Annotated in this window: 85 protein-coding genes, 3 pseudogenes and 1 riboswitch; of the genes and pseudogenes, 55 read left to right on the top strand and 33 right to left on the bottom strand. The window is 62.5% G+C overall.

Features of this window, described 5'->3' with window-relative positions:
• Window positions 1-36 precede the first annotated feature (36 nt).
• The 4 genes and pseudogenes from AC1DUB_RS19495 to AC1DUB_RS19480 form a co-directional block, all read left to right on the top strand.
• Window positions 37-132 (top strand): annotated as a pseudogene (locus tag AC1DUB_RS19495) (hypothetical protein); the annotation flags it as partial.
• Window positions 133-157: 25 nt separating this feature from the next.
• Window positions 158-2,200 carry an Ig-like domain-containing protein gene (locus AC1DUB_RS19490; protein ID WP_477730872.1) on the top strand — a complete coding sequence of 681 codons (2,043 nt, stop codon included), beginning with the start codon at window positions 158-160 and terminating at the stop codon, window positions 2,198-2,200.
• A gap of 357 nt (window positions 2,201-2,557) precedes the next feature.
• The gene (locus AC1DUB_RS19485; protein WP_477730871.1) at window positions 2,558-4,168 is read left to right on the top strand and encodes an ExeA family protein; all 1,611 of its coding nucleotides are present in this window, start codon (window positions 2,558-2,560) and stop codon (window positions 4,166-4,168) included.
• A gap of 4 nt (window positions 4,169-4,172) precedes the next feature.
• Window positions 4,173-4,811: a general secretion pathway protein GspB gene (locus AC1DUB_RS19480; RefSeq protein ID WP_477720426.1), complete on the top strand. Its 639-nt coding sequence runs from the start codon at window positions 4,173-4,175 to the stop codon at window positions 4,809-4,811.
• A 108-nt stretch (window positions 4,812-4,919) separates the two neighbouring features.
• On the opposite strand, the gene AC1DUB_RS19475 is transcribed toward AC1DUB_RS19480, so the two are convergent.
• On the bottom strand, window positions 4,920-5,528 hold the full coding sequence (locus AC1DUB_RS19475) for a DUF6064 family protein (protein ID WP_477720425.1): 609 nt from the start codon (window positions 5,526-5,528) through the stop codon (window positions 4,920-4,922).
• Between the two features lie 3 nt (window positions 5,529-5,531).
• The gene (locus AC1DUB_RS19470; RefSeq protein ID WP_477720424.1) at window positions 5,532-6,443 is read right to left on the bottom strand and encodes an aldo/keto reductase; all 912 of its coding nucleotides are present in this window, start codon (window positions 6,441-6,443) and stop codon (window positions 5,532-5,534) included.
• A 248-nt stretch (window positions 6,444-6,691) separates the two neighbouring features.
• Here AC1DUB_RS19470 and AC1DUB_RS19465 point away from each other — a divergent pair, with 248 nt between their 5' ends.
• The 3 genes from AC1DUB_RS19465 to AC1DUB_RS19455 all read left to right on the top strand — a co-directional run bounded on the left by AC1DUB_RS19465 (window position 6,692) and on the right by AC1DUB_RS19455 (window position 9,744).
• Window positions 6,692-7,276, top strand: a complete 585-nt coding sequence (locus AC1DUB_RS19465; RefSeq protein ID WP_477720423.1) for a histidine phosphatase family protein — start codon at window positions 6,692-6,694, stop codon at window positions 7,274-7,276.
• 119 nt (window positions 7,277-7,395) lie between these two features.
• Window positions 7,396-7,704 (top strand): hypothetical protein, encoded by a 309-nt coding sequence (locus tag AC1DUB_RS19460; RefSeq protein WP_477720422.1) that lies wholly within the window; start codon window positions 7,396-7,398, stop codon window positions 7,702-7,704.
• 327 nt (window positions 7,705-8,031) lie between these two features.
• Entirely contained in the window at window positions 8,032-9,744 is a 1,713-nt protein-coding gene (locus AC1DUB_RS19455; RefSeq protein ID WP_477720421.1) for a thiamine pyrophosphate-binding protein, read from the top strand.
• A 57-nt stretch (window positions 9,745-9,801) separates the two neighbouring features.
• Here the strand turns inward: AC1DUB_RS19455 and AC1DUB_RS19450 are convergent, their stop codons facing one another.
• The 6 genes from AC1DUB_RS19450 to AC1DUB_RS19425 form a co-directional block, all read right to left on the bottom strand.
• Window positions 9,802-11,181 (bottom strand): bifunctional DedA family/phosphatase PAP2 family protein, encoded by a 1,380-nt coding sequence (locus tag AC1DUB_RS19450; RefSeq protein ID WP_477730870.1) that lies wholly within the window; start codon window positions 11,179-11,181, stop codon window positions 9,802-9,804.
• 264 nt (window positions 11,182-11,445) lie between these two features.
• Window positions 11,446-13,083, bottom strand: a complete 1,638-nt coding sequence (locus tag AC1DUB_RS19445) for an ABC transporter substrate-binding protein (RefSeq protein ID WP_477720419.1) — start codon at window positions 13,081-13,083, stop codon at window positions 11,446-11,448.
• A 132-nt stretch (window positions 13,084-13,215) separates the two neighbouring features.
• Window positions 13,216-14,235, bottom strand: a complete 1,020-nt coding sequence (locus AC1DUB_RS19440; protein ID WP_477720418.1) for a peptide ABC transporter ATP-binding protein — start codon at window positions 14,233-14,235, stop codon at window positions 13,216-13,218.
• Window positions 14,232-15,251 (bottom strand): ABC transporter ATP-binding protein, encoded by a 1,020-nt coding sequence (locus AC1DUB_RS19435; RefSeq protein ID WP_477720417.1) that lies wholly within the window; start codon window positions 15,249-15,251, stop codon window positions 14,232-14,234. The genes AC1DUB_RS19440 and AC1DUB_RS19435 overlap by 4 nt, the downstream gene beginning before the upstream one ends.
• A 133-nt stretch (window positions 15,252-15,384) precedes the next feature.
• Complete coding sequence (locus AC1DUB_RS19430; RefSeq protein ID WP_477720416.1) at window positions 15,385-16,299, bottom strand: ABC transporter permease subunit; 915 nt, start codon at window positions 16,297-16,299, stop codon at window positions 15,385-15,387.
• The gene (locus tag AC1DUB_RS19425) at window positions 16,296-17,306 is read right to left on the bottom strand and encodes an ABC transporter permease subunit (protein ID WP_477720415.1); all 1,011 of its coding nucleotides are present in this window, start codon (window positions 17,304-17,306) and stop codon (window positions 16,296-16,298) included. The genes AC1DUB_RS19430 and AC1DUB_RS19425 overlap by 4 nt, the downstream gene beginning before the upstream one ends.
• A gap of 50 nt (window positions 17,307-17,356) precedes the next feature.
• On the opposite strand from AC1DUB_RS19425, the gene AC1DUB_RS19420 reads away from it, so the two are divergent.
• The gene (locus AC1DUB_RS19420; RefSeq protein WP_477720414.1) at window positions 17,357-17,566 is read left to right on the top strand and encodes a hypothetical protein; all 210 of its coding nucleotides are present in this window, start codon (window positions 17,357-17,359) and stop codon (window positions 17,564-17,566) included.
• A 162-nt stretch (window positions 17,567-17,728) separates the two neighbouring features.
• On the opposite strand, the gene AC1DUB_RS19415 is transcribed toward AC1DUB_RS19420, so the two are convergent.
• Both AC1DUB_RS19415 and yedA read right to left on the bottom strand, forming a co-directional pair.
• On the bottom strand, window positions 17,729-18,187 hold the full coding sequence (locus AC1DUB_RS19415; protein ID WP_011483725.1) for an SWIB/MDM2 domain-containing protein: 459 nt from the start codon (window positions 18,185-18,187) through the stop codon (window positions 17,729-17,731).
• A gap of 108 nt (window positions 18,188-18,295) precedes the next feature.
• Complete coding sequence (yedA, locus tag AC1DUB_RS19410) at window positions 18,296-19,228, bottom strand: drug/metabolite exporter YedA (protein ID WP_477730869.1); 933 nt, start codon at window positions 19,226-19,228, stop codon at window positions 18,296-18,298.
• An 84-nt stretch (window positions 19,229-19,312) separates the two neighbouring features.
• Here yedA and AC1DUB_RS19405 point away from each other — a divergent pair, with 84 nt between their 5' ends.
• Complete coding sequence (locus tag AC1DUB_RS19405; RefSeq protein WP_477720412.1) at window positions 19,313-19,804, top strand: Lrp/AsnC family transcriptional regulator; 492 nt, start codon at window positions 19,313-19,315, stop codon at window positions 19,802-19,804.
• 131 nt (window positions 19,805-19,935) lie between these two features.
• Here the strand turns inward: AC1DUB_RS19405 and AC1DUB_RS19400 are convergent, their stop codons facing one another.
• Complete coding sequence (locus tag AC1DUB_RS19400) at window positions 19,936-20,634, bottom strand: ArsR/SmtB family transcription factor (protein ID WP_477720411.1); 699 nt, start codon at window positions 20,632-20,634, stop codon at window positions 19,936-19,938.
• Window positions 20,635-20,835: 201 nt separating this feature from the next.
• Here AC1DUB_RS19400 and AC1DUB_RS19395 point away from each other — a divergent pair.
• The 3 genes and pseudogenes from AC1DUB_RS19395 to AC1DUB_RS19385 form a co-directional block, all read left to right on the top strand.
• Window positions 20,836-20,946 (top strand): annotated as a pseudogene (locus AC1DUB_RS19395) (OsmC family protein); the annotation flags it as partial.
• Complete coding sequence (locus AC1DUB_RS19390; protein ID WP_477730868.1) at window positions 20,939-22,108, top strand: cytochrome P450; 1,170 nt, start codon at window positions 20,939-20,941, stop codon at window positions 22,106-22,108. The pseudogene AC1DUB_RS19395 and the gene AC1DUB_RS19390, both read left to right, overlap by 8 nt.
• Before the next feature lie 12 nt (window positions 22,109-22,120).
• A complete protein-coding gene (locus tag AC1DUB_RS19385; protein ID WP_477720408.1) occupies window positions 22,121-22,465 on the top strand; it encodes an antibiotic biosynthesis monooxygenase family protein in 345 nt (114 codons plus the stop codon).
• Between the two features lie 15 nt (window positions 22,466-22,480).
• On the opposite strand, the gene fdhF is transcribed toward AC1DUB_RS19385, so the two are convergent.
• The 6 genes from fdhF to oxc all read right to left on the bottom strand — a co-directional run bounded on the left by fdhF (window position 22,481) and on the right by oxc (window position 32,154).
• Window positions 22,481-25,318 carry a formate dehydrogenase subunit alpha gene (fdhF, locus tag AC1DUB_RS19380; protein WP_477720407.1) on the bottom strand — a complete coding sequence of 946 codons (2,838 nt, stop codon included), beginning with the start codon at window positions 25,316-25,318 and terminating at the stop codon, window positions 22,481-22,483.
• 119 nt (window positions 25,319-25,437) lie between these two features.
• Window positions 25,438-27,135 (bottom strand): NAD(P)H-dependent oxidoreductase subunit E, encoded by a 1,698-nt coding sequence (locus tag AC1DUB_RS19375; RefSeq protein ID WP_477720406.1) that lies wholly within the window; start codon window positions 27,133-27,135, stop codon window positions 25,438-25,440.
• 84 nt (window positions 27,136-27,219) lie between these two features.
• Window positions 27,220-28,467, bottom strand: a complete 1,248-nt coding sequence (frc, locus tag AC1DUB_RS19370; RefSeq protein ID WP_477720405.1) for a formyl-CoA transferase — start codon at window positions 28,465-28,467, stop codon at window positions 27,220-27,222.
• A gap of 93 nt (window positions 28,468-28,560) precedes the next feature.
• Entirely contained in the window at window positions 28,561-29,019 is a 459-nt protein-coding gene (locus AC1DUB_RS19365; RefSeq protein ID WP_477720404.1) for a PAS domain-containing protein, read from the bottom strand.
• Window positions 29,020-29,117: 98 nt separating this feature from the next.
• Window positions 29,118-30,389, bottom strand: a complete 1,272-nt coding sequence (gene frc / locus AC1DUB_RS19360) for a formyl-CoA transferase (protein WP_477720403.1) — start codon at window positions 30,387-30,389, stop codon at window positions 29,118-29,120.
• 34 nt (window positions 30,390-30,423) lie between these two features.
• Window positions 30,424-32,154, bottom strand: a complete 1,731-nt coding sequence (gene oxc, locus AC1DUB_RS19355) for an oxalyl-CoA decarboxylase (RefSeq protein ID WP_477720402.1) — start codon at window positions 32,152-32,154, stop codon at window positions 30,424-30,426.
• A gap of 263 nt (window positions 32,155-32,417) precedes the next feature.
• On the opposite strand from oxc, the gene AC1DUB_RS19350 reads away from it, so the two are divergent.
• Window positions 32,418-33,026 (top strand): Crp/Fnr family transcriptional regulator, encoded by a 609-nt coding sequence (locus tag AC1DUB_RS19350; protein WP_477720401.1) that lies wholly within the window; start codon window positions 32,418-32,420, stop codon window positions 33,024-33,026.
• Between the two features lie 73 nt (window positions 33,027-33,099).
• On the opposite strand, the gene AC1DUB_RS19345 is transcribed toward AC1DUB_RS19350, so the two are convergent.
• The 4 genes from AC1DUB_RS19345 to AC1DUB_RS19330 form a co-directional block, all read right to left on the bottom strand.
• Window positions 33,100-33,933 carry a cytidylate kinase family protein gene (locus AC1DUB_RS19345; protein ID WP_477730867.1) on the bottom strand — a complete coding sequence of 278 codons (834 nt, stop codon included), beginning with the start codon at window positions 33,931-33,933 and terminating at the stop codon, window positions 33,100-33,102.
• An 18-nt stretch (window positions 33,934-33,951) separates the two neighbouring features.
• Window positions 33,952-35,481, bottom strand: a complete 1,530-nt coding sequence (locus AC1DUB_RS19340; RefSeq protein WP_477730866.1) for a tripartite tricarboxylate transporter permease — start codon at window positions 35,479-35,481, stop codon at window positions 33,952-33,954.
• Between the two features lie 60 nt (window positions 35,482-35,541).
• Window positions 35,542-36,063: a tripartite tricarboxylate transporter TctB family protein gene (locus AC1DUB_RS19335; RefSeq protein ID WP_477720398.1), complete on the bottom strand. Its 522-nt coding sequence runs from the start codon at window positions 36,061-36,063 to the stop codon at window positions 35,542-35,544.
• 112 nt (window positions 36,064-36,175) lie between these two features.
• Complete coding sequence (locus tag AC1DUB_RS19330) at window positions 36,176-37,201, bottom strand: Bug family tripartite tricarboxylate transporter substrate binding protein (RefSeq protein WP_477730865.1); 1,026 nt, start codon at window positions 37,199-37,201, stop codon at window positions 36,176-36,178.
• Between the two features lie 315 nt (window positions 37,202-37,516).
• On the opposite strand from AC1DUB_RS19330, the gene AC1DUB_RS19325 reads away from it, so the two are divergent.
• The gene (locus tag AC1DUB_RS19325) at window positions 37,517-38,413 is read left to right on the top strand and encodes a hypothetical protein (protein ID WP_477730864.1); all 897 of its coding nucleotides are present in this window, start codon (window positions 37,517-37,519) and stop codon (window positions 38,411-38,413) included.
• A gap of 196 nt (window positions 38,414-38,609) precedes the next feature.
• Here AC1DUB_RS19325 and AC1DUB_RS19320 read toward each other — a convergent pair whose 3' ends face one another.
• The 3 genes from AC1DUB_RS19320 to AC1DUB_RS19310 all read right to left on the bottom strand — a co-directional run bounded on the left by AC1DUB_RS19320 (window position 38,610) and on the right by AC1DUB_RS19310 (window position 40,816).
• The gene (locus tag AC1DUB_RS19320) at window positions 38,610-39,620 is read right to left on the bottom strand and encodes a 2-dehydropantoate 2-reductase (RefSeq protein WP_477730863.1); all 1,011 of its coding nucleotides are present in this window, start codon (window positions 39,618-39,620) and stop codon (window positions 38,610-38,612) included.
• 18 nt (window positions 39,621-39,638) lie between these two features.
• Entirely contained in the window at window positions 39,639-40,406 is a 768-nt protein-coding gene (locus AC1DUB_RS19315) for a fumarylacetoacetate hydrolase family protein (RefSeq protein ID WP_477730862.1), read from the bottom strand.
• 86 nt (window positions 40,407-40,492) lie between these two features.
• Complete coding sequence (locus AC1DUB_RS19310) at window positions 40,493-40,816, bottom strand: HAD family hydrolase (RefSeq protein ID WP_477730861.1); 324 nt, start codon at window positions 40,814-40,816, stop codon at window positions 40,493-40,495.
• Window positions 40,817-40,971: 155 nt separating this feature from the next.
• Between AC1DUB_RS19310 and AC1DUB_RS19305 the strand changes: the two genes are divergently transcribed.
• Window positions 40,972-41,901: a LysR family transcriptional regulator gene (locus AC1DUB_RS19305; RefSeq protein WP_477730860.1), complete on the top strand. Its 930-nt coding sequence runs from the start codon at window positions 40,972-40,974 to the stop codon at window positions 41,899-41,901.
• Window positions 41,902-41,920: 19 nt separating this feature from the next.
• Here the strand turns inward: AC1DUB_RS19305 and AC1DUB_RS19300 are convergent, their stop codons facing one another.
• The 3 genes from AC1DUB_RS19300 to AC1DUB_RS19290 form a co-directional block, all read right to left on the bottom strand.
• Window positions 41,921-42,721, bottom strand: coding sequence for a sulfite exporter TauE/SafE family protein (locus tag AC1DUB_RS19300; RefSeq protein WP_477730859.1), 801 nt, complete (start codon window positions 42,719-42,721; stop codon window positions 41,921-41,923).
• Between the two features lie 381 nt (window positions 42,722-43,102).
• Entirely contained in the window at window positions 43,103-43,447 is a 345-nt protein-coding gene (locus tag AC1DUB_RS19295; protein ID WP_477730878.1) for a cell division protein ZapA, read from the bottom strand.
• On the bottom strand, window positions 43,447-43,683 hold the full coding sequence (locus tag AC1DUB_RS19290; protein ID WP_477730877.1) for a DUF904 domain-containing protein: 237 nt from the start codon (window positions 43,681-43,683) through the stop codon (window positions 43,447-43,449). Before AC1DUB_RS19290 ends, AC1DUB_RS19295 begins: the two co-directional genes overlap by 1 nt.
• 36 nt (window positions 43,684-43,719) lie before the next feature.
• Window positions 43,720-44,009: riboswitch (cobalamin riboswitch) on the top strand.
• Between the two features lie 82 nt (window positions 44,010-44,091).
• Between AC1DUB_RS19290 and AC1DUB_RS19285 the strand changes: the two genes are divergently transcribed.
• The 30 genes from AC1DUB_RS19285 to AC1DUB_RS19140 all read left to right on the top strand — a co-directional run bounded on the left by AC1DUB_RS19285 (window position 44,092) and on the right by AC1DUB_RS19140 (window position 76,637).
• Window positions 44,092-46,041, top strand: a complete 1,950-nt coding sequence (locus tag AC1DUB_RS19285) for a TonB-dependent receptor (RefSeq protein ID WP_477730858.1) — start codon at window positions 44,092-44,094, stop codon at window positions 46,039-46,041.
• Between the two features lie 57 nt (window positions 46,042-46,098).
• Window positions 46,099-47,457: a cobyrinate a,c-diamide synthase gene (locus AC1DUB_RS19280; RefSeq protein WP_477730857.1), complete on the top strand. Its 1,359-nt coding sequence runs from the start codon at window positions 46,099-46,101 to the stop codon at window positions 47,455-47,457.
• A complete protein-coding gene (locus AC1DUB_RS19275; RefSeq protein WP_477730856.1) occupies window positions 47,454-48,365 on the top strand; it encodes an ABC transporter substrate-binding protein in 912 nt (303 codons plus the stop codon). Before AC1DUB_RS19280 ends, AC1DUB_RS19275 begins: the two co-directional genes overlap by 4 nt.
• The gene (gene cobU / locus AC1DUB_RS19270) at window positions 48,362-48,973 is read left to right on the top strand and encodes a bifunctional adenosylcobinamide kinase/adenosylcobinamide-phosphate guanylyltransferase (RefSeq protein WP_477730855.1); all 612 of its coding nucleotides are present in this window, start codon (window positions 48,362-48,364) and stop codon (window positions 48,971-48,973) included. The genes AC1DUB_RS19275 and cobU overlap by 4 nt, the downstream gene beginning before the upstream one ends.
• Before the next feature lie 17 nt (window positions 48,974-48,990).
• The gene (locus AC1DUB_RS19265; RefSeq protein WP_477730876.1) at window positions 48,991-49,845 is read left to right on the top strand and encodes an ABC transporter substrate-binding protein; all 855 of its coding nucleotides are present in this window, start codon (window positions 48,991-48,993) and stop codon (window positions 49,843-49,845) included.
• A complete protein-coding gene (locus tag AC1DUB_RS19260; RefSeq protein ID WP_477720386.1) occupies window positions 49,842-50,876 on the top strand; it encodes a FecCD family ABC transporter permease in 1,035 nt (344 codons plus the stop codon). Before AC1DUB_RS19265 ends, AC1DUB_RS19260 begins: the two co-directional genes overlap by 4 nt.
• Before the next feature lie 23 nt (window positions 50,877-50,899).
• Entirely contained in the window at window positions 50,900-51,667 is a 768-nt protein-coding gene (locus AC1DUB_RS19255; RefSeq protein WP_477720385.1) for an ABC transporter ATP-binding protein, read from the top strand.
• 34 nt (window positions 51,668-51,701) lie between these two features.
• Window positions 51,702-52,556 (top strand): precorrin-4 C(11)-methyltransferase, encoded by an 855-nt coding sequence (gene cobM / locus AC1DUB_RS19250; RefSeq protein ID WP_477720384.1) that lies wholly within the window; start codon window positions 51,702-51,704, stop codon window positions 52,554-52,556.
• On the top strand, window positions 52,553-53,455 hold the full coding sequence (locus AC1DUB_RS19245) for a sirohydrochlorin chelatase (RefSeq protein ID WP_477720383.1): 903 nt from the start codon (window positions 52,553-52,555) through the stop codon (window positions 53,453-53,455). Before cobM ends, AC1DUB_RS19245 begins: the two co-directional genes overlap by 4 nt.
• A complete protein-coding gene (locus tag AC1DUB_RS19240) occupies window positions 53,452-54,126 on the top strand; it encodes a precorrin-8X methylmutase (RefSeq protein ID WP_477720382.1) in 675 nt (224 codons plus the stop codon). The genes AC1DUB_RS19245 and AC1DUB_RS19240 overlap by 4 nt, the downstream gene beginning before the upstream one ends.
• Complete coding sequence (locus tag AC1DUB_RS19235) at window positions 54,123-55,244, top strand: cobalt-precorrin-5B (C(1))-methyltransferase (protein WP_477720381.1); 1,122 nt, start codon at window positions 54,123-54,125, stop codon at window positions 55,242-55,244. The genes AC1DUB_RS19240 and AC1DUB_RS19235 overlap by 4 nt, the downstream gene beginning before the upstream one ends.
• 29 nt (window positions 55,245-55,273) lie before the next feature.
• Complete coding sequence (gene cbiE, locus AC1DUB_RS19230) at window positions 55,274-56,614, top strand: precorrin-6y C5,15-methyltransferase (decarboxylating) subunit CbiE (protein ID WP_477730875.1); 1,341 nt, start codon at window positions 55,274-55,276, stop codon at window positions 56,612-56,614.
• On the top strand, window positions 56,607-57,467 hold the full coding sequence (gene cobI, locus AC1DUB_RS19225) for a precorrin-2 C(20)-methyltransferase (RefSeq protein WP_477730854.1): 861 nt from the start codon (window positions 56,607-56,609) through the stop codon (window positions 57,465-57,467). The genes cbiE and cobI overlap by 8 nt, the downstream gene beginning before the upstream one ends.
• A 2-nt stretch (window positions 57,468-57,469) precedes the next feature.
• The gene (locus AC1DUB_RS19220) at window positions 57,470-58,252 is read left to right on the top strand and encodes a cobalamin biosynthesis central domain-containing protein (protein WP_477730853.1); all 783 of its coding nucleotides are present in this window, start codon (window positions 57,470-57,472) and stop codon (window positions 58,250-58,252) included.
• Window positions 58,249-59,133 (top strand): ABC transporter ATP-binding protein, encoded by an 885-nt coding sequence (locus tag AC1DUB_RS19215; RefSeq protein WP_477730852.1) that lies wholly within the window; start codon window positions 58,249-58,251, stop codon window positions 59,131-59,133. Before AC1DUB_RS19220 ends, AC1DUB_RS19215 begins: the two co-directional genes overlap by 4 nt.
• Entirely contained in the window at window positions 59,123-60,100 is a 978-nt protein-coding gene (locus AC1DUB_RS19210) for an ABC transporter substrate-binding protein (RefSeq protein ID WP_477730851.1), read from the top strand. Before AC1DUB_RS19215 ends, AC1DUB_RS19210 begins: the two co-directional genes overlap by 11 nt.
• A complete protein-coding gene (locus tag AC1DUB_RS19205) occupies window positions 60,097-61,122 on the top strand; it encodes a FecCD family ABC transporter permease (RefSeq protein WP_477730850.1) in 1,026 nt (341 codons plus the stop codon). Before AC1DUB_RS19210 ends, AC1DUB_RS19205 begins: the two co-directional genes overlap by 4 nt.
• Window positions 61,119-61,577, top strand: a complete 459-nt coding sequence (locus AC1DUB_RS19200) for a cobalamin biosynthesis protein (RefSeq protein WP_477730849.1) — start codon at window positions 61,119-61,121, stop codon at window positions 61,575-61,577. Before AC1DUB_RS19205 ends, AC1DUB_RS19200 begins: the two co-directional genes overlap by 4 nt.
• A gap of 51 nt (window positions 61,578-61,628) precedes the next feature.
• On the top strand, window positions 61,629-61,820 hold the full coding sequence (locus AC1DUB_RS19195; protein WP_049764243.1) for a CbtB domain-containing protein: 192 nt from the start codon (window positions 61,629-61,631) through the stop codon (window positions 61,818-61,820).
• Between the two features lie 15 nt (window positions 61,821-61,835).
• On the top strand, window positions 61,836-62,663 hold the full coding sequence (locus AC1DUB_RS19190; protein ID WP_477730848.1) for a CbtA family protein: 828 nt from the start codon (window positions 61,836-61,838) through the stop codon (window positions 62,661-62,663).
• Window positions 62,660-63,655: a precorrin-3B C(17)-methyltransferase gene (gene cobJ, locus AC1DUB_RS19185; protein ID WP_477730874.1), complete on the top strand. Its 996-nt coding sequence runs from the start codon at window positions 62,660-62,662 to the stop codon at window positions 63,653-63,655. The genes AC1DUB_RS19190 and cobJ overlap by 4 nt, the downstream gene beginning before the upstream one ends.
• Window positions 63,652-64,008 (top strand): (2Fe-2S) ferredoxin domain-containing protein, encoded by a 357-nt coding sequence (locus AC1DUB_RS19180; RefSeq protein WP_477730847.1) that lies wholly within the window; start codon window positions 63,652-63,654, stop codon window positions 64,006-64,008. The genes cobJ and AC1DUB_RS19180 overlap by 4 nt, the downstream gene beginning before the upstream one ends.
• The gene (gene cobA / locus AC1DUB_RS19175; protein WP_477730846.1) at window positions 63,998-64,753 is read left to right on the top strand and encodes a uroporphyrinogen-III C-methyltransferase; all 756 of its coding nucleotides are present in this window, start codon (window positions 63,998-64,000) and stop codon (window positions 64,751-64,753) included. Before AC1DUB_RS19180 ends, cobA begins: the two co-directional genes overlap by 11 nt.
• 9 nt (window positions 64,754-64,762) lie before the next feature.
• Window positions 64,763-65,344 (top strand): cob(I)yrinic acid a,c-diamide adenosyltransferase, encoded by a 582-nt coding sequence (gene cobO, locus AC1DUB_RS19170; RefSeq protein WP_477730845.1) that lies wholly within the window; start codon window positions 64,763-64,765, stop codon window positions 65,342-65,344.
• Window positions 65,345-65,473: 129 nt separating this feature from the next.
• Window positions 65,474-66,160: a 5,6-dimethylbenzimidazole synthase gene (gene bluB, locus AC1DUB_RS19165; RefSeq protein ID WP_477730844.1), complete on the top strand. Its 687-nt coding sequence runs from the start codon at window positions 65,474-65,476 to the stop codon at window positions 66,158-66,160.
• Entirely contained in the window at window positions 66,141-67,109 is a 969-nt protein-coding gene (gene cbiB, locus AC1DUB_RS19160; RefSeq protein WP_477730843.1) for an adenosylcobinamide-phosphate synthase CbiB, read from the top strand. The genes bluB and cbiB overlap by 20 nt, the downstream gene beginning before the upstream one ends.
• Window positions 67,109-68,143: an aminotransferase class I/II-fold pyridoxal phosphate-dependent enzyme gene (locus AC1DUB_RS19155; protein ID WP_477730842.1), complete on the top strand. Its 1,035-nt coding sequence runs from the start codon at window positions 67,109-67,111 to the stop codon at window positions 68,141-68,143. The genes cbiB and AC1DUB_RS19155 overlap by 1 nt, the downstream gene beginning before the upstream one ends.
• Entirely contained in the window at window positions 68,140-69,603 is a 1,464-nt protein-coding gene (locus AC1DUB_RS19150) for a cobyric acid synthase (protein ID WP_477730841.1), read from the top strand. The genes AC1DUB_RS19155 and AC1DUB_RS19150 overlap by 4 nt, the downstream gene beginning before the upstream one ends.
• Window positions 69,604-70,338: 735 nt before the next feature.
• Window positions 70,339-74,835 (top strand): two-partner secretion domain-containing protein, encoded by a 4,497-nt coding sequence (locus tag AC1DUB_RS19145; protein WP_477730840.1) that lies wholly within the window; start codon window positions 70,339-70,341, stop codon window positions 74,833-74,835.
• Between the two features lie 86 nt (window positions 74,836-74,921).
• Window positions 74,922-76,637: a ShlB/FhaC/HecB family hemolysin secretion/activation protein gene (locus AC1DUB_RS19140; protein WP_477730839.1), complete on the top strand. Its 1,716-nt coding sequence runs from the start codon at window positions 74,922-74,924 to the stop codon at window positions 76,635-76,637.
• A gap of 27 nt (window positions 76,638-76,664) precedes the next feature.
• Here the strand turns inward: AC1DUB_RS19140 and AC1DUB_RS19135 are convergent, their stop codons facing one another.
• The 5 genes from AC1DUB_RS19135 to AC1DUB_RS19115 all read right to left on the bottom strand — a co-directional run bounded on the left by AC1DUB_RS19135 (window position 76,665) and on the right by AC1DUB_RS19115 (window position 82,592).
• Entirely contained in the window at window positions 76,665-77,168 is a 504-nt protein-coding gene (locus tag AC1DUB_RS19135; protein ID WP_477730838.1) for a hypothetical protein, read from the bottom strand.
• Between the two features lie 89 nt (window positions 77,169-77,257).
• Entirely contained in the window at window positions 77,258-77,632 is a 375-nt protein-coding gene (locus tag AC1DUB_RS19130) for a CBS domain-containing protein (RefSeq protein ID WP_011483672.1), read from the bottom strand.
• Between the two features lie 185 nt (window positions 77,633-77,817).
• Window positions 77,818-78,756: a 1-phosphofructokinase family hexose kinase gene (locus AC1DUB_RS19125; RefSeq protein ID WP_477730837.1), complete on the bottom strand. Its 939-nt coding sequence runs from the start codon at window positions 78,754-78,756 to the stop codon at window positions 77,818-77,820.
• Window positions 78,757-78,786: 30 nt separating this feature from the next.
• Complete coding sequence (locus AC1DUB_RS19120) at window positions 78,787-81,903, bottom strand: FAD-binding and (Fe-S)-binding domain-containing protein (RefSeq protein ID WP_477730836.1); 3,117 nt, start codon at window positions 81,901-81,903, stop codon at window positions 78,787-78,789.
• Window positions 81,900-82,592, bottom strand: coding sequence for a GntR family transcriptional regulator (locus AC1DUB_RS19115; RefSeq protein ID WP_477730835.1), 693 nt, complete (start codon window positions 82,590-82,592; stop codon window positions 81,900-81,902). The genes AC1DUB_RS19120 and AC1DUB_RS19115 overlap by 4 nt, the downstream gene beginning before the upstream one ends.
• A gap of 127 nt (window positions 82,593-82,719) precedes the next feature.
• Between AC1DUB_RS19115 and AC1DUB_RS19110 the strand changes: the two genes are divergently transcribed.
• From AC1DUB_RS19110 to AC1DUB_RS19080, 7 genes are all read left to right on the top strand, one after another.
• Window positions 82,720-83,940, top strand: a complete 1,221-nt coding sequence (locus AC1DUB_RS19110) for a pyridoxal-phosphate-dependent aminotransferase family protein (RefSeq protein WP_477730834.1) — start codon at window positions 82,720-82,722, stop codon at window positions 83,938-83,940.
• Window positions 83,941-84,032: 92 nt separating this feature from the next.
• A complete protein-coding gene (locus tag AC1DUB_RS19105) occupies window positions 84,033-85,007 on the top strand; it encodes a Bug family tripartite tricarboxylate transporter substrate binding protein (RefSeq protein ID WP_477730833.1) in 975 nt (324 codons plus the stop codon).
• 159 nt (window positions 85,008-85,166) lie between these two features.
• Window positions 85,167-86,405 (top strand): CaiB/BaiF CoA transferase family protein, encoded by a 1,239-nt coding sequence (locus AC1DUB_RS19100; protein WP_477730832.1) that lies wholly within the window; start codon window positions 85,167-85,169, stop codon window positions 86,403-86,405.
• Window positions 86,402-87,187, top strand: coding sequence for an enoyl-CoA hydratase/isomerase family protein (locus AC1DUB_RS19095; RefSeq protein WP_477730831.1), 786 nt, complete (start codon window positions 86,402-86,404; stop codon window positions 87,185-87,187). The genes AC1DUB_RS19100 and AC1DUB_RS19095 overlap by 4 nt, the downstream gene beginning before the upstream one ends.
• Window positions 87,188-87,333: 146 nt before the next feature.
• Window positions 87,334-88,458: an ABC transporter substrate-binding protein gene (locus AC1DUB_RS19090; protein WP_477730830.1), complete on the top strand. Its 1,125-nt coding sequence runs from the start codon at window positions 87,334-87,336 to the stop codon at window positions 88,456-88,458.
• A 258-nt stretch (window positions 88,459-88,716) separates the two neighbouring features.
• On the top strand, window positions 88,717-89,154 hold the full coding sequence (locus tag AC1DUB_RS19085) for a universal stress protein (protein WP_477720357.1): 438 nt from the start codon (window positions 88,717-88,719) through the stop codon (window positions 89,152-89,154).
• A gap of 16 nt (window positions 89,155-89,170) precedes the next feature.
• On the top strand, window positions 89,171-89,824 hold the full coding sequence (locus AC1DUB_RS19080) for a class I SAM-dependent methyltransferase (RefSeq protein WP_477730829.1): 654 nt from the start codon (window positions 89,171-89,173) through the stop codon (window positions 89,822-89,824).
• Between the two features lie 29 nt (window positions 89,825-89,853).
• Here AC1DUB_RS19080 and nth read toward each other — a convergent pair whose 3' ends face one another.
• Window positions 89,854-90,492, bottom strand: coding sequence for an endonuclease III (gene nth, locus AC1DUB_RS19075; RefSeq protein WP_477730828.1), 639 nt, complete (start codon window positions 90,490-90,492; stop codon window positions 89,854-89,856).
• 33 nt (window positions 90,493-90,525) lie between these two features.
• Here nth and AC1DUB_RS19070 point away from each other — a divergent pair, with 33 nt between their 5' ends.
• The 3 genes and pseudogenes from AC1DUB_RS19070 to AC1DUB_RS19060 all read left to right on the top strand — a co-directional run.
• Complete coding sequence (locus AC1DUB_RS19070; RefSeq protein ID WP_477730873.1) at window positions 90,526-91,713, top strand: aminotransferase-like domain-containing protein; 1,188 nt, start codon at window positions 90,526-90,528, stop codon at window positions 91,711-91,713.
• Between the two features lie 291 nt (window positions 91,714-92,004).
• Window positions 92,005-93,078, top strand: a complete 1,074-nt coding sequence (locus AC1DUB_RS19065) for an acyltransferase family protein (RefSeq protein WP_477730827.1) — start codon at window positions 92,005-92,007, stop codon at window positions 93,076-93,078.
• A 106-nt stretch (window positions 93,079-93,184) separates the two neighbouring features.
• Window positions 93,185-93,365: pseudogene (locus tag AC1DUB_RS19060) on the top strand (IS5/IS1182 family transposase); the annotation flags it as partial.

Below are 93,365 nucleotides of genomic sequence, written 5' to 3'. Positions count from 1 at the left end.
TTCACCTTCAGCGAGGCGCCGGGCGCCAGCTTCGTCCTGGGCGACATCAGCGCGACCCACGGCACGGTGACGGACCTGGTGCAGGACGACGCCACGCACTACCACGCCACTTTCACGGCCGACAACGGCTTTACCGGCACCGGCTCGGTGACGGTGGATGCGGCCAAGTTCATTCACCTTCAGCGAGGCGCCGGGCGCCAGCTTCGTCCTGGGCGACATCAGCGCGACCCACGGCACGGTGACGGACCTGGTGCAGGACGACGCCACGCACTACCACGCCACTTTCACGGCCGACAACGGCTTTACCGGCACCGGCTCGGTGACGGTGGATGCGGCCAAGTTCACCGACGCGGCGCTCAACGCCAACGAGGCGGCGACGCCGGCCACGGTTGCGATCGACACGGAAAACCCGACGGTGGCGGTCACGCTTGACGACCTGACGCTCAAGATCGGCGACGTCGCAACGGTGACCTTCACCTTCAGCGAGGTGCCATCGAACTTCACGAGCGCGGATGTGAGCTACGACACGACCAGCGCCACATTGGGTACGATCACGGGCACGGGAGATCCGAAGGTCTTCACTGCCAGCCTAACGCCCATTTCGGCGATCAATGACACTACCAACATCATCACGGTCGGCACAGCCTGGCAGGATCCTGCGGGCAACGCGCCGGCGGCGGCGAGCGATTCGGCTAACTACACAGTCGAGACGGCCGGTCAGACGCTTTACTTGAGAATCAATCAGCCCAGCAAGGAGGGTGGTAATGATGATTCCCACTATGACAGCTTCAAAGTCTATGTGGACGGTGTTCTAACCACTGCGACCATTGTCTCCAGTAGTGGATTGGCAGCAGGCAGCACGGCTACCGATTTCGATTTGACGGGAACGGGTGCTCGCTCTATCGTTTTTTCATTGTCGAATGTCCCCGCTAGCGCGAATATTGAAATCAAGTTCGACTACAGCATCAATGACCGGGGCGGCAACAATGGCGACGATGGTCCGATATTCAGCATTGGAACAAGCACGGCGAGCCTGACTGAGATCGCCGACTACACCACAGATGCAAGGTATACGTCCACCACAACGTCAATCTCATCGGGTGCCAGAACAATTGAGTTTGATGCCTCAGTCAGCGGCTCCACGGTCACCGTCACGGTACTGGTCGATCCAATCATTTTCGACCTTGGCGATGCTGGCATTCATCTTTCCGGGTCTGCGCAGTTTGATATGAACAGCGACGGTGTCGCGCAGCAGCTTGCTTGGACCACTGGGCAGGATGGCATCCTGGTTTTGGATTTAGATGGTTCTGGCGCGATTGAAACAGGCCGCGAGGTGTTTTCACCTTATTTTGGTACTGGCGGCTTTGATCATGCCTTGCAGGCACTGGCCAGCCTGGACACCAACGGCGACGGGGTCATTGATGCCCAGGACGCCGCTTTCTCCGACCTGGCGGTGTGGGTCGACGCAAATAGCAACGGCATCAGCGAGGCCGGTGAACTTTCCAGCCTTTCCTTGCTTGGGATTCAAGCGATCAATTTAAATGCCAGTTCAGGCGGGGCCGAGATAGACGGTCAGGCAGTGATCGGCGAGGGTCAATTCACGTTTGAATCCGGTGCAACTGGTACCTATGCCGCGGTGGAGCTGGATGAAACCAGCAATACCGCTGTGCTGATCGCCGAGAAAGATGGGGAAACTAACGTTGGTACCGATGGCGGCGATGTGATCATCAGTGTTGCCAGTGGCAACACGCTGCTTGGTGGTGCCGGTGCCGATCAGCTCTATGGTGCGATGGGGGACGACATACTCGATGGCGGTAGCGGCAACGACACACTTCTTGGCGGACTGGGTAACAATACGCTCACCGGCGGCGCGGGCAGCGACACCTTCCAGTTTGGTGGTGGCGATGTGGGAGCGGTCGATACGATCACGGATTTTGACGCGTCGGCCAACAGTGACGTTCTGGATTTGCGCGACCTGCTGGTGGGTGAGCACTCCGACGCTGAGAGTCTGGACAGCTATCTACACTTCACTTACGACGCGGGGACCAATACGACGGTGATTGACGTCATGTCGCAAGGCTCTGGCGTGGTTGATCATCAGATTCAGCTGGAGGCCTTCAATGCGACATTGTTTGGTTCCACCGACAGCGCCATCATTACGGACATGCTTGCCAAAGGGAAATTAACTGTCGACGCGTGAATTCAGACGGTTTAGTGCAGTGTTGCATGCTTGATGGAACCAATAAAAGCGATGGATGTTGGGTCAGGGCAAGGCGCAAACCACGCGGTTTTATGTTCCAGATAGCGCGCAACACTGCGCTAGGTTTCGAGAGCTCCAAGTCGGCAGCCTCCCGGCGCTTTTCCCAACCGCGCGGCGCTGGCGCTGTTCATTGCCTTGGGCGCATCGGCCGAGTGGTTTTGACACTCTTGCCTGGCCCTTTTTAGCGCTACCAGACAGTACGGGTGGGGTGGATCAACTGAGCCAGCGCAGCGCGCGTTGTTTATTCGTCGTTTATTACTAGCGCCCGACGATAGTGGTGCGGTATCCTTGGCACCCATGTACATGCCATTTTTCGGCCTGACACAGGCGCCGTTTTCGCTCGCTCCGGACCCGCGGCTGCTGTTTATGAGCGATCGGCATCGCGAAGCGCTGGCACACCTGCTGTATGGGCTGGACGGCGGAGGTGGCTTTGTGCTGCTGACCGGCGAGATTGGCACTGGCAAGACCACGGTGTGCCGCTGCTTTCTGGAGCAGATTCCGGCCCACTGCAACGTCGCCTACATCTTCAATCCCAAGCTCACGGTAACCGAGCTGCTGCAGTCGATCTGCGACGAGTTCCATGTCACGGTGCCGCAAAAAGAGCTGCTGCCGCTCACGGTCAAGGATTACCTCGACCCGCTCAACACCTTCCTGCTGCAGGCCCATGCCGCCGGGCAGAACAACGTGCTGATCATTGACGAGGCGCAGAACCTGTCTGCCGAGGTGCTGGAGCAGCTGCGCCTGCTCACCAACCTGGAAACCAGCGAGCGCAAGCTGCTGCAGATCGTCCTGATCGGCCAGCCCGAGCTGCGCACCATGCTGCAGCGGCCCGAACTGGAGCAACTGGCTCAGCGCGTAATCGCACGCTTTCACCTCGATGCACTCACCGAGGCCGAGACGGCGCAGTACATCCTGCACCGCCTTGAAGTGTCGGGCCTGAATCGCGCGCTGCCGTTCGATCGCAAGGCGCTCAAACGCATTTACCAGCGGGCGCGCGGCGTGCCCCGCCGCATCAACCTGTTGTGCGATCGTGCCTTGCTGGGAGCCTTTGCGGGCGGCCAGGCCACGGTCAACCGCGGCATCGTCAACAAGGCGGCGGACGAGGTGTTCGACCAGCCGGTGCGCGCACCATGGCGTTGGCAGCGCAGCCTTGCCTTGGTGGGCCTGAGTGTCGCCGCCGGCGCCGGGCTGCTCGCCACGGCCCGCCTTGCGACGCAGGTGCCGCAAGCGCAGCAAGCGTCCGAGATTGCAGCGGTTGCGGCCTCCGGACCGGTGGTGGCCGCTGCGGCAGCCGACGCAACCCTCGCTCCGCCCGCACCGCCCCCCACCTTGCTGCGCGACGAAGGCCAGGCCTGGCGCGAACTGGCGCAGGCCTGGAAACTGACCCCCGGGGAGGGCGACCCCTGCCAGGCGCTGCAGCGCGAGCAGGTGCGGTGCTTCAGCAGCAACACCAGTCTGGCCCTGATCCGCCAGCTGGGCCGCCCCGGCATCGTCAAGCTCGACAGCCAGAGCGGCTCGCCTTCCTTTGCCTTGCTCACCGCCCTGACAGACGACAGCGCCACCTTGCGCGCCGGAGGCACCGAGCAGACCGTCACACTGGCCGCGCTGGCCGCGCGCTGGCAAGGCGACTTTTCCACGCTCTGGCGTTCACCCGCCGGTTATGGAGGCCGCCCCCTTGATGGTCAGCACGGTCCGGTGGTCGAATGGGTTGCGACCCGGTTGACCGCGGTGGATGGCACGGCGCCGCAGGCGGGCCGGCCCGTGCTGGATGCCTCGCTCAGAGCTCGCCTGCGCACTTTTCAACTGGCCCAGGGCCTGCCCACGGACGGCCGACTCGGGCCGTTGACTTTTATGCAGCTCAATCGCACGGCCGGCGTGGACGAGCCGCGCCTTCGAACCGGGCCTTGACCCCATGTCTTACATTCTCGACGCACTTCGGAAAGCCGACGCCCAGCGCGAACGCGACCCGGCACGGGGCATCCATGCTCAGCCCTTGCAGATGTCGGCACTCGAGCCACCTGAAGGCCCTCAGACCCGGTTTTGGCTGGGAGGGGCAGTGGTCATCGGCGCCGGCTTGCTGGCTGTGGCGGCATGGCAGCTGGCCGGGCCTGACGCGCCACCGGCCGTGTATTTGCCCGCTGCAGGGACCGGCACGTCCCCGGCGCCTGCCGTGATCAGGCCTCTGCCGGCGACCGAGGTGTTGCCTGCAGCACCACCGCCCGCCGCGCCTGTGGCCCCGCCCGCGGTTCCTTTGCGTGAAGCGCGAAAGCCGGCTCCGGCGCTGGCGGCTTCCTCACCGGCGCCCGCAGCGGCAGCCCCTGATCGCTTGCTGTCCGTCAATGAATTGCCGGCCGATGTACAGCGTGACCTGCCCAAGCTGGCCATCAGCGGCGGCGTCTATTCCGACAACCCAGCGCAGCGCATGCTGATTGTCAACGGCCAGGTGGTGGGCGAAGGCGCAGTGCCGGCCCCGGGCGTGGTGCTGGAGCAGATCCGTGCCAAGACCGCGGTGCTGAAGTATCGCGGCTATCGCTACGCGGTGGCGTACTGATTCCGTTCCTGCTTCAACACGATATGTCGTTGCCCCGCCTTGGCCGTTACAGCACTGTCTGCGGCGGTGCGCCTCATCTCGTATCGAGTTAGAAATGGAATAAGGCGATCAGCCAGCCATCGACCACAAGGTCGCCGCGCCCGCCAGCAGGGAAAGCGTGGGAATGATGGCCAGCAAGCAGCGGAGGGCGCGTGATGGCGGGTGCCCGCTGGCCAGCAGCAGGCCCAGGCTGGCCAGTGCTGTCGGCTCCGGCGCCATACCGAACACCTCCGCTTGGCGCAGCGGGTGGCCAGCGAGCAGCCCGGCCAGCGGGTAGAGCACCACGCCCGTCACGGCCAGCAGCCAGCCGAGGCGTTGCACGGTGACGCCGGCGGTCGGTGCGTGCGCGTCGCGGAGCAACACCCCCAGGGCAACAAGCAGCACGGCCTGGACGGCGAACGCCACGGCGAAGTAGGGCGCCGCCCAGTTGATCGTTGAGTAGCGCTGCCAATGAAAGGCCCAGCCCACCCAGAGCCAGGCCGCGGCGAGCAGGGCCGTGAGCACACGGCCTGCACCGGCGCGCCGGGTCCCGGCCAGCCAAAGCGAGGCGAGGCCGGCGGCGAGTGCGACCAGCTGCGCCGGCCAGACATCGCGGTTGTAGAGCTCGACCAGGCGCCAATAAGTCCCGGGTGAAAACATCAGGAAGTCCGAGAGCCGGTAGGTCCACCACTCGGACATGGCTCACAGCCTCTCGATGTGAGCGGCCATGCGCCTGCGAAACGCCTCGTCAGGCATCCGGCCGAACGCTGCGCCCATGTTTTCGCGCACGTGGGCCACATGGTTGGTGGCGGGAATCGCGCAGGTCACCGCGGGGTGAGAGACGATGAACTTCAGCGCGAACTGGGCCCAGTTCGCGCAGTCGATCTCGCTGGCCCAGGCCGGTAGCGGATGGCGCTGCAGCTGGTGCAGCAGGGCGCCTTGGCGGAACGGCCGGTTGACCAGCACGGCGATGCCACGCTCGCGCGCCAGCGGCAGCAGCCGCTCTTCAGCCTCGCGATCGAGCAGGTTGTAGCTGAGCTGTACGAAGTCAATACGGTGGCCGCGCATGATCTGTTCCATCTCGTGGTGGCGGCGCCCCTCCGAGGTGGTGATTCCCACGTAACGCAGTTGGCCTGCGGCTTTCATGGCCTGCAGCAGTGGCAGCTGTTCCTGCCAGGCCACCAGGTTGTGAACCTGCAGCAGGTCGAAACGAGGCAGCCGCCAGAGCCGGCGCGACATCTCGATCTGCGCCGCCCCGGCCGAGGAAGTCCAGACCTTGTCGGCGGAAAAGACGCGCTGCTGTACCGAGAGTTTTTGCAGGCCATCGCCAATCACGCCTTGCGAGGAGCCGTACATCGGCGAGGAATCGATCAGGCGGCCGCCGGCATCGAAAAAATGGCGCATGACCTCGGCGCAATGCGCGCGCGCCGGGCGGTCGTTGCCGACGTTGAAGGTGATCCAGCTGCCCAGCCCGACCACCGGAATCTGTTCGCCGGACGAGGGAACGGGCCTGGACATCGGCAGTGACGGCGCAGCGTTTTGTGCGTAGGCTCCCACCATGCCCAGCGCGCTTGACGCGGGAAGCAGGTGCAGCAGCAGGGTGCGGCGTCTCATTTTTCCAGACCGGTGTGGTGTTGCATGCTTGCAGGTACCCATAAAACCGATGGATTTTTGTTCAGGGCAAGGCGAAAACCGCAGCCATAGCCCAACCATGGCGAGGATTTGCAACGCGGCCATGGGAAAAAAAGCGCGGTTTTATGTGCCTGATAGCGTGCAACACCACACTAACACAGGGACAAGGGCAGGGACAAGGCGGGCGGCGTAGTATGAATACCAATCAATGCCCATCCTACGGAGACTGCATGATGAACCTGAGCCGAATCGCGCGGCTGCTCCCGCTGTTGCTTGCCGCGCTGGCCTGGACGCCGTTCGCGTCGGCCGATGAAGCGCTGTGGTCGCTGCTCAAGGGCGGCGGCCAGGTTATCCTGATCCGGCACGCGCTGACGACCCCGGGCGTGGGCGACCCGGAGGGAATGACGCTCGGCGATTGCAGCACGCAGCGCAACCTGAACGACGAGGGCCGCGCCCATGCGCGGCAGCTTGGCGACGCTTTCCGTACCCGAGGCGTTGCGGTGGGGAAGCTGCTCTCCAGCCCATGGTGCCGTTGCACCGAAACCGCCAGGCTGGCCTTCGGCAAGGCCCCCGAGATCTCGCCGGCGCTGGGCAACCTGTTTGGCCGTCCGGAGCTGGCGGCCCGTCAGGTGGCTGAGCTCAAACCGCTGGCCAGCCAGCTACCTGCGGGCGGCAACACGGTGCTGGTTTCGCACGGCTCCACCATCGCGGCGCTAACCGGCATTTCACCCGGCATGGCGGAGATGGTGGTGCTCACGCCCCAAGGCGGCGGGCGCTTCACGGTCGCCGGGCGGCTGACCGCTCATAAGCCCTGACGCGTGAATCTGTGAATCTATTGGGGTACTACCACTGCGTCGAACATAGCGCCATAATGAAGCCGGAGCAGAGCCGGCCACCCGCGCCGGAACCGCAACGCAAGCAAGGAGATGACGGCATGAGCAATTCGAATCCCCCCCAAGGCGGCGATTTCGCGCATTGGGTCGACGAGAAATCACAGGCGCTGAAATTCGAACTCGGCGAGAAATTTCCTGTGCCGCCCACTGCACTGCATTCACCTTCGGTACATGTCGAGACTGGCCAGCAAAAGCTTGAAGAAGTGCTGCTGGAGCATGAAGAGCCGACGCAGGAGTTTCTTGAAGAACTGGCGGCTCTTGAGGATGCGCCACCGTTGAGTGACGAAGAGCTGGCCAAGCAGGCACTGGCAGCCGGCGGTGCAGACAGCGACAACAACACGCCCGAGTAGCGCATTTCCCCCGGTCGATACGGCAGCAGTGCGCCCCCTATCCGAACTGATCTGATTGGGCGGCCCGGGCAAGTACAGCCTCCTTGGAGCATCCTTCGACAGGCTCAGGACGAATAGGACCCTGAAAGCACGGCGGCATTTTTCCACAGGGCCGCCCCAAGGAAAACGGCCCCCGAGGGGCTGGAGCCCGCGGCTCCAAGCCTGCCTGCGCAGGCTTGGACGGGCGACAGAGGCGAAGCGTCTCGCGAGCCGCGGCCTGCAAGGCCTCGCGCAGTACACGAAGTGACAAGCGTGGGGGCAATTTCCCAGCGCGGCACAATACGGCCCATGACTACACAACTTGCGGGCCACCTTCTCGTTGACTGCCTGATTGCCCAGGGCGTTACCCATGCGTTTGGCGTACCCGGTGAAAGCTACCTGGCCGTCCTTGACGGCTTGCATGCACGTCAGGGCCAGATTGAATTCATCACCTGCCGCCAGGAGGGCGGTGCGGCCTTCATGGCCGAGGCGCACGGCAAGCTCACCGGCCGGCCGGGCGTTTGCATGGTGACGCGTGGGCCGGGCGCCACCAACGCTTCCATCGGTGTCCACACCGCGTTTCAGGACTCGACGCCCATGGTGCTGCTGGTGGGCGATGTGGCCAGCGACTGCCGCGACCGGGAGGCCTTCCAGGAGGTGGATTACGCCAGCTTTTTCGGACCAAGCACCAAGGGCTTTGCCAAGCGCGTGGAGCGCATTGACGACGCCGACCGGATTCCCGAGTATGTGGCGCGTGCTTTTGCGACGGCCATGAACGGCAGGCCCGGTCCGGTCGTGCTGGTGTTGCCTGAAGACATGCTGACGCAGATGACCGGCGCCCAGCCCTTGCCCCGCGTGGAGGCGGTCCAGGCCTGGAGCGACCCCGGCTCCGTGCGTACGCTGCGCGAGATGCTGCTCCAATCGCAGCGGCCGTTTGTCATTGCCGGGGGCGGCGGCTGGACGCCGCAGTCGGCGCAGGCCTTGCAGCGCTTTGCCGAAAACTGGAAACTGCCGGTGGGCAACGCCTTTCGTTTCCAGGACACGTTTGACAACCACCATCCGCAATACGCCGGCGACGTGGGAATCGGCCTCAACCCCAAACTGGCCGCGCGCATCAAGGCCAGCGACCTCATCCTCGCCATCGGCCCGCGCCTGGGGGAAATGACGACCGGCAATTACACCTTGCTGGAAGCGCCCCGGCCCAAGCAGAAGCTGGTGCACATCCATTCAAGTGCCGAAGAGCTCAACCGCGTCTACCAGGCCGACCTGGCCATCAACGCCACCATGAATGCCGCTGCGCGCTCGCTGGAGGTGCTGACGGCGCCGGTGACGGTAGCCTGGGAGGCCTGGACGGCGTCGGCGAACGAGGACTATCTGGAAAACCTCAAGCCGACGCCTTCGGCCAATCTGCCGGGCGATATCGACATGCCTGCCATCGTCGGCCTGTTGCAAAAGCATTTGCCGGAAGATGCGGTACTGACCAACGGCGCGGGCAACTTCGCGAGCTGGGTGCACCGCTTCTACCGGCACCACGGCCTCGTCAAGGGCCACAAGACGCAGCTGGCGCCCACCGTGGGCGCCATGGGTTATGGTGTGCCGGCGGGCATTGCGGCGGCCATCACGACCGGCCGGGTGGCTTTCACGATTGCGGGCGACGGCGACTTCCTGATGAACGGCCAGGAGCTGGCCACAGCGGTGCAGCATGGCGCCAAAAGCATCATCGTGCTGCTCAACAACGGTATGTACGGAACCATACGCATGCACCAGGAAAGGGAGTACCCGCAGCACGAGAGCGGCTCCCGCCTGAACAACCCGGACTTCGCCGCCCTGGCGCGTGCCTACGGCTATGCGGGTGTGCGCATCGCGCGCACCGCCGAATTCGAGGCCGAGCTGCTGGCCGCACTGGCGCGCAAGGAGGGCACGGTGATCGAGGTCACGCTGGACCCGGAAGTCATCACCACGCGCGGCACGCTGTCGTCAATTACTCAGACTGCATTGACTCAATCGCTACAAAAAAAATAGCAAGCTATCGAGGTTTTATATGGGCTATTGGTCTATAACGATCTATAACCGTCTTTGCTATTTCTTGCCTTGTCCGGAAAAACGGTGCTCCCAATAGGTGTGCATTCCGGTAAGGCATAGCGTCAACCAGGCAATTCCTTCCGCAAACGCTGCCAGCACATCACTGAGGTAATGAACACCGAGATACACACGCGTCAGCGCTACCAGTGCCACCAGCGTGATCGCAACGAGTACCACCATGACACGCCAGCGCCAGGCGTTGATTTTCGTTATCAGCATTGCCGCTATGACGCCATAAAACAAGGTCGCTCCAGCGACATGACCGCTGGGAAAGCTGTAAGTCGTCAGCACCACCAGCGGGTTGTCGAAGCTGGGGCGCGCCCGGTGAATTGCATACTTCATGAAAACATTTAGCAGCATTCCGAACGGGACTGCCATGCTCACGCAGATCAGCCAGTACCAGTTCCGCTTCCAGGCCAGACAGGCTGCGATCAACGCTACAGCCAGCGCGATGGAAATTGGGTCGTGTAGATGAGTCACCGCCAGCATTGCCCGGGTCAACCGTTCTGTGGAATGGGCATGAAACCATTGCGCCACTTGCAAATCGACGAGAGTCAGCGGGTCGCCGGTTATCACGTCTTCTGTAATCCCGCCAAATAACCAGCTTGCGCCGATCAGAACTGTTGCCCCTATGGTCAGCTGCAACCCAAGATAGCTTTGGGGCGACAACCTGGCCTGTACAAACGCAATTTGTGGCGCAAAGCGGTGGCGCAATGCCTTAACGCGTGGGCGCTGAAGAAAACCAGTCCAGGCTTGTTTGATTGCGGTCTCATGCCGCACCGTCCAGCGCCACAGCCAGACAAGCAACAACACGAACACCACGATGCCGCCAAGGATGGCGCTGGCGCGTCCGATCCATCGCTCAGCCGTCTGCCAGCTGGCGCCCAAAAAGTACCCCAGCAACACCACACCAGAGGCCCACAGTACCGCACCGCCAGCGTTATAGGACAGGAACTTCCGGTAGGTCATTCGGGACGAGCCGGCAAGGAAGGGCACCAGGGCGCGGGCAAAGCCAACGAATCGCCCGAGGAACACTGCCTTGCTACCGTGCCGTGTAAAAAAAGCATCCGCTTTACCGACGCGCGCCTCAGTCAGTCCGAAGCGACTGCCATAGCGAACCAATGCCGGACGCCCCATCCGGCGCCCCAATTCGTAGCCAATGCTGTCGCCCAGCGCCGCCCCCATCGCGACGGTGATGATCAGCACATCGACATCGAGCAAGCCTTGTGCCGCAAAGAAGCCTGCAACCAACACAAGACTCTCTCCTGGAATGAGCAATCCCAAAAAAGCTGCTGATTCAAGCATCGCTCCAAGGAAGACAACCAGGTAGCCCCATTGCCCCAGGCGTCCGATCAGGTTGACCAAATACTCCAGCATGGATCATCTCGCCTATGGTTTGGGCATGACCTTCACAGAAGCCCTTTGGCGACGGGCCTACCCCAGGTCGGTGCATTGTGGCCCCTTGCAAGGCTTGGCGTAAATCCTGTCCTCTTGCAAGCGGTGGAAGAGCGGCAAGAGCACGCTGGAGTGGAGCGTTGACCTGGCAAAAAAAAACCCTCCCGGATCCCAGGAGGGCATCTTACGCTTCAGCGTTTTGGAGGACGCCCGGGAGAACCCCGGCGTTTCCCATCCCGCTACGGCCTATTCCTTGATGTCGACGCCGTAGAAGTTGTGGCGACCAAACGGGCTGTTCTTGAAGTCGATCACGCTCTTGCGTACCGGCTTGAGCTGCACCGCATGGGCAATGGTGAACCAGGGAGCCTGCTCTTTAAAGATGACCTGCGCCTGCTGGTAGAGCTTGGTGCGCTCAGCCGGGTTGGTGACAGTCTTGGCTTTCAGGACCAGATCTTCATAAGGCTGGTAGCAGAACTTGGCGATGTTGGAACCACTGGCGGACTGGGCCGAAGCGCAACCGAGCAGGGTGTACATGAAGTTGTCCGGATCGCCGTTGTCGCCGGTCCAGCCCAGCATGCCCATCTGGTGCTCGCCCGCCTGCAGGCGCTTGCGGTACTCGCCCCACTCAAAGCTCTTGATCTCGGCCGTGACGCCCACTTTGACCAGATCCGCCTGCATCAGCTCGGCAATGCGTTTGGCGTTGGGGTTGTAGGGGCGCTGTACCGGCATGGCCCACAAATCGGTGGTGAAACCGTTCGGGTAGCCTGCTTCTGCCAGGAGTTTTTTGGCGGCTTCAGGGTTGTACGCATCGTCCTTGATACTGTCGTTGTAGGCAGCCATCGACGGTGGGATCGGGTTTTTCGCGGGAATGCCGGTGCCCAGGTACACGCCGTCAACAATGGCTTTCTTGTTGATGGACATGTTGATGGCCTTGCGAACGCGCACGTCATCGAACGGTTTTTTCGTGGTGTTGTAAGCCATATAGCCCACGTTCAAACCGGGCTGCTCGATGACCTGGATATTCGGGTCCTTGCGGATGGCCTCGAGGTCAGCCGGAGCGGGGTAGGGCATGACATGGCACTCGCCCTTTTGCAGCTTCGCCCATCGTACCGACGCGTCCGGGGTGATGGCGTAAACCAGGTCGTCAATTTTCGCTTTGCCGGCCCAGTGTGCGGGGAACGCCTTGTAGCGAATGATCGCGTCTTTCTGGTACTGCACCAGGTAGAAGGGGCCGGTACCAATAGGGTCCTGGTCAATTTTTTCAGGCGTGCCGGCCTTGAGCATGGCGTCGGCATATTCCTTGGACTGCACCGCTGCATAAGGCATGGCCAGGTTGGACAGGAATGGCGCTTCAGGTTTGTCAAGCGTGACCTTGACGGTGTAGTCGTTGACTTTTTGCACCGATTTCAGCAGCTTGGGCATGCCCATGTCGCTGAAGTAGGAGTGGTTAGGGCTGGTAACCTTGAAGAAGGCGTTGTCTTCCTTCCACTGGCGCTCGAACATGAACAGCACGTCGTCGGCATTGAAGTCGCGCGTGGGTTTGAAACCCTTGTTGGTGTTATGCCATTTCACACCTTTGCGCAGGTAGAAGGTGTACTCCTTGCCGTCGGCGGAAATGTCCCATTTCTCGGCCAGACCGGGAATGACCTTGGTGCCACCACGCTCGAACTCCACGATGCGGTTGTAGATCGGTTCGTTGGCATCAAACGAGGTACCCGTGGTGTTGATACCGGGGTAGAAGTTTTCAGGACTGCCTTCAGAGCAGAACACCAGCGTCTTGGCGGAGACTGGCGTGAGCGCCAGCAATGCTGGCAGGGCGACCGCGCACAGCAATGCGCGCTGGACCGGGCGTAGCCGGCTTGCACTTGGTTTGGTCTGAATCATTTGATGGACTCCCTTTGGGGGTTAATGCTGCGATGCAGCGGGCTGGCGGCCAGTTTGCGCGAATTGTGTTCTGCGCTCCCCGGTCTTTGAAAAACGTGGCATGGGGCAATACATGGTTTGTACTGCACCATATCACGCGGTAATGAAATTTTCTGCATAGTGGCAAGCCACCTGCCGGCCTGCCACTTCGCGCAGAACCGGCCTTTCGGCACGGCATCGATCGGTCACATGGGGGCAACGGGTGGAAAACACGCAGCCCGTGGGCGGATTGAGCGGTGAGGGCAATTCGCCCTTGAGCACAATGCGGTGCCTGACCCCAGTGCTGCCAGCCAGGCCTGGTGTGGATGCCAGCAAGGCCTGGGTGTAAGGATGCAGTGGCTGCGCGAACAGCGCGTTTTTTTCGCCTTGCTCGACCGCATGGCCGAGGTACATCACCAGTACATCGTGGGCAATGTGGCGCACCACGCCCAGGTCATGCGAGATGAACAGGTAGGCCAGCCCCATCGACTGCTGCAGGTCGGCCAGCAGGTTCAGCACCTGGGCCTGAATTGACACGTCCAGCGCCGACACCGGTTCGTCGGCCACCACCAGGGTGGGGTTGAGCATCAGGGCGCGTGCGATGGCGATGCGCTGGCGCTGCCCCCCCGAAAACATGTGGGGATATCGGTCATAGTGCTCGGGGCGCAGGCCCACCTTGGCGAGCATGGCGCGCGCGCGCGCGGCACGGTCGGCGGGAGACAGGTCGGTATTGATTTCGAGCGGTGCTTCCAGAATGGCGCCGACCTTCTTGCGCGGATTGAGCGAGCCGTAAGGGTTCTGGAACACCAGCTGCACAGCCTTGCGAAGGCCCTGGCGCTCTTCGTGACGTGCGGTGACCGCATCTACGCCCTTGATGCGCAGCTGGCCGCTGGTAGGGGTTTCAATGAGGGAAACCATGCGCGCCAGCGTGGACTTGCCGCAGCCCGATTCCCCCACGACGGCCAGTGTCTTGCCGGCATGGACTGCAAAGGAGACGCCGCCGACGGCCTGCAGGTGATCGGGGGCGCGCATGAAGCCGCGCCGTATTTCATAAACGCGCTTGAGATCCCGGGCTTCCACCACGGGCTGCGCTGCCAGCGCTGACAGCGCCGGGGCATCTTGCAGCGCGCTCATGGTGCCTCCTCCACCAGCACAGGGGTGTCGCGCAGTATGGCCGCTTCACGGTCGGGGTCACCCAGCGGATAGTGGCAGCGCACCTTGCCGTCTTTCCAGGCGCGCAGCAACGGGCGCTCGGTGCGCGAATGCTCGGTGGCGTAGGCGCAACGCGGCGCAAACAGGCAGCCGGCTGGCCGATCGTAAAGGCCGGGCACCATGCCGGGGATGGTCGCCAGGCGGGTGCTGCCATCGCTGCGCTCCGGCAGGGCTGACAGCAGCGCTTCGGTATAGGGGTGCTGGGGGGTGTTGAAAAGCGCGTGCGAGCTTTGCTCTTCCATGATCTGGCCGGCATACATGACGGCTACACGTTGCGCCATTTCGGATACCACGCCCATGTTGTGGGTAATGAGCACCAGGGCCATGCCGCGCTCCTTTTGCAGGCTGCGCAGCAGGTCCAGGATTTGCGCCTGGATGGTCACATCCAGGGCTGTGGTGGGTTCGTCGGCAATCAGCAGGCGCGGATTGCAGGCAATGGCCATGGCGATCATCACGCGCTGATTCATGCCGCCCGACAGCTGGTGCGGATAGGCTTTCAAGCGGCTTTCGGGCGAATTGATACCAACCTGCTCGAGCAGTTCTATGGCCTTGCGCGTGGCGGCCTTGCGGTCCATGCCCAAATGCAGGCGCAGGGTTTCGGTGATTTGAAAGCCGACGGTGAAGCAGGGGTTCAGGCTGGTCGTGGGCTCCTGAAAAATCATGGCCACGTCTTTGCCGGTGAGCTTGCTGCGCTCGCTGGCCGACAGGGATAGCAGGTCATGGCCGGCAAAGCGGAGTTTGTCGGCGCGAACCCGTCCCGGATAGGCCACGAGCCCCATCAGCGCCATCATGGTGACGCTTTTTCCGGAGCCGGATTCACCGACGATACCCAGCACTTCGCCTTCTTCGAGCGACAGGCTGACGCCGTCAACGGCGTACATGATGCCGTTTTGCGAGGGAAACTCGACGGACAGGTTTTCTATTTCAAGCAGGGCCATGTTTAGTAACTCCCCCTTCTCGGCTCACTTCGTGTAGCCGGATCCCCCCTCCGGGGGCAACAGCTGCGGCCCGGCGAAGCCGGTTCCGCGCTGTTACTTGCGAAGAGGCTCATGAGGGGTGGGTGGATCTTGTTCATCGTTTAAGTTTTGGATCGAACGCATCGCGCAGTCCGTCTCCGAGCAGGTTGAAGGCCAGCACAGTGATCAAAATCGCGAGGCCGGGGAAAGTCACCACCCACCAGGCACGCAGCACGAATTCGCGGGCGTCAGCCAGCATGGTGCCCCATTCCGGGGAGGGCGGCTGGGCGCCAAGACCCAGAAAGCCCAGCGCCGCCGCATCCAGGATGGCGGTGGACACCCCCAGCGAGGCTTGCACGATCAGGGGCGCCGTGCAGTTCGGAAGGATTTCGCTGAACATCAGGCGGGCGCGGCTGGCACCGCTCATGCGCGCGGCGGTAACGTAGTCACGGGAGGTTTCGGCAATCACCGCCGCGCGGGTAATGCGCACGTAATGCGGCAGCACCACGATGGCGACGGCCAGCATCGCATTCATCAGGCCGGGGCCCAGGATGGCCACGATGACGATGGCCAGCAGCAGGCTGGGCAGGGTCAGGATGATGTCCATCAGGCGCATGACCGCGATCTCGAAGATGCCGCGGAAAAATCCCGACAGCAGGCCCAGCACGGTCCCGACCACCACCGACAGCGTAACCACGGCCAGCCCGATAACCAGGGACAGGCGGGCGCCGTGCATCAGGCGCGACAGGATGTCGCGGCCGATCGCGTCGGTGCCCAGGGGGTAGGTCCACGATCCGCCCGTCTGCCAGGCAGGGGGTTTGAGAAACACCGCATTGTTGGTGATGTTGGGTGGGTGCGGCGCCAGCCAGGGCGCGAAAAGTGCGACCAGCAGAACACCGACCACAATGATCAGGCCCATGACGGCGCCGCGGTTGGAGCTGAAGTAGCTCCAGAACTCGCGCAGCGGATGCGGCGGTGCCGGTGGTGTACCCGGCGCAACGGTTGCTGTTTTCAAGGTGGCCGTGCTCATCGCTGATACCTGATGCGTGGGTTGATGATGCCGTAGGTGATGTCCACCAGCAGGTTGACCGCCATCACGATCGCGCCCAGCAGCAGGATGCCGCCTTGCAGGACCGGGTAGTCGCGGCGGCTGATGGCTTCGATCAGCCATTTGCCGACGCCGGGCCAGGAAAAGATGGTCTCGGTGAGGATGGCCCCCGTGAACAGGACGCCGACCTGCAGGCCGATCACGGTCACCACCGGGATCAAGGCATTGCGCAGGGCATGCAGGGCGACGACGCGCAGGTTGGAAAGACCCTTGGCGCGTGCGGTCCGGATGTAGTCTTCACCCAGCACTTCCAGCATGGCCGAGCGCGTCATGCGTGCGATCACCGCCAGCGGGTTGGTCCCCAGCACAATCATCGGCAAAATCAGGTGCGATGCAGCCGACCAGAATGCGCCTTTGTCCTCCGACAGTAGCGAGTCGATGAGCAGGAAGCCGGTCGTGGGTTCAATGAAGTACTGCACCGCCATACGGCCCGAGACAGGGGTCCAGCCGAGCTGCACCGAAAAAAGCAGGATCAGCAGCAGGCCCCACCAGAAAATCGGCATGGAGTAACCGGTCAGGGAGACGCCCATGACCCCGTGGTCCAGTATCGAGTTGCGCTTGACCGCGGCCAGAATGCCGGCAGGAATGCCGATCACCAGGGCGAACACAATCGCGCAGAGAGCCAGTTCGATGGTGGCGGGGAAAAGCGTCAGGAATTCACGCAGCACGGGTTCCTGCGTGATGAGGGATTTGCCGAGATCGCCATTGAGCACGCGGCCGATGTAGATGCCGTACTGCACCAGAATCGGCCGGTCCAGGCCGTATTCCTTGAGCAGCTGTGCATGCCGCACCGGATCAATGCCACGCTCCCCAGCGAGGGTTTCGATGGGGTCGCCCGGCACCAGGCGGATCAGAAAAAAGGCCAGCAGTGTCATGCCCAAAAAAGTGGGGATGATCAGGCTGAACCGGGTAAAAATAAAGCGGAGCATTATTGTGGGCGACCCTGGCAGGCACTCACGCGGGCTGCAGAAAATTCATCGTGGAAGCGGCAAATCGGGATCACGAAAATCTTTGCCACGCTGGTTTTTATTGGATGCATGTGCATGAAATGATGGTTTTGTACCTTCGCGCGCCGGTAGCCGGTAGCGTCGCAGGCAAATTTTTATCTTATCAACAAACCCGTTTATTTTTGGCAGGGTTGCCGGCAATCTGCTACCGAGTAACCCGTATTGCCTCGCGAAGCTTTTGATGATCGCGAGGCCACGGGGTTACGCAGGAAGCGTGCCACGAGACGCCAGTGAGCAGCGACGGATCCGTCGGCGCGTTTCGAGGCGCTGCTTTCGGCAGGCAGTGCGTCGGAGCATAAAAAAAGGCCGGTGGAAACCGGCCTTTGGGGTGTCGGCAAAGCCGATTACTTGACGTGCTTGCCAATGAGGCCAGCCATCTCGAACATCGACACTTGCGGTTTGCCAAATACGGCCTTGAGCTTTTCGTCGGCATTGATCATGCGCTTGTTGACCTTGTCCTGCAGGCCCTTGGATTTGATGTAAACCCACAGCTTGCTGACAATTTCGGTGCGTGGCAGAGGCTTGTCGCCCACCACGGCAGCCAGGGCGGGGCTCAAGGTCAGCGCTTTCATGAACGCTGCATTGGGCGTACGCTTTTTGGCGGGCGCTTTTTTCGCTGCTGGCTTTTTGGCCGCAACCTTCTTGGCAGGCGCTGCTTTCTTCGCAGCTACCTTTTTGGCGGGCGCTGCTTTTTTTGCGGCGACCTTCTTGGCAGGAGCTGCTTTCTTCGCAGCTACTTTCTTTGCCGGAGCAGCCTTTTTAGCAGGCGCTTTTTTAGCCGGTGCTTTTTTTGCAGTTGCCATGATTGATTTTCCTTCTAGAAGTTGATAAATCACCGCAGGGATAACTACTTCCTTGCGGCAATGCGGATGCTACTGGAGAAAAACGCAGTTTCATAGCGAAAAAGCACTTTATTTGCGCCCGCCTGTTGCAGATTTACCTCTGAAAATCAAAAAAACGCCTGTGAGAATCACACCGCAAGCCACCCACTCGCCACGGGTGACTTGCTCGCCGGCAAAAAACGCACCCAGAAAAATCGCGATCAACGGGTTCACAAAGGCATAGCTGGTGGCCACTGCAGGGGAGGAATTGGCCAGCAGGTAGAGGTAGGCGCTGAACGCTATTAGCGAGCCGAACACCACGAGGTACAGCCAGGCCATCATGGCTGCGGGCTGGAAAGGCCAGTTGCTGGCGACCTCGTGCTGCTCACCCAGTGCAAGAGAGATCGCCATTAACACCGCGCCGCCACACAACATTTCACTCGCGAAACCCGCGGGGCCGTTGGCCAGAGGCAGTCGTTCGGTGGACAACACGGAGCCCAGCGACCACAGCAGGGTTGCGCCTGCGATGCAGGCCAGGCCCACGGGCGCCGCGGAAAAGCTGGCGCCTCTCACCAGCAGCAGCACGCCAGCCACCCCCACGGCCATGCCCGCCAGTTCCAGCCGGCTGGGGCGTTGGCCCAGCAACAGGCCCCATGCGGACACCATCAGGGGAACCACCGCAATGAAGGTGGCGATCAGGCCGGAGCCAATGTGGACTTCCGCACTGGCGGTGAGCCCCATGCCGCCGCCGAGCATCAGCGTGCCTATGGCGAGCGCATTGCGCCATTCGCGCAGGGTAGGGAGAGCCTGCCGGCGGATGATCACCCAGGCCATGACCAGCATGCCCGCCACCAGGAAGCGGGTGCCCATCTGGAAAAAAGGCGGGAAGCTCACCAGTGCGAAACGGATCGCCAGGTAGGTGGAACCCCACACCACATAGCAGGCGATCAAGGCGGGGACCAGCAGCGGTGCTGCCCGGGTGGGCGGGGAAGGGAGGGAGATTGCGGAGCTCATCCACGTCATCGTAAATTGCCAATAACGGCCAAGCCATGCAAAATTAAAGGTGAAAAGCCGGGACTACTTTAAATTTAACGCTTGAAAAGCACGATGACCGAAACTGACGAATACGATCACTACGACAGCCGCATCCTGACTGAATTGCAGCGGGATGCCCGCATCACCATGGCGGAGTTGGGGCGACGCGTCCATCTGAGCCAGCCCGCAGTCACGGAACGTGTACGCAAGCTGGAGCTGGGCGGCGTGATCAGGGGTTACCGCGCCGAGGTCGACCTGGCGCGGCTGGGTTATGGGATTCGCGCCATCATGCGCGTGGCACGGGCTGAGTACGCCCGGGTGGTCAAGCTGATTGAGCAGACGCCGGAAGTGATCAATGCCTACAACGTGACGGGAGAAGACAGCTGGGTGCTGGAAATCGCCGTCATTGATGTCTCGCACCTGGATGCCGTCGTGACCAAATTCTGCATCCTGACCGAGACTTCTACCGCGATCGTGCTCAACGCCCCTCGTGAGAACGCCATTGTGCTGCCAGCCCGCAGGGAAAACATCAAACCCACCATCAACAAGGTCACGGGGAAATGACAAGGACCACCCCTGTTTTGTTCGCCACCTGCGACCTTTGCGGTGCCCATAAAAATGACAGCTCAGGCAGCCTTCGGGTGCTGCCGCCGCCGCTGGAAGAAGCTTGAGCTTCGCCGCGCAGCGGTCGCGGCTCAGGTCCGCAGCTTGATGCCGAGGCGCTTCAATTGCTCTGTGCCTGCGGCGGTGATGCTCACCACGCGTGTGTGTTTTTTACGCTCTATCCAGCCCTGCTGCGTGAAGTGCGTTGCCAGCGCGGCACCGAGTGCACCACCCAGGTGGTCCTGCCGCTCCGACCAGTCCAGGCAGGTGCAGGCAAACTGCCGGCGCCTGCCGCGCACCTCGGTGACGTTGATGCCCAGCGCGCCGAGGGCCTGATCGCCTTTGGGCAAAAGTGCCAGGGCCTTCGGCAGGTCCTGGCTGGCGTCCGCTACCAGCCAGCCTTTGCGGCGCATCATGGCCAGCAGGGTCGTACCGAGTTCGCCGGCGAGATGGTCATAACAGTAGCGTGCCTGGCGGATCGGCTCAGGAGCTGCAGGGCTCGCGGATTTCGTCGTGCGCGGCGCAACGCGCATCAGCGACTCGACCAGATGAGCCACGTGCTCTGAAGCAAGGCGAAAATACTTGTGGCGGCCTTGCGCGGTGGATACCAGCAGGCCATCGTCAAGCAGCCGTTTGAGGTGCGAAGTGGCTGTGGCGGGCTCAATCCTCGCGCCGAGCGCCAGTTCCTTTGCGGTGAGTGCGCGGCCTTCCATCAGCAGTGCCAGCATCTGGATGCGGCGCGGATCGCCCACGGTGGATGCCAGCCTGGCAAGGTCGGGTTCTGCATTCATGATTTGATCCTAACCAAACTGTTGTTGCTCGACAAGCGGGGGGCGGCTGGCGACACTGGAGGTCTTGTCAAACAAACAGAGCGAGCAACCATGGCCCAGTACAGCGCAGAGATTCTCTGGCAGCGCGGCGGACAGGATTTTCCTGGCAACCGTTATGGCCAGCTATCGCCGTCAAATACAAGTTTTGCGTGGATTGTCATGCCGATGCGTGAGCAGATTGACCAGCTCCACCACGAAGCCCACGCAGAGTGTTTTATCGCCAACCCGGTCAAGACTGAAGTGTGCAGCGAGCCGGTGTATGCCCATGAGTGAAGGCGTTCTTCCACAACCCGGCAACCCGATCGAGGCGGTCACCCATGCCGACCCTTACCCCTACTACCGGCAGTTGCGGGAACAGCGGCCGCTGTATTTTGATGAAGGCCTGAAGCTCTGGGTGGCCAGCAGCCATGCCGTGATAGAAGAGGCCTTTCACAACGCGGCGCTGCGTGTGCGCCCGCCGGCCGAGCCGGTGCCCCAAGCCCTGCTGGGTACAGCCGCGGGCGAGGTTTTTGCCCAGCTGGTACGCATGACGGACGGTGAATTTCACGCTGCCCACAAGCCCGCGGTGGAGCAAGCCGCGCGCCGCTGGAGCCTGGCCGATGTGGCGCAGGCCAGTGAAGCGGCAGCACGGGATCTGGATCTGTTTGCCGCCGGGCCGCCCCAAGGCAAACATGGCCCCCTTGGGGGGCAGCGTAGCGTGGGGCTCAAATTTTCGCGTCTGACCGTCAACGATTTCATGGCTATGCTGCCGGTGCAGGCCATGGCGCGCCTGCTGGGCGTGCCTGGCGACAAGCTTGATGACACCGGCCGCTGGGTGCAGCAATTCACCCAGGGAATCGCGCCTGGCGCCCCGGCGCTGGCCGTGTCCCTGGCCGCCAGCGCCGCGGAGGCACTGATGGCGCAGGGCAGGGTGCTGGGTTTGTCGCCGGTGCAGGCCGCGAACCGCATCGCGTTTATGCAGCAATCGCTGGATGCCACATCAGGGTTGATTGGGCATACGGCACTGATGCTTGCGCAGAACCCGGCCCTTGCCGCCGCGGCGGACCGCTCGCAGGGCGCGATGCGCGAATTCGTGGCCGAGGTCGAACGCCATCAAGCGCCTATCCAGAACACGCGGCGCTTTGCCGCCGATCCCGTGGTGCTGGCGGGCCGGTCGATCGAGGCAGGGCAGGGCGTGCTGCTCGTGCTGGCCAGCGCCAACCGCGATGAAGCGCTTAACCCGCAGTCTGACTGCTTCGATCCGCAGCGTAGCGAACGCCGCAGCATGGGCTTCGGTGCGGGCGCCCATGCCTGCCCCGGCGCCGCAATCGCTATCGAAATAGTAGCCGCTTGCGTCCGATGGATCAGGGCTGAAGGTCGATTTGATGATTATTTTGGGCGTCAAATGGGTTTTCGGCCACTCGCCAACGCCCGCATCCCTGTTTTTGAAACCTGAAAGGAAGCAAATATGGTGTCCGTGATTTTCGAAGTCTGGCCTGATCCGGCCCATCGCGAGGGCTACCTGAACTGGGCGGCCGAACTCAAGAGCGAGCTGGTGAAGATGGACGGCTTTATTTCCATCGAACGCTTCCAGAGCTTGAGCGAGCCCGACAAGCTGCTGTCCCTGCAGTTCTGGCGCGACGACGCCTGCCTGACGGCCTGGCGCAACCTGGAAGCGCACCGCGCAGCGCAGGCTGCGGGCCGCAGCACCATGTTCAAGGATTATCGGCTGCGCATTGCCGAGGTGACGCGCGACTACGGGCTGAAGGAACGCGACGAGGCGCCGGCCGATTCACGCCAGGCGCACGGCTGAGGCCGCCGGGACTGTTTACGCCGCGCTCAAAGCGATGGAATTCTCCAGCGCCAGTCCGCCGCCGTAGCTGGCCTGCTGGGGCGGCGTGCCGCCCAGCGAAACCTTGATGGCGCAGTACTTGAATTCCGGGATCTTGGCGAACGGATCCAGCGCGGCATTGGTCAGCTTGTTGATGGCCGCCTCGTAGTAGCAGAAGGGCACGAAGACCGCACCGCGCGGCGAGCTTTCGTCGGCCCGCGCGTACAGCGCGACCTCCCCGCGGCGCGACGCTATGGTCACGACGTCGCCCGGTTTGCCGCCTAGGTCAGCAAGGTCAAGGGGGTGGACAAGGGCCACCGGATCGGGTTCGATCGCATCCAGCACCGTGGCGCGCCGCGTCATGCTGCCGGTGTGCCAGTGCTCCAACTGGCGGCCAGTGATCAGCACCATGGGGTACTCGGTGTCGGGGCGTTCGGCCGCCGGGATGATGTCGGCCGGCACGAAGCGCGCCCGGCCGTTGTCGCGCGGAAAATCCTCCACGAACACCACCGACTGGCCGGGGTCGCCTTCCTTCAGACAGGGGTAGGTGACCGCGTGCTCGCGATCCAGCCGGTCCCAGGTGATGCCTCCGATGCTGGGCATGGTGTGCCGCATCTCGTCGAACACTTCCGACACGTGCTTGTAGTTCCAGCCGCAACCCAGCTTGTTCGCGATCTCCTGGATGATCCACAGGTCCTGGCGCGCGTCGCCCGGCGGGTTGATGGCCTTGCGGCCCATCTGGACCAGACGGTCGGTGTTGGTAAAGCTGCCGTCCTTCTCGGGGAAGGCGCTCGCAGGCAGGATCACGTCGGCGAGGTAGGCCGTCTCGGTCAGGAAGATGTCCTGCACGACGAGGTGGTCCAGCGCCGCCAGTGACTCACGCGCATGGTTGGCGTCGGGATCGGACATCGCCGGGTTTTCGCCCTGGACGTACATGCCGCGGATGCCGCCCTTCTTGATGGCGTGCATCACCTCGACCACCGTGAGGCCTGGCTTGTCGTCCAGCGTGCCGGCCGGCACGTCCCAGGCCTTTTCGAAGGTGGCGCGCACCTTCGGGTCGGACACGTGCTGGTAGTCGGGAAACATCATCGGGATCAGGCCCGCGTCCGAGGCGCCCTGCACGTTATTCTGGCCGCGCAGCGGATGCAGGCCGGTGCCGGGACGTCCGATCTGGCCGGTCATCAGCGACAGGGCGATCAGGCAGCGCGCGTTGTCAGTGCCGTGCACATGCTGCGACACGCCCATGCCCCACAGGATCATGGAGGCCTTCGAGCTGGCATAGAGCCGTGCGACATAGCGCAGCGTGTCAGCGTCGATACCGCAGATCGGCGCCATCAGCTCGGGCGTATAGCCCTCGACATTCTTGCGCAGCTCCTCGTAGCCGATGGTGCGGCTGGCGATGAACTCCTCGTCCACCAGGCCCTCGGTCACGATGACATTCATCATCGCGTTGAGCATCGGCACGTCGGTGTCGGGCTTGAATTGCAGGTGCCGGTGCGCCATGCGCGTCAGGTCCGAGCGGCGCGGGTCCATCACGACCAGCTTGGTGCCGTTCTTCACGGCGTTTTTGATCCAGGTCGCGGCCACCGGGTGGTTCACTGTCGGGTTGGCGCCGATGATGACCACCACTTCGGCCTTGGTGACGTCCATCACGGGGTTGGACACGGCGCCGGAGCCAATGCCCTCGAGCAATGCAACGACCGAAGAGGCGTGGCACAGGCGGGTGCAATGGTCGACGTTGTTGCTGCCGAAACCGGTACGCACCAGCTTCTGGAACAGGTAGGCTTCTTCGTTGCTGCCCTTGGCGGAGCCGAAGCCGGCCAGGGATTTCTTGCCGTACTGGTCACGAATGGCGGCGAGCTTGCCGCCGGCGAACTCCAGTGCTTCTTCCCAGCTGGCTTCGCGGAACACGTCCATCACGCGGTCAGGGTCCATGGTGAAGTCGCCGGTTTTCGGCATGCCTTCGCGGCGGATCAGCGGTTTGGTCAGGCGCTGCGGGTGGTGGGCGTAGTCAAAGCCGTAGCGGCCCTTGACGCAAAGCCGGTTGTGGTTGGCCGGGCCGTCACGGCCCTCCACGAACAGGATCTTGTCGTCTTTTACGTTGTAGGTAAGCTGGCAGCCGACGCCGCAGTAGGGGCAGACAGAAGCCACCTGTTTGTCGGGTACCGCGAGCGCAGCATCGCGGGCCGGCATCAGCGCACCGGTGGGACAGGCTTGCACGCATTCGCCACAGGCAACGCAGGTTGAGCTTCCCATGGAGTCATCCATGTCGAAAACGATTTTGGCCTGGTCGCCCCGGAATGCCAGTCCGATCACGTCGTTGACCTGTTCGTCGCGGCAGGCGCGCAGGCAACGCGTGCACTGGATGCAGGCGTCGAGGTTGACGGCGATGGCCGGGTGTGTCAGGTCCTGGCGCACCTGCTGGCGTGCCTCGAAGCGCGGCTTGCCGACGCCGATTTTGCTGGCCCACTGGTCCACCTCGTTGTTGCGGGTGTATTCCTTCTCGGGCATGTCGGACAGCAGCAGCTCAAGCACCATCTTCTGCGATGCCACGGCGCGCTCGCTGTCGGTGACGACTTTCATGCCGGCCGTCGGCGCGCGGCAGCAGGAGGGCGCCAGCACCCGTTCACCGTTGATTTCGACCATGCAGGAGCGGCAGTTGCCTACCGCCTCCATGCCTTCCTTGTAGCAAAGGTGGGGGATCTCCACGCCTTCGCGTTTTGCCACCTGCAGCAGGGTTTCGGTGGCCCGTCCGGTCACTTCACGGCCGTTGAGGCTGAAGCTCACGAGCGGCACGTCAAGCTGGGCTAGTTCATGTCTGGTAATCGCGTTCATCGTGGTCCTTAAATTCAGCAGGTTCAGCAAAGCTGCTCAGGCCGCAGCGCCGGGCCGCCCCAAGCAAGGCCAGCCCCCTCGGGGGGCAGCGCAGTACGCGAAGCGACAAGCGTGGGGGCTCATAGTTCGTGCGGGAAATATTTGATAACGCAGTCCATCGGGTTGGGTGCCGCTTGGCCCAAGCCGCAGATCGATGCATCGCGCATGACCAGCGACAGGTCTGCCAGCAGTGCCAGATCCCATTTGGGCTTTTCCATCAGATGCGCGGCCTTGGCCGTGCCGACGCGGCAGGGCGTGCACTGGCCGCAAGACTCGTGGTGGAAGAATCGCATCATGTTGCGCGCCGCATTGGTGGCGGTGTCCTGGTCGGACAGCACGATCACGGCGGCCGATCCGATGAAGCAGCCATAGGGCTGCAGCGTGTCGAAATCCAGCGGGATGTTGTTCATGGTGGCCGGCAGAATGCCACCCGATGCGCCGCCCGGCAGGTAGGCGTAGAAGGTGTGCCCGTCCTGCATTCCGCCGCAGTGTTCGTCGATCAATTCCTGGATGGTGATACCCGCGGGCGCCAGTTTGACCCCCGGGCTCTTCACGCGACCCGAGACCGAGAACGAGCGCAGGCCCTTGCGCCCGTTGCGGCCGTGCGAGGTGAACCAGGCGCCGCCTTTTTCCAGGATCTCGCGTACCCAGAACAGGGTCTCGAAGTTGTGTTCCAGCGTCGGCCGGCCGAACAGGCCTACTTGCGCCACATAGGGCGGGCGCAGCCGCGGCATGCCGCGCTTGCCTTCGATCGATTCGATCATGGCCGACTCTTCGCCGCAGATGTAGGCGCCGGCGCCGCGGCGCAACTCGATTTGCGGCATGCCGGCCATGGGAGGGGCGAGCCTGAGCTTGTCCAGCTCGGTTTCGAGCATGGCGCGGCAGCCATGGTATTCGTCGCGCAGGTAGATATAGATCTTCTCGATGCCCACGGCCCAGGCGGCGATCAGCATGCCTTCAAGGAAGCGGTGCGGGTCGCGTTCGAGATAGACACGGTCCTTGAAGGTGCCCGGTTCGCCCTCGTCGATGTTGACCGCCATCAGGCGCGGGCCGGCTTCGGCGCGAACAATGCGCCACTTGCGGCCGGCCGGAAAACCGGCGCCACCCAGGCCGCGCAGGCCAGAATCTTCCATGGTTTTGAGGACTGATTCGACGTCGCGGTCTCCCGAGACGCATTGCCCGAGCAGCGCATAACCGCCGGCGGCCCGGTAGCTGGAAAAGTCGACAAAGTCTTCGGGGGCGTGCTGCGCAGCCCCCGCTGCCACGGTGGCCACGACAGCTTCAGCGGTGGCGTTCGGTACCGGGTTTTGCCCAACCACCGCGGCAGGCGCCTGCTCGCAGCGGCCTATGCAAGGCGCCGCGATCACGCGTACCTCGCGGCCCAGCAGGGCAGGCAGCCGGGCCAGTAAATCGCGTGCGCCCGCCATCTCGCAGGACAGGCCATCGCATACGCGCACGGTGAGCGGCGCCGGCGCGGCTTCACCTTCCTTGACCACGTCGAAATGATGGTAGAAAGTCGCGACCTCATACACCTCGGTTTGCGCCAGGCGCATCTCCTGCGCCAGCGCCGCCAGGTGGGCTGCCGACAGGTGGCCAAAGTGATCCTGGATCTTGTGCAGGTGTTCGATGAGCAGGTCGGCCTGACGCGACTCGGAGCCCAGCAGGCGTTGCACGTCGGCCAGCGCGCTCGGGTCCACGCGGCGTCCCTTGGGTGCCTGGCGTTTTCGCTCCTTGGAAACCGCTTGCACGACGGCAATAGGGATGATGGGATGGTTCATGGGGGCTCGCTTACATTTGCATTTTGTTTGGAATCGACTCGCGGGACGCCCGCGCCGCGGGCTCGCCGGTACTTTGCGCGTGGTTCAGATCACCCGTTCTGCGCGCAATTCCGCGATATACCCTGCGCCATAACCCAATTGCGCCAGAACCTCGTCGGTGTGCTCGCCCAGCAGGGGAGAGCGTGTCACCTCGGTGGGGCTGTCCGACATCTTGATCGGGTTGCCCACGGTCAGGTATTTGCCGCGCGTGGGATGGTCAACTTCGACGATGGTGCCGGTTTCGCGCAGGGCAGGCTCCTCGGCGATCTCCTTCATCGACAGAATCGGTCCGCAGGGGATGTCGTACTTGTTGAGAATCTCCATGGCCTCGAACTTGGTCTTGGTCATGGTCCATTGCTCGATGCGAGCAAAAATCGGCTTCAGGTGCAGCAGACGCGCCGCGGGCGTTTCGAATGCCTCGTCGGTGATCCAGCCTTCCTCGCCAATCACCTTGCACACGGCGGGCCACACGGCCGCCTGCGTGATGAAGTAAATGTAGGCGTTGGGGTCGGTTTCCCAGCCCTTGCACTTGAGGACGGAGCCGGGCTGGCCGCCGCCCGATGCGTTGCCCGCGCGCGGCACGGCGTCGTGGAACTTGCCGTCCGGGTATTGCGGGTATTCGTGCAAGGTGTGTGTTCGCTCCAGGCGCTGCTGGTCGCGCAGCTTGACGCGGCACAGGTTCAGCACCGCGTCCTGCATCGGCGCGAGCACCTTCTGGCCGCGGCCTGTCGTGTTGCGCTGGTACAGTGCCGCGACGATGCCCAGGGCCAGGTGCAGGCCGGTGCCGCTGTCGCCGATCTGCGCGCCCGTGACGATCGGCGGGCCGTCGTCGAAACCGGTGGTGGAGGCGGCTCCGCCCGCGCATTGCGCCACGTTTTCATAGACCTTGAGGTCTTCGTACCGGCCGGGGCCGAAGCCCTTGACCGACGCCACGATCATCCGCGGGTTGATCGACTGGATATGCTCCCAGGTGATGCCCATGCGGTCCAGCGCACCGGGGGCGAAGTTTTCAACCATCACGTCGCACTGCTTGATGAGCCTGTCCAGGACTTCCCGGCCCTTGGCACTCTTGGTATCCAGGGTAATCGAGCGCTTGTTGTGGTTCAGCATGGTGAAATACAGGCTGTCCACTCCGGGGATGTCACGCAGCTGCCCGCGCGTCGCGTCGCCTTCGCCGGCGCGCTCCACCTTGATCACGTCGGCACCGAACCAGGCCAGCAACTGGGTACAGGTGGGGCCCGACTGGACGTGGGTGAAATCAAGAATGCGAACGCCGTCTAACGCTTTGCTCATGAAAAATCCTGCTGGGAAGTTGAATCGGTTACTGGTACACGGTTTGAGCCATGGTGCCGGACGCCCAAGCGGCCGGTTATCCCCCTATGTTAATCACTGCGCCAGCGACGTGCCTTTGACACCTGTGCCGTGCTGGATTTCAAGTTCCGTGAGGCGTTTGCGCAGGTTGCGCTCCTCGGCGAAGCGGCTGGTTTCATCGCGGATGGCCGCAACAATGGCCGACACCTTGCCGTCCGCAGAGTGAAGCAGGGCAACGGTAAACGCAATGGAGATTGCGTGCCCATCCTTGTGCATGGCAGGTACCCGCAGCACGTCATTGCCATACCGGGTTTGCCCCGTTGCCATGGTTTTGTGGTAGCCATCCCAGTGACGCTGTTGCTGGCGCTGCGGAATGATCAGGTCCAGCGACTGGCCCAGGGCCTCGCTTTCGGTGAAGCCGAACATGCGCTCGGCGGCAGGGTTCCACAGCACGATGGTGCCACCGGCGTCGGAGGCCACGATCGCATCGCCTATTGCCTCCACGAGTTGTTTCATATCAATTCCGGATTGCATGGGCCTACTCCTTGTGCTGAAAAAAGGTCTCTGAAGTAAAGACGGCGCCTGGGTCGGGCGCCGTTCCACATTGAAGGGTCGCTGTTCAGATGCCCGTTTTAGACCGCCTTGTTGGCGTGCATTGTTGCGATCTGGTCCTTGCTGTAGCCCAGTTCAGCCAACACCTCGTCGGTGTGCTCGCCCAACAGGGGCGAGGCCGTGACTTCGGGTTTGAGGTCCGAGAACTTGATCGGGCTGCCGATCGTGTAGTAGCTGCCGCGCACCTTGTGCGGCACTTCGACGATGGAGCCGCTCTTGCGCAGCGACTCGTCGCGCAGCAGTTCTTTCATGGACAGCACCGGGGCGCAAGGGATGTCGAACTTGCGGAAGATGTCGACCGCTTCGAACTTGGTCTTGTCCTTGATGAAGTCTTCGATGGTGGCGAAGATGTCCATGATGTGCGGCTGGCGACCCTTGGGCGTGTTGTAGGCCGGATCGGTCTTCCACTCGGGTTTGCCCAGTGCGTCGCAGATCGGCTCCCAGGCGTGGCCCTGGACCGTGAAGTAGATGTAGGCGTTGGGGTCGGTTTCCCAGCCCTTGCACTTCAGGATCCAGCCCGGCTGGCCGCCGCCGCCGGCATTGCCGCCGCGCGGCGTCACCTTGTCGGCGAAAGCTTCCATCTCGTGCGGGTACTGCGGGTATTCCTCGAGGTAGCCCACCTTCTCCAGGCGCTGCTGGTCGCGCATCTTGACGCGGCACAGGTTCAGCACGGCGTCCTGCATGGCCACGGCCACCTTCTGGCCCTTGCCGGTCTGCTGGCGGCCGATGATGGCCGTCAGGATGCCGATGGCCAGGTGCATGCCGGTGTTGGTGTCACCCAGGGCAGCAGCGGAAATCGTGGGCTCGGAGTTCTCGCCCTTCCACCAGCCGGTGGTGGAGGCGGCGCCGCCGGCGCATTGGGCCACGTTCTCGTAGACCTTGAGGTCTTCGTAGTGGTGGCCTTCGCTGAAGCCCTTGACCGAGGCCAGGATCATCTTGGGGTTGAGCTTCTGGATGTACTCCCAGGTGAAGCCCATGCGGTCCAGCGCGCCGGGGCCAAAGTTTTCGACCATGACGTCGGATTCCTTGATCAGCCGCTCGAGCACCTCCTTGCCTTCGGGCTTCTTGGTGTCCAGCGTCAGACCGCGCTTGTTGCTGTTGAGCATGGTGAAGTACAGCGCGTCGGCATCGGGGATGTCGCGCAACTGGCTGCGCGTGACGTCGCCCGAACCGGGGCGCTCGACCTTGATGACGTCGGCGCCGAACCAGGCCAGCATCTGCGTGCAAGCCGGGCCGGCCTGCACATGGGTGAAGTCGATGATCTTGATGCCGTTAAGCGGTTTGTTTGACATTTTCCATATCTCCTTGTGAATTGCTCGGGGTAATTTACTTCTTTTTCGCAGCGCTTTGCGGGTTCAGGCTGGTGATGCGGCCACTCTCGGTGCCGGCGGTCTCATCGATGACGGCATTGATCAGGGTTGGCCTGCCGGACTTGATCGCTTCGTCCATGGCGCGGCGCAGTTCGGCCGGGGTGGTGGCGTTCACGCCGACACCACCGAAGGCTTCCATCAGCTTGTCGTAGCGCGCGTTCTTGACGAACACGGTGGGTGCCACGTCGGGGGTGCCGGACGAGTTGACGTCGGTGCCGCGGTACACGCCGTTGTTGTTCATGATGACCACGCACACCGGCAGGTTGTAACGGCAGATGGTCTCGACTTCCATGCCGCTGAAGCCGAAGGCGCTGTCGCCCTCGATGGCGACGACCGGCTTTTTGGTGACCACGGCTGCGGCCACGGCAAAGCCCATGCCGATGCCCATGATGCCCCAGGTGCCGACGTCCAGGCGCTTGCGCGGCTGGTACATGTCCACGATGCTGCGCGTGAAGTCCAGCGCGTTGGCGCCTTCGTTCACCATGATGGTCTCCGGGTTGGCCTTGAAGACGTCGCGGACCACAGCCAGGGCGCTGTGGAAATTCATTGGCGACGGGTTCTTGTTCAGGGTCTCGGCCATCTTGGCGATGTTCTTGCTCTTGCGCTCGGCGATGGCACCCAGCCAATCGGCCGGCGGCTTGGCCCAGCCTGAACCAATGCCGGCCAGCAGGGCCGAGACGCAGGAGCCGATGTCGCCGACGAGCGGGGCGTCGATGGCCACGTTGCTGTCGGCCTCGGTGGGGGAGATATCGATCTGGATGAATTTCTGGCGGCCCCAGTCCTTGTGGTCCTTGCCGCCCCAGGTCTTGCCCTTGCCGTGCGAGAGCAGCCAGTTTAGGCGCGCGCCGATCAGCAGCACCACGTCAGCTTCGGGCAGCACATAGGAACGCGCGGCCGCGGCGGACTGCTCATGCGTGTCAGGCAGGAGGCCCTTGGCCATGGACATCGGCAGGTAGGGGATGCCAGTCTTCTCGACCAAGGCACGGACCTCGGCATCGGCCTGGGCATAGGCTGCGCCCTTGCCCAGCAGGATGAGAGGGCGTTTGGCGCCCTTGAGCAGGTCCAGCGCACGCTGGACGGCGTCGGGCGCTGGAATCTGGCGCGGGGCCGGATCGACGACCTTGATCAGGGAGTCCTTGCCGGCTTGCGCGTCCATGGTCTGCGCGAACAGCTTGGCGGGCAGGTCCAGATAGACGCCGCCTGGCCGGCCAGAGACGGCGGAGCGGATAGCGCGCGCGATGCCCACGCCAATGTCTTCGGCGTTCAGCACGCGGAAAGCCGCCTTGCACAGGGGCTTGGCGATGGCCAGCTGATCCATCTCTTCATAGTCGCCCTGCTGCAGGTCGACGATTTCGCGCTCGCTGGAGCCGCTGATCAGGATCATCGGGAAGCAATTCGTCGTCGCGTTGGCCAGCGCGGTCAGGCCATTCAGGAAGCCGGGGGCGGAAACCGTCAGGCAGATGCCTGGCTTCTGCGTCAGAAAGCCGGCGATGGCGGCGGCATTGCCGGCGTTCTGCTCGTGACGAAATGAAATGACCCGCATGCCTTCGGCTTGCGCCATACGCGTCAGATCGGTGATGGGAATACCGGGCAGACCGAAGATTGTGTCGATCCCGTTGAGTTTCAGGGCATCGATTACAAGATGAAACCCGTCGGTCAGTTCTGGTGATTGAGTGTCGTTTGTCATGATGAAATGTCTCTTCGTTTGACTTCGATAAAGGTTGAGCTAGCGGCTGGCAATATCGGTTGGCGCCAGAAAAAAACCGTTGACTCAAGCCAACGCCTCCGTAGGTGGATTTCCCGCCTCGCTCGTCTGCCCAGGCGGGTCATTCACACCGTCGAGGTATCATAGGAATTGATCCAGTTTTCACCATTGACCACGGTCAACTTTCGCTGTATTTGAAGCGGGCGAAAGACTGAATCCTGCATCCCTCCTACCCTAACGTATTCATGTCATCCATACAAAACCATCCCGAGAGAAACGTCATTCGCGTCCAGCTGGCGCAGAACATCGTTCTGAAGGGAATGACCGCAGAACAAAGCGCAGAACTTGAATCACACCTGGTCATTGTTGACTGCCAGAAGGGGGAGACGCTCCTGAATCAGGGCGCGCACGAAATGGAGCAGTATTTCATCCTGGAGGGCATCCTGAAGCGGGTCGTGACCAATCAGGAGGCCAAGGAGATGATTCTTCGCTTTGCCGATGAGCGTGACATGGAAACCAGCTATGCAGCCTGGCGGCTGGGTACGCCGACGCCTTACAGCACCGTTTGCGTGACCAAAGTGCGGGTGGCCAAGCTGCCGCTGCCGGAATGGGTGGCATTCCTGGAGCGCCACCACGAGATCAAACAGTCCTTCGAGTATTACGTCATGCGCCTGATGAGCGAGATCATGGCTCACACCATCACGCTGCACCTGCTGGATGCACCGGGGCGTGTCCAGCGCTTCCGGCGCAAACATCCCGAGCTGTTTGACCGCATCCCGAAGAAGGAGCTGGCGTCCTACCTGAATCTGTCGGCGGAAACCCTTAGCCGGCTGAAGCAGCGCGGCAAGATATAAGCGCCTCCAGGAGGGCCCCGCGGGGCGGGCCGCGACTTCGACTGCAGGCGCCAGAGCGCCTATTTTCCAGTGTCTAGTATTTGGCCGATGTGAATCGCCGGGTCGTGGCCATCAGGCGCAACTGGTTGTCGACGCGCGCAGTGCCGGCCACCGTACTGGCCACCCTGGCGGCTTCCGCGCTTTCCTGCGCGTTCAGAACGATCCCGCTGAGGACCACCTGGCCTGCGTCCGATTCGATGCTGATGTTGATATCGCGGGTCGATTCATGGTCTTTCAGTGCCGCCCGGACGCGCGCGTTCAGTGCCAGGTTTGCCAGCATCGCCCTCGACTCCGGGGTTTCCTGGAATTCCGGCCGGCTGGCCAACTGCTGGATCTGGGCCACGCAGCTTTCCACGGATACGCGATCGGTGTTGAGTACCAGATCGTAGAGCAGCGGGTCACCCCAGGTCACGCCAAACTGTTCATGCATGCGTGAGGCGTGGGCGCCGTCGCTGCGCTGTACCTCCGCTTCGGCAAATGCCTCGTCGTCCGTGCCCAGGTGGTCCATCAGCCACTTCACGCGGTTTTTGAACGAGCGGGTTACCCGAACCCGCACCACATGCTGCACAGGGCGCAGCAGGCAGGTCGCGCCCCAGCCACGCAGCACGATATTGCCGTTGTCGGCCAGGTCGAAAACTTCCTGTGCGGTGTACACGGCAACCCGTTCCTTGTCCGTGGTCAGGCGCTCAACCAGGCCGGCCTTGCCTTCCCGCAACCGGCTGATCAGGCTGCCGGGCACGTGCATCCGGTCGGCCACATGTTCCTGTACCTCATGGCGCATCACGGCCAGATTGGCTGTCTGGGCCAGCTGCAGGGAGACGTCCTTGGCAAGGGAACCCATCTCCTGGGTCATGGCGATTACCGGCATTGTGTCTCTCCTCGGGGTTTAATCAACGGGCTGTTCTGCCGCGAACTCCGCATGTTTGGGAGGGCGAATTTTGGCCAGAATGCGGGATATCAGCGGCCAGAACAGCAGGATCAGAGCCAGCGTGCTGATGCCACCAACCAGCGGGTTGGACCACATGATGGACACCTCGCCCTGCGAAACCAGCATGGCCTGGCGGAAGGAGTCTTCGGCCTTGTCGCCCAGTACCAGTGCCAGGACCAGCGGTGCCAGCGGATAGTCCAGCTTCTTGAAGAGGTAGCCGATCACGCCGAACAGCATCATGAACCAGATGTCCAGCATGGCGTTGTGGACCGTGTAGGCACCTATGGCGCAGATCACCACGATCACCGGGGCAATGATGGAAAACGGAATGCGCAGGATGGAGGCAAACAGCGGCACCGTGGTCAGCACGACGATCAGTCCGACCAGGTTGCCCAGGTACATGCTTGCGATCAGGCCCCAGACAAAGTCTTTTTGCTCGACGAACAGCAGCGGTCCGGGCTGCAGGCCCCAGATCAGCAAACCGCCCAGCAACACGGCAGCGGTCGGCGAGCCTGGGATGCCCAGGGCCAGCATGGGCAGCAGGGCGCTCGTGCCCGCAGCATGTGCGGCAGTTTCAGGGGCGATGACGCCCTCGATTTCGCCGGTGCCGAATTTCGCCCCGTTCTTGGACATTTTCTTGGCCAGGCCATAACTCATGAACGATGCAGGCGTTGCGCCGCCGGGGGTGATGCCCATCCAGATGCCGATCAGGGAACTGCGCAGCGAGGTCATCCAGTATTTGGGCAGCTTCTTCCACGTCTCCAGCACCACCTTGGGATCGATCTTGGCGCTTTTGCCGGAGAAGGCCAGGCCTTCTTCCATGGACAGCAGGATCTCGCCGATGCCGAACAGGCCGATCACGGCGATCAGGAAGTCGAAGCCGCGCATCAGGTCAGGAATACCGAAGGTCAGGCGCAGCTGGCCGGTGACCGTGTCCATACCCACGGCCGCCAGTGCGAAACCGATGGCCATGGAGGCCAGGATCTTAAAGGGGGAGCCCTTGCCCATGCCCACGAAACTGCAGAAGGTCAGCAGGTAGACGGCAAAAAATTCGGGCGGGCCGAACTTGAGTGCGAATTTCGCGACCAGCGGCGCCAGGAAGGTGATCATCAATACGGCCACGAAAGCGCCGATGAAAGACGATGTGAAGGCTGTTGTCAGTGCCGCGCCGGCCTGCCCATTCTGGGCCATGGGGTAGCCGTCGAAGGTGGTGGCTACCGACCAGGGCTCGCCCGGTATGTTGAACAGGATCGAGGTGATCGCCCCGCCGAACAGCGCGCCCCAGTAGATGCACGACAGCATGATGATGGCCGAGGTCGGCGACATGGTAAATGTCAGCGGCAGCAGGATGGCCACGCCGTTGGCGCCGCCCAGGCCGGGCAGCACTCCGATCAGTACGCCAAGAATGATGCCGACGAACATCAGTACGATGTTCATCGGCGTCAAGATGACGCTGAATCCGTGAAAAAGCGCGTTTAGTTCGTCCATTTCATTGTCCGGTCAGTAAAGGTTCAGTATTCGGTGAGCTTGAGGCGGGTGGGGTGTGGTTCAGTAACCGAGGAAGCTCAGGGGATCAAAGTAGCCCTTGAACAGGGGCACCTTGAACCAGACCTCGAACATGCAGAAAAACAGCACGACCACCATGAGCGCTGTGATCACGCTCTTGATGGGGGAAAACTTGCCCAGGATGATCATGAACAGGGCGATGTAAAAGGCCGAAGCCACATAAAGGCCGACAACCTGAACCACCAGGACGTAGACCAATGCCGGTAACAGCACCGACAAGACTCGCTTGAGTTGTTCGCCGTCGACAAAAACCTCGGTATTGCGGTTTTTCCCAAACAGGGCCTGGTACAGGGTGCCAGCGCCGGATACGCAGAGGATGATGCCGATGTAGAAGGGGAAATAGCCCGAGCCCGGGCCGTCGCTGGTCCAGCCCGACCCCAGCGCGCGGCTGCCCTGTATGACCACGGCGCCCATGACGATGATGCCGAATGCCACGATGGCTTCAATGATATTGGTGGCGACGCCCGTGCGACGCTCCGTGCCGGATTGCTCGTTTGGCTCCATCAGGAACTCCCGCTGAATTGAATAACCCTGGAAAGGGCAACATTGATTGAATGACAGGCCGGCGCAGGAACTGCCCAGCCCGTGGTGGAGGCCCCTCCGTGAGGGGCTTTCCTTATTTCGCGATGAAGCCGGCTTCTTTCATCAGCTCGCGATGTGTGTTCTCGGTGGTGCCGAGCCATTTGGTGAACTCTTCGCCGGACATGGCTGTCTGGTTGAAAGCACCTTTTTCCATGTAGTCCTTCCACTCCGGGGTGTCGCGGACTTTCTTGAGCAGGCTGTTGTAGAACTCAAGCTGGTCCTTGGACACGCCGGGCGCCATGAAGATGCCGCGCAGCATCGTGTAGTCGGCAGGCACGCCTGCTTCCTTGCAGGTGGGGATGTCGGCCCACGACATGGTGTCGGTCACCTTGGTCTTGTAGGGCATGCGCTGGTCATCGAAGACGCAGAGGGCACGCAACTGGCCGGCGCGCCATTGCGCCACGGCTTCAATCGGGTTGTTCACGGAAGAGTCGACATGCTTGCCCACCAGTTGCACAGCCACTTCGCCGCCGCCCTTGAATGGAATGTAAATGAACTTGGTGCCGGTGGCGCGCTCGATGCCGACGGTCAGGATCTGGTCTTCCTGCTTGGAGCCGGTGCCACCCATCTTCATTTTGCTGGGACCGGCGGCCTTCACGGCTGCCAGGTAGTCCTTGGCGTTTTTGTAGGGTGCTTCAGCGTTGACCCACAAAACGAACTGGTCGAGAGCCATCATTGACACCGGGGTCATGTCGCGCCAGTTGAAAGGCACGCCGGTTGCCAGCGGGGTGGTGAACAGATTGGACAGCGTGATGATGATCTTGTGGGGATCGCCCTTGGCATTCTTGATCTCGAGAAAGCCTTCGGAGCCGGCGCCACCGGATTTGTTGACGACGATCAGCGGCTCTTTCATCAGCTTGTGCTTGATGACAATGCCCTGGATCAGACGGGCCATCTGGTCGGCGCCGCCGCCGGTACCCGCCGGCACCACGAACTCAACCGGCTTGGTGGGCTCCCAGGCCGCCTGGGCCGGGGCTGCGACTGTCAGCATTGCCGCTGCAATTGCGCCTGTGGTGGCCATCGCCAAGCCATTCCTGATGTTTGCAAGTCTGGTATTCATCACGTTGTCTCCTGTGTTTGGTAACTCTGCTCCGTCTTCGCCTGGAATTCTTCGCTGATCCCATGGTTTGAACGTATCACGGTCGTATGGTCTTCCTAAGTAGGTGGAAAAGCTCTTGACGACGATCAAGTTTGTCCAAATTTCGAACCGTTCTAGGGTTTCTCCGGAGGGGTTTGCAACCACTCCCACAAGGATGAGGGTAGCGTATTCTCCTAGAAGAAATTTGTCACATCCGCATTACCATGAGGACGGGTAGGGGCTGGCACTCTGCAGCAGCCTGGGGGTCCCACGCGTTTAAAAAAGGGTGGAAAAGCCATGAACAAGCTGTTGCTGTTGGTTGGCATGTTGCTCTGCGGGGCGCAAGTCCATGCACAGTCGTGTGAAGGGGGCCTGTACCTCAATCCGCAGGTCATTCGCGGCGAGGGATCATCGCAAACTGAAAGTGCGCTCAAGGAACTGATCGAGTTTGTGCGGCCGACCGGCCTGTCGGTCACGCCGGTTCTCAACATCAAGGAAACCCAGGAAGTCCTGACGGCGGTCAAGCGGCCAGCGCCTCCGTGCTGGGTCTACGGCAATCCCGTGGTGGGCCTGGCCTCGGGTTATCGCCCCGTGGCGATCAACATGGAACCCATCCAGTCGGCAGTGCTTATTCTCGCGGACATCGGTTCGGTGAAGGATGGCAAACCTGTCGAATTGAAAAGTCTGCCGGCTGACGAACAGGCGAAGGTGCTCGCCAAACTCAAGGCCACCAGCTGCTTTGGCATGAAAAGCGGCGTCACCACCACGCTGGTGAAGGCTGAAAATCTTTGCGGCACGGTGATCGAAGTGACGCCCCAGCAAGGTTTGGGGCAGAGCTATCTGCCCACCAAGGCAGCCTTTCACTGGCAGGCGGACCGGTGGGTGGGCCTGATCACCCGGCTTCAGACAGCCCAGGCTTCCAACATGAAAAACCACTACGGCACCGACGAGCGGATTCACATGGCGCGGCTGGTGGTCGTGCCTGCGGCCAATCCCAGCTGGGGTTACGGCATGTATGTTCATCCGGATGTTGCGGCCGACCCACTGAAAAAGATCGCCAACCAGTTCTCGTCCCTCAAGACGAGCAACCCTTCGCTGTTGCGGGCGCTGGATTTGGGCAGCAAGTACGAGTTCTCCACTCCCTCCGAGAAGTCCGTCCAGGCAATGAAGCTGTCGCTGGGTACAACTCCCTGAACAAGACTTTCCCTGTGACGGCCGGCGAGCGAGTGGGAGGGGTAAGCAGGTAGCGGCTCCAGGTCTGCAGACGCAGGCCGGATGGCGGGGGTGCGCCGCTTGGCGCAGCCGCAGCATGTGCGGCCTGCATCACCAAGCCTCGTCGCGGGACGACCTTGCACGACCTGGCCGAAGGCCTGGACCTTCTGCGCCGCTTTCAGGCAGCGGACTGAAGCCGAACCTGGCCGCGTTCTTCTTCCATGGTCTTGGCGAGCAGCTTGACCAGAGCGTACACGGTATCGATGTGGGGGGTCGGCGTTTGCGTGAGACGGCCCAGTTCCACAACCGATCCTACGAGTGCGTCGATTTCAGGTGCCCGGCCGGCTTCGATATCCTGCAGCATGGAGGTCTTGTGCTTGCCCACCTTCTCTGCGCCGGCGATGCGCTTGTCCAGCGTCACGCGGAATTCAATCCCGAGCTTGTGGGCCACTTCCTGTGCTTCGCGCATCATGCTGGCGGCCAGTTCACGCGACAGCGGGAACTGGCAAATGTCTACGAGCGTGGAATGGGCCAGGGCACTGATCGGGTTGAACGTCAGGTTACCCCACAGCTTGAGCCAGATTTCGCAGCGGATATTGTCCAGCACGGGCGCCTTGAACCCGGCTTTGCCAAAGCACTCTGAAATACGCATGACACGCTCGCTCGACGAGCCGTCCAGCTCGCCCAGCGGGAAGCGGTCGCCTTCAATGTGCTTGACCACGCCCGGCGCCACCAGTTCCGAGGCTGGATAGACGACGCAGCCGATGACGCGTCGAGCCGGAATCATCTCCGCGATCATGCCGGTGGGGTCCACGCTGTGCACCTGGCTGCCTTCGAGGGCGCCACCGTGCTGGTGGAAATACCAGTAGGGGATGCCGTTTTGCATGGTCACCACCGCCGTGTCGGGGCCGAAGAGCTTGGGCAGGTCGCCGGCAACAGCTTCAAGCTGGTGTGCCTTCATGGCCAGGATCACCAGGTCCTGCGGGCCGGCTTCGGCGTAGTCATTGGTGGCCTTGACGCCGGAAGCGACATGCTCCACGCCGTCATGCATGATGAGTTTCATGCCGTTTTTCCGGATGGCTTCCAGGTTGGCGCCACGCACGATGAAGGTAACGTCTTCGCCGGCCAGCGCCAGCTTCACCCCCACGTAGCCGCCGATGGCTCCTGCGCCAATGATTGCAATTTTCACACCGTGCTCCAAAAAAAGTTATTCGAACTGGTTTCTGAGTCTGCCGATACCGGCAATCTCGACCTCAACAGTGCTTCCTGGCTTCATGGACCCCACCCCGATCGAGGTGCCGCACAGGATGACATCGCCTGGGTACAGCGTCATGTCCATCGAGATCAGGCTCACCAGTTGCTGGACTGAAAATCGCATGTCGCTGATGGGGTAGTCCTGGCGGATGTCTCCGTTGAGGATAGTTTTCACCACCAGCTTTGTCGGGTCAAGACCTGTGGCCACCACTGGTCCGAGAGGGCAAAAGGTGTCGAAGCCCTTGGCGCGCACCCATTGGGCAAAGGATGCATCGCGATTCAGGATGTCGGCCACCGTCACATCGTTGGCGCAGGTGTAGCCAAACACATGGTCCAGCGCATGCCCCTCGGCAACCGCCTTGCAGGTCTTGCCAATCACGATGCCGAGCTCCCCTTCGAAAACCACCTTGCCGTCGCAGGCGGGCTTGCGGATGGTTTCGTTGGGGTTCAGGTAGGAATTTGGGGCTTTGAGCAGGTACAGCGGCTCGGCAGGCACGGGCAGGTTGAGCTTTTCGCCCAGTGCGCGAAAGTTGTTCCACAGCGCGATGACTTTGCCGGGCTGCACTGGCATCAGCAGCGTCACGTCGGCCAGCGGCAACAGCCGGTCCGTGCGGGTCGCGCCAGCGAACATGTCGCCGTCCCACATCCTCACGCGCTCGCCCTCCAGGGTCCCAAAGCGAATCGTGTTGCCGTCTCGAAAACGCACCCATTGTTTTGACATACCAACCTCTCAAGTTTTAAAAAAAGTCGGCGCAGACCGGGTAACGGCACCCCGGTCTGCGCGCCTTGGCGTGGCCAATGAGCGGGTCAGGCCGTCAGCCGGGCGCGCGAATCACGGGCCCAGCTGACGCAGGGTGCGGGGCGTGCCGGGATATTCGCCATGCTGGCGTAGCAACGAACCTTGGCGGTTTCGATGGCGGCAACCAGGAAGTCCGCCTCGTAGGCGCGCAGCAGGTGCGACTGCTCGGTTTCCAGGTAGGTGCGCACAGCGTCACGGCCTTGGGCCTGGAGGCGGGCATAGGTGATGGCGTCCCAATGCCAGTTCAGGCCCAGTTCCCCGAAAGCGGCGTTGTAGGCATGGCGGTGGGCCTCGACGGCTTGGTCGGCGGCGTGTTCCAGGGTATTGAACATGGCAAGTCTCCTTCTATGGTTGGGTGCTTTTGAGGCACTGCCGGTGCGTCCTGCACCGGGCTTGAAGCAAATGTAGGGAAAAATAACGATTAGCGATAGTTAAAGTATTTAATAATGTTGATTACGTTTAAGTTATGCATTAAAAGGAAACCCGCATGAAGAACGCCACGTTGCGCCAGCTCAAGGTGTTCGAGGCCGTGGCCCGCCACCTGAGCTTTTCGCGGGCCGCCGAAGAGCTGCACCTGACACAGCCGGCGGTGTCCATCCAGGTGAAGAAGCTGGAGGACCATGCGGGCCTTCCGCTGTTCGAGCAGCTGGGCAAGAAAATTCACCTCACGCCCGCGGGGGTGGAAATGCTGCATTCCAGCCGGCTCATCATCCAGCAGTTCAAGGAAGTCGAGGAGGCCATGACGCAATTCAAGGGCGTCTCGGGCGGCAAGCTGAACGTGGCGGTGATCAGCGCCGGCGACTATTTCTTCCCGCGGTTGCTGGTGGAATTTGCACGGCGCCACTCGGGTGTGACGCTGAACTTTGGCGTCTGTAACCGCGAGGAGCTGCTGGACCAACTGGCCAACAACGTCACCGACCTGGCCATCATGGTGCGCCCTCCGCTGGACATGGACACCGTGAGCGAGCCTTTTGCGCCGCACCCCTACGTCATCGTGGCGCCGCCCGACCATCCGCTGGCCCGTAAGAAGCGCATCCCGGTGTCGCGCCTGGCGCGCGAGCCGTTCATCGTGCGCGAAAAAGGCTCCGACACCTGGAACTCCATGGAGGAGGGTTTCAGGGGGCACCTCGCCGACCTCAACATCGCCATGGAGATCAAGAGCACGGAGACCATCAAGCAGGCGCTGATCGCGGGCATGGGCGTGAGCTTTCTGTCAGCCCACACCGTCAGCCGGGAGCTGCAGGCGGGCAGTCTCGCGGTGCTTGACGTGCAGGGCTTTCCGCTGATGCTCAACTGGTACGTGGTGCACCGCAAGCACAAGCGCCTGCCGCCTGTGGCGCAGGCCTTCAAGGGATTTTTGCTGACCGACGGCGCGGCGTGGATCGAACAGACGGTCGGCTTCAGCGTGAAGCGCTGACCCTGCCGGGGCTCCTGCGTCAGCGCAGCAGGAAGTAGCCTGCCAGAACGTACAACACTGCTGCGAAGACCTTTTTCAGCGGTTGTATGTCCATGCGGTGGGCTGTGCGCGCGCCCAGCGGCGCCGTGCTGATGCTGGCCAGCGAGATCACCAGCAGGCCCGGCAAATAAATGTAGCCCACCGAGCCGGCTGGCATCTGCGGCAGGTCCTGGCCCGCCCACATGTAGCCCAGCGTGCCCGCCAGCGCGATCGGGAACCCCAGCGCCGCAGACGTGCCCACGGCGTCGTGGATCTTCACGTTGCACCAGGTCATGAAAGGCACCGAGACGAAGGCGCCGCCGGCGCCCACCAGTGAAGACAGCATGCCGATCAGCCCGCCCATGCTGAAGGTCCCCAGGTGGCCGGGCAAGGTGCGGGTGGGCTTGGGCTTGCGGTTCAGGAACATCTGGGTGGCAGAGAAGGCCACGAAGATCGCGAACAGCACTCCGAGGATCTTGCCTGGCAGCGCTACCGCCACCTGGGCGCCGACCAGCGAGCCCAGCAGGATGCCGGGCGCCAGCAGGCGAACGATGGGCCACAGCACTGCGCCGCGCTGGTGGTGCGCGCGTACCGACGACAGCGAGGTGAAGCAGATCGTGGCCAGCGATGTAGCCACGGCCATCTTCACCGTGTACTCCGGCGGATAGCCTTGGGAAGTCAGGATGAGGGTGATGAAAGGCACCATCAGCATGCCGCCACCGATGCCCAGCAGGCCCGCCAGAAAACCGGTGCAGACACCCAGCAGGGCCATTTCAAGGATGAGCAGGGGTTCGAGGGTCATGTTTTTGCAGAGCCTGAAGACCCTGTTGACAGGTGAAAGAGAGCGCCCGGAAAAGGAAGGCGGAAGAAGGCGGGCGAAGGATGCGGCGCGGGTCGGCGGTACACCGTCCGGTAAAGGGATAAAGGTGTCTGCGAGTGCCACCGGACCGTCATCCTGAACGCAGGGTTCAGGTGGGCGAGGGCAGTTTGGTTTCGGGTTCGCCTGACGCGAGACGATCACGCCTGCCAAACAATTTACCAAGCCCGAGCTCTATGAGCATTGGTTCAAGGAAATATAAAGCCCGGTGCGCATCGCAGACAGGCCCGATTGTAGGCCCTCGCTGCAGATCGTGCCCGGAAGATGGTGGATGCCGCCCCCATGGGTGGGGTGCAGGAGACCGCTTCAGAGCAGGCGGCCGTCAATGCCGAGGGCATTGTCAAGCCGCTGCAGCAGGGCAGTCAGTTGCGGCTGGCTTGTGTGCTCCGCGCTGGTGGGGGTGCTGCTGCCGGCCGTTGCGGCTTTCGCAGCCGGCGCCGGCGCCTGGCCCGGGCGGTCAGACAGTTCGAACGCCAGGTTCAGGGCCGCCAGAACCGCAATCCGGTCACGTGCCTTGAGTTTGCCGGCATCGCGGATTTTGCACATGGCAAGGTCGACCCGGTTGACCGCATCGAGCATGCGGGCATCGCCATTTTCGGGGCAGCTCAGCAGATAGCTTTGGCCCATGATTTGCACTTCAAGCTGTTTCATCATTCGGTTCCCACGGGCGTTTGGGCCGCATGATCGCCGTTTTCAGGCAGGCGTTCCAGCAGGGCCTCGACGCGTGCACGCGCCGCGGCGAGCCGCGATCGGAGTGAATCCCGCTCATGCGTCAGGACGCTGACCTGTTCGCTGAGCAGTGCATTGGTCCGCTGCAATTCCTCGTAGCGCACCAACAGCCGTTCAACGCGTTCGGTGATCTGGTCGATTGGGGTTTGATTCGACATGGCAATGTTGATTGTATGGTTTGCCGCATGAGGCGGCGTAGAATCCTGTTTGTTGGTGCTCGCGGTGTGGTTCACATGCCGCAGTTCAACGGGAAGCAGGAGGAAGTCAAAGCCATCCGGTCAGGGTCAACCCTAGGCCGCAGGCGCTGCGACTTCTAACCTGCGCTGCCCCCGCAACGGTAAACGGACGAATGCGGCTCCCTACTTCACAGTGGAGGACGCATTCAGCTTTCATCACTAGCCACTGAGCGTCTTGAACACGCGCTTGGGAAGGCGATGAAAGCAGTTCCGTCAGCCCGGATACCGGCCAACAAGGTGAACGCATGCGTCCGTAACTTGACGAGCGTTCGTAACGCTCATGCACTGGCGGGGAAGCCGGTGAGGGCATTTTGTTGATTGTTTGACCCCATGAAAACCTGTGTTTCCCGTGCACGCCTTGCTGTACTTCCGCTGGCTATGGCCGCCGCATTTCCTTCCTTTTCGCAAAACCCGGATACGCCGCAATTGAAAGAGACCGTGGTGACGGCGACGCGCTTTGCCGAGTCTGGCAGCGGACTGACCTTTGGCGTCAGCGTGATCACGGCAGACGAGATTCAAAAGTCGGGGGCTACCACGGTGAACGAGGCCATCAGCAAACTGCTGGGCGTGCCTGCGCGGCTCGACTTTTTTGGGGGCGGCAACTCCACGCTGGATCTGCGGGGCTTTGGAACGACGGCTAACAGCAATCAGGTCGTTGTGGTGGACGGCCTGCGCCTCAATGAGGCCGATCTTTCCAGCCCCAGTCTGGCCGGCATCCCGGTGGATTCCGTGGAGCGCATTGAGGTCTTGCGGGGCAACGGTGCTGTGCTGTATGGTGAGGGCGCTACAGGCGGTGTCATCGTGATCACGACCAAGGCTGGCAAAGGGGTTAAACGGGGCAATACCGCGCAGCTCTATGGCGCGGTGGGTAGTTATGGCCTGCGTGACGCACGTGCCAGCGCTACGCTGGCAGCCGGAGATTTTTCTCTTGACGTAGCGGCCAATCGCCGCGAAACGGACAATCATCGGGATAATTTTCGCTCCGTCATTGATGGTGCTTCACTCACGGGCCAGTGGAGCAATGACTGGCTTCGATTGGGTGCCCGGTATGCCCGTGACTCCCTGGAAAGCGGGCTTCCCGGCGGACTGACTGCCGCGCAATACGCGTCGAACCCGAAGCAGACGAGCAGACCCTTTGACAATGGATCCATTGACAATGAGCGCCAGGGTGTTTTCGCCGAGGCCCTGGTAGGCGATTGGCAGCTCGGGGCTGATCTCGGCTGGCGTACCAAGAAATCCATCAGTCGCAGGCCCACCAGTGTTTTCGAGTACGACGTGGATGCGTCGACCATGGGCTTGCGCGCACGGCATGAAGCTAAAGGGTCCAGCCTGTCCAACGTGTTGATCTTTGGCACGGATAACAGCGATTGGAAACGCGTGATCGCAGGGGCTTTCGGCACCGAGAGCAATGCGAAGTCGCGCGCCTACTATGTCAAGGATGACGTCACCCTGCTTTCGACGGGCACACGCTTGAGCGTCGGCTTGCGCACGGAACAGCTCAAGAAAGACCTGACCCCCCCGACGACCAGGCTGGAGGATCGCCTGCAGGCCTGGGATCTTGGACTCAGCCAGCCTTTGAGTCAGGACGTGACGATGTATGGGCGCGTTGGACGCAGCTTCAGGCTGGCGAATGCCGATGAATTCTCCTTTACAACACCCTTGATACCCATCAAGCCGCAAACCTCAAAAGACCTGGAGCTGGGGACGCGCTGGAATTACGGTGAAGGTAAGGCGGAAGTTCGTGCTTACCGCAGTGATTTGACCAATGAGATTGGTTTCGATCCGCTTTTTCCCAATCCAATCGCTTTTTCGGGCTTCGGGGCCAACGTCAATTTTGACCCCACGCGGCGCCAGGGGCTGGAGCTGGAGGTCTCGCATGCATTGACAAAAACCATTGACATGCGGGTTAATGCGGCGCTGCGCAAGGCCAGCTTCAAGAGCGGTTCCTACGCCGGAAAAGACGTTCCCCTGACGCCGCGCCAAACGCTGGCTATTCAGGCAGACTGGCAAGTGGCCGCAGCGCACCGGCTCAGCGGCGGTGTCAACTGGGTGGCGAAACAGCACCCTGATTTTTCGAACGCCTGCACCATACCGGCATACGCCACGGCGGATGCCCGCTATGCCTACAAGTTTAAAAATGCAGAGTTCTCGCTGGGGGTCAGCAATTTGACCGATCGCAAGTATTACTCGCAGGCTTTTTCCTGCACCGCCGGGGTCACCTCGTCAATTTATCCGGAAACCGGCAGGGTCTTCACGGCTGCGGTGCGCGTGAACTTCTAAGGATGACGACACAGGCCCGCCTGAACGATGTGAACGCGTAAAAGGAAAGGTATCCCCTTGTCTGATGCTCGTTGCCCCGCCATTCTTGTTGCCGCCCCGGCCTCCGGGCAGGGCAAGACAACGGTGGCCTGCGCCTTGGCGCGGTTGCACGCGCGCCAGGGCAGGCGGGTGCGTGTCTTCAAGTGCGGGCCCGACTTTCTGGACCCGTACTGGCTGACCCTGGCCAGCGGCGCGCCGGTGCACCAGCTCGATTTGTGGATGACCGGCGAGGCCGACTGCGCCCAGCGACTGCATGCCGCCGCGCAGGAGGCTGATCTCATCATTGTGGAAGGGGTCATGGGCCTGTTCGACGGTGAGCCCAGCGCCGCGGACCTGGCGCAGCGCTTCGGTCTGCCGGTGCTGGCGGTGATTGACGCCAGCGCCATGGCCGGAACCTTTGGCGCGCTGGCGTGGGGCCTGCAACATTACCGCGAAGGCCTGCGGTTCGCCGGCGTGCTGGCCAACCGCGTGGCCTCGGCGGGTCATGCCGCGATGCTGGAGGGCGGCCTGCGCGATGCGGCGCAGTGGCAGGGCGCGCTGATGCGCAGCGAGGCTTTTACGCTGCCCGAGCGGCATCTGGGCCTGGTCATGTCGGATGAACTGGGCGACGCCCTGCCGCGGCTGGACGCGGCCGCCGACGCGCTGGCGGGTACGCCGCTGGGGCAGATGGGAACGACAGAGCTGCAGACCTGGTCCGTGACCTTCGAAGCGCCTGAAGCGCCGGGCGAAGCTTTCCCCGTCGGTGCACTGCAGGGGCGGACCATCGCGGTGGCGCGTGATGCGGCCTTCTGTTTTCTGTACGCGGCAAACCTCGACTGTTTGCGGGCACTGGGGGCTCAGTTGGTGTTTTTCTCGCCTCTGGCAGACACGGCTTTGCCTGAATGCGACGCCCTTTGGCTGCCCGGCGGCTACCCCGAACTGCACGGCGAAACCCTTGCGGCCAATCGTGCCATGAAAAGCAGTATCACCGCCCATGTGCAGGGCGGCAGGCCGGTCTGGGCCGAATGCGGCGGCATGATGGCGCTGTTTGAGCAGCTCGTGACAGTCGATGGCGCCAGCTACCCCATGTGGGGCGTGCTGCCCGGCAGCGTCAGCATGCAAAAACGTCTCGCCGCCCTAGGCCCTCAGCAGCTCGATATGGCGGGCGGTACCTTGCGCGGCCATGCTTTTCATTACTCCACCTGCGCCACGCCGCTGCAAGCCGTCGCGCGAACCCGGGCGGCCCCCGGCCGCACGCTGCGCGGTGAGGGCGAGGCGCTGTTTGTGGCCGGACCGACCTCCTCGGTGAGGGCCAGTTATTTCCACGCCTGGTTTGCCTCCTGCCCGGCTGCGACCGCGCAGTTGTTTGGCGCGCCTGTTTCTGAAAGATCGCCATGACTGACAAGAAAATGGGCTGGCGTGCGCTGGCCGGCCAGCAGGACACCTCGGCAGTCCGTCCAATGTATGGCCCGCAGCGCATCGTCTGCCTGACGGAAGAGCCCACCGAGTGGCTGTACCTGCTCGGTGAAGAACGCCGCATTGTCGGCATTTCCGGCTACACCGTGCGGCCGCCGCGCGCGCGCGAAGAAAAACCCAAGGTCAGCGCCTTCCTGAGCGCGAAGATAGACAAGATTGTGGAATTGCAGCCCGACTGTGTGATCGGATTTTCCGATCTGCAGGCCGACATTGCGTCGCAACTGGTCAAAAAGGGCATTCAGGTCACCATCTTCAACCAGCGCAGCGTGGCCGAGATTTTTTCCATGATGTACCAGTTGGCAGCCATGGTGGGCCAGGAAACGCGGGGCCTGGAGCTGATGCAGGGCATGCAGCGCCGCCTGCTGGAGATAGAGCAGGCCGCGGCCACGCTCAAGCGCCGCCCGTGCGTGTATTTTGAAGAGTGGTACGACCCGCATATCAGTGGGATTGCCTGGGTGTCGGAAGTGATCGGCATTGCCGGGGGTGACGACTGCTTTCCCGAGCTCGCCGCCAAGGCCATGGGCAAGGACCGCATCATTGCCGACGGCAGCGAGATCGTGCGGCGCAACCCCGACATTATTTTCGGCTCCTGGTGCGGCCGCAAGTTTCGCCCCGAGCATGTGGTGGCGCGCCCCGGCTGGGAAAACGTCAATGCCGTCAGAAACAGGCAGCTGTTCGAGATCAAGTCGGCCGAAATTCTGCAGCCAGGTCCGGCCGCCCTGACAGATGGCGTGGAGCAATTGCACCGGATCATCATGGCCTGGAGCCAAACCGTGGGCGCTACGGCCGGCACCGGCGGGTCGTCCTTGCCCCCCGAAAGCACGCCATGACGAACATGCCGGTGGTCCGCAGTGAACTGATTCTGGGTGGCCAGAGAAGCGGCAAGTCGCGTCGCGCAGAAAGGCTCGCGCAAGCCTGGCTGGCTGATTCACCGGACCATGGCGCCGTGTTCATCGCCACGGCCCAGGCTTGGGATGATGAAATGCGCGAACGCGTTGCACGCCACCGGCAGGACCGGGCCGAGCGGCTGCCCGGTATGGCTACCGTGGAGGAGCCGCTGCATCTTGCGCAGGCCATCGCGCAGCACAGCCGCAGCAACACCCTGGTCGTGGTCGACTGCCTGACCCTGTGGCTGACCAATCGCTTGATGCCTGCGGAAAGGCCAGATGAAAGGGCAGCTGAAAATTCACGGCCAACAGAAACTCCAGCCCATGATTTATCCGCGGATATCGCCATGATTTCGAGCGCAATTCTTGGGGCTGCCGGTCCGGTGGTGCTGGTCAGCAATGAAATCGGGCTGGGCGTGATTCCGATGGGCCGTGAGACGCGTGCCTTTGTCGATGCGCTGGGTTGGCTCAACCAGGACGTGGCCGGCGCCTGCGAACGCGTGACGCTGATGGCAGCTGGTTTGCCGCTCACCCTGAAAGGCTCGCCGTGAAGCGCATCGCCGGTTGGCTGGTTTTGCTGTGCCTGGTGCTGGCGGCGCCGGTCCGCGCCTTGCCCTTGCAATTGACCGATGACCGCGGCGTGACCCTCACGTTTGCGCAGTCGCCGCAGCACATCGTCAGCATGCTGCCTTCGCTGACCGAAAGCGTCTGCGCGCTCGAGCAGTGCCATCGCCTTATAGGGGTGGATCGTTATTCCAATTACCCGGCCAGCGTGAAGCGCCTGCCCGTGCTGGGCGGCGGAATCGATCCCAACATCGAGGGCATCGTGGCGCTCAAGCCCGATGTGGTCCTGGTGGCCACGTCTTCCCGGGCCACCGGCCGGCTGGAGGCGCTGGGCATAAAAGTCGTGGCGCTGGAGCCAAAAACCCATGCCGATGTGCGGCGCGTGCTTCGCAAGCTCGGCGCGCTGCTGGAGGTTCCCGACGACGTTGGCGCCGACCGCCTGTGGCGCGTCATCGACAGCAGTGTCTCGGCCGCCGCGCAATCGCTCTCGCCCAAAGCCAGGGAGAGTCGGGTTTACTTTGAGGTCAGCCGGGGGCCCTATGCCGCCGGCGAGTCCTCCTTCATTGGCGAAACGCTCACCCGGCTGGGCGTGAAGAATGTGGTGCCGGCGTCGCTCGGCCCCTTCCCCAAGCTGAACCCCGAATTTGTGGTGCGCGCCAATCCGGACGTGATCATGATCGGCAACCGCAGCATGCAGGCCATGGAGCCTTACCCCGGCTGGGGCAGCATCAAGGCGGTCAGGGAGCGGCGTATTTGCGTGTTCGACGTGGACGAGTCCGACGTGGTGGTGCGTCCCGGCCCGCGCATGGCCGAGGCGGCGCGCATCATGGCCAAGTGCCTTGAAGGCAAGCAGCGGTGAGGGCACCGGACCGTTCGTTCGCCGTGCATGACCAGCACCGCAAGGCCTTCTGGCTGGCCGGCGCACTGCTGGTGGCCACCGCGGCGCTGTTGCTGCTGGGCGCCAGCGTGGGCAGCATCGGCTTTGAGAGCGTGATGAGCATGCAACGCGACCCGCAGGCCATGCAAATCGTCTGGGAGATTCGCCTGCCGCGCACGGCTGGTGCGTGGCTGGCGGGGGCGCTGTTCGGCCTGGCAGGCGCCGTGGCGCAGGGCCTGTTTCGCAATCCGCTGGCCGACCCGTATTTGCTGGGCAGCGCCTCGGGTGCTTTGCTGGGTGAGGCGTGTGCGATGGTGCTGCTGGGCGTATCGCCTCTGGCCGCGCATTGGCTCGTGCGGATTGGCTTGACGGGCGCTGCCTTTGTCGGCGCCGTGCTTGCCGTGTTGCTGACCCTGGTGCTGGCCAAGGGCGTGCAACACACGCTGCGGCTGCTGCTGGCCGGTGTGGTCGTGGGGGTGGTGCTGGGCGCCGTCAGCTCGCTCATTTTGCTGCTGAGCCCAAACATCATGCAGGCCATGCAGTCTTTCATGTTGGGTAGCACGGCGTTTGTGGACTGGACCGCCTGTGCCGTGATGGCCCTGGTGCTGGCCGTCAGCGTGATTGCTGCCTGGATGATGAGCCATGTGCTGGATGGCCTGGCGCTGGGTGAGGCCACCGCGCAAAGCCTGGGCTTGCAGCTGCCGCAGATGCGGGCCGCGCTGGTGGCGGTGCTGGCGCTGGCCACCGGTGCGGCAGTGGCGCAAACCGGGCTGATCGCCTTTGTCGGCCTGGCCGCGCCGCACCTGGTGCGCTCGGTCGTCAAGACGACGCACGGCCGGCTCATTGTGCTGTCCAGCCTGATGGGCGCGGTGCTGCTGATGGCCGCCGACATTCTGGCGCGCTGGCTGATTGCGCCGCAGGAGTTGCCCGTGGGCGTGCTCACGGCGGTGTTGGGCGGCGGCTACCTGCTGTGGCTGATGCACCGGCATACCGGAAGAGGGGCAGGATTGTGATGGCTTCCATGGATCCGGTCGCCATGAATCCCATAGCGGTTGGCGCCCATGCCGTCAGGGCTCGCCTCGGAAATGTCGAAGTGTTGCACGGCATAACGCTGGCGCTGCCGCTGGCACGCTGGAGCAGCATCGTGGGGCCCAACGGTGCGGGCAAGTCCACCTTGCTCAAGGTGCTGGCAGGCCTGCTGCCTCACGCCGGCGACGTGGCCCTGCTGGGCCGTCCGCTGGCCGCGCTGCGCGCGCGCGAGCGTGCCCGGCAGCTGTCCTGGCTGGGCCAGAACGAAAGCTCGGCGGAAGATCTGACCGCCTACGACGTCGCCATGCTGGGCCGTCTGCCGCACCAGGCCTGGCTGGCGCCGCCCAGCGCGGCCGATCGCGCGGCGGTGGAGCGGGCCCTGCGCACCACGCAGGCCTGGGACTGGCGCGGCCGCCCCTTAGGCCAGCTCTCGGGCGGCGAGCGCCAGCGCGTGCTGCTGGCGCGTGCGCTGGCGGTAGAGGCGCAGGTGCTGCTGATGGACGAGCCCCTTGCCAACCTGGACCCGCCGCACCAGACCGACTGGCTGCTCATGGTGCGCGAGCTGGTGGCGGGCGGCAAAACGGTGGTCAGCGTGCTGCACGAAATTTCAATCGCGTTGCAGGCCGATGAATTGGTCGTCATGGACAAAGGCCGGGTGACGCACCAGGGGGCCTGCACCGATGCCGCCACGCACCGCGCGCTGGAGGAGGTGTTTGATCATCGCATCACCGTGCACCAGCTCTCGGGCCAGTGGGTGACTTTGCCAAAAATCTAGCGCGTCACCAGCAAACTTCAAACCCCAACACATCATGAAAACTCTCACTTCGCATCCGGAGGCTGATCGCGACACTGCTGCGTCGGGCAAGGTCTGGTTTGTCGGTGCAGGGCCGGGCGACCCGGAACTCATCACCGTCAAGGGCCGCGCGCTGATTGAGCGTGCGGGCGCCATCCTGTTTGCCGGTTCGCTGGTCAGCGAGGCTGCCACGCGCTGGGCCCCAGTGGGTTGCGTGATTGTTGACAGCAAGGACATGACGCTGGAGCAGATGTCGGCCTGGCTGATTGAGCAGGCTGGGCGCTGCGAAACCGTGGTGCGCCTGCAAACCGGCGATCCCGGTTTGTATGGGGCGCTGATTGAGTTGGTGCAACCGCTGGACGCTGCTGGAATCGCCATCGAGGTCGTTCCCGGTGTGTCGTCCGCCATGGCCTCCGCTGCGGCTGCGGTGGAAAGCCTGACGCTGCCTGAGGTGACACAAACGGTGATCTTTACCCGAGTGGAAGGCCGCACGCCCATGCCCGAGGGCGAGTCGCTGGAGGTGCTGGCCGCGCACCACAGCACGCTGTGCATTTTCTTGAGTATTACCTTGATGGGCCGCGTTACCGCGGCGTTGACCGCGGCGGGCTGGTCGCCGGATGCCCCCATCGTGGTGGTGCACAAGGCCAGCTGGCCCGGCGAGGAGAAGATCGTTCGCGGCACCGTGAGCACCATCCAGAGCCTGTGCCGCGAGGCCAAAATTGTCAGCCAGGCCATGATCATTGCCAGCCCGACGCTGGGCGCGCGCCAGTGGACGACCCTGGCCAAGTCAAAGCTGTATGACGCCAGTTTCACGCATCGCTTCCGGCGCGCCAGCGTCCCAGTCTCAAACCTCATCCAGGAGACCCCATGACCATGACAACCATTTTGCTGGTGGGCCACGGCTCGCGCGAGCCCGCCGGTAACGACGAGATCGAGGCCTTTACCGCGCGCTGGCGCCTGGCCCATCCGCAATGGCATACCGAGCTGTGTTTCATCGAATTCGCCGACACCGGCGTGGACCAGGGACTGGCGCGCGCTGCACAACAGGCGCAACGGGTGATCGTGGTGCCGCTGATCCTCAATGCGGCCGGCCACGTGAAGATGGAGATCCCGGCGCATATCGCGCAGGCCCGCCAGCGCTTTCCCGGTGTGCGCTTTGACTACGCACCGCACCTGGGTGTGTGCGATCCGCTGCTGACGGTGTTGCAGCGCCAGCTGCGCGATTGCATGCAGGCGCTGGACATGCCCGACCCCGGTGGCACCGGTGTCGTGTTGCTGGGGCGCGGCTCGTCGGACCGCCTGGCCAATGGCGAGATGGCCAAGATGGCGCGCTGGCTGCAGGAGGAGAGTCGCCATGAACTGGTCGACCTCGCTTTCACGGGTATCACGACCCCGCGGCTGGAACGCGTGGTGCAGCGCCAGGCGCTCATCGGTCTGCGCCAGATTGTGGTGTTGCCGTACTACCTGTTCACGGGTACGCTGATCCAGCGCATCGGGCGCCAGGTGGCGCATTTGCGGCTGCAGTACCCTGGTGTGCGCTTCGCGCTGGGTTCGTACTTTGGTTTCGAGCCCGAGGTGGCCGAGCTGCTGGCCGAGCGGGTGCAGGGCCTGCTTAATGGGAGCCTGGCGGCGGTGCCCGTCAGCGCGGAAGCGGCGCAGTGGCAAGGGCATCGCCATGACGACGCTCACCATGACCATGGTCACGATCATCCCCACGATCACGAGCATCACGAACATCACCAGCACGCTCCCAGCGCAGTCCGGGCATGAGCAGCGTCAACACTGTCACCGAGCAGCTCACTGCGGCCGGCCGGGCCATCGAGCACGACTCGTTTGCCGTGATCGACCGCGAAGTGGGGCCGCACGCCTACAGCCTCGACCAGTGGCCCATTGTGCGTCGCATGATTCACGCCAATGCGGATTTTGATTTCAACGGCCTGACCGATTTCCATCCCGCGGCGGTTAACGCGGGTTTGGCCGCCATCGTGTCGCGCGCCACCCGCGTGGTGGCCGATGTCGAGATGATTTGCGTCGGTCTGTCGGCGCCACGCCTGGGGCACTTCGGCATGCGCACGCACCAATTCATCAGCGATGCCGATGTGATCGAGACCGCCAAAGACGAGGGCACCACCCGTGCGGTACAGGCCATGCGCAAGGCACACCGGCTGGGCCTGATCGACGGCGCCATCGTCGGCATCGGCAATGCGCCCACCGCGCTGATCGAGATCGTGCGGCTGATTCACGAAGAGGGCGCCCGCCCGGCGCTGGTGGTGGGCATGCCGGTGGGTTTTGTTTCAGCCGCCGAATCCAAGGACTTGATGGCCCTGGAAACCGAGGTGCCCTGGGTCGTGATCCGTGGGCGCAAGGGCGGCTCTACCCTGGTGGTGGCAGCCATCCATGCGCTCCTGGGTCTGGCCGAGGCCAGGGAACTCGCCGCATGATGAAAAAAGACGCGCCCCGCGGCACCCGCACCGGTTTCACCACCGGTGCGTGTTCTGCTGCAGCGGCGCGTGCGGCGGTGATTGGCCTGGTCACCGGTCAGGTGCCCGATGCGGTGGAGTGCCTGCTGCCCAATGGCGACCTGGTGACCTTCGCCGTGCAGGATGGCCGCGTTGAGGGCGTGGGTGGAGGCGTGGGTGGGGGCGCATCAGCCCACGCCATGGTCATCAAGGACGCGGGCGATGACCCGGATTGCACCGACAAAGCGCATCTCACCGCCGATGTGCGGCTGCGTCATGATCTGCCGGGCCAGGTGTTGCTGGCCGGTGGTTTTGGCGTGGGCACGGTCACCATGCCGGGCCTGGGTCTGGCGGTGGGTGGCCCGGCCATCAACCCGGTGCCGCGCCGCAACATCGAGGCCAATGTGCGTGCCGTGGGGCAGGGCCTGCTGGATGAAGTGGGGCTGGAAGTGACCATTTCCGTGCCGCAGGGCGAGGAGATGACCAAGAAGACCTTGAACGCGCGGCTGGGCATTCTGGGCGGTATCTCCATCCTGGGCACCACCGGCATCGTGAAGCCGTATTCCACTGCTGCCTACCGCGCCAGCGTGGTGCAGGGCGTGCAGGTAGCGGGCACGCTGGGCCACGGCGTGGTGGTGCTCACCACCGGCGGGCGCACCGAAAAGTTTGTCATGGAAGAAATGCCCGAACTGCCCGAGCCCGCGTTCGTGCAGATGGGCGACTTCCTGCGCTACGCCATGGGTGCGGCGGTCAAGGCGGGCCTGAAGAAAGTCGTCATCGGCGGCATGGTCGGCAAGCTCACCAAGATTGCCCAAGGCGAAACCATCACCCACGCGGGCCGGGCCGAGGTGGACACAGGTTTGCTGGCCGAACTCGCTGCCAGCGTGGGCGCAGCGCCCGATGTGTGCGATGCCATCCGTGGCAACGAAACCGCCCGCTACGCCGGCGAGCGCATGGACGCGCTGGGCCTGGGGCAGGCCTTTCACACCGCGCTGGCGCAGCGGGTCATACAGACCCTGCGCACGCGCTACCCCGATCAATTTGAACTGAAAGTGCTGGTCTGCGACTTTGACGGTCGCAAGATTGCGGAGGCCTCTTGAATTCTGAACCGATCGAAACTATCGAAGCCATGGAAACCACGGAAGCCGTGGAAGCCATTGAAAAATGCCGCATCCTGGGCGTGCTGGACGACGGCATCAACAGCCTGAGCCAGAGTGCGCTGGCGCATCTGCAATCTGCCCAGCTGGTGATTGGCGGCGCACGCACGCTGCAGTTGCTGGCCGTGCAGATCTCCCCCGATGCGGTGCAGCGCGACCTGACCGGAGCCTTGTCGCAAGTTCCCGAGTGGATTCGTGCCGCGCAGGCCATCGGGCAGCGCGTGGTGGTGCTGGCCACGGGCGATCCGCTGTGCCACGGCATTGCGGCTTACCTGGCCTCGCGACTGTGCATTGAGGCGATTGAGGTGCTGCCCAATGTCTCTACCCTGCAGCTGGCTTGCGCCCGTCTGGGACTGCCGTGGCAGGAAATGAAATTTTCTTCCGTGCACAGTCGCGACGCGGGCGACTGGGTGGCAGGCGCCGAGCCCAGCCACGGCCTGTATGCGCTGCTGCGCGACATCCGCCAGCACGACCGCCTGGCCGTGCTGACCAGCCCCGACAACACGCCCGATCGCATCGCCCGCATGCTGGTGACGGAAGGCCTGGCCGATGACTTTGAAATAGCGGTGGCCGAGCGCCTTTGCCAGAGCGATGAACGCATCGTCAGCGGGATCAGCATTCATTCCGCCGCCCAAATGCCGTTTGCCGACCCCAACGTGGTGCTGCTGTGGCGCAGCAAATTGCGTGCGCCTCAGGTGTTGTTTGGCCTGCCTGATGCCAGCTTTGAGCAGCGTCACCCGGATAAGGGCTTGATCACCAAAAACGAGGTGCGCGCCGTCTCGCTGGCGCGCATGCAGCTGCGTGCCGACAGCGTGGTGTGGGACATCGGTGCAGGCTCCGGTTCGGTCGGCCTGGAGGCGGCGCGGCTGTGCCGCCAGGGCCATGTCTATGCCATCGAGAAAAACGTCGACGACAGCGCCATCGTGGGCCGTAACCGTCAGGCCATGGGCATCAGCAACCATACCCTGGTACACGGCAAAGCCCCCGAGGGCCTGGCGGCCTGGGCTGACCCGGACGCGGTGTTTATCGGCGGCTCGGGCGGTGAACTGGCCGAGCTGATTGCGCTGATCCTGAAACGCCTGAAACCGGGTGGCTGGCTGGTGATGAATTTTGTGACCCTTGAAAACCTGGGAACGGCGGTCGAAACGCTTAAAACCCTGGGCGCTGGCTGGGACGTACTGCAGCTCCAGGCCTCGCGCAGCAAACCTATTTTGCACATGAACCGCATGGCGGCCGAGAACCCGGTGTGGCTGGTGTGTGCGCAAAAAGCGATCGTGCAAAAAGCAGCCAGTGAGGAGAAGGGCCATGACTGAATTTCATGCGGCGCAACCCTCCGCCGTTCTGGCTGAGCCCGTCGAAGCCCTTCGACAGGCTCAGGGCGGACGGGGAAAGGGTCGCCTGTTCGGCGTATCGCTGGGCCCCGGTGACCCGGGCCTGATCACCCGCCGCGCCTGGGCCTTGCTCGAGCGCGCCGATGCCGTCTGGACCTACCCGGTGCGCAGCCTGCGCAAGGAAAGCTATGCGCTGGACATCGCTTTGCGCGCAGGCCTGGTCTTGCCCGAGAAACACCAGTCACTGCTGTTTCCGATGACGCACGACGTGGAAAAGCTGGCGCGCCATTGGCTCAAGGCGGCCGAGACCGTGCGCGACTTGTTGGCGACCGGGCAGGACGTGCTGTTTCTGGTCGAAGGCGATGCCTCCACCTACGCCAGCTTTTGTTACCTGGCGCGCGTGTTGCGCGAGCTCGATGCGGACGCACGAATCGACATCGTGCCCGGTGTGACCTCGTTCAACGCGGCGTGCGCTCAGCTGCACATGCCGCTGTCGGAGCAGGACGACACGATCGCCATCGTGCCGGCCGCCTACGGCATTGCAGCGGTGGAGCGCATGCTGGACGATTTCGACACGTTGGTGCTGATGAAGGTCAAGCCGCTGCTCGACGACCTGATTGATTTGCTGGCGCGCCGGGGTCTGCTGGCGCACAGCCGCTTTATCGAGAAGGCTGGGTCCCCGGTGGAGCGCATCGTGCACGACGTGGCCGAACTCAAGGGCACCAAGGTCAACTACCTGTCGCTGCTGCTGGTCAAAAACCCTTATCGCGAACGCGGCGAGATGCTGCGCGGCTGCCGCAAGAAAACAAGCACTGAAATTGAAGAGGAAACTTAAGGATGAGCACGAACACTTTGCCGCAAACCAGCTCCGCCACACCTTCGGACCTACGCGTCGTGCTGGTCGCCATCACCAAACATGGCGCCCAGCAAACGGCGGAGCTGGCGCGCCAATTGCCCGAGGCCAGTGTGTGTGTGGCCGACAAGTTCGCGCCGCTGATGGCCGGCCTGCCCAACCCGGTGCGCGCCTACAGCGGGGCTTTTCGCGACGAGATCGCCACGCTGTTCACCGACTTTGACCAGGTCGTGTTCTTCGTCTCGCTGGGCGCGGTGGTGCGTCTGATTGCCCCGCATTTGAAGAGCAAGGACGAAGACCCTGGCGTGCTGGTGGTCGATGACGCGGCGCAGTTCGTCATTCCTGTGCTCTCGGGCCATGTGGGTGGCGCCAATGCCATGGCCGAGCAGGTTGCGGCGCTGCTGGGGGCGACCCCGGTGCTGACGACTGCTTCCGACGTGGGCAAGACCATTCCGGTGGATATTCTGGGCCGCGAGCTGGGCTGGAAGGTCGAGGCGCCCAAGATCAACATCACCCGCGTGTCGGCCCATGTGGTCAACGGCGAGCCGATTGCCGTGGTGCAGGAGGCGGGCAGCCCGAACTGGTGGACCCGGCCTACGCCGCTGCCTGCAAGCATTCACAAGTTTGAGCGGTTTGAGGATGTGGATTTGGCGCGGTTCAAAGCGGTGCTGTGGATTACGGATGCGGAGGTCACAGAGACCCGCTGGGCCGAACTGCATGAGCGCCTGGTGGTGTACCGTCCGCCGCTGGGGCAGGGCGCGCAATGACGATTCCTGGCGTGGGGGATGCTCCCGTGCTGGAGCTGCAAGGCGTGTCACTGCAGCGGGATGGTCGTATGGTTCTGGATGCACTGGACCTGCAGGTTCCCTTCGGCGAGCACCTGGCATTGATCGGACCCAACGGCTCCGGCAAGTCGAGCCTTTTGCATGTCATGGCCGGCCGCATCAACCCGCCAGCGGGGCGTGTCATGTTGGGCGGGGCCGTTTTGTCGCAGCTACCCGCCGCGCAGCGTGCACAACACATTGCGGTCGTTCAACAAAAAGAACACATCCACGCACTACTTTCGGTGAGCGAGTACGTTGCGCTGGGACGCACACCATTTGCCTCGGCCAAACGTGAAGAGAACGCATCACAGGTGCAACACGCGCTGGAGCGTTGCGGTCTGTGGACTCTTCGCCACCGGCGCGTCGGTGCGCTGTCCGGGGGAGAGCAGCAACGGGCATGTATCGCACGCGCGCTGACACAGCAGCCCAAGGTGTTGCTGCTGGATGAGCCGACCAACCACCTTGACCTGCGCGCGCGTGCCGACATTCTGGACATGGTGGCAGACATCGGTGTCACCGTGATTGCTGCCTTGCACGAGCTGAGTCTGGTGCACCGGTTCGCGGACCGCGTGTTGATGCTGCAGCAAGGGCGTGTGGTTGCCCTGGATGTACCTCCGCGCGCGCTTTGCCAGTCACATGTCAGCCGTACGTTTGCCATGGACGTGCATTACGTCCCTGTTCCGGGGCGGGTGTCGCCCGTGGCGGTTTTTGAGTCACCCCGGCTTGCGCCTACAAAGCGCATTCCCCCCACCTCTCAAACACTACCCTTAGAAAAACTACCCCTGGAAGGATCTCCCCGTGCTGAATTCTGTGATGCCCTTTAAACAAGGCCCAGTGCAGCCTGCGCTTCACCGCGCAGCAAGCGCCATCTTGCTGGGCTTGGGCCTTGGCTGCATGGCGCAGGCGCAAACATTCCCGGTGACGGTGGACAGCTGCGGGGAAAAGCTGGTGTTCAATGCATCGCCCAAGGCCGCAATGATCCATGACCTCAACATGGCGGATATGGCGCTGGCGCTCAAGCTCCAGAGCCAGATGGCCGCGGTGTCCGGTATCACCGGCTGGTACAAGCCGACCCCGGAGTTCAAGAAGGCACTGGGCAGCATTCCCGAGGTGGCCCCCAAGCAGCCGACCCTGGAAAACGTGCTGTCAGTCAAGCCGGACTTCTTCTTTGCCGGCTGGAACTACGGGATGAAGGTGGGCGGCGACGTAACGCCTGCAACGCTGAAGAGGTACAACATCCCCACGCTGGTGCTTAGCGAGAGCTGCGTGCACATTGACAAAACGCGCCCACRCGCTTCCATGGACCTGCTCTACACCGACTTCATCAAGCTCGGCACCATTTTTGGCAAACAGGCACAAGCCACCGCTCAGGTGGCTGACTGGAAAAAGCAATTGGCTGCCTTGCCCAAGCCGGCGGGCAAAGAGCCGGTTCGCATGTTCCTGTTTGACTCCGGGGAAGACAAACCCTTCACCGCCGGGCGCTTCGCCATTCCTACCGCCATGATGGAAACCGTGGGTGGGCGCAACGTCATGGAAGACCTGGATACGAGCTGGGGTACCGTGTCCTGGGAAGCCGTGGCCGCGCGCAATCCGGAGTTCCTGGTCCTTCTTGACTACGCCAATGATGGTGGCGCAGAAAAGCTGTTGAAGTTTTTGCAGGCCCATCCGCTGATGCAGCACACCGACGCCGTGAAAAACAAGCGCTTCGTCGCGCTGCGCTATGAAGAGTTAACCCCCGGGCCCGCCAACATCACGGCCATCGAGAAAATGGCAAAGGCGCTCAAGCTTTGATCACTTTGCCCCGTTCCTTCGGGCTGACCGCTGCGGTGCTTTGGGGCGTGCTGTTGGTCTTGTGCGTGGTGTCGGTGAAAGCCGGTGCCGTGCCTGTGAGCCTGGAGCGATTGGTGCAGAGTCTGTCGCTCCTGGTGTCCGGTGCGCCACAAGCGCTTTACGGCATGGAGGACCGCATCGTCGTAGAGCTGCGCCTGCCCAGAGTCATTCTTGCGATGCTGGTCGGCGCAGGACTGGCTGTGGTGGGAACACTGTTGCAGACGGTAACCCGCAACGAGTTGTCAGACCCCTATCTGTTCGGTCTGTCTTCCGGTTCGGCCGCTGGCGCCGTTGCAGCCATTACCTTCACAGGGGAGGCGTTCGGTCTGTGGTCGCTACCACTGGCGGCACTGGCCGGCGGCCTGGCATCGGTGGCTGCTGTGCTGCTGCTGTTGCGCGGGTACGCAAACCACTCCTCCGACCGGTTGATTCTTGCGGGGCTTTCGGTGTCATTTTTGTTCACCGCCTTGACCTACTACCTCACGTTCCTGGGCGATCAGCGAGCAGCACAGTCAGTGCTGTTCTGGACCATGGGAGGGCTGGGCGGCGCGCGCTGGGACAACCTGTTTCTACCCTTGCTCGGTGTGGTCACCGTGGGAGGGTTTGCCATTTTCAAAACGCGCGCGCTGGATGCCATGCTGGCCGGCGATCACACTGCGCATAGCCTGGGTGTGGAGCCCGAGCGCCTGCGCGCACAAACCTTCGTGGTGTGCGCCCTGGCTACGGCGTGCTTTGTGTCGGTATCCGGTGTCATCGGATTTGTCGGCCTGATGGTGCCGCACCTGGCACGCGCCCGGGTCGGCGCGTTGCATCAAAGACTACTCGGCATGGGCATGCTCACCGGAGCCGTGCTGCTTCTGGGCAGTGACCTCGTTAGCCGTACCGTACTGGCGCCACAGGAGTTGCCGGTAGGCATTGTGACGGCGAGTTTGGGGGCGCTGTTTGTCATGCGCATCGTGATGCGCAAGCCGGAGGAGGCATGACAAACAAAGACGCCATACCCCTGCCGTACGCCATCGCTTTGGGTCTTGGGTGTGACCGCGGTACCCCGGCGGATGTGATTGCCTTTGCCGTGGAGACGGCACTGGCGCGCATAGGCGCCACCAACGCGCAGGTGAAAGCTGCCGCCAGCATCACGCTCAAGGCCGACGAAGCGGGCCTGTTGGCGCTGGCTGCAGCGCATGGCTGGCCCATCACCTTCTACACCCCCGAGCAACTGGCGGCGGTACCGGTGCCCAATCCGTCGGAGACGGTGCGTCAGTACACCGGTACGCCTTCGGTCAGTGAGGCTGCTGCCTTGCTGGCAGGCGCTGGGGTGCTGGGGCGTTCAGAAGCCCTGCCCATGACCGCCTTGCTGGTCGAAAAATTGAAACACCGTGGCGCCGATGGACGTAACGCCACGGTTTCCATTGCCCGCTGTGACGGTTTCCCTCTGTGACTTTTTTTGTTTTTATTTTTTTAGTTTCTCAACCCTGAAATGGAGCAACCCATGAACGCATCTTCTGCATCTTCCATCTCCCTGGTTGCGAGCGGTAGCGCAACCCGCAGCCTGCTGCTGCAATTGGCCGCCGGTGCCGCTTTGGGCCTGGTGGTGCTGTACGGCGTGGCTTTTGCTGAAAGCCCGCTGGCCCACAACGCCGCCCACGACGTGCGCCACGTCACTGTCAAACCCTGCCACTGAGCCCTGGAGCTTTTCATGTTGTTTCAACGATTGATTTGGGCCGCCCTGGCTGCAGCCTTGCTGGTGGGCAGTGTGCAGTCCGGCGTGCAGCAGTGGCAGGCCGTGCCGATTATTCTGGCGGCCGAGGTGTATGAGGGGCAAAAGGTAGAGGCACCCGCAGAGCCGCCCGCGCCCGCTGCGCACGTCCACGCCGAAGGCGTGGCAGCTGAACACGCGCACGACCATGGCAGCGCCGAGGAATGGGCGCCGGCTGATGGTGCCGAGCGCATTTTCTGGACCTGGGTGGCCAACGTCCTGCACGCCTTCAGCATGGCGCTGCTGGTGTTTGCCGTGATGGGCGTCTGCCTGTGGCGCGGCACGGCCGTGCGTTCGCTGCCGCTGGCTTTGCTGGTGGCTGCGGCGGGTTGGCTCAGCTTTCACTTCTGGCCATCACTGGGCCTGCACGCCGAGATTCCCGGCATGGATGCGGCCCGTCTGGGCTCGCGCCAGGGCTGGTGGGTGTTGGCTGCGGGCAGCGCAGCACTGGCCTGTGCCTCGCTGGCGGGCCTGCGTCATCCCTTGCGCTGGGCTGCCGCAGCGGCGTGGCTGGCTTTGCCTTTTGTGGTGGGTGCACCGCACATTAGCGCCGACCCGTTGGCTGGCTTTAGCGGCGCAGCGCAGCTTGCTTTGCGCGAACTTGGCACGCAGTTCATCTGGGCCACCACTTGGGTATCGCTGTCGTTCTGGGCCTGCATGGGGCTGATATGCGGTGCGGCGTTTCAGCGCTGGCTGCGGCCTGTGCTGGAAGCAACTTTTGAATGCTCGAAGCCAGTTGCATCGGCTGGCACGGCGGTGAACCCATGACCGGCCCCAAAGGAAAAATCATGCTGGTGGGCATTGGTCCCGGCAGCCATGACCATATGACGCAGCGCGCCCGTTCCGCTATTGCCGAGGCCGATGTGGTGGTGGGCTACGTCACCTACATCAAGCTGGTGGCCGATTTGCTGGAAGGCAAGGAGGTCGTGCGCAAAGGCATGACTGAAGAGCTGGACCGCGCGGTGCACGCGCTGGCCAGTGCCCGCGAAGGCAAGAAGGTTGCGCTCATCTCCAGTGGCGACGCTGGGGTGTATGGCATGGCCGGGCCCACCTATGAGGTGCTGTTCCAGGCCGGCTGGACGCCCGAGTCCGACGTGCAGGTGGAAGTCGTGCCGGGGGCCTCGGCCATCAACGCCTGTGCGGCGCTGGTGGGCGCGCCCCTGACACATGACTTTTGCTCGATCTCCCTGTCTGACCTGCTCACGCCCTGGCCGGTGATTGCACGCCGGCTGGATGCGGTAGCGGCATCGGATTTTGTGGTGGCGCTGTACAACCCCAAGAGCGGCCGCCGTACCCAGCAAATCGTGCAGGCACAGCAGCTGTTCTTGCGGCACCGCAGGCCCGACACGCCGGTGGCGGTGGTCAAGTCGGCTTACCGCAGGCGCGAGCGCATCGAGTTAACCACACTGGACAAGATGAGCGACTGCGATATCGGCATGCTCACCACGGTGCTGATTGGCAACAGCCACACCTTTGTGCAGCATGGCCTGATGGTTACGCCGCGCGGCTATGCCAACAAGTACGAGCTGCATGGCGATGGCAGCACACGCGAGGGCGAAAGGCCCGGCCGTTCGCTGTCCACCGGCCTGCTGGGCTGGATGGAAAACCTGCGCATTGACCACGCTGACGGCGAGAGTGTTGCCGCGCTGGCGCTGCGTCACAAACTGCCTGCGGACTACATCGAGGCCGTGCTGACCGCGCCGATTGAAGACGAGGCCGTCAAGGAAGAAACTGCCAGCACCGAGGAATCTGAAGCATGAGCGAAGAAGCAGTGGTCAAACCCAGGATTGGCGCTTACAAACGCCATTTGCTGATCTGCACCGGCCCACGCTGCACGCAGGATGGTGCGTCGCAGGAGCTGTTCGACAGCCTGGGCGACAAGTTCAAGGCGGCCGGGCTGCACGACGGCGAGATGCGCGTCAAGCGCAGCCGGGTGAGCTGTTTTGCCGCCTGCAAGGGCGGGCCGGTCATGTGCGTGCAGCCTGACGGCACCTGGTACTACAACGTCACGCCCGCCAATATGGACCGCATCATTGACCAGCATCTGGTGGGCGGACAGCCTGTGGCTGATCTGGTGTTTCACCAGGGACCGGGGGACTGCCATGACGTTTGAGGCACAGGAGCAAACCAGCCGCGGATTCGTGTCCATCGTGGGTGCAGGCCCGGGCCCGGTCGATTTGATGACGCTGCGGGCATTCGACCGGCTTCAGCGGGCCGAGGTGGTGGTGCACGACCGCCTGATCGCGCCGGAGGTACTGGCTTTGATCCCCCAGGCGGCCCAGCGCGTGTATGTGGGCAAGGCCCTGGGCAATCACGCCGTGCCGCAAGAGGGCATCCATGACTTGCTGGTGGCGCATGCGCGCCTGGGCAAACGGGTGGTGCGCCTCAAGGGCGGTGATCCCTATGTGTTTGGGCGCGGGGGCGAAGAGGTGCAGGCCCTGCAGGCGGCGGCGATTGCCTTTGAAGTGGTGCCGGGGGTGACCGCAGCCAGCGGCTGCTCGGCGGCGGCGGGTATTCCGCTGACGCACCGCGACCTGGCGGGCAGCTGTGTTTTTCTGCCCGGCCACCTGGCAGACGACGAGGCCACGCACGACTGGCAGGCCTTGGCGCGCCCGGGCCAGACCCGTGTTTTTTACATGGGCGTGCAGCGCCTGGCGCAGATTGCCCATCAGCTCATCGCGCATGGCCTGGCACCCGATACCCCGGCCGCCATCGTGCGCGACGGTGCCCGCGCCACGCAGACCGTCATCGCTACCGGGCTGCGCGACCTGGTGGCACGCGCGCCGGCGTATGGCCCCCAGCCCGGCTTGCTCATCATTGGTGAGACCGTGCAACTCAGCCCCCATTTCAACCCTTAGGTGATTGCCATGCAGATTGAAACCCCACCGTCCGACAAGCCCTATGACAAACCCGAGGGTGAGCGCCGCGGCCTCATCATCGTCAATACCGGCGATGGCAAAGGTAAAAGCACCGCTGCCTTTGGCCTGGCCCTGCGCGCGCACGGGCGCCACCATGTGCGTGGCAAGGCCGTCAAGATTTTCCAGTTCATGAAAGTGCCCAGTGCCCGCTTTGGCGAGCACCGCATGTTCGAGCAACTGGGCATTCCGATCGAAGGACTGGGCGACGGCTTCAGCTGGAAAAGCCAGGACCTGGAACATTCCGCGCAACTGGCACGCGATGGCTGGGAAAAAGCCAAGGCAGCTATCCTGGGCGGTGAGTACTTCATGGTGGTGCTGGACGAAATCACCTACCCGCTGATTTACGGCTGGATGCCGCTCGACGACGTGCTGCAGACGCTGCGCGATCGCCCGAAGGACGTGCACGTGGTCATCACCGGCCGGCGCTGCCCGCCCGAAATCATCGAGCTGGCCGACACCGTGACCGAGATGACCAAGGTCAAGCACGCGTTCAACGCCGGCATACCGGCCCAGCGCGGTATCGAAGATTGATTCTGTCTCTACTTCAATGCGATATGTCTCAATGCGATATGTCGTTGCCCCGCCTTGCCGTACCAAAGCACTGTCTGCGGCGGTGCGCCTAATCTCGCACCGAATTAGAAACAGAATAAGGTTGTCCCAATGAGTGTTCCATCAGTCCCCCACGCCTTTAGCCTGCCCGAGCAGCAGGCGGTGTACCGCGCCATTTATGAGCGGCGTGACATGCGCCATTTCAGCGGCGGGGTCGTGGCCGATGAGGTGTTGCAGCGCCTGCTGGCTGCCGCCCACCATGCACCCAGCGTCGGCTTCATGCAACCCTGGCGCTTTATCCGCGTGCGCCGCCAGCCGCTGCGCGCCGCTGTGCATGCGCTGATCGAGGAAGAGCGCATCCTGACGGCCCGGGCGCTGGCCGAGCGCGAAGACGAGTTCATGAAGCTCAAGGTGCAGGGCGTGCTCGATGCCGCCGAAGTGCTGGTGGTGGCGCTGCCGCCGGGGCGCGAGCAGCATGTCTTTGGCCGCCGTACCCTGCCTGAAATGGACCTGGCCTCCGCCGCCTGTGCCATTCAAAACCTCTGGCTGGCCGCGCGGTCGGAAGGGCTGGGCATGGGCTGGGTGTCGATGTTCTCCCCGCAGCAACTGGCGCAACTGCTGCAAATGCCCGAGGGCAGCAAACCCATTGCCGTGCTGTGCCTGGGTCCGGTCCAGGCGTTTTACGACCAGCCCATGCTGCAGGCTGAAAACTGGGCGCACCGTGTGCCGCTGGCCGACATGGTTTTTGAAGACTACTGGGCCAAGCCGGCCCTACCTCATGCCTCAGCCCATGAGTGATGGCGCGCTGCTCATGGCGGCAGCATTGTTGCTCGCTTTGCTCATGGATGGCGTATTCGGCGAACCTCCCTCCTGGGTGCATCCGGTGGTGGGCATGGGCAAGTACCTGTCGTGGTGTGGCAAGCTTTTGCCCGGTTTGCAGCCCTCGCTGGCGTTCGGCTCGGGGGCTTTGGCGTGGCTGGCTGGTGCGGTTTTGGTGGGTGGCCTGGCCTGGTTTGCCCAGCGGCAGATGGTTTTTAGCCTGCATCCGGTCATTGCTGCGGTGTTCATGGCCGTGCTGCTCAAGCCCATGCTGGCCTGGCGCATGCTGCGCAGCGAAGTCGATGCGGTTGAAGCGGCGCTGCAGCAATCGCTGGAAGCAGGACGCGAACGGTTGTCGTGGCTGGTCAGCCGCAACACCGTGCTGCTCAATGAAAGCGAAGTGCGTGAAAGCGCCATTGAATCGCTGGCCGAAAACCTCAACGACTCCGTGGTGGCGCCCATCTTCTGGTTTGTGCTGTTCGGCTTGCCCGGCGCCGCCATTTACCGCTTTGCCAACACCGCCGACGCGATGTGGGGCTACCGTGGTGTTTACAAGGGGAAAAACTGGGAGTGGGCCGGCAAATGGGCGGCGCGGGCTGACGATGTGTTGTCATGGGTGCCGGCGCGCCTGACGGCTTTGCTGCTGGCCCTGGTGGCGGGTCGCCTGTCCTTTAAACACTTGCAGACTTTACGAAGCGAAGCCCGTAAAACGCCATCGCCCAACAGCGGTTGGCCGATGGCGGCCATGGCCCTGGCGCTCGGCGTCAGCTTGCGAAAACCCGGTGTTTACACGCTTAACCCTGAGGGCAAGCCGCCACAGGCCCCAGATACCGCTTCTGCGCAAAAACACGCATCCAAAGTGGTTTTAGCCATTGTTTTATGTGCGCTGACAGCTAGCATATTCATGGCTTTCACGCATTTTTCATGATGAGCACGCAGCAACCGCAATGCCTGCGAATTCACGGTGGCCCCGACCCGTATGGCGTGCCGCTTCATGACTTCTCCACCAACAGCAATGCCTGCGGGCCGTGCCCTCTGGCGCAAGCCGCCGTCAGCCAGGCCGACGCCACGGTATACCCCGACGCCAGCTACACCGCCCTGCGCCAGCAACTGGCCGGGTTTCACGGTGTGGAGGTGCGGCGTGTATTGCTGGCCGGCAGCGCCAGCGAATTTATTTTCCGCGTCACCGCATTGGTGGCGCTGGTGGCGAAGGAGGGCGGGCGTTCGGTCTGGCTGCCGCCGCACAGCTATGGCGACTATGCGCAAGCAGCACTGGCACATCGCTTGACCGTGGCGAGCCAGGTTGCCGACGCACAGCTGCGCTGGAGTTGCGACCCATCCAGCCCGCTGGGAGCGGCGCATGCGGGTCTGGATGCTCTGGTCAAGGAAGCCGGCGTACCGGCCATCAGTGTGCTCGACCGGGCCTACGAACCCTTGCGACTGAGTGGCGCGCTGGCACTCACCGATGCGCAACTGCAAAAACTTTGGCAACTCTGGACACCGAACAAGGCGCTGGGTTTGACGGGCGTGCGTGCCGCGTACGCCATCGCACCCGTCGATGCGGAGGAGGAGGTGCTTGCGCTGGAGCAGCTGTGTCCTTCATGGCCGGTGGGGGCGCACGGCGTGGCCATGCTGCATGCCTGGCTGCGTCCTGACGTGCAAGACTGGCTGGTGGACAGCCTGAAGACCCTGCGCGAGTGGAAAGCACGGCAAATTGCCATGTGCGAATCCCTGGGCTGGACCTGCCTGCCCAGCCATGCCAATTTTTTCTGCGCCCGGCCCGCATTGCCGGTGGGCGTCGCGTTGCAGCACGTGCTGGCCGCATTGCGCATCCAGGGCATCAAGCTGCGCGACACGACCTCCTTCGGCTTGCCCGGCCATGTGCGCATCAGCGTCCAGTCGCCCGCTGCGCAGGACGCATTGCACAATGCATGGCAACACATCACACGAAAGTCAGCATGAGCGGCACATTGGCCAGAAGCGTCATGGTTCTGGGCACCACCAGCGGTGCCGGCAAAAGCTGGCTCACTACCGCACTGTGCCGTTACTACGCGCGGCAGGGGTTGAAGGTTGTGCCTTTCAAGGCGCAGAACATGAGCAACAATGCGCGCGTTGTCGCGGGTGGCGAGATTGGCAGTGCCCAGTATTTCCAGGCGCTGGCGGCGCGCGCCGAGCCCGAGGTGCGCATGAACCCGCTGCTGCTCAAGCCCGAAAAAGACACGCAAAGCCAGGTCATCCTGATGGGGCAGGTCGATGCCGGGCTCTCGCGCATGCCCTGGCGCGGCCGCAGCGCTTCGGTGTGGCCAGTCATCGCCCGGGCGCTGGACGAACTGCTGGCCGAGAACGACGTGGTGGTGATTGAAGGCGCGGGCTCGCCGGCTGAGATCAACCTCAAATCCAGCGACATCGTCAACATGCGCGTGGCGCAGCACACCGGGGCGGCCTGCCTGCTGGTCACCGACATCGACCGCGGCGGCGCCTTTGCCCACCTGTATGGCACCTGGGCCATGCTCGATGAGGCGGAACGCCGGCTGATCAAGGGCTTTGTGCTCAACAAGTTTCGCGGCGACGCCAGCCTGCTGGCGCCCGGACCGCAAATGCTGCAGGAGATGACCGGCGTGCCCACCGTGGCGACATTGCCGATGTGGTGGCAGCATGGCCTGCCCGAAGAAGACGGTGTGTTTGACGACCGTAGCCGGGCGGCAGGGGCCGTGACCACCACCATCGCCGTCATCGCCTACCCGCGTATCAGCAATCTTGATGAATTTCAGCCACTCAAAAATGTGCCGGGCGTGCACCTGAAGTGGGTGCGCAGCCCAGGCGAGCTGGCCGGCGTTGACTGGATCATCCTGCCCGGCTCCAAGCACACCAGCGGTGACCTGGCATGGCTGCGTGCGCAGGGGCTGGACCGCGCGGTGGCCGCCCATGCAGGGCAGGGCGGCGCGGTGCTGGGCATTTGCGGCGGCCTGCAGATGCTCGGCGAGGCGCTGATCGACCCGCATGGTATCGACGGCAATGCGCCGGGGCTGGGTCTGTTGCCGGTGGTCACCGTGTTTGAAGAAGGCAAAACCGTGCAGCGCAGGCATGCCCGGTTTGGCGAGCTGGCCGGAGCCTGGGCCGCCCTGTCAGGCGTGGGCCTGCAGGGCTACGAAATTCATCACGGCCAAACGGCGCCCCACACGGCCATGGCGGCTGCGAGGGACGTTGCACATGGCGTGATGGCCGAAGGCCTGGCTTGGCAAAACACTCGCGGCAATGTGCTGGGCCTGTATTTGCATGGCATGTTTGAAGATCCAGCCGTGCTGCAGGCGCTCTTTGGCGCCACGGTACCCACGCTGGATGCCGTATTTGACGGCCTCGCCGATTACATTGAGCAGCACTTTGAGCCGGGCGTTTTGCAGTCGCTGATAACGACAGCTTGACCTCGCTTAACATCGCTCAACCTCGATTAACATCGCTTAACCTGGCTTAACCTCTTAGCCGTGGACGCGCTTTAGGGGCCCAAAAGAGGCCTGGAGCGTCGGTCTTGCAGATGAATTGGTCCCGCCGAGGGCTGACCTGGATGAAGCATGAAATGCTCTCCGAGAGGTTCTCTTTCGGGCTCTGATGCCGGTCGGCCACGCAATCCCTCTCCGGATTCCCGTGGTTATTTTGTTACTCCCGTCTCACATCTTCGCCAGTGGTTTCCATTCAACTTGCCCTTGCAGCGCTCCTGCCGGGTTCGATGCTGGCTACAAAGTATGACAATTTGTAATTTATCTGTGGAATTCCTCTAAATCAGTAGCGTGCTACCGGTTACTTGAAGTGGAATTCTCTGAAGAGCGAATACGCATTCCACCCTCGCCTGCCGTTCCAGCCCCTCCGGAGGTTGTCGCTTCTCTTCAGATCAAATTGTCTGGAAATCAACAATTTACCAATTGTTGTAGCTATTAAAAAAATAGCGAATGTGGCTATCAATCAGTTCAGCCATACGCGTGACCACACGTGTCTGCCACAGCTTGGAACATGATGAAGTTGCTGTTTGGTATTGCAACTTTCGTAACTTTATGTGTATAAATATTAATTCATGTAACAATGTGTGATGCGGAGCGGTCGCCCCGTTCCGGCCCCTTTAAACCAACCAAAAAAATTCTTACATTATGAAAAGCCACGGCAGCATGAACCGCATCTATCGTTTAGTCTGGAATTCGGCACTGAGCATCTGGGTAGCCGTGGCCGAGAAATCCAGGGGGCGCGGTAAAGCCGGTCCGGGGCGCAGCAGCGTAACAACCGGCATCGCTTCCAGTGGATTCACACTTAAGTCAGCCTGCCGCGCCGCACTTGGCATGTTTGCCGCGCTGGCGCTGTTCACAACACAGGTCCATGCGGGTCCTGCTGGTGGAATCGTGTCAGCTGGCACTGGCGCCATCGTCCAGAGCGGTACCACCACTACCATCAACCAGGCCAGCCAGCGCTTGGCTATTGACTGGAATACCTTCTCCACGGCAGCGGGCGAGTCCGTTGTCTTTGCACAGCCCAACGCCCAGGCGATTGCGCTGAACCGCGTCCTCGGCAGCAGCCCGAGCGAGTTGCTGGGCAGCCTGAGTGCCAACGGCCAGGTCTTTATCCTGAACCCCAACGGCGTGCTGTTTGGCGCAGGCTCGCAGGTCAACGTCGGCGGTCTGGTCGCCTCGACCCTGAGCATGAGCAATGCCGACTTCATGGCCGGCAAGAATGTGTTCACCAAAGAAGTCAACAGCACGGGTACCGTCATCAACCGCGGTACTTTGACTGCCGCAGATGGCGGCTACATTGCCCTGCTGGCCCCTCAAGTGCGAAACGAAGGCGTCATCAGCGCCACGCTGGGTACGGCATTGCTGGCCGCCGGCAACAAGGTCACGCTGAACCTGAACAATGGCAGCCTGCTGGGTTACAGCATTGACCAGGGCGCCCTCAATGCCCTCGCAGACAACCAGCAGCTGATACAGGCTAACGGCGGCCAGGTGCTGATGTCGGCCAAGGCCGCGGATGCATTGAGCATGGCAGTCGTCAACAACACCGGCGTGATCGAGGCGAAAACACTGCAAAACCAGAGCGGCCGTATCCTGCTGATGGGCGACATGGCCAGCGGGCAGGTCAATGTGGCGGGTAAGCTGGATGCTTCGGCGCCCAACGGTGGCGATGGCGGTTTCATCGAGACCAGCGCGACGCATGTGAAGGTGGCGGAGGGGACGGCGGTTACCACCGCTGCGCCTCAAGGCAAGGCGGGCACTTGGCTGATTGATCCCACTGACTACACCATTGCCGCGACGGATCCGGGTAACGGTAGCAGCTACATGTCCAACGGCACATTGGAAGCCAGCCTCGGCAGCGGCAATGTGATTATTCAGACACTGGCAACTGGCGCAGGCAATGGCGATATTTTCGTCAACGATGCCGTGACGTGGAACAGTTCCAATAGCCTGACACTCAACGCAGTCCGAGATGTCAACGTTAACGCAACGATAAAAAGCAGTGTGTACATCAGCGGCACCAACCCCGGGAATGCCGGTGATGTTGCGATCAATGCGGGACGTGACATCGTACTTGGCGTCGCTGGCACGGCAATCGATGCTTCGGTTGGCACAGACGGCGGTGGCACCACCACGGGTCGCGGTGGCGATGTCACACTTACCGCAGGGGGCCGGATTTCGGGTGCATCCAGCGGTATCTCTACCAACGTCTATAAATACCAGGCCGGCGGTACGGGCAGCCGCGGCGGTAACGTTGCAATGACGGCAAACGGAGGCGATGTCAGCATTGGCGCCATCAACACGTCCACCTCGCAAAACGATGCCGGCGGTGCAGTTGGAAATGCTGGAAATGTCACCATCTCCGCCAGTGGTTCTATTACGGTTAATGCAATTACTGCCCGTGCGAATGGACCCGCGAACAATAGCGGAACGACCACTGTGGGCAATGGCGGCACCGTCTCTCTTATTGCAAAAGGTGGCGGGGTTACGATCAATGGCGCCATTGACGTCCGAGCCATTCAAGGCGTCGCAACAAGTGTGGGTCAAGGCGGTACAACATTTATACGCGCAGATGCCAATGGCACTTGCCTTTCCACCAGCGTAAATTGCAGTACCGTGGTTTTTGGGGGCGTAGGCAGCGTTACCACCTCGGGCACAGGCCGAACAGACATTTATTACAACCCAACAACCTACGCTGCACCGACGGATTATTCGGCCCAGGTCAGCGGCGCGTCTACCGCCTGGATGTTGGTAAATGACGTGGGCTCTGAAATAGGTGGAGTACGAGGCCTGCAGGCAATAAACACAAACCTCGCGGGCAGCTACGCGGTGGGTAAGAACGTTGAGGCGTCATCAAGCAGCGGCTGGAACGCCGGTGAGGGCTTTGTTCCTATTGGAAACGGTGCGCAATTCACCGGCAACTTTGACGGCTTGGGCCGCACCATCAATAACCTGACGATCAACAGGCCTTCCACCACTTACGTCGGGCTGTTTGGCAGTGCTGGGGTCGGTTCGGTCATTAAAAACGCCGGAATGGTTGGGGGAAGTGTCAGCGGGTCCCAATTTGTAGGGGCACTCGTGGGCTACAACAACGGCACCATCAGCAACTCATCCGCCACGGGCACCGTGTCTGGTCAGTATTACACCGGTGGATTAGTGGGCTACAACGGAGGCACCATCAGCAATTCATCCGGCGCAGGCACCGTATCTGGTTACGATTACACCGGTGGGCTGGCAGGTTGGAATCAGGGTGTCGTTAATACCTCGTATGGCGCAGGCAGCGTAACTGGTCAGGATTATGCCGGTGGGCTGGTAGGCGTTAACTACAATGGCAGCATCAGCAACGCCTACGCCACGGGAGACGTGTCGGCTTACTATTCCGCAGGCGGACTTGTGGGTTACAGCAGCGGCAGCATCAATGCGACGTATGCCAAGGGGCGTGTATCTGGTACTTACTACCAAGGTGGACTTGCCGGGACCAACTACGGGAGCATTTCCAGCAGTTATTGGGATACCCAGACTTCGGGGCAGTCGGTTGCGACGGGCAACGGGAGCAGCGGTGGCGCAACGGGACTTACGACCGCTCAGGCATTGACGCAATCCAGCTACAGCGGTTTCGACTTCACCAATAGCTGGAAGATCGCCGCCGGCCAAAATGGCGGGTATCCGCAGCTGATATGGCAAGTGTCTCCATTTACCACGATCACATACCTTTTCCCGACCATCACGTCGCTCACCTACAGTGGTATTGATCAATTGCTGAGCACTCTGTTCCCAATAACTTTTGGCGGGACCACCAACACCTTGGTCGCAGGTACGGACTACAACTTCACCTATGGTGGCAATACGGTAACCAGCTTCAGGAATGCCGGGACGTATTCCGATATTTCCATCTCGCTGCTAAATACATCGTATCAACTGGCTTCCACGGGCAATACCAATGGCTCATTGACCATCAACCCCTTCGCCGTCAACCTGACCGGCACCCGCACCTACGACGGCACCGCGAATGTGAGCGCAGCATCACTGTCGATTGGCACACTGGTCGGTAGTGAAACCCTGGTTCTCAGCGGCGAGGGGGCGGTGGCTGACAAGAATGTTGGCGCTGCCAGACAGCTAACACTGGGCACTCTCGCCTTGGGTAATGGAACCGGGCTGGCCAGCAACTACAGCTTTACTGGTGGCATGCAAACAGCAGACATCACGCAGCGCGCACTGACAGTTACGGCCACTGGTATCAACAAGATCTATGACGGCAATACGACCGCAGTCGTCACGCTCGCGGACAACCGCATCGCGGGCGATATCCTGAGCATTGGATCTAGCGCCAGCTTCCTCGATAAGAACGTGGCAGCGGGTAAAGCAGTGAACGTTACTGGCATCGCACTGAGCAGCACCGATGCTGGCAACTACACCGTTAACACTACGGCCAGTGCCTCGGCCGACATCACCCAGCGCGCCCTGACGGTGTTAGCCACCGTCGCGAATAAAGTTTATGACGGCAATACAACTGCCGCGGTGACCCTGGCCGACAACCGCGTTGCTGGCGATGCGCTGACGCTTACGGATACCGCTGCCAATTTTGCCAATAAGAACGCTGGTGCTGCCAAGGCGGTGAGCGTGACTGGCATCAATGTCGCTGGCACCGATGCAAGCAATTACACGTTCAACACTACGGCCAATACGACGGCAAGCATCACGCCCAAAACGCTGACAGCGACTGCCAACAACGACAGCAAGTTTTACGATGGCGCAGCTTACAGTGGCGGCAATGGTGTGACTTTAAACGGCTTTGTGGCCGGCGACACCGCGACTGACATAACAGGTAGCCCGGCCTACAGCGGATCTTCGCAAGGCGCAGTGGCCCCCGGCCGCTACGTGATCACTCCTGGCGGGTTGTCGTCTGCTTCCGGCAACTACGCGCCGAGCTATGTCGACGGTTCGCTTGCTGTGAATCTGGTCGGTCAAAGCAATGCTGCGCTCGGTACAGCAGAACTGGTGACGGCTTACGAAAGCGTGCTGCAACACAAGTCCGCTCCTGCCAGGCCAGCTGCACCACAAACGCCCGAGACAACCGAACGCCAACGCGGCAATTCGCTGGTTGATGTCGTGAACTGCGGCGTGCTGATGCCCCAAGGTGTCAACGTCTCGGCCTGCCAGTAAACGGCAGATCCAAGCTCTCGATCAAGGCAATTGACCCTTTCGGGGTCTTTTGCCTTGACCTATCCATTTACCGTTTTCTACCTCGTATGAAATTCACCTCACGTACTTCACGTCACTGCCCACTGGCTCTGTCGGCCATTACCCTGGCGCTCTGCGCTTTTGGTCCCGTTGCATGGGCGCAAATCCAGCCTCAAATCCAGCCTGTACCCGACGCCGGGCAGGTGCTGCGCGATCTGCAGCAAGCCCCGACATTCACTGCGCCCCAGGCCGCACCCATCCAGCGCCCTGACGATGCCTCCGATGCTGGCCAAAAAGACGAGGCTAAGGCGCTCGTCAAGTCGGTAGTCATCACCGGCAACCAGGAACTGCCTGCCAGTGAGTTGCAGCCGCTGGTGGCTGACCTTGTCGGCAAGGAACAATCGTTGAGCCAGCTCAATGCAGCAGCACGCCGCATCACCGCCTATTACCGCAGCCGTGGTTTTGCGGTGGCAAGGGCCTACCTGCCAGCCCAGGACATCACCAGTGGCGCCGTGACCATCAGCGTCATCGAAGGCCGGGTGTCGACTCACAGCGTCAAGAACCAGTCGCGCCTGTCAGACGATCGCGCCAACGCCTACTTTGACCGGATCAAGGATGGCGACGTCGTCAGGTCCGAGCAAATAGACCGCAGTCTGCTGTTGGTGCAAGACACTCCCGGGGTGGGCAACTCACGCGCGACATTGCAGCCCGGTGCCAGCGTCGGCACCTCCGAACTGCTGATTGAGGTTACCCCCGCGAGTGCCTACTCCGGCAGCGTGGCGCTTGACAACTATGGCAGCCGCTATACCGGTGAGTACCGGCTGTCGGGCAACTTCAACCTGGCCAGTCCGCTGAAGATCGGCGACCAGCTCAGCTTCACCGCATTGACCAGTGGTGAGAACCTGAGTTTCGGCCGGCTCGCCTACCAGATGCCCGTCGGCTCGGATGGTTTACGCGTGGGCGCGGCCTACTTTGACACCCATTACAAGCTGGATAAAGAATTTGCGGCACTTGACGCCCACGGCACGGCCAGCAGCACCAGCGTGTTTGCCGCTTATCCATTTGTGCGCAGCCAGCTTAAAAACCTGAGTGGAACCGTCTCCCTGGAAGACAAGCGGCTCAAGGACTACGTCGATGCGACAGCCACCGCGACCGGCAAGAAAGTCACGGTCACCAGCCTGGGTCTGGCCGGCAACCTGCAGGACGCCCTGGGCGGCGGCGGCATCAACAGCTTCGATCTTTCTGCGGCGTTTGGCCAATTGAGCATTAACTCGCCTAGCGCGTTGGCCATTGATGCGGCATCGGCCCGCTCCAGCGGCGGCTACACCCGGGTGTCTTACAACGTCAGCCGCTTGCAGCGCCTGTCCAATACCAGCCAGCTGTCGATCTCGCTCACGGGCCAGCAGGCCAGCAAGAACCTGGATTCATCCGAAAAGTTTTCGCTCGGCGGCGTCAATGGCGTGCGGGCCTATCCCCAAAGTGAAGGTACCGGTGATGAGGGTTACCGGGCAACGGTGGAGTTGCGGCACAGCCTCACAACCAGCCTTCAGGCCACGGTGTTCTATGACGCGGGTAAGGTCACGATCAACCGGAATCCCTTTGGGCCGCCGGCATCCAATAGTCGCAACCTGGCGGGTGTTGGTGTGGGGCTGAATGCCAGTCTGGCTGGCGTCCAGTTGCGGTCCTCGCTGGCCTGGCGCACCGATGGTGGGCTTCCGACCTCGGTACCGGCATCGGCTGCGAAGCGACCCACCCTTTGGGTGCAGGGCGCAGTGGCCTTTTAACCGGGGCGCGAGTGGTGCTTTAGCCTCTTAGCCGGGGACGCGCTTCAGGGGCCCAAAGCAGGCCTGAAGCGACTCGGCCTTGCAGACGATGAACTGGTCCTTCTGGGGGTTGAACTGGATGAAGCGGGTAACGCTCTCCGTGGCGCTTCCTTCCGGGCTTTCATGCAGGTCGCCCGAGCAGTCGCGCTTGCCGTTGCTGGCGGTGACTGTTTCGGCGAGCCGGTAGAAGCCCAGCAGGCCAGGCGTACGTGGTATTTCGTAATTGCCCTGTGTGACCTCTTCACCGCTGGTACTCAGCCGGGTGCCATTGGCGCCGTACTGCCAGGTTTCGGTACAGGGCTTGCCGGGCAATGTCCAGGTCCACGTTCCTACGAGCGGGTGGGGCCCGGGTGCTGCCGGCAAGGCGGGGGCAGGCTTGGGTGGCTTGGGTGCCTTGGCGGCACAGCCGCAGAGCAGGGCGGCGACAAGCAGCGCATGGATTTGGCGGAATGCAGGGGGCCTGCTTCCGGGGTGGCGTGGTAAAGACTTCATGGGGTGATTATGAAGAAGCCTGGAGTCACCTCGAGCAAGCCGGCGCCACCAGGTGCCACCGGCTGCCATCTGGAGTTGCCCTGCTGTCACTACACGAAGGTGCGCACGAAGTCGAGTGAGGAGACGACCCCCTTGATATGCGTGCCCTCCGCCACAACCACATGGTGAATATTCATGGCGACCATCAAGCTTGCCACTTCGCTGAGGGTGGCGTCCGGGCGCACGGTGATCGGTTTGTAGGTGCAGAGCTGCCAGGCGCTGACTTTCTGGAAGGGCTTGCCTTCGGCATGCAGGCGCAGCAGGTCCGCGCTGCTGATGACGCCCAGGACCACGCCGTCGGCATTGGCCACCGGCACCCATGACAGGCCCTTGGCCACCATTTGTGCCTCGACGGATTGCGCCGTGTCGTCCAGGCCGACCAGGCACACTTCGCGGTGCATCAATGACGATATTTTTTTGCTCATGACATGCTCCCGGCCGCCGGTGGCGGTGTTTGACGCGCCGGCGCGGCGCTGCGTGGCGCCCGCCCTTATGCCGTCCCCATGTACCGCGAGCCTGGCTACGAATCGGGCGCTTTTCCTGATTCTGCTACTTTTGATTCCGCTATTTGCGGGTCGGGTACTAGTGCAGTGTTGCATGCAACACTGCACTAAACCTCTTCGATGATCACATCCTTGCTAAGGCGCTCGACATCTGCCGCCTGGCACAGGGCCGTTCCCGCCGTGAGCAGGGCCGCCGCGCCGGACGCCATGCCGTATCGAAACGCCTGCGCCAGGTCGCCACCACGGTTCAGCGTCCAGACCAGGCCGCCGACAAAGCTGTCGCCGGCGCCGATGGTGCTGGCCACCTTGACCGGCACGCCCCGTGCCCGCAGCGCCGTGTCAGCGGTGACAAGCAAGGCCCCGTCCTCACCCAGCGACAGCGCCACGACCTGCGCCTGTCCGGCCAGAATGATCCGCCTCGCCGTCTCGCGCCACTGCGGCTCGCCTGCCAGCGGCAAGCCGGTCAGTTCGCGCAGCTCCTGAAGGCTGGGTTTGATCAGGTACACCCCTTTTGCCAGCACTGCTGCCAGTGCCGGCCCCCACGTGTCCACCACCACGCGGCTGCCGCGCGAGCGGGCCAGCCGCGTGAGTTGGGCATAAAAGTCGTCAGGCACCCCCGGGGGCAGGCCGCCGCTCGCCACCACATAAGCGGGCGGTACGTCGAGCTTGCTGACAAAGTCCAGGCAGGCTTGCCACTCCGGCGCCGTCAGGGCCGGCCCGGGCAGCACAAAGCGGAAGTCCCGCCCGCTGGATGTTTCGCGGACGGAAAAGCTTTCGCGGGTTTCCCCGGCAATGGGGATCCAGTGGCTGCGCACCTGCTCCCGGTCAAGCAGTTTTCGCAGCCGTTGCCCGTTCACGCCCCCCGCCAGAAAGAGCGCGAGACAGTCGCCGCCGAGCCGCTGCACGACGCGAGCCACGTTGACTCCACCGCCGCCAGGATGCAATTGCGCGGCGGCGCATCGCAGCTTGTGCGTGTGCATGACCTTGTCGGTTGAGGTGGAGACGTCCAGGGCCGGGTTCATGGTGATGGTCAGGATGTCAGCCATGGCCGTCACTTGCTCCCGTGTTTCCCTGCCTCAGGCCCGCAGCTGCCGCGCCAGCAGCACGGCGACATGAATCGCCTCGCGCTGCGCACCGTCCTTGATCTGGTGCCGGCAACTGGTGCCGTCGGCCACCACGATGGCATCCGGCTGCTTGCGCACGGCCGGCAGCAGGCTGAGTTCGGCCATCTGCATGGACACCTCGTAGTGGCTGGCCTCGTAGCCGAAGCTGCCGGCCATGCCGCAGCAGCTTGATTCGATCAGTTCAGGCTGGGCGCCCGGTATCAGCTTGAGCACATCCATGATGGGAGTCACCGCACCAAAAGCCTTCTGGTGGCAGTGGCCGTGCAGCAGGATAGGCCGGGTGGCCGGCTGGAGCGCGGCCTTCAGGGTTTCCAGCTTGCCGGCAGCTGCCTCGCGTGCCAGGAACTCTTCCAGCAACAGCGCGTGCTGGCTGATGGTTTGCGCTGCGCTGCGCAGTCCCATCACCAGCATTTCGTCGCGCAGGGTCAGCAGGCACGAGGGCTCCAGCCCGACGATGGCGATTCCTTTTTCGGCGAAGGGCAGCAGGGCGTCTGTCAGTTCACGTGCCTTGGCCTTGGCTTCCGCGATCATGCCGCTGGCAAGGTAGGTCCGGCCGCAGCACAGGCTCTTGCCGTCCGCTATGGTTTTTGTCGCTACGTGCACCGTATAACCGGCGGTCTGCAGCACCTTCAATGCCGAAACTGCATTTCTGGATTCGAAGTAGCCGTTGAAGGTGTCCACGAACAGCACCACGGGCTTGCTGGCGGCCAGCACCTCTTCGCGTGTGGCGCTGACGGGGGCCGAGTTGAAGAAGGTTTTCGTCTTCCATTGCGGCAGCGTGCGCCGGGCAGACAAGCCCAGCAGTCTTTCACTCAAGGCCGCCAGGCCCGGAATGCTGTCGCGCAGGTTGAGCAGCGGCGCAAAGCGGCTGGCCCAGTGGGCGTAGTCGGGCAAGTAGGCCACCAGCTTGTCCTTGAGCGTGTAGCCGTGCCTGGCCTTGTAGTGGTGCAAAAACTCCACCTTCATTTTGGCCATGTCCACGCCGGTAGGGCAGTCGCGCTTGCAGCCCTTGCAGCCGACGCACAGGTCCATGGCCTCGTGCACGGCGTCGCTGGTGAAAGCGTCTTCCGCCTTCATGCCCTCCAGCTGACCCGACAGCGCCAGCCGCAGCGTGTTGGCCCGCCCCCGCGTCAGGTGTTTTTCGTCGCGCGTGACGCGGTAGCTCGGGCACATGGTGCCGGCATCAAATTTGCGGCAGTGGCCATTGTTGTTGCACATCTCCACCGCCTTGGCAAAGCCGTGGGCGGGGTCGCCGCCGGTGCCGGGCGCGCTGGTCTGCTCGGTCACCGGGTCGTTTTGCACGTCCCAGGCGCTCCAGTCCAGCGCGGGCCGGATGGGGATCACCTTGTACCCGGGCGGAAAGCGCATCAGCCGGGTGTCGTCCATTTTGGGCAGCGGATGCCCGGCTGACGCAACGATGCGCCCCGGACTGAGCAAATTCAGCGGATCGAGGTAGTTCTTGATCTGCGCAAACGCATCGTTGATTTTGGGACCGAACTGCCACTGCACCCATTCGCCGCGGCACAGCCCGTCGCCATGCTCGCCGCTGTAGGCGCCCTTGTAGTGGCGCACCAGCGCGGAGGCTTCTTCGGCAATGGCGCGCATCTTGGCGCCACCATCCCGGCGCATGTCGAGGATGGGCCGCACATGCAGCGTGCCGACGGACGCATGCGCGTACCAGGTGCCCTTGCTGCCGTATTTGCGAAACACCTGCGTGAGCGCATCGGTGTACTCGGCCAGATGCTCCAGCGGCACGGCGCAGTCTTCAATAAAACTCACTGGCTTGCCGTCGCCCTTGAGGCTCATCATGATGTTGAGGCCGGCCTTGCGCACTTCCCACAGGTTTTTCTGCGGCGCATCGTCAATCATTTCCACCACCGAGCCGGGCAGGCCCAGGTCGCCCATCAGCTCCACCAGCTGTTTGATTTTGGGAGCGAGTTCGGCTTTGGAGGCACCTGAAAATTCGACCAGCAAGATGGCATCGGGCTGGCCGATCAGCGCGGTGCGCACCGTGGGCGCAAAAGCGGGGTTTTGCAACGACAGCTCTATCATCGTGCGGTCGACCAGCTCGACGGCCGTCAGCGTGGCCCCGAATACGCCGCCGTGTCCGTCTGAATTTGCCAGTTTGACGATGTGCTGGGCCGAGTCCATGGCCTGGTAAAACGTGGGAAAGTTCACCACGCCCAGTACCTTGGTGCGCGGCAGTTCACTGAGGCGCAGCTTCAGTGACCGCGTGAGTGCCAGCGTGCCTTCGCTGCCCACCAGCAGGTGGGCCAGGTTGACCGAGCCGTCTTGGGTGTAGGGCTTCTCGTTCTGGTTGTTGAAGATGTCCAGGTTGTAGCCCGCCACGCGGCGCAGCACCTTGGGCCAGTGCGCCTGCAGTTCGGGCCGAAGCTGGTCCGACAGCGTTTTGACATGGTCGCCGAGGGCGCGCGCCTCGCCGCTGGCGCTGTCGTAACGACCCAGCTCCAGCAGACGGCCGTCAGAGCGCCAGGCCGTTGCGCCCAGCACGTTGTGCACCATGTTGCCGTAGGCGATGCTGCGGCTGCCGCAGGAGTTGTTGCCGGCCATGCCGCCCAGCGTGGCCTGCGCGCTGGTGGACACATCCACCGGGTACCACAGGCCGTGTTGTTTCAGCGCGGCATTGAGGTGATCCAGCACAATGCCGGGCTCGACCTCGGCGGTGCGCTCCTGCGGGTCCACATGCAGGATGCTGCGAATATGTTTGGCGTAGTCGATCACCAGGCCGGCGCCCACCGTCTGGCCGCACTGGCTGGTACCGCCGCCGCGGGGCACGATGGGTACCTGCAGGTCGCGGCAAATGTCCAGCGCGGTTTTCACATCATCGGCCGTGCGCGGCACAAACACACCGACCGGCATCACCTGGTAGATGGAGGCGTCGGTGGCGTAGCGGCCCCGGTCTGCCGGCGAGAACAGCACTTCGCCGCGCGTTTCGCTGGCCAGGCGGGCGGCCAGGCGGCCGGCGACTTCATTGCTGACGCGCGCCACGTCGTCATAGGCCCGGGCAGCGGCCTCCTGCGTGATCTTGAGGGGGAGGGGAGCGTTCATGCTTTGGCGGAGGAAGGATGGGTCTTGGCAGCGCGCAGCTGCTCGATCACCACATCCTGTTTGTGGATCAGGTGGCTGGCCAGCACGGCACGCATGGCAACCGGGTCGCGCGCACTGAGCGCTTCAATCATCAGTTCGTGCTCTTTCACGGCATCTTTCCACTTCTCCCCATCCTGGTTGGAGCGAAAGCGCAACGCCTGCAGGCGGGCGTTGACCTGGTTGTAGGTCGCCGTGAGCACCGGGTTTTTGGCGGCGGCGTTGATGGCGTTGTGAATGGCCGCATTGAGCCGGTAATAGCCCGGCAGGTCGCGGCGCGTGTAAGCCGCCAGCATCTCGTAATGCATGGCCTTGATCTCGGCCAGTTCGGACTCGGTGATGCGCTGGGCCGCCAGCTCGCCGGACTGGGCCTCCAGGCCCGACATGACCTCGAAGGTATTCAGCACATCGGCTTTGGTCAGCTCGACCGCGATCGCGCCCCGGTTGGGCAGCAGCTCGACCAGCCCTTCGGCGGCCAGCATTTTGATCGCCTCCCGAAGCGGTGTGCGCGAGACGTTGAGTACTTCGCTCAACTCCCGTTCGTTGAGCTTGGCGCCGGGCGGAATGCGGTTTTCCACCAGCATCTCGCGCAGGCGGTGGGCCACCTGCTCATGCAGTGCGGCACGCGGAATGGGAATGACATTTGCTGACATGGCTAAATTTTGTATGCAAAAAAAGTGGTTGTCAAATCCATCGTTTACCCTTGGTTAGGTTGACAAATGAATTTTGTATGCAAAAAATACGACTTCACTCTATTATCGCCTTGAGGAACCACCCCGCATGTTGACGCTCGATTTTCATCCCACCGGCCGCCATTTCCTGCAGATTCCCGGCCCGTCACCGGTACCTGACCGTATCTTGCGGGCCATGAGCCTGCCCACGATTGATCACCGCGGTCCGGAGTTTGCGGCGCTGGGCCTCAAGGTGCTGGCTGACATCCGGAAAATCTTTCAGACCAAACAGCCCGTCATCATCTACCCGGCCTCGGGGACCGGTGCCTGGGAGGCGGCGCTGGCCAATACGCTGAGCCCGGGCGACCATGTGCTGATGTATGAAACCGGCCACTTTGCCGCGTTGTGGCACAAGCTGGCGGCGCGCCTGGGCCTGAAAACCGAAGTGATGAGCTTGTCCGGCGCCGAGGCCTGGCGCCATGGTGTGCGGGCCGACATGATCGAGGAGCGGCTGAAGGCGGACACGCAGCACAGCATCAAGGCGATCTGCGTGGTGCACAACGAAACCTCCACCGGCGTGACCAGCAACATCGCGGCCGTGCGCAAGGCCATCGATGCCGCCAAACACCCGGCGCTGCTGCTGGTGGACACCATCTCCGGACTGGCCTCGGCCGACTACCGGCACGACGAGTGGGGCGTGGACGTCAGCATCAGCGGCTCGCAGAAAGGCTTGATGCTGCCGCCCGGCATCAGTTTCAACGCCGTGTCGGCCAAGGCCCTCGAAGCCAGCAAAACGGCCCGGCTGCCGAAATCGTTCTGGGCCTGGGACGAGATCATTGAAATGAACAAGACCGGCTACTGGCCGTCGACACCCAACACCAACCTGCTGTACGGGCTCAACGAAGCCTGCGACATGCTGCTGGAGCACGGGCTGGACGTGGTGTTTGCGCGGCACCTGCGCTGGGCTGAAGGCGTGCGCGCCGCGGTCAGGGCCTGGGGCCTGCAGATCCAGTGCGCCGACCCGGCCGTGTATTCGCCCGTGTTGACCGGCGTGATGACGCCCGAAGGCATAGACGCCGACGCCGTGCGCAAGATCATCTACGAGCGCTTTGACTGCTCACTGGGCACGGGCCTGGGCAAAGTCAAGGGCAAGATGTTTCGCATTGGCCACCTGGGCGACTGCAACGACCTGACCCTGATGGCGGCGCTGTCGGGCTGCGAGATGGGTCTCAAGCTCGCGGGCGTCAAGCTGGCGGGCTCGGGCGTGCAGGCCGCAATGGACCATTTTTCAAGCCATGCCGCCGTGGTGCCGCTGCGCAAGGCAGCCTGACGACCTCTTTTTTTTCCACGTTCCACTTTTCACTTTCCTGTTTGCCGAGTTTCGCTACATCACAACTATTAACTATTCCTGGAGACAAAACCATGCAACGCAGAACCTTCGTAACCGTCAGCGCGGCCAGCGCCGCCACACTCGCCTTTCCCTCGCTGATGGCGCAGACCCTGCCCAACGGGCCGATTCGCATCGTGGTGGGCTTTGCCCCTGGCGGCGGCACCGACATCCTGGCGCGGGTGATCGGTCAGAAGCTCGGCGACATGTGGAAGACGCAGGTCATCGTCGAGAACAAGGCGGGCGCCTCGGGAACCATCGCTGCCGACTACGTGGCCAAGCAGCCCGGTGACGGCAACACCTTGCTGATGGCGCACATCAACAGCCAGGCGATCACGCCCGCCCTGCAGAAAGTGAACTACGACGCGGCCAGGGACTTCCAGCCGGTCGTGTTGGTCGGCATCACGCCGAACCTGCTGATCTGCAACGAAAACCAGCCGGCCAAGACCGTGAAGGATCTGGTCGAGTTGTGCCGCGCCAACCCGGGCAGTGTGAGCTTCGGCTCGGCCGGCACGGGCAGCGCGCAGCACCTGGCGCTGGAGATGTTCATGCTGGCCGCCAAGGTCAAGGCCATCCACGTGCCGTACAAGGGCTCGGGCCCGATGCTCACCGACCTGATCGGCGGGACCATTCAGTACAGCTTCGACACCATGACGGCGGCCACGCCCCACGTGAAGAGCGGCAAGGCCATCGCCCTTGCGCAGACGCGCCAGCAGCGCGTGGGCGCCTACGCCAACGTTCCGACCATGGCCGAGTCGGGCTTCCCCGGCTTCGAGGCGACGACGTGGTACGGGCTGGCCGGTCCCGCGAAGATGCCTCTGGCCATGGCCAAGCGCATGAACGAGGATGTCAACAAGGTCATGCTGATGCCCGACGTGATGGAAAAACTGGCGGCCTCGGGCGCCCAGGATGGCGGTGGCTCGACCGAAAAGTTCGGGGACTTCATGCGCGCCGAGCAGATCAAGTGGGCCAAGATCATCAAGGACGGTGGCGTCAAGGGCGAAGCCTGAGCCATGGGCATCGGGGCGCGCTGAGCCGGTCCTGAAGCCCGTTTTGCTTTTTTCGAGGGTGCTGCCATCGTGGCGGCATCCCAACCGTCGCCTCCCGGGTTGCCTGGGAGGATTTTCCACTTCCGCAAACGATCAACATCCCTCCACAAGGATTACCGAGTGAAAGAAGCGTCAACGAATGAACAGGCGAAGAAAGCGGCGCGTCCGCTGCCCCTGGCCGGTGTGCGGGTGCTCGATGTCAGCCAGGTGATGGCCGGCCCTTATGCCTGCATGTTGCTGGCCGACCTGGGTGCCGACGTGATCAAGGTCGAGCCGCCCGGCGCGGGCGACCAGACGCGCGGCGCGATGGGTTTCAAGATGAAGGGTGCCGACAGCCTGGGTTTCCTGAACATGAACCGCAACAAACGCAGCGTCACGCTCAACCTGAAGTCCAAGGCCGGGCGCGAGGTGCTGTTGCGCATGGTCAAGGACGCCGATATCCTTCTCGAGAACTACCGCCCCGGTGCGATGAAGCGGCTGGGCCTGGGCTACGAGGTCTTGAAAGAAATCAATCCGCGCCTGGTTTACACCAGCATCTCGGGCTTCGGCCAGACCGGACCATGGGCCGACCGACCGGGCTTCGATCTCATGGCGCAAGCCATGTCGGGCGTGATGAGTGTGACCGGCTACCCCAACAGCCCGCCGGTGAAGGCCGGCGTGCCGGTGGCCGACATTGGCTGTGCCCTGTTTGCCGTTTATGCCACCCTGTCGGCCTACATCGGGGCCAAAGTAAGCGGCGAAGGCCAGCATGTGGACGCATCCCTGTTCGACTCGGCGCTGGCTTTCTCGGTCTGGGACATCTGCGACTACTGGGGCACGGGCAAACCACCCGAACCACTGGGCACGTCCAACAAGATGACAGCGCCTTACCAGGCCATGGCCTGCTCGGACGGCTACTTCGTGATGGGCGCCAACAACCAGAAGCTGTGGCAGCAACTGTGCGTGCTGCTGGAGCGGCAGGAGTTGTTGCGGGACCCGCGCTTCACCACCATCTCGCTGCGGCTGGCCAACCGCGCCGCGCTGGAGACTGAGCTGGAGCGCACTTTCCGCCAGCACCCCAAAGACTATTGGGTACAAACCTTGCTCGATGCCGGTATTCCGGCCGGCCCCATCCTCTCCTACCCGGAGGCTTTCGGCAGTGAGCATGCGCGTGCGCGCGGCATGCGCATGGAGATTGACCACCCGGTGGAAGGTTCGGTGCCCAACATCGGCTTTGCGGTCAAGCTGTCCGGCACGCCGCAGCAGGTGCGCCGGCATCCGCCCTTGCTGGGGGAACACACCGACGAGGTGCTCGGCGAGATGGGCATTGGCGCCGGCGAGCTTGCCGAACTTCGGGCGCAAGGCGCGTTTGCAGCATGAGTGACGGGGCAGTACACCTGACGGTCAATGCCGGCGTGGCCTCGGTGGTGTTCGACCGTCCGCAGGCGCGCAATGCCATGACCTGGGCCATGTACGGGCAGCTGGGCCGCATTTGCGAAGCGCTGCAAACGGATCATACGGTTCGCGTCGTGACCTTCGAGGGCGCGGGCGGTGAGGCCTTTGTGGCCGGCACCGACATCGAGCAGTTCCAGGCATTCGAGAGTGGTGAAGATGGCGTGGCCTATGAGCGCACCATCGACCGCGGCATTGGCCTGATCGAATCATTGCCGATGCCGACCGTGGCGGTGATCAGCGGCTGGACCATAGGCGGTGGCCTGGCCATTGCCACCGCCTGCGATTTCCGCCTGGCAACCCCGGCCTCCCGCTTTGGCGTGCCGATTGCCAGGACCCTCGGCAATTGCCTGTCGATGGCCAATCTGGCGCGGCTCAGCGCCGTGTGGGGTATGCAGCGTGTCAAGCGCATGTTGCTGCTTGCCGAACTGCTGAATGCCGATGAAGCCCTGGCATGCGGTTTTCTCCACCAGACCTGCGCGCCCGAAGAACTGGCCGCCGCGGCTGCCCATTTGTGCGAGCGCCTGGCCTCATTGGCTCCGGTCACCCAAAGCGTGACCAAGGAGGGCTTGAGGCGTTTGCTGGTGCAGGGCTTGCCCGAGGCGGAAGACCTGATACGCAGGTGCTACGGCAGTCGCGACTTTCATGAAGGCGTGGAGGCGTTTGTCGCCAAAAGAAGCCCGGTGTGGAAGGGCGAGTGGCGCGTGTAGCGCGACGAGTAGTGCGACGAGTGGTGCGAGTAGTAGTGCGAGTAGTGCATCCGGTCAAGGCCAGGGTGAAAGCCGATCCCTGGCCGCTCGTTGAACGGGCGATGATTTTTATAACAAGTTTTTATATCAAGAGGGTAGAGACATTCATGAGCGCTGTTAATTTTCCAAAGGCGGGCAGCTTGCTGGCATCGCTTCTGTTGTGCTTTGCCAGTTCCGGCGCGCTGGCAGATATCGTCCTCGGTCACTCCGGGGATTTGTCCGGGACCTCCGCGGCCCTGACCACCGACTATGTTCGCGGCATGAACGCGTACTTCGACGACATCAACAAGAAAGGTGGCATCCGCGGCGAGAAGATCAAGCTGGTCAGCCTGGATGATGGCTTCAACCCCGACAGGACGGCCGAGAACACCAAGGCCCTGATTGAAACGCACAACGCGCTGGCGCTGGTGGGTTTTCGCGGCACGGCCAACATGCTGAAAATCGTGCCTATCGTCCAGGCCGCCGGCATTGCCCAGATCGGCAATACCAGCGGCGCCAGGTCATTGCGCGACCCGTATGTGCCGGGGCTGTTTCATCTGCGCGCCAGCACGACCGACGAGATCGAGGCGGCCGTCAACCATGCGTGGACCATCGGCATCAAGAAGATCGCGGTGCTGTACCAGGATGACGCCTTCGGCAAGGAAGGCCTGGAAGCGCTGAACGCCTCCATGCAGAAGCGGGGGGCCGCACCTTCCGCCGTGGCCCCGGTGCCGCGCGGCACGGTGGACGTGGCCAAGGCGATCGACGTGATTGCCGCCGCCCAGCCCCAGGCCGTGATCATGATTGGCCAGGCCAAGCCCAATGCGGCGTTCATCAAGGGCCTTCGCCTCAAGGGCGTGAGCCCGCAGTTTTTTGTGCTCAGCGTGTCGTCGGGCCTGCATGCCGAACTCAAGGAGCCGGCTGCCGGCGTCATCGTCTCCCAGGTGGTGCCTTACCCGTTTACCGAGCTGGGCAACGCGGTGGTGCGCGAGTACCAGACGATCATCTCGCAGGCGGCCGACAAGAAGTTCAGCTACAACAGCATGGAAGGTTTCCTGAACGCCAAACTGGTGGTTCGCACCTTGCAGAAAGCGGCCGCACCGCTCACGCGCGCCAAGGTGATCAGCACGCTGGAGTCATTCACCAGCGAAGACCTCGGCGGCTTTGCCCTGACCTACAGCAAGCAGAGCAACCTGGGCTCGCGCTTCGTCGCCCTGACGATGATTCGCGCCGACGGAACGTTCGCTCGCTGAGCGGCTGGCTGCCCGCCGGCACAGCCTTCCGGGCGGACGGGAGCGGCGGGCATTTTTGGGGCGTCTCCCCATCATGGTGCCACCGTGGCGCCACCACGCAGCTCGCGTCCCGGCCTGCGCCCCGGCTCGCGTCCCCGGCAGCCCGCCCGGCGCGGCCGATCTTGGTTCCCGGTTCCCGGTTATTTCCCATGTGGCCACATTAGGGCTATGCTGGAGGCGCGGCTCGAACCGCGTGACTTTCCAGTCAGGAGGTGACTTATGTACAAGCGTATCTTGTTGGCTTACAACGGTTCCGATGCCGGACAGAAGGCTCTGCTGGACTGCAACGACCTCGCCCAGTGGAGTCAGGCCGAGCTGTTCCTGATTGCTGTCATGCCTTTGTCGATGGGCCTGGTTGGCCTGGAGGGGGGCATTTACAGCAAGGAGTTCGAGGAAAGCGAGAAGAAAAAGTACCAGGCCGTGCTGGACGATGGGCTTGCGCGGCTCTCGCAGTCGGGGCACACCGCCCGCGGCGAAGTGCTGGTCGGCGACGCCGTCGACGAAATCACCAATTACGCGACCAGGATCGACGCCGACCTCATCGTCGTTGGCCACAGGCATCTGGACAGCTGGGCGGCACGCTGGTGGCGCGGCTCCATCTCGGGTGCGCTGATCGAGCACGCGCCGTGTAGCGTGCTCGTCGTGATCACCCCTTGACGAATGCGGCCCAGCGATGTGGACCGATACAACACCCGACCGAGCGGCCGCATTGGCGCAATACCGCAGCCGTGCCAGCTTTTACGATCTTGAACTGGCCTTGTTCGAGCCTATCCGCCAGGAAGCCATCTCGCAACTGGCACTGCGGCGCGGCGACACCGTGCTCGATGTGGGTTGCGGCACCGGCCTGAGCCTGGGGCGGCTGCAGCAGGAGGTCGGCCCGAAGGGGCATGTCATCGGCATCGAGCAGTGTCCCGAAATGCTGCAGCTGGCACAGGGCCGGGTGGAGCAGCAGGGGTGGACCAATGTGACGCTGCTGTGCGCGCCAGTCGAGACGGCAGTCATTGAGCGAATGGCCGATGCGGCGCTCTTTCATTTCACCCACGACATCCTGCGCTCGCCCGAGGCCGTTGCCCATGTCGTCGCGCATCTCAAACCTGCGGCGCACGTGGTGGCCGCGGGAATCCAATGGGCCGGGCCCTGGACCTGGCCGGTCAACTGGTTCGTGCTGCCGATTGCGCTGCACTCCACCACCTCACTCGAAGGGCTGGGCAGTCCCTGGGACAAGCTTGCCGCGCTGCTCGGCCCTCTTGATGTGCAGACCCGCTGCATGGGAGCGATCTACATCGCCAGCGGTGTGCGTGGCAAGCCCAAGCCATCGGGTTCGTAGAACGCCGCCCGGCGACACCGTTACAGCGTTCAGGGCCGTGGCGTCTTGGGCTGAAAGTCGCAGAATGGCTCGACCGCGCACTGCCAGCACAGGGGCTTGCGCGCAGTGCACACATAGCGCCCGTGCAATATGAGCCAGTGGTGCGCATCCACCAGGTATTCGATGGGCACGCGCTTGAGCAACCCGTTCTCGACTTCCCGCGGATTTTTACCCGGCGCCAGCCCGGTGCGGTTGCTCACGCGAAAGATGTGCGTGTCCACCGCCATCACCGCTTCGCCAAATGCCGAGTTGAGCACCACATTGGCCGTTTTGCGGCCGACGCCGGGCAGGGCTTCCAGTGCTTCGCGGGTGCGCGGCACCTGGCCGCCATGCTGCTCGACCAGAATCTTGCAGGTGGCCAGCAGGTTTTTGGCTTTGGTGCGGTACAGACCAATGGTCTTGATGTAGCCCTCCAGGCCTTCCAGTCCCAGGTCCAGAATGGCCTGCGGCGTGGGGGCCACCGGAAACAGCTTGCGCGTGGCCTTGTTGACCCCCACATCGGTGGCCTGCGCCGAAAGCAGCACCGCGGTCAGCAGTTCGAACACGCTCGTATACTTCAATTCAGTAACGGGCTGGGGATTGGCTGCTCGCAAGGTGGCAAAAAACGGCTCGATGTGTTCTTTCTTCATGGACCCGATTTTCCCATGCCTCTTCCTACACCCCTGCAATTTGCCGACCGCCTCAACAACGTCGAAACCTCCGCCATCCGCGAACTGTTCAAACTGCTGGGCAAGCCCGGCATCATCAGCTTTGCCGGTGGCTTTCCCGACCCTGCCATGTTTGATGTGGAGGGCTTGAAGGAAGCCAGCGGCAATGTGCTGAACGAAGAGGCCGGCCCGGCCCTGCAGTACGGCGCCACCGAAGGCTACCAGCCGCTGCGCGACCAGCTCAGCACCTTCATGGCCACCAAGGGCGCCGTGGTGGCTGCCGACCAGCTGATCGTGACCACCGGCAGCCAGCAGGCGCTGGACCTGATCGGCAAAACCATGATCTCGCCCGGCGACAAGGTGATCGTGGAAGGCCCCACCTTTCTGGCCACCATCCAGTGCTTCAGGCTCTATGGCGCAGAACTCATCAGCGCACCCATCGATGCCCACGGCGTGAAGACGGACGAACTCGAAAAATTGATTGCCCAGCACAAGCCGAAGTTTGTGTACCTGATTCCCACTTTCGGCAACCCCAGCGGCGCGCTGTTGAGCCTGGAGCGCCGCAAGAAGGTGCTGGAGCTGGCCGTTCAATACAACACGCTGATCGTTGAGGACGACCCCTATGGCGACCTGTATTTTTCCGAGCCGCCGCCACCGTCCTTACTGGCCCTGAGCGACACCGTGCCCGGCAGCCGCGATCTGCTGGCGCATTGCGGCTCGCTCAGCAAGGTGTTGTCACCGGGCCTGCGCATAGGCTGGCTGATTGCCCAGCCCGCGCTGCTGGCCAAAGCCACCATGTGTAAGCAGTTCAGCGACGCCCACACCAGCACCTTTGCCCAGGCCACGGCGTCCCAATACCTCAAATGCGGGCGCATGCCTTCCACCTTGACCCGAGTGCGTCAGGTGTATGCCGAGCGCGCCGCTGCCATGGGCGCTGCACTGAAGCGCGAACTGGGCGATGCGATCGATTTTGTACAGCCGCAGGGTGGTCTGTTCTTCTGGGCCCGTCTGACGGGTGCAGGTGGCAAGACGAAAGACGCCGGCGAGTTTGCGAAGAAGGCAATCGAGCAGGGCGTGGCGTTTGTGCCGGGTGCGCCGTTTTATGCGAGCAATCCGGATGTCTCGACATTGAGGCTCAGTTTTGCTACGGCGGATGTGGCGAAGATTGAAGAGGGCGTGGGGCGCTTGGGGAAGGCGCTTTAGCCGGACGCGCTGCCGATTTTTGAATCGGTCTTGAGAGTCGTGGTTCGAGCCCGCATGGGGAGCCACTCAGTTCGGAATTGGGGCATTCTTGTCGTGCCCTTTTCTTTTTTTCCGTAGTGAGCAAAACCGCTTTTTTCCGCGCATCACTGGTGTGACAGGATCGTCGCAGCCAACTTCTTCATGGCTTGCCCTCCAATTAGAGGGGGGGAGTTTGTAACAAACCCCGTACTATGTGTCTTTTGTATTTATAGCCCTCGTGTTACATGAACGGGGGTGGGGGCGAAAGTCAAATTGCTAAACGGAATTCAAATCCTCAGAGCGATGGCCGCATTGGGCGTCGTACTTTTTCACTCCGCTATCTATCTCCGGGGCGTGCGGGAGATCACGCCGTTTGTCGATTTCTTCACACGCAATTTCGGCCATGGCGTAATGCTGTTTTTCGCTATCAGTGGCTTCGTGTTGTGGCCTGTGGGCAATAACCTAAGGCCCTTGGAATTCTTGACACGGCGGCTATTGCGAATTTACCCACCGTTTTTGTTTTGCTGTGCCGTGGCGCTGGGTTTGAAGTGGGCTTCGCACATTGGCAGTTATGACTTGGTAGAAACTCTCAAGGCGATGTCTCTGCTGCCATTTGGGCCGATCCCTTATCCCTTGAGCGTCGAATGGTCCCTAGTCTATGAGATGTTCTTTTACTGGGTGTTGTTTGGTATTTGCTTTGTTTCAAACGAAAGAACCCGGCAAAGGCTGTTGGCTGGATGGTCAGTATTTTTGGTTACTTGCTCAATGACAGCGCCACAAGCGACCGTCTCTCTTCCTACCGCCAACCAAGTGGCTCTTTCGGCCTTAAGTTTGCCTTTTGTTGTAGGCGCTCTGACCCGTATCGTTTTTGAACGTCTTCAATACCGGTTGATCTTGACCATTCGGATTTGCGTGAGCTTAATGGCATTTGCATTGACCAGTTTGATCGTTGCTCACTTGGCGGGCCCATCGCCCATTGCCTACCTCTTTTGGGGTCTGGGGTTTTCTGTGATCACCTTTGTGGCGGCCATCCATCCGAAAGCCAATGCCAACGGCGCACTGCGGCTCCTGGGGAAATGGGGCGATTGCTCCTACGGCACTTACTTAATTCATTTTCAAGCAGTCGGGGCCTATGTCCGGGTGATGCAGCACGTGGGCTTGGGAGTCAATGCGTTGTTTGCAAGTACGGTGGCGTTTGCATTGCTGGTGGGCAGTCTATTCGGGTGGGCTGAGTTTCGATTCCACCGGTGGATGACAACACGACAAAGGAGCCACAACCATTCAAGTCCTCCCAATTGCAAGCCAATCAAATCTACCGTCCCGATATCGACGGATTACGTGCAATAGCAGTCATCATGGGGGTTACCTTTCACACATTCCCGGATTTAGAAGTTATCCGTAAATAGTATACTGCTGCTCCGAGCCGTAGCTAACACGGCGCCAGGGCGAAGGAATGGCGACACGCAAGCGAGTCGAATCGTGGGTGGTGACCGATGAATTTTGGCGGCGCGTCGAGCCGTTGATTCCGGTGCGCGAGCGCAGCGCGGACAAGGCGTACGTGCGCAAGGCGGGGGCGGGGCGGCCGCCCAAGCCGGCACGACAAGTGTTCGAGGCGGTCGTCTACGTTTTGCGCA

Source organism: Polaromonas sp. P4_F9, assembly GCF_056401235.1.
Note: the sequence above shows the minus strand (reverse complement) of the source record. Positions and strands in the feature narration are given on the sequence as shown.

Coding starts and splice junctions, on each gene's coding strand:
- AC1DUB_RS19490 (WP_477730872.1), top strand. CDS start 158: ATGCGGCCAAGTTCATTCACCTTCAGCGAGGCGCCGGGCGCCAGCTTC.
- AC1DUB_RS19485 (WP_477730871.1), top strand. CDS start 2,558: ATGTACATGCCATTTTTCGGCCTGACACAGGCGCCGTTTTCGCTCGCT.
- AC1DUB_RS19480 (WP_477720426.1), top strand. CDS start 4,173: ATGTCTTACATTCTCGACGCACTTCGGAAAGCCGACGCCCAGCGCGAA.
- AC1DUB_RS19475 (WP_477720425.1), bottom strand. CDS start 5,528: ATGTCCGAGTGGTGGACCTACCGGCTCTCGGACTTCCTGATGTTTTCA.
- AC1DUB_RS19470 (WP_477720424.1), bottom strand. CDS start 6,443: ATGAGACGCCGCACCCTGCTGCTGCACCTGCTTCCCGCGTCAAGCGCG.
- AC1DUB_RS19465 (WP_477720423.1), top strand. CDS start 6,692: ATGATGAACCTGAGCCGAATCGCGCGGCTGCTCCCGCTGTTGCTTGCC.
- AC1DUB_RS19460 (WP_477720422.1), top strand. CDS start 7,396: ATGAGCAATTCGAATCCCCCCCAAGGCGGCGATTTCGCGCATTGGGTC.
- AC1DUB_RS19455 (WP_477720421.1), top strand. CDS start 8,032: ATGACTACACAACTTGCGGGCCACCTTCTCGTTGACTGCCTGATTGCC.
- AC1DUB_RS19450 (WP_477730870.1), bottom strand. CDS start 11,181: ATGCTGGAGTATTTGGTCAACCTGATCGGACGCCTGGGGCAATGGGGC.
- AC1DUB_RS19445 (WP_477720419.1), bottom strand. CDS start 13,083: ATGATTCAGACCAAACCAAGTGCAAGCCGGCTACGCCCGGTCCAGCGC.
- AC1DUB_RS19440 (WP_477720418.1), bottom strand. CDS start 14,235: ATGAGCGCGCTGCAAGATGCCCCGGCGCTGTCAGCGCTGGCAGCGCAG.
- AC1DUB_RS19435 (WP_477720417.1), bottom strand. CDS start 15,251: ATGGCCCTGCTTGAAATAGAAAACCTGTCCGTCGAGTTTCCCTCGCAA.
- AC1DUB_RS19430 (WP_477720416.1), bottom strand. CDS start 16,299: ATGAGCACGGCCACCTTGAAAACAGCAACCGTTGCGCCGGGTACACCA.
- AC1DUB_RS19425 (WP_477720415.1), bottom strand. CDS start 17,306: ATGCTCCGCTTTATTTTTACCCGGTTCAGCCTGATCATCCCCACTTTT.
- AC1DUB_RS19415 (WP_011483725.1), bottom strand. CDS start 18,187: ATGGCAACTGCAAAAAAAGCACCGGCTAAAAAAGCGCCTGCTAAAAAG.
- yedA (WP_477730869.1), bottom strand. CDS start 19,228: ATGACGTGGATGAGCTCCGCAATCTCCCTCCCTTCCCCGCCCACCCGG.
- AC1DUB_RS19405 (WP_477720412.1), top strand. CDS start 19,313: ATGACCGAAACTGACGAATACGATCACTACGACAGCCGCATCCTGACT.
- AC1DUB_RS19400 (WP_477720411.1), bottom strand. CDS start 20,634: ATGAATGCAGAACCCGACCTTGCCAGGCTGGCATCCACCGTGGGCGAT.
- AC1DUB_RS19390 (WP_477730868.1), top strand. CDS start 20,939: ATGAGTGAAGGCGTTCTTCCACAACCCGGCAACCCGATCGAGGCGGTC.
- AC1DUB_RS19385 (WP_477720408.1), top strand. CDS start 22,121: ATGGTGTCCGTGATTTTCGAAGTCTGGCCTGATCCGGCCCATCGCGAG.
- fdhF (WP_477720407.1), bottom strand. CDS start 25,318: ATGAACGCGATTACCAGACATGAACTAGCCCAGCTTGACGTGCCGCTC.
- AC1DUB_RS19375 (WP_477720406.1), bottom strand. CDS start 27,135: ATGAACCATCCCATCATCCCTATTGCCGTCGTGCAAGCGGTTTCCAAG.
- frc (WP_477720405.1), bottom strand. CDS start 28,467: ATGAGCAAAGCGTTAGACGGCGTTCGCATTCTTGATTTCACCCACGTC.
- AC1DUB_RS19365 (WP_477720404.1), bottom strand. CDS start 29,019: ATGCAATCCGGAATTGATATGAAACAACTCGTGGAGGCAATAGGCGAT.
- frc (WP_477720403.1), bottom strand. CDS start 30,389: ATGTCAAACAAACCGCTTAACGGCATCAAGATCATCGACTTCACCCAT.
- oxc (WP_477720402.1), bottom strand. CDS start 32,154: ATGACAAACGACACTCAATCACCAGAACTGACCGACGGGTTTCATCTT.
- AC1DUB_RS19350 (WP_477720401.1), top strand. CDS start 32,418: ATGTCATCCATACAAAACCATCCCGAGAGAAACGTCATTCGCGTCCAG.
- AC1DUB_RS19345 (WP_477730867.1), bottom strand. CDS start 33,933: ATGCCGGTAATCGCCATGACCCAGGAGATGGGTTCCCTTGCCAAGGAC.
- AC1DUB_RS19340 (WP_477730866.1), bottom strand. CDS start 35,481: ATGGACGAACTAAACGCGCTTTTTCACGGATTCAGCGTCATCTTGACG.
- AC1DUB_RS19335 (WP_477720398.1), bottom strand. CDS start 36,063: ATGGAGCCAAACGAGCAATCCGGCACGGAGCGTCGCACGGGCGTCGCC.
- AC1DUB_RS19330 (WP_477730865.1), bottom strand. CDS start 37,201: ATGAATACCAGACTTGCAAACATCAGGAATGGCTTGGCGATGGCCACC.
- AC1DUB_RS19325 (WP_477730864.1), top strand. CDS start 37,517: ATGAACAAGCTGTTGCTGTTGGTTGGCATGTTGCTCTGCGGGGCGCAA.
- AC1DUB_RS19315 (WP_477730862.1), bottom strand. CDS start 40,406: ATGTCAAAACAATGGGTGCGTTTTCGAGACGGCAACACGATTCGCTTT.
- AC1DUB_RS19310 (WP_477730861.1), bottom strand. CDS start 40,816: ATGTTCAATACCCTGGAACACGCCGCCGACCAAGCCGTCGAGGCCCAC.
- AC1DUB_RS19305 (WP_477730860.1), top strand. CDS start 40,972: ATGAAGAACGCCACGTTGCGCCAGCTCAAGGTGTTCGAGGCCGTGGCC.
- AC1DUB_RS19300 (WP_477730859.1), bottom strand. CDS start 42,721: ATGACCCTCGAACCCCTGCTCATCCTTGAAATGGCCCTGCTGGGTGTC.
- AC1DUB_RS19295 (WP_477730878.1), bottom strand. CDS start 43,447: ATGAAACAGCTTGAAGTGCAAATCATGGGCCAAAGCTATCTGCTGAGC.
- AC1DUB_RS19290 (WP_477730877.1), bottom strand. CDS start 43,683: ATGTCGAATCAAACCCCAATCGACCAGATCACCGAACGCGTTGAACGG.
- AC1DUB_RS19285 (WP_477730858.1), top strand. CDS start 44,092: ATGAAAACCTGTGTTTCCCGTGCACGCCTTGCTGTACTTCCGCTGGCT.
- AC1DUB_RS19275 (WP_477730856.1), top strand. CDS start 47,454: ATGACTGACAAGAAAATGGGCTGGCGTGCGCTGGCCGGCCAGCAGGAC.
- cobU (WP_477730855.1), top strand. CDS start 48,362: ATGACGAACATGCCGGTGGTCCGCAGTGAACTGATTCTGGGTGGCCAG.
- AC1DUB_RS19255 (WP_477720385.1), top strand. CDS start 50,900: ATGAATCCCATAGCGGTTGGCGCCCATGCCGTCAGGGCTCGCCTCGGA.
- cobM (WP_477720384.1), top strand. CDS start 51,702: ATGAAAACTCTCACTTCGCATCCGGAGGCTGATCGCGACACTGCTGCG.
- AC1DUB_RS19245 (WP_477720383.1), top strand. CDS start 52,553: ATGACCATGACAACCATTTTGCTGGTGGGCCACGGCTCGCGCGAGCCC.
- AC1DUB_RS19240 (WP_477720382.1), top strand. CDS start 53,452: ATGAGCAGCGTCAACACTGTCACCGAGCAGCTCACTGCGGCCGGCCGG.
- AC1DUB_RS19235 (WP_477720381.1), top strand. CDS start 54,123: ATGATGAAAAAAGACGCGCCCCGCGGCACCCGCACCGGTTTCACCACC.
- cbiE (WP_477730875.1), top strand. CDS start 55,274: ATGGAAACCACGGAAGCCGTGGAAGCCATTGAAAAATGCCGCATCCTG.
- cobI (WP_477730854.1), top strand. CDS start 56,607: ATGACTGAATTTCATGCGGCGCAACCCTCCGCCGTTCTGGCTGAGCCC.
- AC1DUB_RS19220 (WP_477730853.1), top strand. CDS start 57,470: ATGAGCACGAACACTTTGCCGCAAACCAGCTCCGCCACACCTTCGGAC.
- AC1DUB_RS19215 (WP_477730852.1), top strand. CDS start 58,249: ATGACGATTCCTGGCGTGGGGGATGCTCCCGTGCTGGAGCTGCAAGGC.
- AC1DUB_RS19200 (WP_477730849.1), top strand. CDS start 61,119: ATGACAAACAAAGACGCCATACCCCTGCCGTACGCCATCGCTTTGGGT.
- AC1DUB_RS19195 (WP_049764243.1), top strand. CDS start 61,629: ATGAACGCATCTTCTGCATCTTCCATCTCCCTGGTTGCGAGCGGTAGC.
- AC1DUB_RS19190 (WP_477730848.1), top strand. CDS start 61,836: ATGTTGTTTCAACGATTGATTTGGGCCGCCCTGGCTGCAGCCTTGCTG.
- cobJ (WP_477730874.1), top strand. CDS start 62,660: ATGACCGGCCCCAAAGGAAAAATCATGCTGGTGGGCATTGGTCCCGGC.
- AC1DUB_RS19180 (WP_477730847.1), top strand. CDS start 63,652: ATGAGCGAAGAAGCAGTGGTCAAACCCAGGATTGGCGCTTACAAACGC.
- cobA (WP_477730846.1), top strand. CDS start 63,998: ATGACGTTTGAGGCACAGGAGCAAACCAGCCGCGGATTCGTGTCCATC.
- cobO (WP_477730845.1), top strand. CDS start 64,763: ATGCAGATTGAAACCCCACCGTCCGACAAGCCCTATGACAAACCCGAG.
- bluB (WP_477730844.1), top strand. CDS start 65,474: ATGAGTGTTCCATCAGTCCCCCACGCCTTTAGCCTGCCCGAGCAGCAG.
- cbiB (WP_477730843.1), top strand. CDS start 66,141: ATGCCTCAGCCCATGAGTGATGGCGCGCTGCTCATGGCGGCAGCATTG.
- AC1DUB_RS19155 (WP_477730842.1), top strand. CDS start 67,109: ATGAGCACGCAGCAACCGCAATGCCTGCGAATTCACGGTGGCCCCGAC.
- AC1DUB_RS19150 (WP_477730841.1), top strand. CDS start 68,140: ATGAGCGGCACATTGGCCAGAAGCGTCATGGTTCTGGGCACCACCAGC.
- AC1DUB_RS19145 (WP_477730840.1), top strand. CDS start 70,339: ATGAACCGCATCTATCGTTTAGTCTGGAATTCGGCACTGAGCATCTGG.
- AC1DUB_RS19140 (WP_477730839.1), top strand. CDS start 74,922: ATGAAATTCACCTCACGTACTTCACGTCACTGCCCACTGGCTCTGTCG.
- AC1DUB_RS19135 (WP_477730838.1), bottom strand. CDS start 77,168: ATGAAGTCTTTACCACGCCACCCCGGAAGCAGGCCCCCTGCATTCCGC.
- AC1DUB_RS19130 (WP_011483672.1), bottom strand. CDS start 77,632: ATGAGCAAAAAAATATCGTCATTGATGCACCGCGAAGTGTGCCTGGTC.
- AC1DUB_RS19125 (WP_477730837.1), bottom strand. CDS start 78,756: ATGGCTGACATCCTGACCATCACCATGAACCCGGCCCTGGACGTCTCC.
- AC1DUB_RS19120 (WP_477730836.1), bottom strand. CDS start 81,903: ATGAACGCTCCCCTCCCCCTCAAGATCACGCAGGAGGCCGCTGCCCGG.
- AC1DUB_RS19115 (WP_477730835.1), bottom strand. CDS start 82,592: ATGTCAGCAAATGTCATTCCCATTCCGCGTGCCGCACTGCATGAGCAG.
- AC1DUB_RS19110 (WP_477730834.1), top strand. CDS start 82,720: ATGTTGACGCTCGATTTTCATCCCACCGGCCGCCATTTCCTGCAGATT.
- AC1DUB_RS19105 (WP_477730833.1), top strand. CDS start 84,033: ATGCAACGCAGAACCTTCGTAACCGTCAGCGCGGCCAGCGCCGCCACA.
- AC1DUB_RS19095 (WP_477730831.1), top strand. CDS start 86,402: ATGAGTGACGGGGCAGTACACCTGACGGTCAATGCCGGCGTGGCCTCG.
- AC1DUB_RS19090 (WP_477730830.1), top strand. CDS start 87,334: ATGAGCGCTGTTAATTTTCCAAAGGCGGGCAGCTTGCTGGCATCGCTT.
- AC1DUB_RS19085 (WP_477720357.1), top strand. CDS start 88,717: ATGTACAAGCGTATCTTGTTGGCTTACAACGGTTCCGATGCCGGACAG.
- AC1DUB_RS19080 (WP_477730829.1), top strand. CDS start 89,171: ATGTGGACCGATACAACACCCGACCGAGCGGCCGCATTGGCGCAATAC.
- nth (WP_477730828.1), bottom strand. CDS start 90,492: ATGAAGAAAGAACACATCGAGCCGTTTTTTGCCACCTTGCGAGCAGCC.